The following is a 96,821-nucleotide window of genomic DNA, read 5'->3' on the forward strand; positions in this document are numbered from 1 at the left end:
AGAACAATCCGCCGGAGAGCAAAAGAATCATCCGGAGAGCAGAACAATCCGCCGGAGAGCAAAAGAATCGTCCGGAGCGCGCAAGAATCGTCCGTAGAGGAAAATAATCCGCCGCAGGACAAAAGAATCAGCTGTAACTGGGCATGGGTATCCATTTTGTGAAACTACTGCATACTCTCAATGCATATGTGAGTCCATTTTATAAACTTAAAAATTTTCAAGCAATACACGTTTTTAACAAAGGAATTGAAACTAATGAGCAACATTTCTATAAGAAAAATTAATAACAGCAATGAAAGTGCAGTTAGAAAAATAACCTTGAAAGAGGACCAGCAAAATTTCATTGAATCTGTGGATGAATGCCTGGACGAAGCAAATACGGTACCTCAATGGCGACCAGTAGCCATCTATAATGAAGATGCAATAATTGGTTTTGCTATGTACGGGTCCTTTGGGCCTAATAAAGATACGTGGATAGACCGAATTATCATTGATGAAAAATACCAAGGAAATGGATTCGGCAAAAAAGCAATGTTCAGGCTTATTGAAATCGTGTCAAAGGAATATGGAGTTAAAGACATACACTTAAGTATTGTAGAAGAAAATAAAGTAGCCCGGCACCTATATGAGAGCATTGGTTTTAAGTATATAAATGAGAAAGACCCGAATGGAGAACTTATATTTAAATATACAGTGAAGCAGTAGCAAGCAGTTGAAGGGAGAGAGAAATTTGACAGAAAATAATGAAGAACAAAACAAACCCTTTAATGATGCAATGGAACACCAGCAAAATGTGGAAGGAGATCCCATCCCACATAGCGGAGAATTTCCACGCCCTATCAAAATTATTGGCTATTTTCTAATTGGAGGAATTATTTTAATTCTAGTGTTTGGTTTAGTTGGGAACTTTTTGTTTAACTAAATTTTTGTACTGATAAGTTGCTACACGAGACTGTGAATGAAGCATAGCAAGTCGATTGTATTTTTTGTATAATTAAGAAAAATGTGATTGCCTTGTTTTGATTTGCCACCAATTTCACCCTTTCTGGAGGTGAGTGAATGAGTGAGAATAAGAGGACACCTTAAGAACAAAGAGAAAAATTGAGACAGGAGGAATTAAAGCAACCTTCCAGCAGCATACACGGAAGTAATCTGTCTGATTTAGTGGGTGGGTTGAGCTGGAAGGGAACTGGAATTATTATTTTTATATTAATTATTATTTTGGTTGGGTATGTTTTATTTCGGTGAATATATCTAGAAATGAATACATGGCTTTTTTACAAATAATCGCAGGTGATACAATGGGTCTCTACTATGAAAGTACATTAAACGTACTCAAAAAAAATTTCATGCTAGTAATAATGGCAATCGTCTTGTTGATTCCTACCTTTTTCTTATGGGCGGGTGTGCCTTTCTTTATCATTGGAGGTTTAGTTGAAAATTTGATTTCTAGTCAAGTACTTGTTTTTATAAGTATTTCGCTCTCAGGTGGATTTTTGTTTTCCTTATACTTTTTGCCATTCCTTTATAAAATTGCAAAACAACTAGCGAACATTACTCAAATTGGTGTAGGGAACTTTCTTCTCCGCATACACACAACCTTTATCTTTATCTGTTCTGTCGTGTATGGCATTACTATATATGTGATTTTTCAATATTAAAGAGTTTGAGAATGAAATCTAGAATAACAATTCATGGAGAGAGGAGAGGATTCCGTGACTGAATTTTCCGTGAAAATAATCCAGCTTAGGGATACTTCGTTTAACATTGGAAGAAAACTTGGAAACAATTTGCAAGGAAATGCGTTAGTTGATATTTTTGAATCTGTTACGAGATCAGAGATAGACTATAAAAATCTCACATCTATTTTTTCAGCATTAGCTCCTCATTTATTGGAGGAGTTAGAAGGATTAGCAGAAGGAGTAGGAATTTCCAGTGAAAAAGCTGCTGCCTTATTTAGTGGATATGATGTACCGAAGACAGAGGCGATGGGCTGCTCGGCCATCATGACAAAGGACTTTTATGTACGAAATTATGATTTTTCCCCTGCTTTTTATGACGGGTTGTTCAGTCTGGTACAAAGTGATTCCGCATTGGCAACTGCAGGATATAATTTGCAAGTGATAGGCAGACATGATGGGGTCAATCAGCATGGATTAGTGGCAGGTCTACACTTTGTAAGTAATCATGGCTATACAACAGGCATCTCTGCGTGGACGGCAATACGAATAATTTTGGACATGTGTTCCAATGTCGATGAGGCCGTTCAGCTACTGAAGGAAATCCCACACGCAGCTTGCTATAATTTTTCTCTCGGTGATAAACATGGCAAGATGGCTGTAGTAGAAGCTAGCCCGGAGAATATTGCAGTGAGATATGACGAATCAACATTAGCCTGTGTGAATCATTTCCAGATGAGGCAGCTGAAAGAAAAAAATAGAGAAAGCATAGACGGATCGGTTACCCGTAATCATTATATGAAACAATTGGCCACGAAGAAAATGACACATGAAAACATGTATGATGAATTTAGAAATATACACTCTCCGTTATTTTTTACTGACTATGAAAATATGTTTGGGACACTTCATACAATTTCTTACGCTTATCAAGATTCACAAATAAAAACGACCATTGCACAAAGTGAACAAACCTTGGATATAAACTTTCAAGACTGGGTTGATGGAAAAGATATAAACGAAAAAAAGCTAATCGGAATGATAGACTAATTTCTATGTGTTATGTGCTACTTTGAATGAAAAAATAGCGTCAGTTAAAGGGAGCTAAAATCATGATTAAAAAACGGTGGATTAAAATTACTGTCAGTATCCTGCTTTTTTGCTTAGTCATATTTATAGCTACCTCTTTTTCTCATAAAACTGTCATTCAACGAACACTTTTTTTGAATGGCTACTTTATACAGGCGTTCAACACGGAGATCCAAGATGAACCTGATGCCATAGAAGAAGCGTATGGTACGTGTTATTATATTCATAATGAAAAAGTGAATAATGGAACGGAAAACGGTATTCCCGGTGTTTGTATGAAAGAAAATAGCTTTGGTTTTCTTTACAGTATAGAGATTGGCCATTGGTGATTTTTTACACATGCGAGTATTATCAAGCCACAGTTAGCTCTTCCTCGTCTCTATTATTTGTTGTCTGTGGTAGGACGATCTGTATCCTGCTTAGTATCTAATATTGATCGTAATTCTTTTATATCGGCATCAGATAAATCTTCATCCTGTATAAATTGAACAAGCATTGTTTTAAGCGTGCCATCATAAACCCGCTTGACAAAAGAAGACGTTTTCGCTTTTTGACACTCTTTTTGGGAGAATAGCGGGTAAAACGTATAGACACGCTGATCTCGATGCACTCCAATAACTTCTTTCTTTGTTAGCCGATCTAATAAAGTACGAACTGTTTTTGATTTCCATTCAGTCGTTGGCTGTAGAGAAGAAGTGATTTCACTCGCTGTTAGGGGCGCTTTTTGCATAGTACCTTCATCACTTCCCATTCTGACTCTGAAATTTTAGGTATACTTTTCGTCACGTCCATCATCCCTGCCTTTTAATTTAATAGATTCCTTTATCCTGTAAGATGTTTTTGGTGATTTTTGCAGCGGTACTTCCGTTTGCATGTTGTTTGTCTTCTATATTTGTTGCGAAAAAATACGTGTTCGTTTTGGTTTCCACATAACCGATAAACCAGCCATTGACTTGCTTTCCATTCACAGATCCTGTTCCCGTTTTTCCATACAATGTGGCGTTTTCCTTTGATTCTAACTTCATCGTGTCTTTTACTAATTGAATATTTTTCTCATCAAAGTCAAATTGGTTTGTATAAAAGTCTTTTAATGTTTTTACTTGTTCGATTGGTGAAATTTTCAATGAAGATTCGAGCCAGTATTCATCAATTCCACCTGAGACATCCTGATTTCCATAATTTATAGCACGTATATATGCTTGAATACTTTCCAACTGTAATTTTCTATCCAAGCGCTGAAAATACCATGTTACCGAATTTTCCATTGCTGAAAATAAGTTTTGATCCTTGTTCCATGCTTCATATGGGTAATTGCTTCCATCCCATTTTAAAGCTGTATGTTTTCTGTTAATTACGCCATCCTCTAAGGCGAACAATGCATTATATAATTTATAAGTGGAGTTTGGAGAAACGCGTAGTGTGCTCTTCTTTTTATTATAGATAAAGTATTTTGCTTTCCGCAAATCATACAATACAAAGCTTCCATCACCTTTACTAAAATGGCTACTTAAGTCTTCCTCCACGATCCGCTCGTTATCCAAGTGGTATTGCTCGTTGTTATATGACATTCCTGAAGCAAGGGAGGACTGGTTCAGGACAATTCCTGTTACTGTCAAAAAAATAAGCACACTTTTTCCCTTTAAAAGCCTAGACTCGTTTTTAAAAGATGCAATGTGTCTAATGCGCTTCTTTAATTGTTTCTTTGAGCTGGCAAACTGGCTAACAATTCCTGATAAATAAGTCTTATCAACAAAATTAATGATCGTGTTTCCATAGGCTTTGTAGTCTTCTTGTTTGAGCAATTTTAATACGGCATGGTCACAGGCAATTTCCCGATCAAGACGCATCTCTTTAAAGGCAACCCAGATGAGCGGATTAAACCAATAAATTACTTGAAAAAGCACTACAAGGTAATTCGTGAAAATATCTTTTGATTTATGATGTTTTAGTTCGTGAAGCAAAATATATTTCCATTCATTATTGGTTAACTTTACTTGTGTATGGGCAGGTACAACAATGTATGCTCTGGTAATACCAAAGGTCATTGGTGTCTTGATAAGTGAAGATTGTGCCAATACTATTTTTCGTGAAATATGAAGACGGTGTTTGCATTGTGCAAATAAACTAAGTATCGCTTGATCCTTCACAAGACATAAGGATTTTTTTATTTTCCTTAGATTTATCCATGAGCGAATGACGAGTGCGAGCATGAATAGTAGACCAGTCATCCATATAGTCACGATAAACTGGTTAATAAATGGCAGCTCCATCTTATTGACGGAAAGCGCATAATTATTCATCCAGTTTCCGTCTGCTATAGTAGTAAAGGGTGCTGAGGAATTAGAGGATTGTTGGTAATTTATTTGTTCTCCATCTGAATGGGAGCCACCCAAAAAGTCGAGCAGATGCTCAGGTAAAAAAGGAACTGTTAAAGCAAGTAGTAAAATAAACCATAAATTGTATTTCCATTTCGGTGATAAATGGTTATGAAATAGTTTTTTAAAAAGAATTATCAAAATAACTGTAAAAGAAGAGATAAACATACTTTCAGCTAAATGTAGAGCAAACAATCCATATCAACTCCTTCCCACATGGTTCCAATTTAAATTAACTCAAATTGACAACTGGGTCAATAAAAGGTTAGACAGTTTAATAAATTAAGTTAATAGAATCATAAAGTCCATTAGGCACATACCTTTTGATAAAGTAAATATACACACATGTCATTAAGGAGGCATGTGTGTATATATTATTATTTCAGCGCATTTAGGGCAATTTCGGCAGCTTTGGCTATCAATGCATCATCGTATTCGGCGTCCGCTTCCTCATGGCGAGACATAACTGCAATAACAATTGGTTCTCTGTCTGGTGGCCATACAATAGCAATGTCATTTCTCGTTCCATAGCTTCCAGCCCCACTTTTGTCTCCAACTACCCATTCCGCAGGTGCGCCTGCACGTATTAATTTATCCCCTGTGGCATTTCCTTTCATCCAATTATGTAGAAGCTCACGTTTATCATCTGGTAAAAAATCATCCAGTGCAACTTTCTTCAGTGTGTTGGCCATGGCTTTTGGTGTACTGGTATCACGTTTCTTTCCAGGAGCAAAATCATTTAATTCGGTTTCGAAACGCTCCGGCTGTGTAACATCATCACCAAGATCTCGTAAAGCTTGCTTGAATTGTTCCGGTCCTCCTAATTCTTCTAATAGAAGGTTTGCAGCAGTGTTGTCACTATATCGAATAGCTGCTTCACTTATTTCTCCTAATGTCATTCCGGTATCCACATGTTTTTCAGTAACTGGTGAATAGGTAACTAGGTCATCTTTACTAAATGTTACCACTCTCTCCAGATCCTCGATGGAATTTTGTTTCAATAGGATTGCCGATGCTAAAACCTTGAAGGTCGATGCATAGGCAAATCGATCATCTGGGTTATACTGCAAACGTTGATTAGTGCCCGTATCGATTGCGTAGACACCTAGTCGTGCATTAAATTCCTTTTCAATTTCAGCGAATTTTTCATCCTGGGTAATAATTTCTTCTTTTTTCTTTTTTTGTACCGACGCTGTTTTTTCATCCTGTTCATTCGTATTACAACCAGTTAGCATGTACAAAAGCGTTACGCCTACGTACAAGCAAATCTTAGCCTTGTTTATCTTTCCTTTTCTCATTTTAAAATCTCCTTCCTTATGCACAGTTATACTTACCAATGGATGTCTTACTACATACAACCTAATCCGCTTGACTACAACTGTAATACAATACTACAGTTGTAGTCAAGTGAAAAATTAATTATCAAATTAATTAAATGAATATAGAGCTACTAGCAATTAAGAAAAAAAGGAAAAGAGAAAAGGCGCATGGCTCTAGTTAGCAACTATCATTTTTAGGAAATGCTTAAGCTTATGAATTAGTTTTGATGGATTAAACAAGGAAATCTCCTTAGTTTGTCGAAATTCTAATTAACATAAAAAAGGAGTGAGTAGGTTGAACAGGATTAATTTGATTACTCTAGGTGTGAAAAATATTAAAAACTCCCTTCAATTTTATAGAGATATTGGATTTAAAGCTTCTGTAATAGGAGGAGAGGAGGCTCCAATTATTGTATTCTTTAATAATGAAGGCTCTAAGCTTGAACTGTTTCCTCTGGAAGAGCTTGCAAAAGACATTGATGATAAAAATCCACCTGAGCTATCTAAGGGAGGGTTCTCTGGGATTACGTTAGCCTATAATGCAAAATCAGAAGCAGAGGTCGATTCTATTTTTCAGTTAGTTAAAGAGGTCGGTGCGGAAGTTGTTAAAGAACCACAAAGCTTGTCATGGGGAGGATATGGAGGCTACTTCATAGATCCTGACGGTTATTATTGGGAAGTAGCATATGGATCTAATTGGGAATTTGATGATGCCAATATGTTAATTATTAACTAAAGTATTTTATTAAAAAAAGCTGTTTTAAAACGAGAAGGGAGAGCCGATGCTTGTTAATTAGAGAAATAACCATAGAGGATGCAACAGAATTTACAAATCTAATCACAGAAGTCGAAGCACAATCTACATACATGCTGATGGAGCCTGGAGAAAGAAAGGTGACTCCGGAACAACAACGCGGGAAACTAAAGCAAATAAAAAAGCAGAGTAATTCTACCATTTTGGTTGCTGAAATGGATAATAAATTAGTTGGATATGTGATTGCCATTGGTGGGAGCACCCAGCGGACAAAGCATGCGGCTTACCTCGTTATAGGAATTCTAAAAGCATATCGAGGCAAAGGGCTTGGCAGTGCATTGTTTTCTAATGTAACGGAGTGGGCGGAAAGAAACAGACTCCTCCGTCTGGAATTAACTGTGGTTACCGAAAATCAGGCAGGTATAGCTTTATACAAGAAGAGCGGGTTTAACATAGAAGGAACTAAAAGAAAGTCGCTTATAATCAACGACGTTGCCTATGATGAATATTATATGGCTAAACTTTTATAAAGACTTATGGTTTATTGGTTGTTTACCAATCTATTAATTTAATTTGACAACGGTTACAAATTCATTTATACTTGGGAACAAGTTAATTAAGTGGCGGAGATATGGAGACCCACATTTCAATAGCACCCTTCCACCAAAGGTAGGTTGATTGAAATGTGGGTTTTTCTGCGTTTTAATTAACAGAAATATCAGTTATTTATTGAATTACTATTATACCAGAGGGGTGTTTGGCATGTCGGAGTTTTTAGCTGAGTTAGTTGGCACAATGATCCTGATTATCTTTGGGGCAGGTGTTGTTGGTGGAGTTGTACTTAAGAAGTCAAAAGCTGAGGGAGCTGATTGGGTTGTAGTTACCATTGGTTGGGGACTTGCTGTAACAATGGGGGTATATGCTGTTGGTAGTTTTACAGGGGCACATATAAATCCTGCAGTAACACTCGGGTTCGCAGCTGTAGGTGAATTTCCATGGGCAAAGGTTCCCATGTATATAAGCGCACAATTAATTGGTGCAATTATTGGTGCAGGTATCGTTTTCTTAGCCTATTTGCCACATTGGAGTGCGACGAAAGACAAAGCAGCGAAACTTGGTGTGTTCGCCACTGACCCTGCAATACGAAGTCCGTTTTCCAACTTGGTCACAGAGATTATTGGAACAGCCGTATTATTAATGGGGCTAATGTTTATTGGAGCAAACGATTTTACGGAAGGATTAAATCCGTTAATTGTAGGTTTATTAATTGTAGCCATAGGGATGTCATTAGGTGGTCCCACAGGTTACGCGATTAATCCAGCACGTGACCTTGGGCCAAGAATTGCCCATGCTATACTTCCGATACCTGGAAAAGGAGGGTCTGACTGGAAATATGCCTGGATTCCTGTCGTAGGCCCCGTAATTGGAGGCATGTACGGTGCATTATTGTATCAGGCATTATTCCTGGGCAAGCTTTCCGTAACTTTTTGGATTTCAAGTGCTGTAATTGCTGTTATATTGGTTGCTGCAACAAGAGCAGAGCTTATGAAAAATCACGCACCAAAAGAAATCAATGAAACAGTTAAAAATTAATTTAAGGGAGAGGATAGAATGGATAACAAATTTATTTTAGCATTGGATCAAGGGACGACAAGTTCACGTGCCATCATCTTTAATCAAAAAGGGGAGATTGTTGAAACAGCACAGAAGGAATTCGAACAGTTTTTTCAGCATCCTGGTTGGGTAGAACATGATGCGAATGAAATTTGGAATTCCGTGCTGGCTTGTATTGCAGAAGCCTTAAGAAAAGCAGATATTGGACCGGAGCAAATTGCCGGCATTGGGATTACCAATCAACGGGAGACAACTGTAGTATGGGATAAAGACACAGGGAAACCAGTATACAAAGCCATTGTCTGGCAATCACGACAGACAGAAGAAATATGCAGGGAGCTTAGAGAGAAAGGGCTAAATGATTTAGTTAGAGATAAAACAGGACTACTTATTGATCCATACTTTTCTGGAACAAAGGTGAAATGGATTCTTGATCATGTAGAAGGGGCAAGAGAAAAAGCAGATAAAGGAAAGTTATTATTTGGAACAATGGATACGTGGCTTGTACACAAGCTATCCGGCGGAAAGGTGCATATTACAGATTACTCCAATGCTTCCAGAACATTAATGTTTAATATACATGAATTAAAATGGGATGAAGAATTATTAGATATGTTAACTGTTCCTAAAAGTATGCTTCCTGAAGTTCGTCAATCATCGGAAGTATATGCAAAAACTGTAGATTATCACTTCTTTGGACATGAAATTCCAATCGCTGGAATTGCCGGAGATCAGCAATCAGCCCTGTTTGGTCAGGCTTGTTTTGAAAAGGGAATGGCCAAGAACACCTATGGCACTGGTGGTTTTATGTTAATGAACACAGGTGATAAGGCAGTGAAGTCAGAGAATGGGTTATTAACAACGCTTGCTTGGGGTGTTGACGGAAAAGTGGAATACGCACTGGAAGGAAGTATCTTTGTTTCAGGCTCTGCTATTCAATGGCTGCGTGATGGTTTAAGAATCATTGATAGCGCACCAGATAGTGAATATTATGCTACCCGGGTTGATTCAACAGATGGAGTCTATATGGTGCCAGCATTTGTCGGCTTAGGTACACCATACTGGGATAGTGATGCACGTGGGTCCTTCTTCGGTATAACTAGAGGTACAAAGCGTGAACACATTGTCCGTGCAACACTTGAATCGCTTGCTTATCAATCAAAAGATGTGCTTGATGCAATGATCGCAGATTCAGATATTGATTTAAAAACATTGCGTGTGGATGGCGGTGCGGTGAAGAATAATTTTCTAATGCAATTCCAGAGTGATATTTTAAACGTACCTGTAGAAGTTCCTGTCATTCAAGAAACGACAGCACTAGGCGCAGCGTATCTTGCTGGTTTGGCAGTCGGTTATTGGAAGGACAAAGAAGAGATTGCGAAACAATGGCAAAATGATAAAACGTTTACAAGTGAGCTGAAAGAGGAAAAAAGTAATGAGTTATATGAAGGTTGGAAAAAAGCAGTAGAAGCAACAAGAGCATTTAAGATATAGGAAGCCAATAGAGATCAACTATCCATAGTTGGTCTCTATTTAGAATGAAACCCTGGAGAAAACGAATCATCTAAAAAGTGGGAGTGGATAGGGATGAAGAAAATTATTAATGACCCGGAGCATGCTGTTCAAGACATGATTAAAGGTCTTGTTGCCGCTTATCCTCAGCAACTAAAGCAAATTAAGGGTACGAATGTAATTATTCGCAAAGAAGCGCCCGTAGCGAACAAGGTTGGCCTTGTTAGTGGTGGGGGAAGTGGCCACGAACCTGCTCATGCTGGATATATCGGTAACGGAATGTTAGATGCCGCTGTAGTCGGTGAAGTATTTACCTCCCCAACACCGGACCAAGTGTTAGAAGCAATAAAAGCTGTTGATAGCGGTGCTGGCGTACTTTTAATTATTAAAAATTATACAGGGGATGTCATGAATTTTGAAATGGCTGCTGAAATGGCGGAAGCGGAAGGTATCCAAGTGGACAAAGTTATTGTTAATGATGATGTCGCTGTAGAAAATAGCACAGCAACTACCGGCCGTCGTGGAATTGCGGGTACCGTTCTTGTACACAAAATTGCTGGGGCAATGGCAGAACAAGGGGCTTCCTTGAAGGAAGTAAAGGATATTGCAGAGAAAGTAATCGCTGGTGTAAGGTCCATGGGAGTAGCAACAGCTGCATGCACCGTACCTGCAGCTGGAAAACAAAGCTTCGAATTGGCAGAGGATGAAATGGAGATAGGTATTGGAATTCACGGAGAACCAGGGATTGAACGTAAAAAATTAACTTCTGCTGCTGAAATTGCGCAAGAATTAACAGATAAAGTATTAGCAGATCTCGACTTTAAAGACAGTGAAGTTGCTGTAATGATAAATGGATTAGGCTCCACACCGGAAATGGAGCTTTATATTGTAAATCAGACAGTACAAGAAATTTTGGCAGAGCATGAAATAAAGGTATCACACACATTTGTAGGTGAGTATATGACAGCATTAGAGATGGCAGGCTGTTCAGTGACATTATTAAAAGTAGATAAGGAGCTAAAAGCATTGCTTGATGCGCATTCAACAGCACTCGCATTTAAAATGTAGCAAAAGAAGGAGAGAGGCAGGCATGGATCATTTGCAGGTAAATCATGTATATCAATGGATGAAAATTACCAATGACAAAATCCAAAAAAATAAAGAAGTTCTAACCTCATTGGATCAGGCAATTGGAGATGGTGATCATGGAATTAACATGGCACGAGGATTTCAGGAGGTTATGAATAAATTAGATGCAGAGAATTATGAGCATGTGGCAGATATGCTGAAAGATATTGCTATGACGCTCATGTCCAAAGTAGGTGGGGCTGCCGGGCCGTTATATGGGACGGCATTTCTGAAAATGTCTACGCGTCTTAAAGAACAGGATGCTACGTATAAAAATTTTTCTCAAGCTATAACAGAAGCAGTAAATGGTGTGAAACAACGCGGGAAAGCAGAAATTGGTGAAAAAACGATGGTGGATGTTTGGGCCGCAGTTGCAGACCAAATGTCCAAGGAGAGCCACTTCTCTGCTGAGCTTATCGTAAATACTGCGAAGGAAGCAATGGAAAGTACGAAAGAAATGATGGCAACGAAAGGCCGTGCTGCATATCTGAAGGAGAGATCTGTCGGACATATGGATCCAGGCTCTGTTTCTTCCTTCTATTTATTTGAAGCATTGGCAGAAGTAATCGCTGAGGAAGGGTGATAGGACATGGCATATGTAGGAATTGTACTTATTTCTCACAGTCCAAAAGTGGTGGAAGGCACAAAAGAGATCATTAGACAGGTCAATCAGGATGTTGCAATTGAGCTTGCTGGTGGCACAGATGATAATGAAATTGGTACAAGTATTGATAAAATTCTTGAAGCAATTAATCATGCGGACAAGGGCAGTGGCGTCCTATTACTATACGACATTGGCAGCGCAAAAATGAATGCAGAAATAGCAATAGAAATGGCAGAGGGAAATAATATAAAAATGGTTGAAGCTCCGATAGTTGAGGGTGCGTATGTTGCGTCTGTAGAAGCTGGCATGGGTAAATCAGTAGAAGAAATAATAACCACTCTTGAGAAAAACTTTTAAGCAAGAGAGAGTATCTTTTAGTCGAGAGATAGTGTGAGTTGCTTGTGGCTCACACTATTTTTAGTATTTGAGCTACTATTTTGATGTTGATAAACGTATAGAGCTGGATGAGGAAAACTGTTGTGACAGATAAGAATTCTATAAAATGTGGTACACTAATTTTAAAAAGAAAGTTTAGCAATACTTCTACTTCATCTAAAAGGAGGAAAAGTAATGACAAGCACCAAAAAAGAATTATCAGTTGAGCAAAAGAATGAACTTTTAGAAACGTTACAAGCCCGCTTCGAAAAGCATATGGATCGCCACCCAAATCTTCAATGGGGGGATATTCAATCAAAATTAGAAACTAGTCCTGGTAAATTATGGTCTCTATATGAAATGGAACAGACTGGTGGAGAGCCGGATGTCATTGGAAAAGATACGAACACGGGTGAGTATCTATTCTTTGATTGTTCACCTGAAAGTCCTAAAGGGCGCAGAAGCATTTGTTATGACCGGGCAGCACTGGAAGCAAGGAAAAAACATAAGCCGGATAATAGTGCAATCGATATGGCAACCGAGATAGGAATCGAAATGTTAACAGAAGAAGACTATCGAAAGTTGCAGACATTGGGCGAATTTGATAAGAAGACCTCCAGTTGGGTCCAAACACCTGCTGCAATTAGAGATAAAGGTGGCGCGATTTTCTGCGACTATCGCTACGGACATGTTTTCGTCTACCACAACGGCGCAGATTCCTATTATGCTGCCAGAGGTTTCCGCGGCTCATTGAAAGTTTAAAGACAGAATGGGAAACTTTTTTCTAATCGCAAACTAGCTATATTTTGTGCACTATGCGTTATTTTCAGAAACGGGAGTTTGCAGTCCTGCCAAGTTACTTGGAAGTTTATTGCTGATTAATTTATTCTCCAGCGGATAATCAAGCTCTGCAGCTGATTAATTCGCTCACCGGTGGATTATTTCGCTCTGCAGCCGATTAATTAGTTCACCGGCGGATAATCAAGCTCTACAGCGGATTAATCTGCTCACCGGCGGATTACCTCGTTCTGCAGCGGATTAATTCGTTCTCTGGCGGATTATCTCCGCCTGCTATTAATTGTTCTCATTCTACTTCGCATTTTCCTCCAACTATGAAATACCTGAATACGTCCAATATTAATAGTAAAACCATAATAAAAAGTAAATTTATAGAAAATTTGGAACCAAATGCTTCTTTGCTTCGTATTAGAAACAAGGGAGCTGATAGCATGAAGGTTGGAAAACTTGTTTTATCCGTACTGATGCTTGGATTTCTTGTTTTAGCAACAGGCTGTTCAGATGAAACTAAGACAGATGAAAATGTGAAAACAATACAAGCAGTGATAGAAAATGCGCTGAATGGACCAAATGAAGATTTACAAAAATTATTTAATGAAGGCACTGCAGAAGATACCATTCAATACGATAAAGACCATTTTGTCAGTTACTTTGCAAATGAAACAGCCTACATGGATTTCGTTAATAGCTATGGTGCGGTTTTGATGACTACACCGATGCGGGAAGGATACACATTTAAAGTAGAGAATATAAAGTTTGAAAAGACAGATTCCAATGAACTAATTTATGATTTTACGGTTGAGCTATCGTATCAAAAAGAAGGAAATGATGATTGGGAAACGGAGACAGTGACAGGGCAAGCCAACGTAAATGAAAACCATAAAATTGAAGATATGTTAATTCGTATTGATGATTTCTTAGGAGAGTTAGGTAATAAGTAATTTTTAGCTTCAGGACGAAATCGCTTGTATATACGATGAAGGGGAGGGAGGAAGCTGCTTATGTTTAAAACAGTGCTCGTTGGATTAATATCATTTTTTCTCATAAGTGGTTTGTTGATCGGGATTGGTCATCTGTTTCATATTGATATGCTTACATTTACATTTTATGAGAGTTCCTCTACTGGTTTTTGGGCAGAGGGCTCTGTTATCCCATTTATAATCGGCTTAATATCATGTTATTTTATCGGCAATTATTATGAAAAAAGAAAACAAGGTAGTACGAAATAAGGACGGTTTGGAGGTTTATAATATGAACTGGCCAGTATTAAAAGATAAAAAGTGGTGGATATCTTTCTTACTCACTTTGCTGTTATCCATAACGGCAATTCTATTAGCTGTTTTTGAAAATGAATTCTGGGTTTTGGCACTTATTCTTTCTTTAAGTGTATCCGCTGTAGGAGTAAAAAGAGCCACAACCTTAACATATAAAACGAGGGAGTAAGCATTTCAGATCAGTAGAGTTATAAAGAGGTGATAGGAATAGGCATATTTTTTCAACAACAAGACCTAAAAAGCTCAAAACCAGTGATAATTCTTCAACTAATTATTGCAATAGTAACAGCCGTCCTAATGGTTATATGTATTATCAATGATTTTGCATTCATTTATATGAAGTGGATTTTTCTGTTGTTAGGAATTAGCTCTGCTATTGAAGGGGTAGAAAAATATAAAATGAAAATGCCGAAAAAGACGTTTCTGACAGACCTTGGCATAGCATGTGTTTGGTTTGTTTTAGCTTATAGTTTCATGGATTAGGTCAAAGATGAAAACGAGCAGCTGTCTCCTCTCTGGAAGGCAGCTGCTTATTTAAAAGTTAATCATCTGTAGTTGTCTTTTTGAAGCAAATGTATGCAAATACTGCTGCACCAATACTCCAAAGGGCTATGATGCCAAGAGATACCCACGAATTATTCTCATGTACGTGAATGGCCTGCATTAATGGAAACACATTTGCCACTTGTGAGACAGCACTCTCTTTCCCAATACCTAGAGCCTCAATCATTGGAGTGAACCCGAATAAAAACATGACAGGCATAATATAAGCTGAAGTTGAGGCAACGGATTTGGAAAATAAGCCTATTCCTATGCCAAGCAATAAAAAGAAGATGAATAATAACAACAATGCGATCACGTCCTTAAGATTCAGGAAGGGATCTATTCCGACTATTAAAAGAGATATAAGTAATGAGGTGAAGCTAACTAACGCCACAACAAGACTTTTGCCCACAAGAATATCGACATACGATGCTGGTGACTGAACCAGTCCACGTAATGTCTTTTTTTCATTCTCCTCAGCCATCATCGTCATCATAATACTGGAAGTAACAGCTGAATACGTTGCTCCAACAATGATATATAACATGGAAATAGGCAATACTCCTCCATCGCTAAATCGTGTATACATCAAAGATAATACGATAGGGATGAATGGCATGGTGATTAACATCATATTTTTCATGAAATCTTTTATATCTTTTTCAAAAATCGCATGAATCCGCTGAACATTCATGAAACGAGCTCCTCTCCGGTTACTTTTAGAAAAACTTGCCCTAGTGTCGGGTGGTCTGTATGAATAGACTTTACATGACCGTTTCCAATTAACTCTTTCATTCGGTTGGCATTTTCAGGCACATTTTCAATGACCAGCCGATCGCCTTGTACTGTTTCCACATGAAAAGCGTGGGTAGAGTACTTATATCGAAGCGCGGACGGACAATCTAGTTCCTGAAGCTCTCCTTTATGCAAAAATGCAACACGATCACATAATGCAGTAGCTTCCTCCATATTGTGCGTCGTCAGAAAAATGGTTGTTCCTGCCTCGTTCAGCTTCTGCAAGCTACGATGAATATGTGCCATGTTCCCAGGGTCTAACGCAGATGTTGGTTCATCCAAGAATACCAGTTCAGGCTTATGAATGAGAGCCTTCGCAAGCATAACACGCTGCTTCATCCCCTTCGATAACTTTGAGACGGTTGTTTGCCGTTCTTCATGTAAATTAACCTCTTGCAGCATGACATCAATTTGCTTAAGCGGAACGTTATAAAGTTTACAAAATAATTTCAAATTATCATAGATAGATAGTCGCTCATATAAGGAACTATTGTCTGATAAAATGCCGATCTTGGATTTATAATCAGCAGTCGAAAAACGGCTCGCATCCGTCCCGAGCGCTGTTACTTTTCCATGCGTTTGCGTTAATTCTCCTGTTAGAATTTTAATTGTTGTTGTTTTACCTGAACCACTTGGACCGAGTAAACCAAAAATTTCTCCTTTTTCCACATGAAAACTAACATCCTTAATCGCTGTTTTCTTACCAAAACTTTTATGCAAATCACTTACTTCTATACTATTTTCCAAATGAAACCCTCCCTTACGTAACTATCCTCATCGTAAAGGAGGGGCCTGCAATAATCAGCAAAAATAAGGCGGAATGTACTGTCAGCAGGGTGAAATGTACCGGTATTTCATTGAAAAAATAAGTAGAATCAATGAAATGTACCGTGTGAAGGAGTGAATGGTACCTATCTCAGACTGAATTTTTCCTGAATATCCTGTATTTTCGTTCTTGATAAAGGGATCGTTGATTGCGATTTATTATCCATCCGAAGGGAATACGTATTTTTGGACCATGTAATAATTTCACGTACTTTTTGTAAGTTAACGATATAGGACCGGTGGCAGCGATAAAATCCATAAACCTCTAATTTCTTTTCGATTTCCGAAAGTGTACTTTCCATTGGATAAGATGCATCGTTAATGACCATCATTGCTTTTCCATCCTGACTTTCAATGTAGTCAATTTCCAACGGATCAAACAAAATCACCTTATCATCCACCTTTGCCGGGACCTTAAACAAATTGGCACTCGCCGGTGCTTGGAAGGATGTCTCATCTGGTTGAACTTCATCCTCCTCAAGCTCAATTGGATGTATCCCACTTTGCTGTAGCTTATAGCAACATCGCCAAGCAGAAGAGCATGCTCCATATTTGCAACAAGGATAAGGACAGGGATGTGACGTTCCTTGAACTTTTCCAGCAAAGTGATAAAGGTTTGGATTGTTTTAATGTCCACCCCATGTAATGGTTCACGAAAAACAGTTGGTGTTATCCCACTCATTAAATATTTAGCAAAATAAACTCTCCGGATTTCGGAATCCGTGCATCTATGTAGGGGTTTTTTTAGACAGTTTTGTAACCCAAATAGTACAAAGACCTCTGGTAATGGTACTTTGCAGTTAAACCATTTATGAAAAAAACCAACATTGTCTCCAACAGTTAGTCGATGGTACAAGCCTTCCTGTTGATCAAAAACAGGAATCTTGCTCTTCGTCCGTAAAGCATCTACCAGCGCAGTCTGCATGTCATTGTCGCCATAAATGGTGGTAACCGATTCCCCATCTAGCGTGAGGTTGAAGGAGGGAAGGGAATCACTGTCTGTCATTTTTTGATTAATTGTAAAATGTGCCATGATAATCTCCTATTCAAAAATAGTTATCTATTAAACTTAATTTAGCATACCGTTACCTACTTTAAAAGAAGATGAAGAGAATGTTGGTGGTATGCAAGTGCTCATTCACGTACAATAAGTATAAAATTAATCATTTTGATAAAAAGAGAGGGTTTCGGCATGAATAAAGAATTCGATAGAATGGTGGCCGGTAAGATGTACAATCCTGCCGATCCATTATTAACAAAAAAGCGAGAGAATGCTAGAAGATTGGTCCGATTATATAATCAAACGATGGAAACAGAAATGGAGAAACGTACCGGAATTTTAAAGGAACTGCTCGGCTCTGTAGGGGGAAATATCTATATGGAACCTACGATACGCATCGATTATGGCTGTAATACCTATGTAGGAAAAAACTTTTACGCTAATTTTGATTGCGTCATATTAGATTCCTGTGAAGTTCGCATAGGTGATAATTGTATGCTTGCTCCCGGGGTGCACATTTACACGGCCACACACCCAATACGTGCAAACAAACGCAACTCTGGCAAAGAATATGCAAAGCCAGTAACCATTGGAAATAATGTTTGGATTGGCGGAAGAGCGATCATCAATCCAGGTGTAACGATATGCGATAATGCCGTCATCGCTTCAGGCGCAGTAGTCACTAAAGATGTACCAGCTAATGTTGTAGTTGGTGGAAACCCAGCTAAAGTGATCAAGCAGATAGAACAAAACGACTGAACAGTAATGTGGACGGTTCCCATCCAAAAAAACTTCCTAGCTCACTCAAACAGCTGCAAGCATGGACTTGCAGCTGTTTTCTCGCTGTTGATTAGTTTCCTCTACGGCTAATTCTTCTTCTATACGGCGGAAACCCCATCTACATGCAAATGTTAAAAGAACGTAAAGTTTTTCTATAGAGGTTGATGCAAACAGAAAAACAAGATAGAATACAAGCGTAAATCGATATCGAAATTCGAAATCACCAACAAATCAGGGAAGGAGCATCCCAGTGGATAATAAAGTCTTACGTAAACTCTTTTTAGGTTTCATTCAAATACATATTCTGCACCATGCCAAGGAAGAACCCATTTATGGTTCCTGGATGCTTGAGGAACTGCATGAACACGGTTATGAAATGAGTGCAGGAACACTTTATCCTATTCTCCATGGTATGGAAAAGGACGGCCTTCTGACTAAAACTGAGAAAAATGTACATGGCAAGATTAGAAAATATTATCGCGCCACAAATAAGGGTGAAGAAGTACTTGAAGAAGCAAGAGCCAAAGCATATGAATTATTTAAAGAAATTAAATAATAGGGGGAAAAGCCAATGCAAAAAAATAACCTACGTACATTATGGGAAATTTTACTAGCCTCAACAAAACTAGGCCTCACATCCTTTGGTGGTCCAGTTGCTCATTTAGCTTACTTCAAGGAAGAATATATTGATCGACGTAAGTGGTTAGATGACAGAACCTATGCAGATATTATAGCCATTTGTCAGTTTCTCCCCGGCCCCGCAAGTAGTCAGGTTGGAATATCAATCGGCATGCTGCGTGGCGGATTGCTTGGCGGACTTGTATCATGGTTTGGCTTCACGATTCCATCTGTTATCGTTTTAATTGTTTTCGCTCTACTGTACCAAACCTTCACACTAGATGATGCCAGCTTCATCCATAGCTTAAAAATTGTTGCCGCTGCTGTCGTTCTTCATGCACTCATTGGCTTAGGGAAGAAATTAACACCAGATAAAACACGACTGGCAATAGCGATCATAGCTGCAAGTATTATGCTGTTATATCCTACCGCATGGATGCAGATTTTAATTATTTTAGGTGCAGGACTTGTCGGTTTAAAATTATTTACCCATCAGGCAGGAACAAATGTGCAGCCGTTTCGTATAAACATTTCTAAAAAACTCGGGTTGACTTCATTAGGTATACTAATAAGTCTACTTATTTTGTTGCCAATCCTAAATAGATTTACAGATAACCCACTAGTTACGATATTTGACACTTTCTTTCGAGTAGGTTCGCTTGTATTTGGTGGTGGGCATGTTGTGTTGCCAATGATCGAACGCGAGCTGGTTCCAACAGGCTTTTTAACAGCCAATGAATTTTTAGCTGGATATGGAATGGCCCAAGCAGTTCCAGGTCCATTATTTACCTTTTCCAGTTATCTTGGAACAATGATGGAAGGTGTGTTAGGTGCTGTAGTAGCAACAGTAGGAATATTTCTCCCATCCTTTTTGCTTATCATCGCAGCATTACCTTTTCTTAATGAATTGCGGAAACGTGCTAGCTTCCAAGGGATTCTTATGGGAGTCAATGCGAGTGTTGTAGGTATTTTACTAGCTGCATTTTATGATCCGGTAATCAAAAGCTCTATTTTATCTGCCTCTGATTTCGCTCTTGCTGTTATCTTATTCGGTTTATTAAATATCTGGAAAGTGCCAGCATGGCTGATTGTAATTCTCGGTGTAGTTGGGGGATACGTTTTACAGGTTATTACAATATAAAAAATCTCCTGCGTGTGCTTCATAAAGAAACAAATTCTCAATGTAAAATTCACAGGCAAATGTAATAATTCTTGCTTTAGACGTTCTTCTCAATTAGTCTGCTAAAATATAATTTGAAAAGAATATTTAACGGACCAGGAAGGAAATGCATATGCAAACAAAAGAACAACTGAGAAAAATTACACCAAGTCATGACCCGTGGGAAGCGTATATGGATGTAAAGGACTATGGGAAAATGACACTGACTAATGTGGAATTTACTACAACAACATTGTGTAACATGCGTTGTGCCCATTGTGCGGTTGGTTATACACTAAGCCAAAAAGATCCGGAGGCTCTGCCAATGGAGCTACTGGTTAAACGGTTGGATGAAGTCCCACATTTGCGTACCCTGTCTATTACAGGTGGTGAACCGATGATGTCAAAGAAATCGGTGCGAGACTATGTTGTTCCATTATTGCGATATGCCCATGAACGTGGGGTTCGCACACAAATAAACTCAAATTTAACCCTGCCTTATAGCCGGTATGAAGAAATTATTCCGTACCTTGATGTGCTACATATCTCTCACAACTGGGGGACAGAAGAAGAATTTGCCGAAGTTGGGTTTGCCCGTATGGAGCGTAAACCTACAGAGGAGAATAGAAAGAAATACTTTGCACGTATGGTGGAAAATTCGCAACGACTTGCCACAGAAGGTGTCATGGTATCAGCAGAAACAATGCTGAATAAGTCCACTTTTCCTTATTTGGAAAAGATTCACAACCATGTATTGGAGATGGGTTGTGCTCGGCACGAAATTCATCCAATGTACCCTGTAGATTTCGGTAGTGCGTTAGAAACGTTAAGCTTGAAAGAAATGCGTACAGCTATCAAGCGACTGTTGGATGTGCGAGATCCTTCTACATGGATGTTATTCGGTACGCTTCCGTTTTATCCGTGCAGCAGTGACCAGGAGGATATGGAGCTATTAAAGCGGATGTACAAATCCGACAATGTAACGATACGTAATGATCCTGATGGCCGCTCTCGCTTAAATGTTAACATTTTTAATGGCGATATTATTGTGACAGATTTTGGTGATGATGATCCCGCACTTGGTAACATACAAGATACAAAACTGGAAACCGCCTATGAAAAATGGATGGAGTCTAGCACTGCGAAATCAATCAATTGTCATTGTCCAGCAGTTAAATGCTTAGGCCCCAATATTTTGGTGAAGAACACCTATTACCAAGAGACCGACTTCACAAAGAGAAAAGCAAATATTTCTATGTAAATGGTGGTAAAAAATAATACACATTATTTCTTCGAGTGTTTTGTTGCTGAATAAAAATAAAATGCCCAACCAATCTATAAGTGATTGGTTGGGCATTTTTGACAAGAAAAAAGTGTTTAAAGAGATTAATCATCATGGCAAACGCTTTGTGCCATCTTAATAAACTCGTGTGCTGCGGGACTACGCTTAATATCTCGAGCAAAGCTTATTACAATATGGCTTTTAAATGCGGGGTCAGTTAGTGGGTATAAATTATCCTTTTGACTTAATGAAACATTTTCCACAACAGATTGCGGTACAATGGTTATTCCTATGCCACTATTTGCTAGTTGTAGCGCATTTTCCGCATTAATTGTCTCCAAAACGATGTTAGGCTGAATACGGTATTTCATAAAAACCTCATTTGTAAAGCGGCGGAGACCAAGCCCGGCTTTAGCCAATATAAAATTCTCTCCATTTAATAAAGAAAAGTCAAATGTCTCCTTTTTTAATAATCCATTTTTATGCAGATGGTGTTCAGGTGGAATAACAATATAATTGTATTCCTCAAATAAATATTCATATGAAATAGCATCATTTGTAATTGGCAAGGAATTCAGGCAGACATCGATCTGATTGCGGATCAGTAAATTTTCTAATGTCTCGGTTTTTTCTTCGATTAGTTTAACCTCGATACCGGGATATTTTTGCATGTACATTGGCAATAATTTATACAGTGTGTACGTTGCTAAAAAAGGACTTACCCCAACTTTTAAACGCCCTTTTTTCAGATGAGAAATTCCTTGCATTTCCTCTTTCATCTGATCATACAGATCAAGAATGCTATCCATATAATGCAGGTAACGATCGCCGGCATATGTCAGCGTAATCGGAGTTGTTTGCCGATTAATAATTTCTGCTCCAAGATCATTTTCCAGTGTTTTAATAAATTGACTTAGATACGGCTGGGATATATATAGTTGTTTGGCGGCTTTGGAAATACTGCCATATTTTACAATTGCCTTTATATAATCCAAATGCAAATCCATTGAAAATACCTACTTTCATTAGGTCTGGAAGGATGATAACTCTTGCTGTATCAAACCTTAAGACAAGTTGTTTTTATCTATATTCTATTTATCACAACGAATGCAATAACAAAAATGCTATGGAAAGTATAACGAAATTCGTATTATTCAACCTTACGTTGTGTGCCATAATCTATAAGGGGTTATCACCTACAGGTTATGTCATCTGTATTCTAACGTAAAAGGGGGAAAATAGCATGGGCGAAGCAGCAGAACAAACTGCAAGAGATCGAAAATTACTATTACTAAAATATCTTATTGTAATTATTCCACCTCTTATTATCTATCTGATTCCTACTACACAAACCTTTACACAAGATATGAAGGTTTTCTTTATTATTACATTAGTTGCCATCTTATTATGGGCATTAGAGTTAATAAATTTGATAGTAGTAGCATTAGCACTTCCCGTTGCATTTATTTTAAGTGGAGTTGCTACAGCAGGAGATGTATATGCTCCATGGAGTCAGGATTTACCATATTTAGTACTAGGTGCATTAATTTTATCAGCGGTATTTGAAGAATCAGGACTAATGAAGCGATTAGCTTACTGGTTTATTTTACGGGGAGGCGGAAGCTATAAAGGGATTATCTACGCCTTATCGACTTCAGGCTTTATTGTCGCCTTTTTAGTACCTGGTTCCTTAGCGCGAATTGCTTTATATGCAGGTATGGCATTTGGCATTATCAAAGCACTCGGATTAAAGAAGTTCTCCAAAGGATCTGTAGGACTTTTATTTGGTGCATATAATGCAGCAGTTACTGCCTCATTTGTAAGTTTAACAGGCGTAGAGCCAATGCTCGTATTCAATAGTCAGTTGGAAAGCATAGGGATGGAAGGGGCTTCGTGGCTTCAATACGCCCTTCATAATGTGCCGATAACCATCATCTGGACGTATGTTATGGCCTTTATGATTACAAAAATATTTAAAAACGAAGAAGAAGTTGAAGGAAAGAGTTACTTTCAACAACAGTATCAAGCATTAGGTAAACTGTCCATGAGTGAAAAAAAGGTCACCATTATATTAATTGTATTAGTGGCATTACTTGCAACTAGCTCCATTCATGCATTGCCTTAGGATGGATTTTTATTGGGATGACATTTATCTGCTTTTTACCGGGAATTAATCTCGCAGATGATAACACAATGGCAAAAACAAACTTTGGTATGATCTTTTTTATTACAGCTACGATGGCAATAGGACAAGTATCTGCAGTAGTAGGTGCAGGAAAGTTTATCTCTGAATCGTTGTTCCCGTTAATGACGATAGGAGGAACAACATTTACAGTTATTGCAACATGGGTGTTATCTGTAGTTGTAAACTTTGTTCTTACACCATTTGCCGCTTCAGCTACAATGGCAATTCCATTAGCTGAGCTTTCTCAATCATTGGATATTAGTCCATTACCATTAGCTTATTCATTTTCACATGGACTATATCAATTATTACTGCCATATGAGTCTACATTGCCATTATTGCTATTCAGTTATATGGCAATGACATATAAGCAATTCTTAAAATATTTTTCCATACAGATGGTTTTAAATGTGGCATTTATTGCCCTTATCGCTATTCCGTATTGGTATTTAATCGGATTGCTATAAATCCGTATTGCGAAAAAATAAGGAGGAGAAACAATGTTAGGTATGTTTTCATTAAAAGAGAAAGTAGCTATCGTTACAGGAAGTGCACGTGGTATTGGGCAAGCATATGCAATAGCTTTAGCTGAAGCTGGTGCTAGTCTCGTACTTGTTGATATTTTAGAAGATAATTTAAAGGATACCGCAGCAAAAATAAAAGAAGCAACTGGCACAGAAGTTAAGCTATACGGTATTGATGTAACAGATAGTGAAAAAATACAAACAATGGTCGATGAAGTAGAAACCACATTTGGAAAAATTGATATTCTTGTAAACAATGCTGGTATTAATGCACCAAAACCATTTCGCGAAGTAACCGAAGAGGATTGGAAGAAAATTATCGGGGTTAACTTAAATAGCCAATTCCTTATGTCCAAAGCGGTCGTAGAAAAAATGATCCCACGGAACTATGGGAAAATTATTAACATGGCTTCCGTTGGCGGATTTATGGCACTTAGTGATACAGCACCTTATAATGCAAGTAAAGGTGGGGTATTGCAGTTAACCAAAACAATGGCTGCAGACTTAAGTGAATATAATTTAAATATTAATGCGATCTGCCCAGGATTTATTGATACAGGACTATTAAAATCCTCCAAAGCGAGAGATGAGCGGTTGGAGAAGGTTTTAAATAACACACCACTTAACCGGTTAGGAAGTCCGAAAGATCTTATCGGTGCATGTGTATTCTTGGCATCCGATGCTTCTGGCTACATGACAGGCACACAAATTGTTGTAGATGGCGGAATGTCTGCGGTTGCTATGTAACATGGAATAATGATAGTACGAACATCAGCTACTAAATGCCAGTAGCTGGTGTTTTTTTGCTTATCAATATGCCACCTGCAAATTTAGACTAATCAAAACTCAAGATCATGAAAGATAACTCTCCATATAAAATCATCCTTCTGATACTACCCAATGGGATCCCATCCCTTACGCTTCTAGTTAAATTTCCTCTTGGAATTAGAACGCAAAAATGGAAAGGAATGAGGACATGAAAACTGCTATGGTAGAAAGAGAAAGGGAGGGATGGTTATGGATCAACGTACTATTGGTTTACAAGAAGGAGTCGCACTATATATTGCTACAATATTGGGATCGGGTGTATTATTTTTGACAGGTGTGACGGCTTCTCTTGCAGGACCAGCATCGTTACTGTCATGGACAATTGTGATTTTACTTAGTTTTCCTCTGGCTTATTCATTTGCATGTCTAGCCAAGAAATACCCTGATGCTGGAGGTGCAGCGACATTTGTAAGGAAATCATTTGGATTTCATTCTGGAAATATGGTTGGCTGGTTCTATTTTGTAACTGCTGCTGTCGGACAAACGATTGTATCTTTGACAGGTGCATTTTATTTTAGTCAGGCATTTGATCTTTCTGATTTTTCGAGGGTATGGATCGCCATTTTGATCTTGGTAATTGCTGGTCTTGCCAACTATAATGGAATGAAAGTAAGCGGAAAAGTTGCATTTATATTCAGTACAGCTTTATTTCTACTACTTATTCTAACTGTTGTCGCTTCTCTTCCATATATAGATTTAGCCCATTTTCAGCCGATAGCCCCAAATGGATGGTATTCGGTGGGAACAGCTATAACAGTCATTTTTTGGGCGTTTTTCGGATGGGAGGCTATTTGCAATCTTGCTCCTTATTTTAAACGTCCGGATAAAATCATTGTGAAAAGTACGATGATAAGTGCCGTTATTGTAGGCATTCTCTATTTGGCATTAAGTTTTGTTACTGTCGCTACACATACGTATGGAAGTCTTCAACATAATCTTTCGCCAATTGGCGTGTTGATGGGAGAAACTATCGGAGTGGAGGCACAGCTTATTACAGCTGTGGTGGCAGTCCTCATTTGTATTGGAACCTCTAATGCATTTGTAGCAAGTTTGACTCAATTGGGGTATTCGTTAAGCAGAGATGGGGCGTTTCCAAAGATATTGTCTGTCGTGCATGCTCGTACCCAAGTGCCAAGAAGAATGGTTGCCTTTGTGATATTATTTGCTATAGGAGGCGTGTTGATCACGGAGATGCTGAACATAACGTTTCAGGAGCTACTCTTTATTCCTACTTCACTCGGAATCTTTGTTTATATTTTTTCTATGGCAGCTGGTGTAAAACTCCTTACAAATCGCAGCCTTGCTTGGTGGTCTTCTTTATTATCACTTCTTCTATGTATAGGTGTGCTGCCGTTCTTTGAGTTGTTCATTTTTGTCCCAGTGATTGTTATTGTTATTTATGCAATGTATATGACTTATAGGAAAGCAGTAAATAGAAGCTGAAAAGTGTGTGAATTGCTACCGTTTTGCAAGACCAAAATTCCACAATTTAGAGGAGGGGATCTGCACATGAAAGCTGCACTGACGAAAGCTCATATGTGGAAAGCAGCAGTGGATTGTGATCATAAATATGACGGTGAATTTTTCTATGCAGTAAAAACAACTGGTATCTTTTGTCGGCCATCATGCAAATCAAAGACTCCAAATTATGAAAATATATGCTTCTTTCCTAATGCAGAAGAAGCTAGAAAAGAAGGCTTCCGTCCATGTAAAAGGTGTCGGCCTGATTTGCTGGAGAATACATATGATCCACATCTGGAAATTATAGAAGATACCAAGAAGTATTTACAAGAGAACTATGCCAGTAATATAACGATAGCCCAGCTAGCGATGCATGTTGGTGTTAGTCAATACTATTTAAGTAGGACGTTTAAAGAAAAGACAGGCTACACACCACAGATGTACCTCTCCACCCTCAGAATTCAAAAAGCCCAGGAATTATTAGTAACTACGAAAGAGAATAGCACCGAAATTTGTTTTCAAGTCGGATATCAGAATTTCTCCAGCTTCTACAAGCAATTTAAAAAGATATGTGGCTGTTCCCCAAGATGTTTTAGAACGGAAAAAGGGAGGAAGGGCAATTGAAAAGAATTTATTGGAGCAATAGGACATATGAAAGCTGGACCTTGTATCTTGCAGCTACTGAAATTGGCCTTTGCTATGTTGGCTTTAATGTTCAAGGATTAGTGGATTGGGTGAAAGCAAAATTGCCAGCATATCAAATAGAACAAAGAGATGAGGAAATTCAACCATATGCCAAAGAGCTTGAAGAATATCTTAAAGGAGAAAGAACTTTTTTTACATTTGCTGCCGATATGCATGGAACCAAATTCCAATTAGCTGTTTGGAAGAAAATAAGAAACATCCCCTATGGACAAACAAAAACCTATTCCGAGATTGCAAATCAGCTCCAAAAGCCAACTGCTATCCGTGCAACTGCAGCTGCGATAGGTGCAAACCCGCTACTATTTGTTGTTCCTTGTCATCGGGTTATTGGTAAAAACGGACAATTGACTGGATATAGAGGAGGACTAGAACGAAAGAGGCAATTAGTACTAATGGAGAGTCGGCAGGACTAGGGTAGCAGGCAGCCGTAATCTTTAACCATGGTCTTATATATCTTTTGTACCTTTACTTCATCCATTGACTCTATTATAATTTGAACTAATAGAATAGTGAATGAGAGCAGTAGGTGCCCATATGGGAGAATAGGGAATGAAGTGAGAATCTTCAGCGGACCCGCCACTGTGAAGGGGGTTCTATTAGAAATACCACTGGAAGTTATTCTGGGAAGGTTAATAGAACGACACCCCTGAGCCAGGAGACCTGCCTTTTGCTTCTAGTTATAGATGATGGAAAAGTCTGTAGTTTATTTGTACATGGAATAAACTGCAGGCTTTTTTATTTTTGAATATAAACCAAAAAGGAGAATTTAAAATGCAATTATTACAGAAAACAATTGATAGAATTGAGAGCTTGGATAAGGAATTGATGGCTAAGGCAAGAGAGAGAGTGGATAACTTGATAAAGCCAATAAACAGTCTTGGGAAGCTGGAAGAACTAGCTGTACAATTAGTTGGGATTACAAGAAATTTAAATCCTGTGTTGGATCAAAAAGCAATCATCGTGATGGCCGCAGATCATGGGATTTACGAAGAAGGAATTTCCAGCAATCCACAAGAAGTAACCTTAGCCCAAACCTTACTATTTCCGAAAAGTGTAACAGGTGTGTGTGCTATAGGAATGCCTGCTGGAGCAAAAATAGTTCCAGTGGATATTGGTGTGAACGGAGTAATTCCAGATGATGCTGGGGTAATGAAAAGAAAAATAAAGAATGGGACGTCTAATATGACAAAAGGGCCTGCTATGACGAGGGAAGAAGCCATTAAGTCAATAGAGGTAGGAATTGAGATAGTTAACAAGGAAGTTGAAAAAGGAATAACAGTGATCGGAACTGGCGAGATGGGCATTGGTAATACTACTCCCAGTACCGCAATATTATCTGTTTTAGGAAATTATGCGCCTCAAGTTATAACTGGTAGAGGAGCTGGCGTTGGTGAGGGTGGTATCGCACACAAAGTGGAGACAATCGAAAAAGCGATTTCAGTAAACCAGCCAAACCCGCAAGATTCCTTGGATGTACTAGCAAAGGTAGGCGGACTGGAGATTGGCGGCATGGCAGGCGTGATGCTTGGAGCAGCCGCAAATCAGATCCCAGTAGTCGTGGACGGCTATATCTCAACAGTTGCTGCTATCCTTGCAGCTTCTATAGAGCCTAAAGCAAAGGAATACTTTATCGCCTCACATGCTTCTGCAGAAACAGGTGGACAGATGGCAAGCGAGTTTTTGGGGCTTAAACCAATGTTGCACATGGATATGTGTCTTGGAGAAGGTTCTGGGGCAGCTTTAGCATTCCCTATTTTAGATGCCGCAGTCAGTATGCTGAAAAATATGGCTACATTTGCTGACGTCGGAATGGAGATATAAATCACATTGAAATAAGTATGTCACCATTAGTTTAGTTTACAATAATCAGGCATGTGGTATAATAAGGATAGAAAAACATAACATAGTAAAAACCTCTCCATGCTGTCACATGGAACGGTTCCAACAGACCAACCCCGACAAGAGGGGAAGGCGCCTTTTAGGAATATAATCCCTCAAGAGTCCTTGCAAAGCACATGAGGGGTTATTTTTTATTCTCGGACATAATAAATTCAATCAAAACCCCAGCTCTCCCTTCGAGTGCTGGGGTTTTTTTGCTTTCTTCCGTTTGCATTCCTCTCACCTTTCCTACCATCAAAAATGTAAGCGTTTTAAGAAAAAGTTAAATATTTACTTTTGAATGAATTATTAAAAAACTCGTTGACAAACGAAAAATACACCACTATAATCTACCTAACACTTGTTAGGTGGTGATGTTTTGAAACAAAAATTAATTGAAGCTGCGATACGGCAGTATGCTCTATTTGGCTACGATGGGGCAACCATGAGGAGGATTGCAGATGATGTGGGAATCAAACCGGCATCTATCTATTTTTTCTATAACAATAAAGAAGCGCTGTTCATTGCTGCTTTTCAACAGCTACTCCAGAATCACTTTCAGGAAATGCAACGAATCCTGCTGGAGAATAAAGATCGTTCCGTGGAAGAGATATTTTCAGCGATGCTACATGGCCTTGTAAGTCACCATACCGGAGATAAACAAGGAACGATTGCCTATATATCACTCGTCACTTCACCGGTACCGGAAATCAAGAAATATCTTCAACAGCATTTAAGGCATCATAATGATTGGTTGATGAATTCGCTTGGAGATGCCATGAAGGCGAGTTATCCGGCAATCACAGACAAGGAGGTAGACAAGACAATTAAGCAATACGTCCTCATAGCAAACGGGGTGTTCTGGGGCATTAACTTATACGATGGGGGAGACTTTACAGAACAAGTCGTACTGGCTGATGAAATGATTCATACCCTATTTTTGGAATTGGAAAATAAACGATAACAAAATAAAAGGAGTGAAACGAAATGGAAAATAGATTTGATTTGACGGAAGACTATGAATTGGAGCCTGTTCCCCAACATAAGCGAAAGGGATGGATAAAATTATCTATTGTTTGGACAGGAGGAATCGTTGCATTATCAGCAGTTGTGTTAGGTGGAACCTTAGGTGCAGGGATGCCATTTACACAAGCAATACTAGCTTCATTTTTAGGATCTTTCATTTTGGCTGTTTTAAGTGCTTTATGCTGTGTAGTCGGTGCCAAGACAGGCTTATCGACAGCACTAGTTTCTAAGTTTGCCTTAGGTAAATATGGAGCATACGCAGTTTCCATCATACTCGCAATTGCTTTATTTGGTTGGTTTGGTGTACAGCTTGCCTTATTTGGGTCCAGCTTGCGCAACGTATTGTTAGACGGCCTTTCTCTTGATTTGCCTGTTCTGGCATTGGTAATCACAGGTGGAATTCTAATGACTGTCACAGCTTTTATTGGCTATAAAGCTATTGAAAAACTTAGTCTGGTTGCTGTACCACTGCTTGGGATCCTGCTGATCAGTTCATTGGTCAAGGTGATGACAGGTAAATCGGTAGAATCGATTTCTCAAGCACCAATCATCGGCGATCCATTAACATTTGGTTCTGCTGTATCATTAATTATTGGCTCTCTGGCAATAGGAGCTATTATTGGACCAGATATTTCCCGTTATGCCCGTTCTACGAAAGATGCAGTGATATCTTCCTTCGTTGGGTACTTTCTAGGATTTAGTATTGTATTAATTATCTCTATCATTCTCGCAAAAGCGACAACACAGGTTGATATTGTTGAGATTATGCTTGGCTTGGGATGGGGCACTGCCGCATTATTAATTTTAATTCTTGCACAATGGACAACAAACGATAATAATTTATATTCCTCCGCGCTAGGATTTGCCGTCATTTTTCAGAAGGTTCCTAAATCAATTATTACTATTGCAGCAGGAGCAATTGGTACAGGAATGGCAGTATCCGGTATTTACGAAAACTTTATCCCGTTTCTAAATTTCCTAAGTGCGCTGATACCACCTATTGGGGGTATTTACGTAGCTGATTTTCTAGTGAACCGACAGAAGTACCAATTTGAAAAAATAGACCAGACAAAAAATGTAGAACCACTATCTGTAGCTATCTGGATTATAGCTGCACTCGTAGCATTTATGACAACTGCCGCCCCAAGTGGGTTTGGTTTATTTACACTCACAGGAGCGTCTGGGTTTGATGCATTCATTGTCGCCTTTATTTTACAATTAATTGTCGGAAAAGTGATAAAAAACAAAACAGCAACGAGTGATATAGAACAACACGCAAAGGGAGGAAAAGTTTCATGAGATTAATAGGTAAACAGGAAATAGAAGATATTGCTATTGGTGCAGCTCTTTTAGGAACAGGTGGCGGTGGTGATCCGTACATCGGAAAATTAATGGCATTACAAGCAATTGAGGAAAATGGCCCAGTAAAATTATTAGATGTAGATGAGCTGCCAGATGACGCACTTGTCGTACCATCTGCCATGATGGGGGCGCCAACTGTGATGGTAGAGAAAATTCCAAGTGGGGAAGAGGCAGTGGGTGCTTTTGAATCATTGCAAAAATACTTGGGCAAAGAGGTTTATGCAACAATGCCTATCGAAGCAGGTGGTGTGAACTCTCTATTACCATTTGCCTTAGCAGCCCAATTGGGTTTACCCGTAGTTGACGCAGATGGAATGGGACGAGCATTTCCTGAATTGCAGATGGTAACATTTTATTTGGAAGGTGTCCCGGCAACTCCAATGGTTCTTGCAGATGAAAAAGGAAATAACTCTGTGTTGAATACAGTAAACAACGTCTGGGCAGAGAGAATTGCACGTTCTGCAACAGTGGAAATGGGTGGCTCTGTCATGCTCTCCATCTATCCTATGGATGGGAAAACAGTCAAACGCAGCTCCATCCATCATATTTTAAAATTAGAAGAGCAAATTGGCAGAACAATTAGAGAGGCCAAGACGCATAACTACAATCCAATTACAGAAGTGTTAAAACTAACCGATGGCTACAAGCTGTTTCAAGGCAAGGTTGTTGATGTTGATCGGAAGACAGAAACAGGGTTCGCCCGCGGTACGGCAACAATTGAAGGGGTGGAGGAGTATCAACAGGACGAGTTGTATCTCCGCTTTCAAAATGAACATTTACTTGCTGAAACAAAAGACAAAACATTGTGCATGACTCCTGATTTAATTGCGGTACTGGATTCAGACACCGGAATGCCCATTACTACGGAGGGATTACGCTACGGTGCCCGTTGTACGGTAATTGGCATGCCAGCACATAGTAAATGGCGAACAGATAAAGGAATTGAGACAACAGGTCCACGATATTTCGGATATGATCTGGACTATTTACCAGTCGAACAATTAGTAGAAAAGGAGGAAGCTTAATATGGCAAACTACCGAATTGGAATTGATGTTGGCGGAACACATACAGATGCTGTCATTTTGGATGACTCCTACAATGTCATCGCACAAACAAAAGCACCAACCTCCACAGATGTCAGCAGCGGAATCTATCAGGCCTTACATGAAGTAGTAAAAACATCGAAAGTCGATGTTCGTAATATCAACTACGCTATGCTCGGTACAACACACTGTACCAATGCTATCGTAGAACGAAAAAGGCTGAATGATATTGCCATTATACGTATTGGTGCACCAGCGACGCTTGCTATTAAACCATTGCTTAGTGTACCAGATGACTTAAAAGCAATTCTTGGGAAACATTCCTATATTGTAAAAGGTGGCCATGAATTTGATGGCAGGGAAATAACCGAATTGGATGAGGAAGATCTCTATCGAATCGCAAATGAAATAAAAGGGAAGGTAGACTCTGTTGCTATCACCTCCGTCTTCTCTCCCGTGACAAAAAAACATGAGGAGCGGGCAGCAGAAATCATCATTGAGATTTTGGGAGATGATGTAGCCGTATCTTTATCAAGTGAAATTGGAAATGTTGGCCTGCTTGAAAGGGAAAATGCAACAATACTAAATGCTGCTGTCGTGAATGTTGCTAAATCCACAGCAGATGGGTTTATCCAAGCATTGGAGCAAGAAGGAATTGAGGCAGATGTTTTCTTCGGCCAAAATGACGGTACACTAATGTCGGTAGAATACACCGTTCGTTACCCGATATTGACAATCGCATGTGGACCAACAAATAGTTTGCGAGGAGCTGCTTACTTAAGCAATAAATCCAATACCTTGGTAATCGATGTAGGAGGAACGACGACAGATATTGGCGTACTTGTAAATGGATTCCCGCGTCAATCCTCTTTAGCAGTAGAAATTGGTGGTGTCAGAACGAACTTCCGTATGCCGGATATTATGTCTGTCGGACTCGGCGGTGGCACGATTATCCAGGTTCATGAAGATCAAACCTTCCAAATTGGACCACATAGTGTCGGGTACCGTCTGCAAGAAAAAGCACTGATTTTTGGAGGAGACACATTAACTACGACAGATGTTATTGTTGGACTTGGAAAAGCAAAGCTTGGAGATCCAGCAAAAGTGGCTCACCTTGATAAAGCTTTGCTTGAAAATATCTATGCCAAGATGGTAGGCATGGTAGAGGAAGCATTGGATAAAATGAAAACAAGTGCCGAGGATATGCCAGTCATACTAGTTGGTGGGGGAAGCATCTTACTGCCGGAAGAATTACAGGGAGCCTCCGAAGTCATCCGACCAGAAAACTTTGGTGTAGCAAATGCGATTGGTTCCGCCATCTCACAGGTTAGTGGAGAAGTAGAAAAAATATTTGCCATGGATGACCTTGGACGCGAGCAAACAATAGAAGTTGCTAAAAATATGGCAAAAGAAGAAGCAATTAATGCAGGAGCAGATCCAGATCAGCTAGTTATCGTTGATTTAGAATATGTTCCATTAGCCTACCTGCCTGGTAATGCAACGAGAATCCGGGCAAAAGCGGCAGGCGCATTGAAAAATACAGTAGGCGTTTAATTAACAGATTTTTTGGATGGTGATAATGAATTTCTTAACTGTCAATGGGTTGGTTTACAATCACCCGACTTTGTTAACTGAATACGGTAAGTTCCCTAATGACTTAATTATCAATCTATTGGAAAAATAACTCTTACCATGTTATAGTTTAGTGAGAAGCCGATGATAATTATGTTTAATTTATGACCAATTGGGATGTGTCGTATAGTTACTTTACCATCCCCATATAACTAATAATTCACAACAATATCTTTAACCTACGTGTTACTGATTCGATCAGGCATGAGTAGATAATATGATGAAATACAGATATAAGTACCCTATCTTTATCTGTGCTTTTCGTCATTTCTACTCATGCCTTTTTTTGTTGTGTAAAAGGCTTCAATAAGAAATAGGAGGTTTTCTACAGCTGAATTGAATTTATAAAAAAAACACATTGACTGAAAAATCCCCCCAGCAAAAAAGCATGCAAAAAGAGAAAGAAGAGTGAGTACATACAATTCAAGGAGGATTAACTATGAATAAAAGAAACTTTTACTTAGGTCTATGTATCATAGCTATCTCCATTATATTTATGGGATGCGAAAATAAAGAAAACAGTACAAGCAATAATTCGAACGCTGATTCAGCAGGTGAAACCGGTAGCAACTCAAGTATAGCTCGAGAAAATGTTGATCATTTTGCAAACTTATTGGATCTATCAGCAAATCCAACTAATGAAGCACATGGGGTATATGAAACAAATAAGTTTAATCATTTTTCCGATCTTGGTGCATGGCATGGGTACTATCAACCTGCGAAAGATAATAAAAAATTATTAGGCGGTTTTGCCGGGCCATTAATTGTTGGTGAAGAATATCCAGTTAACCTTTCAGATTCTATTAATCGTATACAAATTACAAATAAAGAAACGAATGAAAAGTATGATTTAAGTAAGAGTAAGTATATTGATTTGTCATCCTATCCTGGTAGATTAGAACAAAAATATGAGCTGAGTGATTTTACGTTAAACTTATCTTTGATTTTTGTAAGTAATCGTTCTGCCTTAATACGTACAGATATTGAAAACACTAGTGAAGAACCTTTGGAATTAAATATTTCTTGGAACGGTTCCGTTTTCGATGAGGTTATAGATGGAGATAAAACAATCGATATTGGGACAAGCCTTCAAAAAGATGAAAACGCTATACAAGTCAGTTTTAGCGAAGTACGGGAACAATGGAACTATTTCGCTACAGATGAAGTGAAGTACTATATTTCTCACGATCAAAAAGTCAGTACTGATATAAACGGATTAACTTACAAATCTACGTTAAAAGATCCAGTAAGTATAAAGCCAGGTGAAAAGTTTGAAACCTACACAACGGAATCTTATACGTTTACTAAAGATGAGTTTTCTGCCGAAAAGGAAAAATTATCTGATTATATGAAGGAACAAAAAGATTACTTTAAAGAAAATAATCAGAGATGGCAAGGTTATTTGGATAAAACCTTTACTGGAGACAATGTAAAAGACTTCCCAGAATATCAAAATGCAGCAGTAAAATCAATTGAAACCTTAATGACTAATTGGCAGAGCCTGCTGGAGCCATTAAACATGACGGAATAGTTCCTTCCATGTCTTATAAATGGTTTATGGGTATGTGGAGCTGGGATTCTTGGAAAGCAGATGTTGCTTTAGCAGAATTTAACCCTGAACTGGCAAAGAACAATATGCGAGCATTGTTCGACTACCAGATTAAATCTAATGATGATGTTCGCCCACAGGATGAAGGTGCGATTATAGATGCTATCTTCTATAACCAGGACTATTCCCGTGGTGGAGAAGGCGGAAACTGGAACGAACGGAATTCGAAGCCACCTTTGGCAGCATGGGCCGTTTGGAATATTTATGAAGCAACCGAAGATAAAGAGTGGTTAGAAGAAATGTATTCTAAATTAATGGATTACCATAAGTGGTGGTATACAAACCGTGACCATGACAATAATGGTGTTGCTGAATACGGAAGCATGGTGAGTGAGGCCAATTGGAAAACGAATGAAGACGGCGAAATTATAAAAAGTGAAAATGGAGAACCTGTGCTTGATGACGAGGCGGTAATTGAAGCTGCTGCATGGGAAAGTGGCATGGACAATGCTACCCGCTTTGATAAGGAAGGAAGCGGTAAAGAAGATGTGGGCGTAAAAGTATTTGAAAACAAACGAAATAATGAAGTAGTAGGCTATTCTATTAACCAAGAGTCTGTTGATTTAAATTCGTACCTGTATGCTGAAAAAGGCTTCTTGAAACTTATGGCAGTTAAACTGGGTAAAGACAAAGATGAGAAAACATTAACAGAGGATGCAGACAAACTGAAGAAGTACATCCAAGAAAATATGTATGATGAAGAAACAGGCTATTTTTATGACCTTCAAATAAATGAGGATGGATCTGAATCAAAGTTATTAGTTAACAGAGGAAAAGGAACTGAAGGATGGCTTCCACTTTGGGCCAACGCAGCAACAGATAAGCAAGCAAAAACAGTTAAAGACAATATGATGGATGAAGATAAATTCAATACGTATATGCCTTTTCCAACGGCTTCAAAAGATAACCCGAAATTTAGCCCGGATGCATATTGGCGTGGGCCAGTCTGGTTGGATCAAGCTCTATTTGGAATAGAAGCATTACAAAATTATGGATTTAATAACGAAGCAATGAAGCAAACTAAAAAATTATTTAACCACGCAGAAGGTTTAATGGGTAATGCCCCAATTCACGAAAATTACAATCCGCTTAATGGGAAAGGGCTTAGCACAAAAAACTTCAGCTGGTCAGCAGCAACCTATTATTTGTTGTATAAAAATAGTATTTTAAGTAATGATCCAACTACTCAAGATGCTTTTAAATAAAAGTATAGATTTATACGGATAATTCCTTTGAACAGGTATTTTCAGTGCTTTTTAGATAACGTTTAGTCTTTCGCTAGTATTGAAGCTAGGATATTTAATCTTGGCTAAATTGGAAAACGATAGCTGGCGATCTTTTTACAACCATCCTACTGTGGTATATTAAGTATTGGTAAACATAACATATAAAAACCGTTCCGTGCTGGTACATGGGACGGCTTCCATAGGCCAACCCCATCAAGAGGGAAGGCGCACTTAGGAATAATCCCTCAGCAATGGGCTTGCACATTGAGGGGTTATTTTTATTTTCAGCTACATTTAATACTCGGAAATAAATCTTTTACCTTAATTCTCTCTTTACCTCACGCGTTAAGTCCAGAAATGGCTGAATATCTTGAACATATTCTAATATCCCTAAGTATTCTCCGTTTTCATCGAACACACCTTTATACGTAACATGGACGTACTCATCTTCCTTTTTGAACCACATTGTGTCTGACTCTCGTTTCTTTGACTTTAAATCTTGGATGAGCTGCATGACCTTCTTCATACTCTTTGGGGGATGGCACATGGCTACATTCCGACCAATGGAAGTTGGTGTACGGATAAACATCATCTGTGATGACTCTACGATTTCATTAAAGTATTTAAAAATGCCATTTTTGTCAACGAACGTTAATTCCAGGGGCAAATTATTCAAGATATGGTTGGCTTCTTTAATCGTTAAGTAACCACCGCCAAATCGCAAATGTTCCTCGTTAGGCGTGTCAGATTGCTTTTCTGTGATATTATTACCTAATGCCTCATCAGGACTCCAGGTTTCTTCCGGTTCATCTACTGCATAACCAAATGCTTTACTTTCCTTTGCAATGGCCAACCAGTCTGCTTCCTTAAAAATAGACTGTGTGATAGGTAATAGCAAATATTCTTCTTCCAGCATCATCGCTCTACATGCATTTTCCAAGTCGAAATAAGCTTGCTTGACATAATGAAAATCGATGTCTGGCATTTTCTCCATTATTCTTTTGGTACCTTTAAATAATGTGCGGATACGATCATCCGCTGCCCACATTATTCGTGAAATGGAATAAATGCGATAACGCTCCAGTATCGGAAAAAAGAGTTTTTCTTTCCGGTTGTAATGACTATAAATCTTTCCCAACTGAATCATTTCATTCATTAGTTGATCTGTGGGATGCCCTGGGTCATTATCAATCGCTTCTACAAGGCTATTCACCCGATCTAATATAGAGGCAAACGCCTGATTTTCCCTTTTGAAAATTTGAATAGGGTGACTTGGATGATCCTCATTTGGAACATGAATAGCCTGAAGAGAATGATCGTACAGTTCAAGATATACATCAAAAAAATTCCTGATATCGTTCATATTAAAATCATTTGCAGTGCTATTTTTTAGTTCCTGTAAAATCAATAAAATATCTGTCTTGCCCAAAGGTTGAACATGCTCATCAAAAGCGTCCTGAATCGTTTGCTCTGAGTCTCCAAGCTTCAATTTAAGCAGAATTTCTTTTATTGTATTAATTCGTTTCATATCCAAATGTGTTTGCACTATTTTCACCTCATTATTGTAGAAAAATGCAATTTGTATAGCAGTTTAAAAAAACTCCAACATGATGGGACAGCAGACCATTGTCTATTCCCCGAGGTTACGGCTTTGATGTTATTATAGCGGATTCACATTAGTTACTAAATGACATAGATCACTTTATCCCAGAAAACCAACAAATATTTCGTGTTTTTGTGGTTACGCTAGAGACACTGATCGCTGGAAAGATTCCTGGAAGTAAAAAAATCTACCTTATGCAATAACGGTGTGGGTATGCCGATATTGGTTTACAACTATGCTACCTGTGGTATAATAAGTATAGAAAAGCATAACATATTAAAAACCGCTCCATGCTCTAACATGGAACGGTTTCAATAGACCAACCCCAGCAAGAGGGGAAGGTGCAAGCAGGTCTAAATAACCCCTAAGCACGTGGCCTAGTGACATGAGGGGTTATTTTTTATTCTCGGACATGATAAACGCAATTAACATGCCGAATGAAATCATCAGCGTTAATACACTATACATATCCATGGGCAACACCTCCTTCCATAGGAAAAGTTCCAGGAAGAAAAAAGGTGCACCTTAACCCCTCATGTGAAGCCAGTCTATTGTTAAAATCAGTATATCATATTAGATCGTATGTTCTTGTTTAAATTATGAACTAAATTAAGTTGCTTATTTAATAATTAACATACATAATTAAACGTTGTTTTAAGTACAACCGAACGGACAATGCTATGATGTAGGATTGGTTTACAATAATCAAGCATGTGGTATAATAAGTATAAATAAACATAACATATTAAAAACCGCTCCATGCTGGTAACATGGAACGGTTTCAATAGACCAACCCCAACAAAAGGGGAAGGCGCACTTAGGAATATAATCCCTCATGGCTGGTCAATGCACAGTGAGGGATTATTTTTTATTCTCAGACATAATTTATACAATCAAAACGCCAAATGAAATCATTAGCGTTAACGTATCTGTTATATCCATGGGCAACACCTCCTTCCATGGAAAGTTTCCAGGAAGAAAAGTGCGCCTTAACCCCTCATTTGAAGCCAGTCTATTGTTAAGAATAGTATTCCCCATTAGATCGTATGTTCCTATTTAAATTATAAACTAAATTAAGTTGTTAACTTAATATTTAACATACATAATTAATCATTGTCTTAAGTACAACGGAATGGAAAAGGTTAGGGGCTAAGAGTGGTTTACAACTATGCTACCTGTGGTATAATTACTATAGATAAACATAACATAGTAAAAACCGCTCCATGCTCTAACATGGAACGGTTTCAATAGACCAACCCCAACAAGAGGGGAAGGCACACAAGGAATATAATCCCTTAGCACTGGGCTTAGTTGCATGAGGGGTTATTTTTTATTCTCGGACATGATAAACACAATTAACATGCCGAATGAAATCATCAGCGTTAATACACTATACATATCCATGGGCAACGCCTCCTTCCATGGAAAAGTTCCAGGAAGAAAAAGATGCACCTTAACCCCTCATGTGAAGCCAGTCTATTGTTAGAATCAGTATACCATATAGGAATGTACGTTCCTATCACAAACAAAAAATTTTCTTTCGTGAAGTACTATTAACAGAAATAGCTAACTACATAAAAGTGGAGGTTTTCCTATTAAACCAACAAATGAAAGAAATAAGTTCTTCGCCATCAGTAACCGCATGTTGATAACGATAGGGATTATAAGTGTCCTGCTCCAGTACATTGATCGAGAACATTATATGATCTATGGAGAGATCGTTTTCTTTGTTGCACTTATTTTCTTCTTATTAAGAGGCATTTACTTCATTTAGCAAAAAGCCTATACGTCTGCCATCCTGTGTTTGTTCGTAGTGCTGATATTTCTGGCCTTAGCAATTCTAAAATATTTTATCTTTCCTTACTAAAAAATCTCCGGCAGTGTGCAGACTGCCGGAGATTTTTATTAAAAGAACAATAGTCCAATGGAAATTGGAATGAAGCTGTAAATGAGAATCATGACACAGAATCCCATAATGTCCCTGACCTTCAAACCTGCAATGGCAAGCAGTGGCAATGCCCAGAATGGCTGAATCATGTTCGTCCACGCATCTCCCCATGCAACAGCCATTGCTGTTTTGGCTGTATCCACACCAAGCTCGAGCGCTGCTGGAATCATGATTGGCCCCTGTACTGCCCATTGACCTCCACCAGATGGTACAAAGAAATTGACAAGCCCAGCACTTAAAAAAGTAAATAATGGGAAGGTGAAATCACTGGATATACTGACAAACCATAGCGACATTTGCTGGGAAAGCCCGGATGCCACCATCATCCCCATGATTCCTGCATAAAACGGGAACTGAATAATAATCCCGCCAACATTCTTTACAGCATCTGCCACACTGTTAAGGAAACGTCTCGGGGTCTCATGAAAAATAATCCCAAGAAACAACATCGTAAAGTTAACGATATTAATATTTAAATCAAACCCATTCTCCCTAAAAAAGAAGACGACAAATAGCAGTCCAAAGACACCGATCAATATAGATAGGATTCTACTATTCTCTAATTTTTCTGCAGGAGTCATCTCCGCAGTTGCAGAAATAGCATCATCATCTTCCTTCTCGTCCTCTTGCCAAAGATTTGCATCTGGGTGATACAGCTGATCTCTTGTTTTCATCAAATAACGATTCAAGAGAGGTAATGTAAATAATAGAACAAACACAATAAATAAGTTAAAACTGCTGAATAATGTTTCCGATACAGGAATAACTCCCATCGTGTCCTGGAGAAAATGATCCGGAGTCGCAATGAGTAACGGTATTGAAGCGGAAAGCCCGCCATGCCATAGAAGGAAACCACTATATGCACTCGCCATGAGCACACGGTAATCCACTGTTGGCACCCGTTTGGCAATATGAATAGCAAAAAGCGCCCCTACAACAAGTCCAAATCCATAATTAATCAGACACGCAATCGATGCAACAAAGGTAACTAGCAAAATCGCTTGACCAGGAGTATTTGCCAGTTTGCTAATCTTTGTAAGCACTCCTTTAACAATTTTTGTGCTGGCAAGTATGTATCCAGTAACTACAATAAGTGACATCTGCATCCCGAATGCCAACAGATCCCAGAATCCATTTCCCCAATACTCGACCATCTGAAAGGCTGAGCTGTCTGTAAATAATATTCCCAGAACAAATACAATAAACGTGATAATAACAGCGAACAAATAGGCATCAGGTAAAAACCGCTGCACCATTCGTTCAAAAAAAGAACTAACTGCTCTCAATAAAATCTCCCCCCTTATTTTAAAGCGCTTTCAAAATAATAACAGAATAGTTTTTCAAAAGGAAATATAATGCATTGTATGCTTGGGCGAGGGGGAAAAGAAGTTTATTGGAATAGAATTGTGTGCCCGCAGCAGGTGAAGAAACCTATCTTGCCAAACAACCTGTTCTCAACTTTTATACAGTTGATTTCCATTATGAAAAAATTCGAATCAAGTAGTCGGGCATTTTTATACAAAATATATAAACCTTTCCATACTATTCTCCTTCTTTAAGCATCGTCTTTAAATTAGAGATGAATCCAATGACCTCTAAATGCGTACGCGCCATTTCTTCTACACTTTGCTCCTCAAGATGCTCGAGCCATTCCTGAATTAATCCCAGAATAGAGGAGGTCATAAAGGCAGTCATGTATTGCGGAAACCATTTATTAGTCCCGGGATAGTGCTGGATAAATTTATTCAAAAGTATGTCACCAAAGATTTCTTTCATTTTTCTTGCAAAAGAAGGATCACCCCTGTCTCCGAGAAGTGCTCTGAATTCATTACCATGGTTCTTTATATATTCAAAAACCATTAAAAATGGAGAGTAGAAATTTCCGCTCATTAAAACATGTAACACTTCAGAAGGACGGACTTGCTCCACTAAGCCGGACAACCCCTCAAGCAGGCGTTTTTGAATGTGTTCCATTACATCATATTTGTCTATATAATGCAGATAAAATGTACCACGATTAATATTTGCACACACAGCAATTTGTTTCACTGATATTCGTTCAAATCCTTCAGACTCAAGCAGTTTTATAAACTTCGTCTCAATTCTTTGTTTCGTATTTTCATTCATCTTTTTATGATGATCAGCCATAAACTTCACCTCTTGCTCAACAATTCCATAAAAAGTGTTGATTGTATTTGACTATCATCGTACCTTACAATTTAAATACAATCAACACAGTGTTCAGTAAATGCAGAAAGGAAGTGAACGTATGACTATGGCAATAACTGTTCATAACGCCACTAAGTCTTTTTATAATAAACTTGTCCTAAACAAACTATCTCTTGAGATCCCAAAAGGAGAAATTTTCGGCCTGTTGGGGCCATCAGGATGCGGTAAGACAACTTTAATTAAATTAATTATTGGTATGCTGAAAAGAGATGAAGGTGATATTACGGTGCTGACCTATAATATACCTGACCAACGATTGCTCCCTAATATTGGGTATATGGCCCAGTCAGATGCCCTCTATACCGACTTGACGGGGGAACAAAATCTTGACTTCTTCGCAAGACTCTATAAGCTTCCAAAAAAGGAACGTAAAGCACGGATTCAGTATGTTGCTGGTGTCGTCGAGCTGGAAGATGTTTTGCAAAAGCGCATTGCTGAATACTCTGGAGGGATGATGCGCCGTCTCTCTCTAGCCATCGCACTCATCCACGATCCGGAAGTGCTTATCTTAGATGAACCTACAGTAGGAATCGATCCTGTTTTAAAACGATCTATTTGGAGGGAGCTTGAGCGTTTAAAAAGGGAAGATGGCAAGACAATAGTTATTACCACTCATGTGATGGATGAGGCCGAGAGATGCGAACAAACCGCATTGCTCCGAAATGGGCATATTATTGCCACTGGATCACCAGACAAACTGAAGGAAAAGTATGAAGCCACTCGTTTTGAAGAAGTCTTTCTAAGAGCAGGAGGTGAGAACTAATGCGTATTAATGCACTTATAATCCGTATTATACGTCAAATGCGCCGCGATAAGCGGACACTAGCCTTACTTTTCCTAGCGCCATTGCTTGTGCTTACTCTAATGTATCTAATCTTCGACTCATCTGAGGCAGAGCCAACAATTACAATCACTGGAGACAGTACACAACTTACGGAGCAATTAGAACAAGCGGAATTCGATGTTACGTCAGTGGAGCAATTTTCAACAGAAGAGATGAAGGAGAAAAACGAACATGCCTGGCTAAATGTTGATAAGCAGAAGATGGAGCTCACACTGTTGAATGATGATCCTACACAGGCAAAAAAGATCCAGATGCAGCTAGGCAACATGCTTGCGACTGAAAAGAATGGACCTGGCATCTCTGCTAACTATGTTTACGGAGATAAGGATACAAAGATATTTGATACATTCAGTCCCATGTTAATTGGCTTCTTCGTCTTTTTCTTTGTTTTCCTGATTGCAGGTATTTCACTTTTAAAAGAACGAACATCTGGCACACTGGAACGATTAATGGCAACCCCGATAAAACGGTATGAAATCATCGCTGGATACCTTGTTGGTTTTGGCATATTCGCATTTATCCAGACCATCATTATCGTGTTTTATTCTATTTATGTGCTGGATATTGTTCATATTGGTTCCATCTGGCTTGTCATACTAACAAATATATTAATCGCCCTAGTGGCCCTGTCTCTTGGCACCCTGCTGTCAAGTTTTGCTGCATCCGAGTTCCAGATGATGCAATTTATACCACTTGTCATCGTACCACAAATATTTTTTACTGGTATTTTCCCAATGGAAGGAATGGCCGGTTGGCTACAATCGCTGGGAAAAGTCATGCCATTATTTTATGCCTCCGATGCATTAAAGGGGGTCATGTATAAAGGCTTCACTTTCCAGGAGATCGCATTTGATCTATTAATATTGCTTCTCTTTGCAGCCCTGTTTATTGTGCTGAATATCGTAGCATTGAGGAAATATCGGTCGTTTTAAGAAGGATGATGAAAGATCATCATAATATAGTAAAAGTCGTTCCATGCTGTACATGGAACGACTTCAATAACCCTCAAAAAAGAGGGGAAGTATTAACCTTTTAAAAGGTAAAAACAAATAATAGGTTATTTTTATTTTAAAATAGTGGTAAGTCAATTAGTAATTGTCGTCTAATTGTAAATTCCTTGTCCGCAATGAAAGCCTTGAACTAATTTCTCCAAACTACATGTTCATTTCCAAACCCAAAGAACTTTTCCTGTGCTTCATACCCAACGAGTTGCTCTGTGAATAACATGCCTTGCACCTCTACACGATCATCTAAATAACTACCGTTTTTGTCACGCACATGTTTCATATAATCGACGAGTTCACGCAAGCCTGTGATGGCATACTCAACTCTGGCGGTGTGTTTTACTTCCCCGATAACGAGCTTGTTTAAATCACTTGATGCTTTATCATAAACTTCTACTAAAATATCCGGTCTACCACTCCAATAGGTAGAAGTATCAAAGCCACGCCCAAAAAGTTCCTTGGCCAAGTTAGCTGACTGTTCAATAGAATCTAATTTTCGGTCAAGGAAGGGATGACCATTTTTCCGCACTTCCTCTGTGGAAATGCGAAACCTAATCTGACTTGAGCCAGTTGAATCATGATAGATATGATAGACGAGTGTATCATCTTCCCAAGCAGCAACTAGGTTATTGCGACCGTCCATCAGCTGGAGTTCGGAATCCGTGCTATTTTCTTTAATTAATTTCACAACCCAATACAGTTCAAAAAGCACATCCTCTTCCTCAGGATAAACGAATGTCTCGCGTAGTAATTGCTCAATCTCTGTTTGATTGACATCACCGTCCATAATTCTCCTGTATTCTTGAAGAATGGAAGCGGCCTTATTATATAGTGGATTGCGTTGCTTCAAGGTATCAATGATCATACGGTTGGTCACCTTACCCTCACTGCTGCCGACCTTTGACAAGTAAACATTCTTGGTAAATACGTTGTGTAGCGATTGCTTTAGACTACTCCATTCTCGAAACCATTCATACTTTTCAAAATGCCCGCTATCAATATCCTGAAATAAGATTTTATGCAATGTTTGAATGGTTTCCAACAAAACCAAGTTTTCTTTGATTCCATATTCCCGGTTACGTTCGTTGACGGAAAATACCGTTTTATCTCTTGTACTTATTCTCGCAGGTTCGTTTAACGTTCTATGCCAATTGATTTGCCCCTTGACTTGTCCGTGGTAAACATGTTGATTTACAGAAGTAGAAGTTTTGAATCTCCTGATAAGCCTTGGGAGATCTTGCACAAATGCTATCACCTCAGGCTTCAACATAAAGTGGATTTTCAGTAGCTGATCCATTTGGGAAATGTGCAAATCTGTTTTTTTTACGAAAGAATTCAGACCGACCTTTCCCGACTTCAAATAAATGATCAAGAACTCACTAATTTCTTCTAATAATTGATCCGCACTACGTTTCATACATTACTCCTTTATATGAAAAAAATCCTGCGCAAACTGTGTCAAGCGCTCTTCTTCCACCACAGGCAATTCACAAACCTGTTCAATAAACGAGAGGATATCATGATCCAATAGGCCTTCAAATTGTGGAAGTACATAAAGAATGATCGCCGAGGTGAAATCCGCATCCACGCTTGTATATCGAGCAATATCTTCAATGATTGCCGGACCAATTTGTCGGTATTGGTTTATCTTCTTCCAAATTGTAGCTAAATAATCGCTGTATTCGTAGCTCATCAGGTTCCATTTTTCAAGGAGAGACCCCACCAGATTGCTATCAATATTTCTTGGTACGCCTACAGGAATAAAAGCAAACCGTCTCATAAACGCATAACTCATTTCATAAAGGGAAGCTTTGTCCAGCGTGTTCATTGTCCCAATCATGCGCCAGTCATTTGGAATGACATATTCGTGATTATTCGGCAATACTTCAGAAACCTCTTTTTGTGGATACAGAGATATTGATTCTCCACTTTCAGACTCAAAATTTAACGTCACCTCATCACCAGTCAAAGCCGAAAAGAGAGAGCCAAATGCTTTATCAATATCTGCCCGGTTCATTTCATCAATAATTAACCATTTATTTATTGGCTGATTTGTATCGCTATCCTTGAAACAATCCAAAAATAGTCCGGGATTGAAGGACAATGTCCCATCACTCTTTGGGCGATAACCGCCAATGGTTTCATAAGTAGACCAGTCAGAAGTAGCTGTAGCCATCTTGAAATCTGCTCCAAAAGCGTCACATATCTCTTTTGCCAACTTAGACTTCCCTGTTCCAGGAGGGCCAGTGAGAATAATGTGTTTTTGGTTGATTAACGCTGTCTTGATTTGGCGAAGCAGTTGATATTTCTCTTCGAAAAACAATCCCTGTAACGTGATTTGCTTGTCAAAGGAGAGGGAAGGGATTTCTACAAAGTCATCCAATTGGATTGGTTCTTCCGGGTTGGATGGTATTTCTTTCTGTAGTACTGACTCCCTCTTATTCGGGTGAAAAACAGCTTGTTCTAAATGTTCATTATTATGGATGCGATATTGTGATTTAGACTGGTCTTTGAATCGATTTTTGACAAGCTCAAGTGTATTTTTATGCATTTCCTGTAGTTCCTTGTCTTCTCTAAACTTCTCCATAGGCAGTGACACTAAGGCAATTTGTTCTTCATTTTCCTTCATTTTAAAAAGCTCTATTTCAACAAATACCTTCTCATTCAGCTCACTCGCTGGCAAAGTAATACTAGCCATTGTCTGATTTTCTTTATTTTTTACAAACCCGGTAACAAGCCAACTGCAAAAATCTACGTGCAGCTTGCGCCCTGAACGAAATGTCACTGCCATTCGTTGGTCGCCAAGAGCTGATACGCCAAGGCTCATCATTGTCTGTTTTACAAAGTCAAAAGCCCAATTGGCATCTTCATAAGAGTTGAAAATAGACGTGAACGTATTAGATAGCGACATAGGGACTTTTTCGGCATTGCTCCCGTTGTTTTCCATGAACTCAGGTATTATCTCAGCAATTTTCTTTTCCATTTCTTGATAGGAGAATGATGCTATATCCATTAACTCCATATTCTTTTTGCCAACACGCTCATGTTGGGAACCGTAGTCTAAGCCAAAGCGAACACCTTTCTCGCTAATAGATATAAAAAGTTGTGCAGCAAGTTTATGGGATTTTAACTCCTTTGAATAAACCGCTAACCAACATTCTGTATCCCCGAAGTTTTGTTTCCATTCGAAACCATTTAGACTGCTGTCTAATTCAATACCAAGGTCTGTAACCACTTTCATATTCTCCATTGCGTTTCGTATGTGCTCTAACATCAACTTTACTTTTTCTTTAAAGGAATCATAGTAAATCTGGAAAAGAATCGTGAAATTCGTCCAAGCCTGCAGAATATTAGTATCGTATTGGCTGTTTACTTCTTCCTTGATGCGCTCGATATCGTCAACAGTGAGTTCATTGTTCGTTAAATAGTAATCAAGTATCTTAAAACGGATTTTTCTGATTTTCTCTTGGTTACGGTAAAGTTCCCGCTTGTCTTCAAGAATATCTTGATCCATTTGTTTGATTGCTTCAATAAAGACAGTTTCATCCTGTTTAAACCGGCTTAGTTTTTCAGCGAATTTATATAAGTACTCTACTGCACTTTCCAGTTTTAATATATCGTATTGAGAAACACAGAAGAAAAAATCCTGTATATCCAACATATTCAAGGAATATCCTCTGTCGTTAAGAAAGTCTTTTACAGTTACACAAATATCATAATAATCCTGATAGTTCTTTCCGACTCCACTCAATTTTTTGTTAATACCAAGCATCTTCTTCGTATACTTAAATACTTCTTCTTTATACAACGGATATTTTTCATAATTATAAGCAGCCAGGAGGTAACCGAATAAAGGTGCTCCTAAGCTAATATCCTTTTTCCACTCTTTCCCTTGTTCTCTGAATTTTTCTATTCTGTCCTGTAAAGAAACCTCCTCATTTTCATACAAATTACTTAATAGATTAACAGCGGCAAGAGGATTGTTTTTCACAAAATCCTGCAAGTCACTGGTGTTGCTCCAGTGCACAAAACTACCAGATTGTGGATTGCTTAAAACTATCTTTTTAATCGTTTCGACAATGTTGTTCTCTGTTATAGTTTCTTCTCTGAAATACGTGTTCAACTCCAACAATATTTTCAACTTGTACGTCTCATCGTAAGTAGGTGTTTCTTTGAAACTCAGATATCGCTTGAATGCGCTTTCTATGTAATTGTCTTTTAATAGATCTTTTTTCAGTTCATTATTTTTCATAATATCACCTCACTGATATGTAGTGTGTAGTTTGATTATAACGTAAAGTGAAGGGATATTATAAATTAGATGTACCAAAGCATTCTAAATTACATATTTAGGAAAGTTCTTGCAAGAGATACAAGATGTTTTTAGAACAACAGTGTACGAGACATTCTTTTGGTTTTATTCTTTTAAGTATTCTAATTAGGGAATAGGAATCTTCATCATTAAACAGGTAGTTTTTACATTGTTATAATCCTGTCTCACCGTTTGGGCAACTTTCCATGATAGTTTTTTAATGAGCGCCTCATGCCGTTTTTAAAGATGATCTTTGAATTTGTGTTCTAAGTATTTGTAAAAGTTTAGTCGAACTATTGATGAGTTGAACGATGGACGGGGAAAATTTAAAAAAAGGGCTTTATTCGCTTTTCAATTAAACTGGCAAAGAATTTTCTTAATCTAGTTCAAAAAAATAGGACTTGAGTAGCTAATCTGACTACAACCCTCTGTATTTTGGAACGCATCAAGTGATATAAGGAAATTTAAAAACAATTCTATTATAGATAGAATTGACTAACCTGACAGCGGAAAGTCATGTTATAGAGGTGGTTGGAGTTCAAATCTATGTATACTCAAGCCAAATAACAATTCTTTAACGCTTAGTGATTTAAAAACTTACTTATGTGGCCTTTTCTAAATACCTTTTTAGATAGTAGGTATGGAGAATTTTGTTCCAGAAAATAGTATCTAATTCAAATACAAACTGTAAGATTACAATCTTTCTGCCTTTATAATAGGTTCTTCAATAACAAGCTGATAGCATTGTTCTAGTAGTTCATATTCACTTTGGGTTATTAAATGAGAGTGGGCAATTTTATTTCTAATGGGAATTAATTGGTTAAGCATTTTTAATTGTGCTGCATTAATATGTGGCAGAACGTTTGGATATTTTCCAAAGAAGGCGATAAGTTCATGGTAATAAGAAGTTTGTTCATCTCGCTTTTCATATAGTATTGACACCCATTGGTGCCCAAATTTTTTCAGCATATTTGCTTTTATAATTAAACGTAAATGGTTTTCGATCTCATACAGCATTGAATAAGCTTCTTTCATAAGAAGTGTGTTCATTCACGGAGACTCCTTTCGAGGTTTAGTTATTGTTAATTTCGACAAAAGTAGATAAATACCTTTTAAAAATATAAGATGATTGCATTTCGTATGAAAGAACGTTAGCAATACGGTCTTAAAGGCGCACGTCGTGCACCTCAGTTCTCAAAACGTTAATATATCTACGTTTCAAGGCTTTTTTCACTTATGAGAAAAGGGTTTTTTTATACCTGAAAAGTGCTTTTGATCACATTAGGTCCACGAAAATTTTATTGACCACAAGTGACCATATTTCATTTAAAATAATTCTAATTTTTGGTATAATATTCCTAAGCATTATTGTAAAATTAGTAAAAATAAGATATATGTTGTGTGATGAAATTACTAAGTAAGTGGTCATTCAATAGTTCTATTAGAGGATGTTCCTAAAAAATATAAGCATATGGGGGAAATTCATGAGAGCACCTGAATTAACGAAAGATGACGTTTATACACTATTAGGCATTAACAAAGATGTGGTTACAGAGTTGGAGTATAAAGACCGAGGTGGACAGAAGACAGTCTTCACCTGCAAAATAAACGGAGTAAAATTTGCTCTAAAGTTCTGCGATGTAACTGACGCTGAATCAAAAGAAAATCAACGCGAACAACAAGAAAGTGAATCTGATCAGGCAGACAATGTAGCACTATCTAGAGCCAAAAGGGAAATTGACATTATGCATAGGGTGGATTCACCTACTTTGGTTAAACTAGGTCCTATTGGCCTGAATCTAGCAGATTTAGAAAATAAAAAAATACTTTATTTCTCAGAGGAATATATTGATGGGTCAGACTTGTATTATTTAATCTCACAAGGAGCAATAAGTTATTTACAAACTGTTGAATTAGCCATTGATATCACTACTGCAATTAAGCAACTATGGAATATAAAAATGGTACACAGAGATATAAAACCAAAAAACATAATGAGAAGAATAGATGGTAGCTATGTATTACTTGATACAGGAATTGCTTTTGATATACACGGAGAAACATTAACAGCTGCTTTCCATTTAGTTGGCTCTCAGATATATATGTCTCCCGAACAACTTAGTGGTTACAGAAGAGAACTTGATTTTAGGTCGGATTTATTTTTACTTGGAATAGTATTGTATGAAGTATCTACTGGACAACACCCTTTTTTTCAAAGTGGATTAAATACATACCAAATTTTTGCAAATATCACAACAAATAATTTAGTTCCACCATCGAAGTTAGTTAGTGATTTTCCGAAGAAGCTTGAAAGAATTATTACAAGACTATTAGCAAAAGAACCTCACTTAAGATATAAGACCTGTGACCAACTATTAAAGCAGCTATATAGTCAAAGGGAGGAACTATAATAATGAAATTGTATGCACAACAAGGATATGGCAAGGGAGATAAAATCCATACTGGTTTTGACCGAGAGTTTCTAGATGGTGTATTGCTTTCACCAAGAGATGAAAAACCTGCAAAAATGAGAAGTTTTATTAAGGAGATTCAGACAGAATATCCTAATGCTGAATTACTCTTTGATCCTCAATTTTACTATTCATTGTATATTGATGGGACGAGTAAAAACCTTAACAATTGTAGCTACTATCCCGGTAATATAAAGTTATCTTCTTTACGCTCCTTCCGAAAGTTGCATGATTTTGTTTTTCAGAGTTTAGAGTATCAACAGAAATTAGGGTTGGGTACATTAGTTTCACCAAATATATTAGTCCCAAATTTTAGTGACAGACAGGCGCAAATCGCTTTAAGCTTAGCTGAGGAATCGGCAATAATTGCTGAAGATAAAGGGAAAGCTCTATATGTTTCGCTTGTTTTTAGTGAAAGTGCTTTAAATGAAACACGTAATGTAAATGATTTTTTAAATGAGTTATCAACTTTAGATGTAACAGGATACTATATCACTATTGATCGTAAATCATCTGACTACAATCAGGATTTTGAGTCAGAGACTACTCTAGTGAACTTATTAACATTTATTTATTCTTTATCTGAAATAAATGAATACAAAGTGATAATGGGGTATTCAGATATTATTGGATTATTATATGTAGCCGTCGGAGCTTCTGGGTTTGGCACTGGTTGGTTTAATAGCTCAAGAAAGTTTACTGTACAGCAAAGGGTCCTGCCTAGTAGAGGAGGAAGACTTCCAAGGGAAAGATATACATCAATACCATTATTAAACACAGTATTAGCATCTGAGTTAGATTCTATTCAAACCCAGTTCAAAAGGAAGGGACTCAACTTCGATGACATCTTAAGTAATTCTGGTTATGAGCACATTATTAAAGCTGGTTCAAGTCCATCAGATACCTGGTCCCGTGGTATTAGCCATTTACAACATTGGTCTTCATTAAAAATTGCCAGCGAGGCTATATTTAGTAATCCTGATGACATATCTGATCGTTTAGATGATTTAGAAAATCATTTAAACACAGCAATAGTAAAATACCAATTGCTTTCCAACTTACCGATTCAACTTGAAAAATCATCCCAAGGTAATCATTTGTTTACTTGGTCTAACTCTTTAAAAAGATTCCGAGACTTACACCATGTTTAAGTGTTTCTTCATTGCTTTCCCTACACCAACTAAGTAGAATGCTTTTCTCCTTGGTTGGTTTTTGTTTGCTTTTACATAGACAATCTTTTTACCTTTATTATCTAAACCTATAAGACCTACACCATTCTCTGTAAAAAGCTCACTATTTTTTAATGCTGGTTTAATATACTTCTCTGGCATAATCACCCATGAATAATGACTAAAACCAAAATATTGTGTGGCCTGGTAAAATGCTCTTCTCCAGTTATGAAGTTTAGCTTCATATGCATTAAATTCAACATTGGGTAGTATAAAAGTATTGCAAAGAGTATACGTATTATTATCTTTTGTATCGATAATATTTGCTTTCTTTAAGGTATTAATAGCTCTTTTAATAGTTGTTTCGGTCAAAGCAAGTTTTTCTACAATATACCTTAATGATCGTGGTGCTTTATAATGGAGTAAGGAGATAATTTGGGCATTTGTTAACTTAGATAAAAGTTCTGCCTGTTCAATATTAATATTATATTCTCCAATAATTTTAGCAGACACCAAATCTGCTCTACCTTGCCAACAATCTACCTCACGTAACACAATTTCTTCCTTAAAAGAGTGAACCAAATAATTTTCATAATATGATACTAGACTATCTTCAATGGTAGTTAGGGTTTCTAGGTTCTTTTCATAATTAGTAACTTCCTTGTGTATCATAAATAACCCTCCTAGTTTCTCATTTTATCACAAAATAGGTACTTATATTCCACTTGCTTTATTTTGACCGTAGAATTTATTTCTTTTATTTATATCTATTTGGTAAAATGATTAATATGGAGATATTTCCAACTCGTTTTTTTCAATAGTAAAAAGGGTCTTTCCAATAAGAAGAAATTATTTTCCTCTAGCAAAGAAAAAGAAAATAATATTCTTTGATTTTGGTTATTAGTGTGAAGACTACTTAGATCATCTGGAGGATAAATAATGCCCTATATCAGTAAAGAAACGCTCACTAATTCTTTGATGCAATTAAAAGGAACAGCACATCATTTTATGAAAATTTGGTTTGTACTAAAGAGAATGGGATTAAAAAAAGGAGTCACAGTTGAAGTAGACACGAGTAATTCAACTGATGTACTAAAACGTTTGTATTCCTATGGTGAAAAATCTGGAGAATTTTTTGTTCCATTTGCCCATACTACGCGCTTTATGACAATGAAGCATGATGCAGCAAGGTCTATTATACAAACTACATTAAACAGATGGGCAACAAGCGGTTCTGTTGTAGATTGTAACCCAAATGGTTATTTGGATTTTTCTCTCTCCGAATCAGGTAAGGTATTGGTAAGTCAAGGGAGATTGTATCCCATGGGGTTAGGGAATGGGTTAGATGGTTTTGCTCTTAAGGAAGACACTAGAGTCGTTATTCCTGATCTATCCTTTGCAGTGTGGCTCTTTATAAGGGAAAACATTGCTGAAGAAAATCCCAAAACTGATTTACTTGATAGAATGACTCAATTTTTAAATCTGGAACGGTCAGAATATGAATTGGTTTTTATTAAAGATAATTTAGATGTTAAATTGCAAAATGACGCATTATCTGAAGCGGATATTTTTGATGTTTGTCGGGAGATAATTGAAAGTAAGAATATTCCAGTAAAAGAGATAAGAGAAGATGAAAAACAATACGATAGGAGAATTAAGAATATGATTACTATCAAGGATGAACCATCTTGGCTTCAAGTAGATCCAAGTGAGCAATTACAAGAATTAATTTCATCAGGTGAAAAGGCAATTTTAATCTATGGTCCACCTAGAACAGGAAAAACTAGAATAATTGATAATATCTTCCCCAAGGATTCTGAAGATCGTGTTACTATTCAAATACATGAAGGATGGTCTTATGAAAATTTAATTATCGGCTTACAACCATTACCTAATTCGGAAGAATTCGATTGGAAATTGGGACCTCTAGGTGAGGCAATAAGGGATCAAAAAAAGTGTATTGTACTTGAGGAAATCAATAGAACTAGAATAAGTCAGGCGCTTGGGGAGGTTTTCTCATTAATTGAAGCATCATATCGTGGAGAAGAAAATGGAATTAAATTACCAAATGGGAAAAAAATTTGGATAAATAAGGATGTTCAATTCATTTTCACAATGAATACCATAGATGAGAGTACCGAGGATATAGATGATGCGTTATTGGGAAGAATAGCTTCTGTTGAATTTCCTCCTAGAGTTGAGGATCTTACAGAATTATTGTCTAGTAAGCAAATAGATGAAGAAATGTCATTAAAAATAAAAGACATTTACAATACAATTCTTACCCAGTATCCGCTAGGTCATGGATACTTTGCAGGAATTACTAAAGAAACTAATTTTATATCTTATTACGTTTCTCGTATTCGTCCTACTTTACTAAATCATTTCCAATCTGCAAGAAAAGATATAGTCGATCAGATTGATAATGCTGTAGATGGAGTGTTTATAAATTGATGAATTGGGATGTTATTGAAGCAGGAGTTACATATCTTGAGGGTTTTTCTAGCGAATGTCTACCTAATGATATCCCTTCACAGATAAAGATACTTAAAAAGAAAAATACTTATGGCTTTGAAATTGGAAATGTTGTTGGTTTAGTTCCATTAGTGAACGGTGATTATCTTCGTATCCTTCCTAAATATAGTGGGATAAATATTGTTGAAATGATGATGTATGTTCAGAGCAATGAAAACAAATTAACTAATAATGAATTAGGAAAACAATATGATATCGGTGATACAGTATCAAGAATCGAAGTGTTTATAGGTGCCTTTATAAAGAGTTTAAAAATAATTGAAGAGAGAAGCCTTAAATTTGAAAGACAACGGACAAAGAAATCATTAAACCACGTAAAAGGTTCTGTAAATTGGGGAAAAACGAAATTAAATATGAAGAAACGCATTGGTAATTCAATTGAGTCTAACGTATATACACCTACCTTTGACATTCCTGAAAACCTTCTTTTAGGAGCAGCTGCAAAAAAATCCATTTATTATGTGGAGGAATATTCTGACGATTGGCATTTGCTTTATAGATGGTCGAATAGATTTAAGAGTATTTCAGCTGAAAGTTTATATAAAGTTATTGATAAAAAACTTCTGCAAAACAGACTTAGTGGAGCAAGGGCATATTATCAAGATGCTATAGTTTCTGCTAAGTTGATTTTGGGGTATTACGGAATGGGTAGCGGTGATACCATTGAAGGGGAGGCTTTGTTGGTAAATACTCCTGATCTTTACGAGCATTATGTAAGGGTAGGTTGTGAAAGAATTTTAAAGAGAAGGGGGTTATTTGTCACAAAGGGTTTTACCCTAAAGGAGTTTTTATTTATTGATGGGTTCTATGAATTAATTCCAGATATCGTTGTTTGGAAAGGTAATTCAATAGTGCTTGTTTGTGATGTGAAATACAAAGAGACAGATTCAAAAGATTATTATCAGCTGTATACTTATATAAAAAAAGTAGGGGGAAAATCGGGTGTGGTTTTTTCCCCATGTAAAAATTCAGAAACAGAACCGGCAATTTCGTCAAGGAAGACATTTGATGGTATTTTAATATATGATTTATTAATACCAAATTACAGTTCAACGGACTTAGAAAGGGCAGTAGAACTGTTAATTGATAAAAAGATTATCTCATATTGAATTGCTCTCCTCTATTTTTCCTTCTAAGCGATTTCGAGCAATATCAATATATTCTTGTGAAATATCGAATCCAATGTATTTACGATTTAGCAATAAAGCAGCTTGAGCTGCAGTTCCAGAGCCAATAAAAGGATCCAAAATTACGTCCCCTTCCTTAGTTGTGAGAGCTATACAACGACTTGGTAGTTCAATTGGAAATTGAGCTCCATGCCCGTCTCTACCTGAAGAAGTAGGTAAATACCAAAAATCAGATAGTTTATCAGGTTCAAGCGGTTGTTTTCCACCTAGTTTAGGATCGAGAAGACGAAACTGTTCCTTATCAAAAAAGGGAGCACGAGTTTTCGTTAAATGGATAATATATTCAATATTCCTGCTAACACGTGATTTTTGAGGTTCGGGTAAGGATGCACTTTTGCACCAAGAAATAGTGCTTTTTATATAATACCCCATACGTGAGGCTCTCTCAGCAATGCGTTGGGGTATAAGGCACTGTTCTCCGTCCTTTAAATAGGAATGTCCTGCGGAATACCTCTTAAATGTATGCTCGGACCACTTTCTCTTATCAAGTCCTTGCATAGCACGTAATGCTTCTGCTGCATTACCCCTAATTTGAGTTCTTGTATTATAGGTGTCCATGATATTCCACCAAATAGAACCATCATCTGATAACTTGGAGTAGAGAATACTAAGTATTTCAACAGAATGGCGGATGAAGCCTCAGGAGTTTGCTCAAGACCAAAAGAACAAAATTCTCCGTCTGCCCATCTAATAGGAGTTGAATCTTCATAAATACGTGTTGCCCAATAAGGAGTGGATGTAACTACACATTGTACATGCCCTTCAGGAATTCTTTTAAGTAGTTCCTTTGAGTTTCCTTGATGAAGACCTTCAATAATACTTTCAGTAGAATCTTCCTTCGGTTCATTATGAGCATCTTCTTCTAGATAATCTAAAATTTTACTTCTTGGTACGAAAGTTTCTGCAAATGAATCCTGTTCAAGCAAGGTGATAACATCTTCAGAATTTAGAACTTTTTTAGACCCTACAACTTTTTTAATAAAGTGTAGGCTCATCCCTGTAACTAGAGCAACCTTTTCAATTCTATATTCAACATTTGATTTCCTTTTCGAATTAAAATTAGAAATAGGTGTAATTGGTTTTATATTATATTTTGTTTCATTAGAAATCATTTATTATCCTCCATTGAGTCATTTATGCGTTTTTTAACAACAGTACTAATAAAACTTTTCTCCGCTAACCATGAAAGTACTATAGAGCGAATAATCTCTGCATCAGTATCTCCGAATTCGCCTTTTAATTGAGATATTAATTCCCATTGACGTTCAGTAAATGAAACTTGAATTTTTCGTGCCATTAGATTCTCCTAAGATTCTTTTTAGATACATGATAGGGTAATTCCTACTATGTGTCAAGTTATAAATTAGGGTGATTTTTATAAACACTTCAAATCCAGTCCACATAAGATATTCTTTATTAATCCTAAAATGATGAAATATGTGATTAACATAATTAATAGAACAGTAAAAATGCCCCCCAATATAATTGAGTGGCATTTATTGACCACATTTTGACCACGTAACATATACTATTTTATACTAAAGCAGTGGGTTATATTAGCAAAATATATTCAATTAACATCTATCATGTTGGTTCAAATTGGTTCAAGTAATGTCATTTTCTATCCTTTTTCATACATTGTTATCCATATAACAATTTAAAACGTTGATATACGTTTCAAGACTCTCAACCATTTCTGGGGCTTTTTCATACATAAAAACACCTTTTGACCACCAAAAGTTGCTTATGTATAATTGGAGAATCAAGACCAGTTTGCTCTAATTAGCAAGTCAAAAGTGCGGATGGATGATTACTTTGCTTTCCCTAATATTTACCGGACTTTTTCAGAAGTGGATTGTCAAAAAACTTTTGAAACAACAGTTTTAAATAGAAAAACCAGTTACTGTTTGGGTTAAAGAGTCACTATTCAACAAACGCCAGGCGGAGGGCTTGTTCATCTTTTAGGCTTTCGAAGCAAATATGAAACAACCGTCGGTATTATAAAAGGAAGGAGGCTGGGACAAAAAACTTTTATACATTGAAAATCCGAACCGATTCATACTATTACTGAATCATGGCTCGGATTCCTTTTGTAAAAATTAGCGGAGGAAAAATACGCAGACTCCTCGGAAATGAAGTACATGTTTCCTTCGTGCGATGCTTAGCTGTCGCAACTTTCCTTACCCTGTGGGAGAATATGCCTAGATAAGACCCCACAGTACGTTAGGGTGGGAGGCTAAAGATGCGACGTCCTGCCGCGACGCCATTATGAACAACGTCCTGTTGGCCCAAGGCTTAGCAGCGCCCACGAAAAGCGTAGCCTTTTTCCGGAGAGGGCCTCCACAGTTTAGAATTTTCGTCTTTTAGATTAGTACTATTTAGTTATGACTCGTCTCTTTTTGTTTAAATGCAATTTACAATCTCCCTGAGGTTAAGAAGAGACCATATACATTTTCTCTATGATATTCTATACTCTCAAGAGAGGGCTTAAAAAAACTATCTTTAGGAATAAAAATTTGTTTGCCATTGTAGCCTTTAAGAAAATCACTTTCTATTTCTGAATGTACTTTAAGAGTATAATCTTCGTTTAAAGTAAAGAATCCTTTGTCAAAAGCCCAATGAATGTCCCTACTTAAAGCTAACCCATTATTAGGTAAGAAAAGTCCTCCGTGACTTTTAGGCTGAATATGTGCAGCTTCTAAATTCATGAACTTACCGTATTTGATCACATTCCGAGTTACAGCACATTTCTCATTATAAGCTACCATTATGAAATCTCTAAAACTAGTGGCTGTAAATAAATCAGCAACCTTTGTTTCCGAATTATCTATTTTAGATGTGACACTTTTATCTACCACTGGCTCTATTGTAGTACTATTCATAGGTATAAGCTTTTTATCGATTTCATCAAGGCTACCGTTATAAATAGCGTGATTACTTCTTACCTCGCTATTAGCAATGATTTTTTCACACTTTTTATAAAAAAAAAGAATCTGCCGTGGTCACTCTTTCTAAATAGTACACAGTTTGCTTTTCTTCTTGTTCTAAAATTTCTTGCTTCTTAACCACAATAATATCATCTGCTTCAAAAAGATATTGTTCCATCTCTAAAGCATTATTAGAATATATCCTATATTCATTCCTGGGCCTTTTAGAAGTACTACCATTATATTTATCATTGTGGTAAATATAATTACAATAAACCTTTTTAGGCGTTGGAAGATATAAAGGAATTATAGGTAGTAGAGAAGAATCGTTTTTCACATACCTGGACAATGGCGGGAAAAATGAAAGTACTTTTTCATCCTTAGATATATATATATATCTACCCCGGGATGGTTTATCACCAACCTTTGAAATACTTCCCAGTTCTTGATGTCCTAATTTTTTCAAGTAGTAAGTCATAAACAAAATCCCCCTAATAAAGTTTCGCTACTTTTCCATTTTATAACAAAACTTTAATTGCTGCAGCTAATTTTTCAGAGAATTTAGGAGGAACAGCATTACCTATCATTTTGTAATTATCTCCTGCGCTAGATATAAACTCATAGTCGTCATCAAATGTTTGCAATCTAGCTGCCTCGCGTACGGTAATACTACGAGCTTGAGTAGAGTCAGGATGAATATGTCTTAACCCATCTTTATAAAGATGGGCTGGAATGGTATTACTTGGTTTGTCCCATCTTAATACATGATATTTATGGACATTTGAAGTTCTATTTGTGAGTTCAGTATATAGCTGCTTTAGTGCCTCACTTGACACATATTTAAAATGACCATTTTCAATATCTTCAGCTAACATTTTAAAAATTTTAATATCTCGCTTACTATGAAACCTCGACAAATGATTTGGGATTTCATGATTTAAAGAATGGGAGCATTTCCTACCATTCATTTTTATTTCTTGCTCTAGAGGATAGAGTTTTGGTAAGTTTTCAATTGCATCTTGTACAGTTTTTACAGATTCCTTATACTTCGGTAAGTGCTCTGTATAGAAAGATTTCAGTATTCCCTGTACGTTAGGATACATATCTTTTCTCAATCCGATAATAATTACTCTTTTTCTTTTTTGTGGGACTCCGTATTCCGACATATCTACTTGCGCATACTGTTTTAAATCATCAACTATTTCATATCCAGATCTTTCTATATCTTTTTTTATGAGTTCTATAACTGGAATACCACCTGGTTTAGCACTCAACATACCTGGAACATTTTCAAATACAAACAATTTAGGCCTATATTTTCTTACTATCTCTAAATAACCTTCAAATAAATAATTTCTATAATCATTAAGCATTCCATCCTTATCCCTGATTCTCCCAGCAACTGAATATGCTTGACAGGGAGGACCACCAATAATTAAATCTAATGATCTACCTTCTAAAAATGCGTCTAATCCAAAATGTGATCCAAATTCCGGATCGTTAGACCAACCATTAAGTAATTCTTCAGTTCTTTGAATATCAAACCTTAACACTCTGTTTGCAGCATCATCAATATTCCATTTAGTAGCTAGCCGATGTACAAGATTTTTCACAGGTGATTTTTCCCATTCTACAGCAGCCAACATACTAAACTGTTGATTTTTTTCAAACCCTTCGGAAAGACCTCCACACCCTGCAAAAATATCTATAAAATTATATTTTCTCATCATAATTCTCCATCATTAATTATATACTTTTTTAGTTGTACTCCTAAGTGAAATCCAAGCAATGGAGGAACTGCATTTCCGACTTGCTTATATTGTTCTGTCTTATTACCATAAAACCTGAAATCATCTGGAAATGATTGTAGACGTGCATTTTCTCTTACTGTCGGCACTCTATGATACTTATAATGAAAATGATTTCTATGCCCTGTATCAATAGTTTTAGAAGGTTTTTTACTATGATAGCGAGTCCAAGCTTCATTAAACTTTCTACTTTCTCCAACACCAGGAGGCAAATCCTTGTAATTTCCTCCTTCAGGAACTTGTGAAATTACATTTATCACTTGAGAAGTATGATTGGTTCCAACATGATTAAATAATTGCTTAGCATTAGCTCTCATTTTCTTTTGGTACTTTGTACGTGGGGGATTTATGTACTCACTTACGTCTTTACCAAAGTCATCTTTAAAATCATGTAAATCTCCAATTGCATCTTCAGAGGTTACGTAATCCTCTGGTTTCTTTACTGGCTCAGGAAATACAAACTTCATTCCATCTTTTAAACCAACAAAGAATAACCTTTTGCGTATTTGTGGAATCCCATAGTCAGGTGCATATAAAATTTTATAACTTATTGTATATCCTAGATCTGAGAACTCTTTCAGAATAGATTCCTTAGCCTTCCCTTTATATAAAGTCCCTAACCCAGGTACATTTTCCAATACAAATGCTTTGGGTTGGAAAAAATCAACTGCTTTGACCATGGCCCCGAATAATGTATTTCGTTCATCTTTTTCATTTCGCTTACCCGTTAGCGAAAAACCTTGACATGGGGGGCCTCCAATAATTAGATCAACATTTTTATTGTCAATAAGGTGGGCCATTTCTAGAATAGTAGAGCCTTGGAACAAGTCTCCATTCATGGCAATTGCACCATCATGATTATCTCTGAAACTTTCTAATGCAGGGTCGTTGTTATCAATACCTAATAAGATATCATATCCGGCTTCCATAAAACCTCTGGACAACCCTCCACAACCACAAAACATATCTATAACTGTAGGTTTTCTTTTGTTCATATCTTCAACTCCATCTAACAATATCTCATAAGCAATCAACCTACATTTTATATTTTTATATACTGTTGTTGATTTGCACTGCTTTTTACTCCGATTGTTATTTCATCTTTTAACTTGCCGTGTTTCACCTCATGTAAAAAGAGGGATCCTAAAGATCGCCTATCCCCAATAGCTAAACGATTCCATTCATAGCCTTTAAATAAATCCTTAACCAAAAACTCTTCACCAGAACTTAGCTTATCCACCTCTTGAATGGCTAATCTTAAACACTCCATGTCATTATAAAACTCCTTTAAAATCACTAAAATTATAAGCTTATGTATATGTTTATAATAGAACAAATGTTTATATAAGTAAAGAATTTTAACCTCTTTTATTAATTAATAAATTTATTTGAAAACTAATGATTATTTCCTTATATCTAAACCCTATATTTCTAGCCTAATTTAAATTAACACTAAAAATTAAATATAAATTATTGATTTATAAAGGACTTAGCGGGTATACACTTATAAATATACTATTTTAATTAAAGGTAGTGTTTCAATGGCTGACAAAATATCTAAGCAAACACGGAGCAAGAACATGGCAGCAATTAAGTCAGTGTCCAAATTAGAAGATAAGGTCAGCAGTGAATTGTGGAAAAAAGGTATAAGATTTAGGAGAAATGATAAATCTCTTTATGGAAAGCCCGATATTTCAATAAAGAAATATCAGGTGGTTGTTTTTATTGACTCCTGTTTTTGGCATCAATGCCCAGTTCACGGCAGTATGCCAAAGACTAACGTGGAGTTTTGGAGAAACAAACTTAATAGAAATAAAGAAAGAGACGAAGAAGTTACTAACTACTATGTAAGCAATAATTGGAAAGTACTTAGAGTATGGGAACATGAACTTAAAGATAACTACTTATCTACAGTAAATAAAATTGCTGACTTCATTAATAAATCCAAATAATATAGTTTCTAATTTATGAATGGGGATTTATATCTCTTTCAACTGGAGAGAAAATACCATGCCAAGCTCTATTCCTATATTTTATTCCGGATAGAAGCCTAGATAGTACTTTTTATATGTATTGGATTTCAAAAAGAGGATGCAGATATTTTTAATTAAAAATGTTGAGAAGGATGAAATAGTTAAAAAAGTTAATTAAAATGTTGGGGAGAAGTTGTTCGCAGGTTCTCCTCCCTGATTACTTCCACTTCATTCGTTCTTTTTCCAAGTTGGTAGGTAAACGCACGAACAAATCCGGAATGTTTGCCAATTTCCACAGTATTCGTGTCAGTAATTATCTCATGATATTCAAACTTTTTTAAAACTCCTTTATGTAGCATTTATCGAAAAAACTTTTCTACTCTTCCTTTTCTGTATTTTATAATTTCAATTTATGTTATACAGGTATTGTTTTTCTCCCAATAAGTTTACGGTTAGTTTAATAGAGAAGTAGGCGATAGAGCAACTATTAGCAGAACATTCAGGGTTAGTTAATAAAATTAATAAAAATTTTAACCTAGTGCAACAAATAAGAACTATACTACGTGTACAACTATATGGTAACCAAGCATAATACTCTTGAGAAGAGGGGATTTAGCTTGGATAAAAATGATTTATTGTTGTGCTTAGGTGAACAACTAGTTACATATAGAAGAAAAACCATGCTTACCCAGGAAGAAGTCGCATGGCGAGCTGGTATAAGCGCGAGATACTTGTCTGATTTGGAAAGAGGCAATAGTGACCCTTCGTTTTCAACACTGCTTACATTATTGAATGTGTTGGAAGTCTCAGATGATGACTTCATTAAATTGCGGCAGTTATTTGACACCCCCTCTAGATAACACTTCAAAAAAGACCACCAGAGCAAGGTTCTCTTTGTATGTGCTAACCCTTCTTCATCACATATAAAGGAGCAATTCAATGACAAAATTTTTTACCTTTGAAGAAATCTACGAACAGAACAAGCAACGTATTCATTATCAGATCCACCGATTAAACATTCACGACCCTCACGAAGAATATTTTCAGAAAGGTCTGTGCGCCATGTGGAGGGCGTATGAATCATATGAACCTGACAAAGGTGTGATGTCTACCTACTTTAATTACACCATCCGCCAAAACCTTCTAGACCAGCTACGAAAGGATAGCAAGGAACTAATCCACCAAAAATCCCTTCTGCAAAATTCCTATCATTTTCCACTCGAACAAACAGAAGACTCCTCACGCACTACAGAGATACTCAATCAACTAAAAAGCAGATTAACCGAAAATCAATGGATATGGCTGTCCAATTCTATATTAGATGAAATGTCATTGAAAGAGATTGCCGAAGAGAATGGTACTACGATCGAGGCAGTGAAAAGCTGGGCGAGACAAGCAAGAAAAAAGCTGCGTACAGAAGAAGTTGGGCAATTTCTAAAAGAGAATTTCTCTGGTGAATTTCTCCTCAATTGTGAAAAGAGGGAGAGATTAATATGAAGAAGGAAAAAGAAATAAAAGTTCAATTGGTCTCTGTATGCCAATGTACTTGTGGCTCTCGATTAGGGCTATATGATGATCCAATACCAGACTGGTTTATCGAACTAAAACAGCAAGAGAAAAAAGAAAGGGAAAAACAGCGGCTTAATAGGAGTACGCCTGTAGATCCGTTCGTTGAAGCGAAAGAACTAGAGAAGTTGCTGCGAAAATACCATTAAGTTTTAATAATTAACTATTTAAAACAAGTTTAATAATAAGTTACACTAAATATAGAATATAAATAAGAGAAGTTTAGCCTGGGGGAAGGAAGAGTATATGGAGGAAATAGCGACATGGGTAAACGTCATTGTAGTAATAAGTCTTATTTTATGTTTTTATTTTACACTTACATTTTTTGAAAATTTACCCAAAGGGGATGAACGTGTTAGTAAGCAATTAAAAGTAGCGGCGATGATCTGTTTTGGAATTGCTTTTCTGCTTCCACTCTTTTTCAGTTTGCTGTAGAGAACTAATTGTCCGTATTGAATGTCCAGCTTCGCAATAGCTATTTACTAGTTCATTATTTAATTAATCAAGGTGAAAATATGCATCTTTTATTGTGATGGATGTCTAAATAAATGCATATTCATATTACAGGTGGACAATATAATATGGAATCCAAGTAAAAGGAGACCATACATCATGAAAAAATCTGTAAAGTCCATTACATCACCAAAGCGATTTATCGTTGGTCAACATTTATTAGAAGACTTATCTACTTATACAAGTACATATGGTAACCATGCTTATGTTATTTGTGATGAGTTTATTTTAGATCGAGCGCAGAAAGAAGCTGGTAAATCATTTGATGAAGCGGGAAACCAAAGTGAATTTGTTAAATTTAATTATGAAAATACCCAAGAAGAGATTGATAAACATACGGAAGGCGCTAAGAAGGCAGGTGCCAATGTCATCGTTGGTATTGGCGGTGGGAAAACACTGGATACAGCCAAAGCAACTGCTTATTTTTCTAAGTTGCCTGTGGTAATTTTTCCAACCATTGCCTCCACAGATGCTCCTTGTACAGCTCTTTCCGTGATTTACAAAGGGGATGGATCATTTGATCGTTACTTATTCCTGCCATCCAATCCAGATGTAGTACTAGCAGATTCTGCTATTTTAGCAGCTGCACCAACCCGTTTTTTTGTAGCTGGAATCGGTGATGCCCTTGCTACTTATTTTGAAGCACGTGCATGCTATCGTAAAAATGGCGATAATCTTGTGAATTTGAAACCTTCCTTAGCAGGTATGGGGTTAGCTAACATGTGTTATGAAACCATATTGGAATATGGCCTTCAAGCAAAGCTCGCTGTCGATCATGGAATAACTACACCAGCGGTTGAAAATACAATTGAAGCTACTATTTACTTAAGCGGTGTGGGAGCGGAAGCTGGAGGATTAGCTGCTGCACATGCCATTCATAATGGTATGACAGCTGTTCCTTCTCTTCACCATGCCCAACATGGTGAAAAGGTAGTATTTGGTTTACTAACACAGCTCGTTTTAGAGAGTGCTCCACAAGAGGAAATAGAAGAGGTAATCTATTTTATTAAGGAAGTTGGTTTGCCTCTAACATTAAAAGATCTTGGTCTGGATGAATTTAGAGAAGAAGAATGGCGGAGTGTAGCAGAAGCTGCATGTGCGGAGGGAGATACAATGGGAAATATGCCACACCCAGTAACTCCTGATGATGTGTATCAGGCCATTATCGCAGCGAATGCGCTTGCTGAATATTATCATGATGAATAAGCAAAGTACTTGAATACTAACAAATACTATCACCTTACGTGTAACAAGCGTAAGGTGATTTTTAATGATTGAACAATTTAAAATGGAAATAGTAGGTAATGATCAGTTCTCAATAATATGTCGGTGTACTTACTAGAAAAGTGAGGGAAGCGGCATGAAGTAAGCAGACGTTATTCTACTTGTATTGTTGGTTTTGGCAGGCAGTGTATTTGGTTATGTACAGTATAAAAAGTCGACAGCTGAAAAGCATGTTTTAGAATATCTAAATAAGGAGAAAAACATCCCAGAAACGGATATTGTATACAGTGAACCCTTCATCGCCAATTTACCAGGTAATGAAAATTGGATGGTGTGCATTAAGTTGAAAGATGATGATAAAACCTACTACTATTATCATGATCAAAATCAGGTATTTCTGGAGTCCTATACAGAGGATGGAGTAGAGCATGTGCAATAGTATGATATTACTTATAGAAATAATCTACAGTGAAGTTGTCACATTTTCATTTGCAGACAATTACAATTACAAGAAAGGAGCCAGCCATTGAATAAGCATTACAATTTAGGATCCTTCTATTTGCTGCTTGCTTTAGCAGCATTGGCGGGATACGCTATTTATTCTAATATACACCACATGTGGTTAGTAGTACCGCCAAACTACATCCTGCTTCTCGGCAGTCTATCTATCTTAGTTTTAGCGATAAAAGGTTTAAAGTTTAAGGAAAGTAGATTAGCAAGGATACGAAGCTGGGTAACAGTTACTTTTTCTTCACTTTTATCAATAGCTCTATTATTCGCTGTGATTGTTACTTTTTTTGCCTCGACGATGGGGGCAAGTGTACATATAAAAACAGCCAGCTCGCCTGACAAGAGCTATACACTTGAGTTTTATCGATGGAATGCAGGTGCAGCAGGGTCACTCGGGATCAGAGGGGAAATAAACGGCGCCCTTTGGACGAAGAAGAGATTCTATTATCAAGTAAATAAAGAGGATGTAAATGTCACATGGGAAGATGAAAATACAGTTACCATCAACAATCATACATTGCAATTGGATGAGGGAGAGACATACGGTTATTAACAGATAATAAACTTCTAGTAATGATGCTTATTCATGTGCAATCTATTATAATAGATGAAAAGGAGGTGAAAAGATGGAGAACCAAATAATCACAATGCTTACAGACTTGGATAAGGAAATGAAAAGCATGCGTTCCGAGATGAACCAGGAAATAAGCGAAATGAATAAGCGATTTGATGCCATTGACGCTAAATTGGATAGTATTGTTGAGGGATTTGGGTTTACAACTACATCTAGTGACTTTGACTTTTTGCTAAGTAAAGTAAACGAACTGGAAATGGAAGTTTATAAATTAAAGAAAAAGAGCTTGTGATGTTCATTTGTCGGCTGGTATTCTGTGTAAACTAACAGAGCTTTAAGCAGTTCACAGTCTACGATTCCAGAGTAAATATTACTACTTACCATACGCCTTTCTCGCATAATAAAAGGTTATTATTGTCGTAGTAATTGCCAGCAGGAATACCAGCAAATATCCAACAAGACTAATTAATATACTATCTACAGGAGAACTGTAAAAGTAAATAGACCCAAGCAATCTGTGAAAGAAGCTAAAGCAGATGATAAAGTAAACTAGCTGTATTATCTTCATCTTAAGCACCTCCGGAAAGTATTCCACAGCTTATAAACAACCGCCCTACCCATAGCATCGTGTCAGGGCAAAGCGGTCACCTCAAGCTTATATTACCAGAAATGCATTTTCCTCGTGAGCTGTGTCAAGCATCTGCACAGTTACTTTAACTTTTAACTCTCAATTGTGTCTTAGAGCGCAACAGAAAGATTGTGCTAATAAATACAACAGTCAGAACACAGGCTGCCAATATGCCATATTGAAATCGAATTGCTGTGTTATTGGCCATTTTCCCCAGACCATCAAGAACAAGCGGGGATAAAAATTGTCCTAAAAAAGTAAAGCTGGAGGTCAATGCGACAGCCCGATCTCCTTGATGAAAAGAAACACTATCCAATGCTTTAAGTGTGATAATTGGAAATAGGGATCCCTGACCAAATCCAACCATACATACACTAAGCATCACTACCGGGACACTGTGTGTGAATGTTAATAGAAGAAAAGCAATTCCCATGCCGGATAACATGACGGGGATCACAAACCTTTTGAAGGTTAATTCAATCTGTACAAGTAATAAGCTAGTAATCATTCCACCCACCGTTGTGAAAGAAACAACAGTTCCGGCAAGTGTGGCACCACCGAGACTATTTTGCTCAAGGTAGAGTGCTATATTTGTTGCGATAGAATAATAGGCGATCATAATACCACCCATTGCAAGGGCATAGCCGTATGTAGCAAGTGGGATTTTCTCTTTTGGTGCATGTTGGAGAGGTTTTTGTACTTCTCCTTTTGGCAGGAAAAAGAAAATCATTACAAAAATGAACAATCCTAAGAAATATACATTGAATGGCACTCTCCATCCAAACGTTGCCAGCCATCCTGCTAATAGCATTGTAATAATACCACCGACATTACTAAAAGCGGAGTTGTAGCCCATCATTTTCGTTCGTTCGGAACCCTTGAAGTAGTCATTGATCAGTGACATGGATAATGGCATAACCAATCCGACCCCAGCTCCTAAAAATAAACGAAATGCCAGTAGCAACTCGATCGTTGACATGAGTTGTGCACCAACGCCTCCGATTAAATAGATTACTAGCCCAATCATAATAATCGTTCGTTTTGTTATCTTAGAGGTTAAGTAACTCGATAAAAAAGAAAAGGGAATAATCATAATAGAGGGTGCTGTTAAAATAAGTTTAATCATCGTTTCACTTGCGTCTGGAAATGCTTCAGCAATAAGACCAAGTGCTGGGGAAATAGCAGCTCCAGCCATCACCGTGGCCATGGAAATGGATATGATGGTTGGTTTAAGCATTTTATTAATGGTTCTCACTCCTTCTGTTTATAAACCCATTCGTTTTTACCGTTCAAAACGAAAGTGAATGTAAACAATACAACATACTATATATTATTTATGAAGAAAGCAACTAAGATGTCTTTAAAAGGAAATAAAAAACAATTGGGACATTAATCCATTTCAATGAATATGCTACTACTGGTGAGAACTTGAGTAGGAGGGATGAAGTATGTATTGGTATGAACCTTATCGTGTGAATCAAGCACAACTAGTGTATAGTGCATACGGAGATGTGAATGGGGATGGTACGCTTGATTATGTGTATATAACAGCAGTAAAGGCGGAGGCTTCCAGTCCGTTCTTGCAAGACATTACATTAAATATTCAGGATGGAGCGACAAATAGGGTATATAGCATTCCTTTAAATAAAGATGGCAATTCCGGTTATCAGCTACTGTGTTTCTAGGCGATTTCACGGGGGATGGCATCAAGGATATTTTAGTTACCATTGATTCTGGTGGTTCCGGTGCCTTTACGTTTAATTATGTTTATTCGTTTGTAAACAACCAGGCCAGAGTGCTATTCGATTTCAACAAATATAATGAACAAAATACGTACAGTGTCACTTATTTGGATTACTATAAAGTGAATGTGTATAGTCCGGCGACAGGGCAAGCATATATTGTGGACATTAGTAACAGAGATGCAGATTACTTATCACAGATTTATGATGAAAAGGGTATATTGAAGCAGCCTGTACAAGGGATGTTTGATGGTGTAAGTGGATTCTATCCGGTAGATATGGATCGTGATGGAGTGTATGAAATTCAAGCATACCAAAAAATCAGTGGACTCTATCATGCGGATTCCTTTGGATATATTATTAATACATTGCAATGGGATAAAGATAAATTCTCTATTTGGCAGCAATGGATGGCGATTTACGGAAGCGAGCCAAGTAAATAGAGGCGGGGAAGTATTGGAGATGCAACATTGCACGGACAATTACTGTCTAATAAAAACGAACGAGATTGGAGGGTTCATTCCTTCCGCATCTCGTTCGTCTTCTTTTACAATACAGGTGAAATCAGTCTGGAGACAGATTCCTTTAGTTGAATGATTTTCGGACGTTTTTTGTATTCCTCCCATGTTATTTCTCTTGCTAGAGGAATATCCTTTTCAAAGGCGTCGCGTAATTCTTCGGCAGTTTTTTCATCATACAAAAAGGCGTTCACCTCGAAATTCAACTTAAAGCTGCGGGGGTCAATATTTGCTGTTCCAACAGATGCGGTTGTATCATCAACCACAAGTGTCTTCGCATGAATAAATCCATTTTCATATACATAGATTTTGGCTCCAGCTTTTAACAGCTCTCCGGCATGGGACAAGGTTGCCCAATAGACAAACATGTGATCAGGCTTATCAGGAATCATGACACGTACATCGACACCAGACATTGCAGCGATTTTCAGTGCATCCAATAAGCTCTCATCTGGGATAAAGTAGGGTGTCTGTAAATAAATATATTTTTTTGCTGAGTTAACCATTTTGACATAGCCATTTTTAATTTGCTGCCATTCGGTATCCGGGCCACTGGACACAATCTGTGCTCCGACATTCCCTGCTTCAGGAAGGCTTGGGAATAGATGCTTCTCATAGGCAATATCGTGATGCTTCGAAGCTTGATTCCAGTCCAAAATGAATCGTGTTTGCAGCGCATGGACTACTTCACCTTCTGTACGAAGATGGGTATCACGCCAATATCCGAACTTTTTATCCAAGCCGAGGTATTCATCCCCCACATTAAACCCGCCGACATAGCCAATCTTTCCATCCATAATGGCGAGCTTGCGGTGATTCCGATAGTTCAAATGGAAATTCGGGAAAAAGACTTCCACTAATCCGCCAGCTTGCTTCAGTTCCTTATAAAAATGGGAGGAAATTCCCCTTGAGCCCATGTAATCATATAGCACGCGCACCTGCACACCTTGCTTTGCTTTTTCAGTTAGCGCAGCAACCAATTCCTTCCCCAGTCCGTCTTCATGAATAATGTAGTACTGGATGTGAATATGATCAGTGGCCTCTTTAATATCTGCTAGTAGTGCATCGAACTTTTCCCTTCCATCTGTATAGATTGTTACATCATTATCCTGAGTAAAAAGTGCCCCATCGTTGACCAGATGCATGAAAATACTATCTTTATATGTGGCACTGTTCTCACTTTTAAAGGAAAAGGTTCCATCTTTAATTGTCTTGATTTGTTCTTCGGTGCGTTCTTTAATACCGATCTTTTCTTTATCGGCCCAGTAAAACATTTTCTTCCGAGTGAAGTTTTGGTTGAAAATGAGATAAAGAATAAATCCAACTACAGGCAGAAACACTAGAACCATGAGCCATGCCCATGTGGTACTAGGACTTTGCCGTTCAAAGAAAATAATTACGACTGCGAGAATAATGTTAACAAAGAATAAAATACTTAAAAGAATAGACATTCAGCGCCTCCTTGCTGTTACGTAATAGTTATGTGGTCTATCTAACTTATTTTAAAAAGAATCTACCATTTGTTTAATAGTACACTTTTTAACATTGCATGGTAAAGTCTAATCCTTTTATAGAAAAATTAAAAACTAATTACATATAAATTTAAATATAATTAAAAAATACTTTAACTTTATTAAGTTTTATGTTAATGTATTATTAAATTAAACAAAAGGGGGGATTAAAGTGGATACTAATAATTTGCCAGGATGGCTATTATCTTTAGAAAATGAAGATCTTGAGTTCATTAAGAGTTTTGTTATGAAGTCTGGATCACTAAAGGAGATAGCAAAATTATATGAAGTTTCCTATCCGACAGTGCGTATTAAGCTTGATCGGTTAATTGAAAAGATAAGAATTAATGAGGCTGCCGACAACGAAGAGTTTATAAAGTTTATTAAAGGCCTGTCTATTGATGACAGAATCAGTGTAGAGGATGCAAAACTAATTATTGAAAAATACAAGCAGGAAAGAGGGGAAGAGGAGTAATGGAAGCATTTTATGGATTGTTTATTATATTGGGATTGCTAGCAATTCAATTGTTTTTATCATCACGAAATAACAAATATTTGGGAGTCATTTTACCTGTCTTATTGGTTGTATTTTTAATCTGGAGTTATATGACAGACCGGATCGACAGTCTTCTTAAAGTTTTTCTTTTTCTCCTGGTGGGGATGGTTGCCTTTCTTTTGGAATGGGGCCGTGGTAGAGAATATGCAAAAAATAAGCAAAAGAAGGAATTAGAGAAAATGAAAATGTATGATACGAAATAAATAGTATAAAACGTTGCAATTATCACATTAATGACTGATTATTTAGTATATTAGGCTAAATTAATTGCTATCTGTATTCGTAAGGGGTAAATTGGAAGTAGAATCCATGGGGAGGATGATGGTAATGAGTGAATGGCTTACTACTTTACAAACAGATACACCACAGGAAGGCTTTGAACTGGCTATTACATTGGCTCGTAAAGGAGTGGGGTATACCCAGCCTTCTGCTGAAATTAGAGAAAAACTAAGAACGGTTTACGAGGATAATGCAGACAGTCTTATTGCTTCTTCTCAAGTTATTGCAATACACTATCAAACTGTCGCAGCCGCAAATAATTATTGGAAGTAACCTGTGTGAACCCGGGCCCCTGACCCCAAAATTTTAGAAGTAAATCTTATATGTTTGAATGCTATCTCCTTCACACAATGTGTAAGGGGTCTTTTTTTTGCCGTTTAACTGGAATTTTTTGTTGTATTCTCTCAAATCTATTAGTATGATCATGATACATACCTATTTTTATTCAAACAAAGGGGGTTTGTTGGAAATGAGTAGATTTAAGATCTTCATTTATATAGGTATTATTTTAGCAGTATTTGCAGGTTGTTCCAATGACACAAGCGAAGAGGCGGAAGCTGATTCTCCGCAGACAAATGACGCCTCGGGCTCTCAGGATAAAGCTGCAAGTGATAAAGAGAAGGATGAATCAGCAAATGAGCAAGAAGCTTCTACTACAGAAAACGAGCAAAATTCGGAAGACAGTGGGACTACAGATGGGTCAGCTAGTAATTCCTCTAAGGAAGAGGAAGATATTTTGGCACAATATTCCAATGAACAAATTGAATATGCGCGGGTTTGGCGCCAGCTCGGTCCAAATCAAGAGATAGAAAAATTAAACGTGAGACACATTCCTGCTGGGACCAAATTGAACGCAAAGGATGACACGAGTACGGTTTACCCGGAGGATGTTATCCAATTATCAGGTGTCCGGTTAGTGGATGGATCGGTAACATATAGCGGGAATGGGAATGGCACTATAAACGTATATGATATTCCTCTGCGTTGGGATGGTGTTTATCCAGCAGGCGAGAAGTTTTACAATGATCTGCTTGAAAATAATGAACAAATAGCCATTGATCCAGGGGAAGACAAGGAAATCGCTGAACTCATCAAGCGTATTCAGTTGCAGAACTAGAAGCATTCTAGATTTAAAAAAAGCTAAAAGACGGAAAGGATATAGAAAGTCTTTCGGTCTCTTAGCTGACCCTTATTTGTAGATATGCCATACGAATTGCCCTTCCAATAATGATGATTTTACTTTTCCACCGGCTCCAAGATTGTCCTTTGAAGAGGTACACCACCCATTGCTATGTTTCTTCCATGCATTACATATTGCTCTCCGTCCACAAGGAAATAGCCATCCCCTTGATATTCCACTTTCTTTCCTTCTTTTTCTAATTCTGCGGTGACGGCTTTAGCATGCTCGGTGAGGTTTGTATAGCGATCATCTAGCTCCAATGTAATATTTTTATTTCGATATCCCATAAGCCGGGTAAATCCAAATAAAATAATAATAAATATTGCTATTGTAATAAGAATGTCCACAGTAATTCCCCCCATATAATTCCTTTATTAATACTAGTGTAAAAGTAACAGGTAATTTATTCAATGTGTAAGCGCTTCTAAAATTGGTGTGTCAATTTTGTAAGAGTTTGCGGCAGGTATGCTTTTCCATAAAAGCACTTATTTTATGAAATAAAAATAAAATTTTTTATTCACCTCAAATTCAGTTAATTCACTGGAAATGTCTGGTATAATTAAATGAGATTATTTGTGTAAATGAGTGTATGGGTGATCAAGAGACTTGTTCAATTAAAGGTAGAAAAAGGGGCGGTGGATCAATGGAAGTTCAACGAATCAGTACACTTAAAGCCATTCTACAAGAAATTAGAAATACAGTTGATGAGCAATTGAATCTCCAGCTTGAATTAAATAAATGTGAGCGAATCATTCAACGGTTGAACTCCTTTTCAGCAGTGTGCGAGGAATGTAATAAACATTTTACGCTTTTAGAAGATGATACCCTCCAACTGAAAGATAAATTAGGCCATCTGGAAGATTCCGATTTGAAACACCATAAGCAAACATTAGAGACGATCAGCTCACATCTTCAGGGGAAGCACAAGCTAGTATCAAGTGGTCATTATTTAAGTATTAGTATGTGCTTTGGTCCAAGTATCGGCTTGTTATTTGGTATGTTGATCTTTGATAATATTGGATTTTGGTTACCAATCGGTATGGGAATCGGGATAATAATTGGAGCATACTTAGATGCTGATGCCGATAAAAAAGGGTTAGTTTTGTAAGTCTTGTTAAACGGTAAACGTTAATATGCGGAAAGGAATTTCATATGAGAAAGAAGAGGACTTTCATTTGGGGGATAGGGGGAGTAATAGCACTCATACTTATTTACTTGTCTGTCATGACATGGTATTATCCATTATCCTCTTTCAGCCTACATAAAAGTTACACGTATAAGCCAGGTAAAGTATTATATAACGATAAAACATATGGAGAAATAGTAAATGCGTTCAAAAAAACGTATGAGAAGGAACTAGTTAAGGAATTTGAGAGTAAGGGGAGCGACCTTGATTTAACTGTAGTCAAGACAGATTATATCCTTCCACTATTAGAACAGGAATGGCTGCTTGGCACAAATCCTGTAACTATAAAACCTGATAAACTGGAGAACATGCTCTTCGAAGTAAAAAATAGTAGAGACATAATGTTACAGCTCCTCGCTGATGAGAATTATACGAAAGAGCAGGGGAATTATTTGCTTGCCAGCATTAAAAACCTTCTCCATATAGAAGACAGCATCAGAAACATCCGTGATGAGAAGTTTATTACAAGAAAAGAATTAAAAAATTCAATTCGAAATCTTCGCGGTGATTTTAGAGACGGTTTTCGATTTTATGTAAATCCTTTTTATGAAAGCACGAGGTAAAGAGGAAGGGCATCTGATTTTAATAATAGGAAAATTTAATTTGTAGAACAATGCCTTTAAGAAAACGGAGGAATATTCAGTTGAACTTTATCAATTTCATAGATCCATTTTTAATGCAATTAGTTATCGTTCCTGTTGTAGTAATTGGTTTAGGTGTTGTAGCAGCAATTCTAACTAAAAGAGTATTCGTTGGACCTATCGTAACACTACTTTTGTATTTGTTGTATGAAATATGGTCTTCACTTTATTACTATCCCGAATCTGGAATTAGCATTACACTTTTTAATATAATATATCCGTTTATAACCTTTATTATTTCTGGGGTAGCAGATAAGCATGGAGAGGAAGATTAAAAGCTATTAAAACATTGTACTTGGAAAGAGAGCTATTTACATGAGCAGTTGGATGGAAGGTTAATGAAAAGAACAGCAGGTTATTTGTTATTTTCATTATTATTGTTACTTGTCTTAAATGGGTGTGCATTTAATAATAATGAAACGAAAGATTCGAATGAGGATATATTTCAATATAAGGGCACTGTCATTGGTGATAATAGTGCAATAATTAATATCCTTGGTAAACTAAAACACAATGAAAAATTTGAAGAAGCTTCACTTGTTACAAGTGAAAAGCCTTATGGGATGACAGTGACATACGGTAGCCTGGATACTCCAGAGGTTGAAAAAGAGTATAAAGAAACGGCAATTACAAATGCTACTTTTCTTTTTGCATTAATTAAAAATGCAAAATGGATCACTTTTCATTTTGATGACCAGGCATATAAAATTACTAGATCTAAATTGCAGGATTTCCATAGTAACGATTTAAATGAGTTTGCAAGTCAAAAAGAATTGGAGGCAGCTGCAGAGAAACAGTTGTCAGATGATAGCAAAGTGAACCAATTTTTTGCCCAATAGAATTCTTTCTAGTGACAGCCGGAATAAAAGACGCGTAAACGAATGGCCATTTATTAAAGGGGAGTGTAGATGTGCTTGAAAAAATGGAATCATTTTTAGCAAATGAGATCACAGATCAAGAATATTATGACGGAATCATTGACTTTGTAACTTCCTGCAATATTAGAAGTGGGGAATATGAATGTAACGAGTATGTCATTAAGAAAATGGATGCTTTTAACTTCATTATTTTTCCTGAATATATAATTGATGGGAAAAGGGAAATTCACAGTTCAGTGTCCATAAGTAAGGAAAAATTAGTTAAATTGATTACTAGTTATGCAAGAAAGCAAGGATTTGTTTTAAGAAAAAATTAGTTTTAAGATTTAAAAGATAAGGTAACCAGCTACAATCAGATAAGGAGAGAAAAAGTTGATGATTATTATTGGAATTATAATTGCAATTACGCTCATTTCCATAGAAGTACAGCTTAAGCGATTAACCAAGACGCATGCGACAATAGCTGAGCTGCTCAAAGAAAAGGTTCACTCATCCAAATAAAAAAATCACTTGAAGAAAGAGATGAATTGCTAGAAACAATGCGGTATTTGAGATTACCGAACAAGAACAAGTCTATCCTGTGGTGTGAGCAAGTTATTCCAAAGTTAGGTGAATATTTATCGTTATGATATTCTATTTGTAAAATAGGTTAAAAGGAAGGATTTTAATGGTCATTCCAGACAAAAAAGATAAATATTCATATGCTGATTACCTATCATGGGATGAAGGGGGAAGGATTGAGTTAATTGGCGGTGTGATTTTTAATATGTCCCCTACTCCTTCGAGAAAGCATCAACAAGTTCTTAGAGAGTTATCTACAGCCTTTTCTATTTTTCTGCGAGATAAAGAATGTGAAGTATTTTTTGCGCCTTTTGATGTGCGATTATTAGCGGACAATAAACAGGATGAGGATATAAATAATGTTGTTCAACCAGACTTATCGATTGTATGTGATCAAGAAAAATTGGATGACAGAGGCTGTAACGGAGCGCCGGATATGATTATCGAAGTCCTCTCTCCTTCATCTGTTAAGCTGGACCGATGGAGAAAATATCAGCTTTACGAAAAAGCGGGAGTAAAAGAATATTGGCTTGTTGATCCAATCAACGAATCAGTAGAAACACATCTTTTAATTGATGGGCAATACAAATTTCAAGGCGTCTTTACAAAAGAAGACACCGTTACTATAAATATTTTTAATGAAATGAAGATCGATTTAAATCAAATATTTTTGTAGGAAATGTGAAATATAGTGTCATTTTAAACAATGTGTTTGGAAAGGAGAATTAGTTATTAAGGAACAATTTTTATCTGAAAATCAAATAATCCCGGGAACAAATAAAACTTTACTAGATTACTGGAAATGGGCGCACTCTACAATTTTAGGTAATACCGAACGTGGTGTCTTTGCAGAGTTTTTAGTAGGCAGTGCACTGGGAGTACTGAATTTTCCGAGAGTTGAGTGGGATAATGCGGATATAGAATATTTTAATTTTAATATAGAGGTGAAATCGTCGGCTTATGTTCAGTCATGGGAGCAAATTAAAGAGAGTACTCCTTCATTTGGGATTGCTCCTAAATATGCTTGGACTGGAAAAGGAAATGAATATGAACAAGAAAAGCGTCGTTTCGCTCACTATTATATTTTTTGTTTACTAGCAGAAAAGAACCGGGAAGAAGTGGACCCTTTAAACATTAATCATTGGGAATTTTATATTCTGCCAACAGAAATTTTAAATCAATATAATAAAGCACAAAAGAAAATCTCCTTAGGACCTTTGCAGCGATTGTGTAAAGGCGTAACATATCATGAAATAAAACCTCAATTAGATAAATTAATTGGAGAATCTTATCAGCGTTAATATCGGTACTCAGCTATAAATACGGAGAGTTTGAATGAAACGCAAAGAATTATTCCGTGCCATATATTTTGCAATTGGCGTTCTTGTTGCATTTATCCTTTTTCGACTTGATCTGCCTCTAAGTGATAGAGCTAAAACCTGGTAAATGGTTTCTTATATTTTTATTGGTAACATCATTAATGAACTTGTGCTAGTAAAAAGCGGATAAAAAGCGAAAATAATTTTCAAGCAGTTTAGGAAGGAGATGACACAATTGAACATCACCCAACAATGGAAGCAAGAGGATAGTGACTTTATCAGAAAAAAAGTTATTGAACATAATATGGAGAAGCTTCCTGATAAGCTTAAAACTCCAAACGAGGATATTAGTTTTGTTATCAAGGATGATGCAGGGGAAATCGTGGGAGGAATTACGGCAAACACGTTTTGGCATCAAATGCATATTGAATTTCTGTGGGTGGACAAAAAAGTTAGGGGACTAGGGTATGGCAGTGCGCTTTTACAAAAGTTAGAGAACTTTGCTGTAGAAAAGGGATGCCGTTTTGTTTATTTAGATACTTTCAGTTTCCAGGCCCCTGAGTTTTATAAAAAACATGGATATGAAGTCTTTGGTACTTTAGAAGATCATCCAAAGGGTTTAATCAATATTTCTTACATAAAAGATTTGCTGAGTAGAAATGTTTTGTAGGAGTTGAGTAGTCGTGGGGAAGCATTTAATTACTAATCGCTTATTGGAAAAGTTAATAGGTGCAAGCTTTTCTATATCAATCTATTATATCACCACATTGATTGATACCAACTTTAACCTTTTTGAATTTCATGAATTAATTACACAGCCAGCAATTTGGATGCTGTTTTTTGGTTATGGAATACTTAGTTCTCTCATTATTGATGATGGCATAGGAAGAATGATCCCTCGTTTCAACTTAGGTAAACAGATATTATTTTATATTTTATTTGGGTATCTTATTTTTTTATTTTTTTTGCCCCTCGGATATGTGTTAATAGCTGGTACAGTTGGTGCTTTTTTCTCCCTTCTGTTTTTACTAGGTAAAAAAACACTAAAACCGTTCAAGTGGTACAGCTGGATTGTTTTTATTGTTCCAATTGTATGTCTTGTGATGTTGCCGTTCGATTTCACTTCAAAGGTTGGGTGGAACGAAGTAGCTGAAGATGGATTTGTAGAGATTGATTATGAATTTTTCAACGGCGAGCATCTGATTCCGGTTCATGGAAAGAAAGGGGAAAAAATTTACTTTGATGTTGAACATACCAACATTAGTGGGGCAAACGGAATGTCTCTTTATGATGGGAACGGAGATTATGCTGGAATGAATGAAGAAGGTGGAGATATAGTAAGCATGGATTTTGAAGAAACAACCACAAAATATATTGTGGTATCCACTGTAAATGGAAGATATGGTCAAATCCAGGTGACATGGTGGGAATAGGGAATTATTTTAGGCGTGAAAGATAAAAAGTTTGTATAAAACAAATTGGAGGTTTTCTATTGGAAATCCTTAGACTGGCTTTCTTCCGTTTCTTCATTGTTTGTGTGGTAATCTTAACACTTTTGTTCACAAATAATCTGGGACCTTTCACTTTCTTTATCATAGCTGGAGCTTTTTCGTTAGTTGAATCAATTCTATCAAAACGTAAATTTGATAGAATAACTGGTAACAAATTTATCGATTATGGTTGGATCCTGTTTGTCATCATTACCGTTGCAGCTGTTTTAATATACAGTGGTGAGTATGAATAAAATAATATTGGGGCAATAGTACTTAAAGATTAAATCAGCCCACTTTAGGAGAATGGAAAATGAATACGTTTTATATAGCTTCAAGTCTTTCAAATATAGATACAGTACGACTTGTTCGCAATCAGTTAGAGGATAAGGGATTTGTTCATACATATGATTGGACCAAAAATGAACGAGCTTCAACAATTGGAGATTTGATGGAAATAGGCAGGAAAGAGAAGCAAGCAGTGTTGGATGCCGATTTTATTGTGGTGCTTTTGCCAGCTGGAAAAGGGAGTCATATAGAATTTGGTATGGCGCTAAGCCAAGGCAAGCCCATTTATCTCTATTCGCCAAACGACGATATAAATAATATTGCAACGACAAGTACATTTTATCACTTATCAAATGTTGAAAAATATGTCGGTACTATTGATATGTTAGTGGAAAAAATAACAAAAAGTGAATTGAACCGTATTTAATTTAAATTAACTTACACATACATATTAAGGGGGTTAGGCTATGGAATTTTTAGCCCTGTTTTCATTTTTGTTTATTTACATCGGGATACCTTTAGCAATAATATTTTTCTTAAAACAAATCAATGAAATTAAAGAGAACAGCGAACTACATAGTGAACAAAACAAACAAATAATTCAATTATTGAAGCAGTTGCGTGACAGTAATTAAAGGAAACTCCTTGAAAATAGAAAGGAAGATAATTTGAAAAAATTATACAGAAATATTCTTATTTATACTATTGCGGTTATTTTATTGGTGTTGGTCCTTGAATTATTAGGCATTAACACTGCTATTATTCCAGCAGTAATTGAATGGACTACAACATTTATCCTGCCATGGATTGGCTTATATTGGCTGATTCGTTTGGTTAAGAGCCTGGAGAAAAGGTAAGAGCCGACTATTTAGTATTTCTTAAAAAGAAAGAGGTGCACCGGAAATTGAAGATTCGGGAGATAAAAGATCAAGACAATAAAAAAATGGAGCAAATTATAAAACAGTCGTTGGAGCAAGTGGGGTTAGATATCCCTGGAACAGCGTATTTTGATCCTCAATTAGGCAAATTATCCGCATTTTACAAGGATAAATCGAATGCTAACTATTGGGTTGCTGTAACGGAAGAAGATGAAGTGATTGGTGGAGTGGGAATTGGCCCATTTGTAGGTGATTCGACGGTTGGTGAGCTGCAAAAGCTATATATTAGCCCCGCACACCAAGGAAAAGGGGTTTCCAAGGAATTAATGCGCGTAGCATTGGATTTTGCCGAGAAGCATTATGCATATTGTTATCTCGAAACTTCTCATGTACTTGAAATTGCAAATCGCCTGTATAGTAAATTCGGTTTCCGCGAGCTTGCCGAACCGATAGAAGGTTCAGAGCATGGCACGATGGACACCTGGTATATAAAAGAATTATAGAAATAGGAGCTAGTAGCAAGTAAAATAGCGTCTCTGCAAATTTTTGGCAGTGCCCCAGAATACGGAGTAGTAGGAGCGAAATGAACATGAAGGAAGCTATAAGTATACTTTTAATTATTGGGGTTGGAATAATCTTATATAAAAAAGGTATATTGCGGTTTATGAGTACAAAGAAAATAAATTATACATATAAAAAGTTGCAAAATAGTCTCAAAGTACGTTACAAAAAATTTACCGGCATAGAATACTATTATTTTAAATTAAAGAAAGGCGTCAGCTATACACTGAAATATGATGTCACTGTAGAAGAGGGCGCGTTGGATCTTGAATGGAGGAGCTTTAAAGGTGTAGTGGATAAAAAGCGCTTTGAAGCAGATGGAAATGGTGAACTAACGTTTACTGCAAGTACCCGGTTGCATTCAGTGAGACTTGAGGGAAGCGATACCAAGGGCGGCTGTGTGATTGAAGTAGTCCAAAATATAAGCAACCAAGCTAACTGAAAGTAGAAATAGAACGTAGGTAAATACCATAACAAAAGTTGAAGAAGCGCGTGTTGAACTCCTAAGCATTAAAGAAGCGTACGTTTATTTCTAAAAAATAAATAGAGTGGGTGAGAGGAGGGAATTTTATGATAAGAAGCAAGTTTGCAGTTATTGGCGCTATTATTCTGTTTATCATTTGTATGTGTTTATTCTTTCCATTTCCTGATGATCCCTTGCTGCATGCAACTACTATTTTTATGTCCATTCCCATTAAGGACCATGATGGCTATATAAAAGCTGGTGTGATTGGCTCATTTTTATTTGTTATCGCAATGGTTTTGCTGATGTTCGGTTTAAAAAAATTCCGTCTTCGATCACTGATTATTGTGATATTCTTATACAGTTTTTTGCCATCAATGCTTATCAAAGTTTATCAAGAGACACTTGCAGAAGGTATCTTTGCTGTTTCAAAGGAAGATGAAGGGGAATGCAATTTCACGTCCGTAAATGATGAACAATTAGATGGAGAATGCTATTTTACGCTTCATAACCGCAGTAATAAAGCAGTGACCTTCGAAGTTCAACTGATCGATTCCTTCATTGATGAAACGCGCATGGAGTCGCTAATGAATGAGGCAGGCCCACATATGTTAACACTGGAAGCAAACGAAAAAAGAGCAATACATCTAAAAGAAATTATTGATATTACTGGAGTAAAGGACCATATTTCTCAAGGGACGTCTTTTGAACTTCATTTTAGGCTCATTGATGGAAAGGATGAACGGATCTTATGAGTAGAAGTACACTAAGTAAGTTAGATACAGGAATCGCTCTCTTCATGCTGATTTTCACTTTTTATTATTTCTTTATGATGCAATTTCTATCCCAATCAATGTGATTTTTTCATTTTTATCTGTCATGTTTTTTCTGTTTGGGGTTCACTATTTATACTATAAAGAAAAGTTTTAGGATGTGTATATATCACCGTGGCATTATTTTTGATTTTTGTTGTTATTAATCCTTTTCTCCTAATACTGTAAAAATGTATTGACTTTTGTGTTGGAATAATGTAAATTGATAAATAATTTAATAAATTAAATGCAACTTCTTATCAAGAGAGGTGGAGGGATTGGCCCTGCGAAACCTCGGCAACAGGCTCTGTAGAGTACTGTGCCAAATCCAACAGACAAGTATTTGTCTGAGAGATAAGAAGAGGATGCTATGATCGTACAGCCCTCTTCTTATTTTGGAAGAGGGTTTTTCTATTTTAAATTAAAAAAGTTTGGAGGCTTTTTAAACGTTAAACAAAGTAATTCGATCTGATTTATAAAATTTTTAAAAAGAGGGGGAGTTTATATGTCATCATATGGGTATTGGATGATTATCTTTGCAGTTGGGTATACCTTTGTACTAATAATTGCAGGTCAGTTAGCAAAGAGGCGAGTAAACCGACAAGATAGCTACTTTGTTGGTGGTAGAACTTTCAATAAGTGGATTGTGGCATTTTGTATTACAGGGTTATTTTCCGGATCTACGTATATTTCTATTTTGGAGTTATCCTATTTAAATGGCGTTTCAGCAATATGGTATGGGGTAGCTGAAATTGTTCAAATCATTATTATTGCTTTATTAATAATTCGATCCTTTCGTAAAAAAATGCTTATTACGATTTCCGGACTAATCGGTGATAAATATGGCAGGGCAGCCAGAGGTATGGCAGGTGCTATTACTGCATTTGCCTTTCCGATGTGGTCTGTGGCGACAGCGATTGCTTTCGCGTCAGCTATGCATGTATTCACAGGTATTTCGCTGACGTGGTCTGTAGCATTTACTGCCATCCTGTTGTTTGTATACTTACAGGGAGGAGGGATGTGGTCCATTGCTTTTACCCAAACAATGAATGGTGTGTTATTTTTTCTCATGTTTATCGTTGGTATCGTGGCTTTTTTCATCAACCCGGGAATCGAAGGATTAAAAACGCTAATGGTAGAGTCTCCGTCTATGTTTGCGTTTGATAGTGTTGGTTTACAGGTGATTGTCGCTTGGTTTGGTACCTTTCTGGTAAATGTCATTCTGGCTCAGGCAGCCTTTCAAATGGCGCTCTCATGCAAAGAGCCTGAAGAGGGTCAAAAAGGATTAATGATTGCTGGCGTCTTAGCAGTTCCCTTTATTATTTGTGGCATTCTGTTTGGAGTTGCAGCGGCAGTGGTTGTTCCTAATGCACAAACAGGTCTCATTGCGATTCCGCTTTATTTAATGGAAGTACTGCCTGCACCATTAGTCGGCATTTTCTTTCTTGGTGTGTGGGGCTGTGCATTGAGTTGGGGAGCACCGTGTCAATTTTCTGGGGCTACTAGTCTTGGACGTGATGTGGGAGGCGCTTTACATCCACGGGCCAGTGAGAATCAGCTTGTTTTTTATACGAAAGTTTCCCTACTTCTATTAACTGTATTAATGATTATCTTTGGTATGCTTCGGACAGAACAATCCGCGTGGTGGAATGTGTTAGCATGGACCATTCGGAATAGTGCTACATTTGCTCCCGTTGTTGCTGCATTATTCTGGCCGGTCGTTACTAAACGGGCGGTATGGGCAGCGTTAATCACAGGCTTTATCAGTGGTTTGGCATGGTATTATTTAGGCGGATGGCAGCCAAATGCATTTTATATGAACATTCATCCAGTTTGGGTTGGAAGCTCGATCAATGTGCTAACAATTAGTATTGTTACAATATTGGATCCAGCGGCAAGGTGGTACTTACAGCTAGGTAAGCAAACAGGAAGAACATATGCCGCCATACTCAGTGGATTTATCCTTCTCGCCATAAATATTATCTATGCGGACACATTATATCAAAGTGGGTTGACTGGATTGTTTGTATTTATCACCATCATCGCATTCTTTATTTCAGCTATCAGACTTGTACGCCCAGTGGAAGAAAAAACATCAATCGAGGTGAGTGCACTAGCAAAAAGCTACTCACAATAATTAAAAACTGAGATATGTCTTAATAGTAGAAAGCTCTTTATCTTTTAGGGGTAAATTGCTTTCTTTTTTATGCCTGTTTTTTGAGCGAAAAGCCACTATGGCAGATTAATCTATCTAACGGCAGTTAGACACTTCCTACTGCTAATAAATTTCCCCCTCTATTCCATACCTGAAAACACCAAATCTTACACCTTTTCAATAAATAAAACATAAATATTAATAAAAATTTATTGTAATTCGATAAAAATTAGATTAAAATCAAATTAACAATAATAGGAGAGGTGCTTGTATGAAACGAGAAACACTTTTTTTGAAAACAACTATAATTCTTATGGGGCTCCCTGTGCTTGCATTATGTGTTTTTGCTGTACCTGGGATTGCCAATTTCGCTGTAGAATTATATCCGGATATGGCCTATTTAAAATATCTTATATTTTTAGTCATGTATAGTGCAGCAATTCCTTTTTATATTGCCTTATATCAGGCTTATAAATTGTTAAGCTATATTGATAAGAGTAAAGCTTTCTCGCAGTTTTCGGTAACTGCATTAAAAAAGATCAAATACTGTGCAATTACAATTAGTAGTATTTATGTAGTAGGCATGCCGCTCTTTTATCTAATTGGGGAAAAAGACGACGCACCAGGTGTCATTTTAATTGGAATGATCCTTATTTTTGCATCCTTTGTAATTGCCGTCTTTGCTGCTGTTCTACAAAAATTATTACGAAATGCCATCGAAATAAAAACAGAAAATGATTTAACGGTCTGAGGTGAATGAAATGGCGATTATAATTAATATAGACGTGATGTTAGCAAAACGTAAGATGAGTGTTACCGAGCTTTCGGAACGTGTTGGAATAACTATGGCTAATCTTTCTATTTTGAAAAATGGAAAGGCAAAAGCAATTCGTGTTACTACCTTGGATGCCATATGTAAAGCTTTGGAATGTCAGCCTGGGGATATTTTGGAATACCGTGATGAGGAAGAAAATGGATAAAAAGCAAGGAAACAAAAAGGGAGGAGGGGGAAGAGGATGAATGGAGTAAAGCAACTTGTTAGGTTTGGTTGGGAGCAAGGCTTGTCCTGTTTGTTTCCTGTCGTTATCTTTGCTTCTCTGGCATTAACTCAATTTATCTCCATGCCGATTCTGCCACGGTATGACTGGTTACTTATTATCTTTCTTCTAATGCAATGGCTGATGGTTCGCTCGGGTCTTGAAACAAAAGACGAGCTCAGGGTAATTACCTTGTTTCATCTGATCGGACTAACGTTGGAAATTTTCAAAGTAAATATGGGGTCCTGGTCTTATCCAGAGGAGGGATTTTCCAAAGTTTTTGGCGTGCCGTTGTATAGTGGGTTCATGTATGCGAGTGTCGCAAGTTATCTTTGCCAAGCTTGGAGGAGACTGGATGTTAACTTAGTGAAATGGCCATCCTTTTCCATTGTTGTGCCACTCGCAGCTGCCATCTATTTGAATTTTTTTACCCATCATTATTGGCTGGATATACGGTGGTGGCTATCCTTGGCTGTCATAATAGTTTTCTGGCGTACATGGGTCACCTATAAAGTTGGTGGAAAGCATTATCGTATGCCGCTTGCACTGTCCTTTGTCCTTATTGGTTTCTTTATCTGGATTGCAGAAAACATCGCTACGTTCTTTGGTGCATGGCAGTATCCGAATCAGACAGAGGCCTGGAGTCTTGTACATCTTGGAAAAGTAAGTTCCTGGCTTTTGCTAGTTATTGTGAGCTTTTTGATTGTGGCGACATTAAAACAGGTGAAAAGTAGAAATTATCGTTATTCAACACGTAAAATTATTCGACAAAATGAAGAGCGACATAGAGGATCAGGAAAAGTTTACTAAAGAGAAGTATTAGTTACCATCCTGTGTTTTTTCCCTCTTCAAACGTTCTAATTTGTTAAGTAGGTCATCTAATGTTTGAGAAATAGCAAGTACCTCAGGACTCTGTGGATCGTTTTTATAGGCTTGATACATTTTTTCTCTTGTTTCTTCAATTTTTTTGTATAAATCAGGCAGGGTGTTCAGGTTTTTTACCCCTTTCTTTTAAACTAATAGGTACTTTATTCCTAATAATTTATACCCGGTTTATAAATAAATAAACTTTTTTTATAGAAAATCTATTTACAATATTTATAAAATATCTTACAATTTACTTAACTCTAGTAAAAGGGGTGATAGTGTGGGGATAATTGTAAGAAAATGTCGCTTATGTGAGAACGAAATGGAAATTGGTCCGTTTACTTTGTGCTCTACCTGCTTAAAAGACAGAGAGAAAATAATTCTTTATATTAGCGAAAACCCGCGCAGTTCCATGAAACAGATATCTATCATAACGAACATCCCACTAGAAAAAATTCATAAGCTAGCATTAGGTAAAGTAACGAAAAAGTAGACATATTATCGATTCCTGTATAATATAAATGGGTTAGCTTGGATATGTCCAAGCTATTTTTGTTTGCTTTTGTTAAATGAAAGATTGAAAAGACGTTTAAACAATTCAATAGATTAATGTTGATACAGAAGCTAATGTCAGATAAAGCAAACATGCGATGAAAATGTTTAATGATAATAAAAAGCGCTGTTGCTCTCTCTCATATTTCCATTCCATAAAAGTACGAATCGCATATAAAAAAATAAGATAAACCAAGATCCAGTCCAAGACATTTTGCCCTTTGGAAACAATGATCATAATTATAAAGAAGCAAAAAGTGCCATATTCCAACAGTTTATGTGTTCCATTCACATGATGATAACGTAGACCTTCTCGTTCAGTTATTGTAAACTTAGTTTTTAAGCTCCATGTAGTAATACCCAAGTATAGAATTGCTACACTCAATACTACTATTAACGTAACCATATATGAACTCTCCTTCAAGAACGTAATTTGAATTTAAAACCTTCGAAGTAAACTCAACTTTTACTCAGTTTAACACTATTTTCCATTTATATCATTTTCTATTTTTATTTGTGATCACTCTTAAAGGGCGCTACATGTTAAAATAAATAAAAGAACAGCTAACGTATATTAATAGAAGGTGTTGTATATGCCAGATTGGTCTTATCACCCATGAAAAGGGTGCTTTTAGATAAAATGTCAGCGAGAAAAGGCCGAGAATTCATCCATCATTCCATGAACAGCATTGCCTCCATGCCAGGAGGGAGGCAACTCATTGGATTTCTCGGGCACATGAAGCCACCTGACGAACTGCAGAAGAAAATAAGTAATACAGTCTATTCCTCCCCAATTGGGTTAAGTGGATATATAGATCCAAAACTATCAGGGATGCTCGCATTTCAGGAGCTTGGTTTTGGCTTTTTGGAAATTGGGCCAATTGTATTGAAAGAGCCTGCAGAACAAGAGGAGCCAATTCGTGAAAATAATACAATTCTATTTTCAAATCAGCAGGAGAAAGTTCCTCTAAAGCTAGCAATGAAAAAGTTATTAAACTATCCTATTAACGTTCCTGTAGTTGCCAGATTGGATCGGCATGTAGGTGAAAGAGAATGGGAGGTGATCTTACAACAGTTAATTCCATTCGTAGATGCATTCATTTTAACTGAAGAACAAATGGATACGTTTGTGTCCAAACAGGATAAGCGTTTAGACTGCGCTTTTTATATTGGATTACATACTGACGAAATGAAAATAGGTATTAATCATCCACACGTAGATGGTGTCGTGTTGGATGCACCCTGTCGATTAAACGGCGACTATTGGTACGAAAAACAGCATGCAAATGACTCCTTAATACAGGCAGTTAAACAGATGAAGATGGAGCATCCCGTCTGGACGGTAATTACATCTGGGGGGGTTGAAACCCCTGAAGAGGGATTGGAATTACATCAGGCCGGGGCAGATTTAGTGATGCTTTCCACTGGTTATGTAAACGCAGGCCCCGGCTTACCAAAGCGCATACATGAACGAATAATAGCGGAACAGAACAATTCAGCTCCAAAACGGGTCCGAACTAGCCATTGGTCATTTTTCTTCGGGCTCGCTATTTTATTTGGCGGAATTATCGCTTTCTTTTTTGCCTTAACACGAATTATTTTGCCATATGATGAAGTTTTTTTAGGACTTACAAGAGCGGAACTATTACAGGTTAATCCACGGATTTTAGCATTTATGTCACATGATCGAATGGCGCTCGCTGGGACAATGATTTCTGGTGGTATATTATATATTCAGCTTGCTAGAAATGGCATAAGAGCTAACATGCATTGGGCGAAGATTGCGTTTCATTCTGCAGCAATTATCGGATTTCTAGGTATTTTTTTGTTTATTGGTTTTGGTTATTTTGACTGGTTGCATGGTTTATATTGGCTAATCTTATTGCCCGTGTACTTTCTTAGTTTAAAAGAGGCTAAGCCTGTCAATGGTAGCCCTGCTTCAAGACAAGGAACTAATGATAGAGCTTGGAAGCTCGGATTGTATGGACAGCTGCTGTTTGTCATGTTAGGTTTCTTCATTATCATCGGTGGAATTGTAATTTCTACTATTGGCGTAACGAAGGTGTTTGTAGATACAGATTTGAGCTATATTTGTATGACACCAGAGATGCTCGATCAAATAAATAATAAACTTATTCCTGTCATTGCTCATGATCGGGCTGGCTTTGGCAGTGCACTTGTCAGTGTTGGCTTGCTTGTGCTTATGCTTTCCTTATGGGGATTTAGACAAGGAGCAAGCTGGGTTTGGAATACAATTGCGATAGGAGCCTTACCTGCATTTATAGCTGGAATCGGAACACATCTGTATATTGCTACACTGATTTTATCCATCTGCTGCCAGTATACTTTTTAGTACTTCTATATGTGGCTGGTTTAATATTATCCTATCCTTTTTTAAAAAGGAAGACGAAGTGAAATAGGGGAGTTTACAAAGAAAAACAATAACTTTCGAATGTTATTGTTTTTCTAGACTCAAACACAAACGTTGGGGCTTTCGATGTCGCAAAATTATATTAACACCTAACTAACTGTTATCCTATCGTGTACTTGCGTGACACACTTAAAGAAATTAGATGATACTACTCTGTGTTCTTAAGTCTAAAGCAGGTACAATTTGAAAAAATTGTACGAGATAACGTTTGCCCCGTATACTTGCAATGAAGTTTTCTCCTATTCTCTCTTTGCTTACATGAATACAAAAAGCAATAAACTAATAGCGAAGAGAAGAAAAGCTACCTGTATCAGAATAAACCAGAAAAACTCTGATAGAGATAGTTTTCTTTGTTTCTTCGTTTTTGTTAAATGACGTAAGTAAAAGGAAGAACTTATAATAAGAATGACTAAACTAAGTGTGCGCAGTATTTCTGCAAATAAAAGCAAATATAAAACTCCTCTTCAAAATTTTATCTGCTCTGATCATTTTTACGTATTTTTCGCATTACACTGTACGCCATCAGTGCAGCAAGTAAAGCTGATGATAGGGAGAGAAGGAGTGGACCGACACCATACAAGGTTGTTTCACCTGAAAGAAGCGCACTTGATTTCCATGCTCCTTCTACATCAGGTGTATATAGGAAAGTTAAAAGCATACCAGATACAATTTGTAACAAGAAAAACAAGACCAAAAAACTGCCACTAAAAATAATGAAATTTTTCAACGAGGCCACCTCTATAAACTTGGTTGTGTATTTTACATATTTTGCTAGCAAAAAAGTCACAGCATGTGCTTATTAAGCTTTGACTTCCTTATGCTGGTTTAAATGAGTGGTACAGTTATATAACGAGCAATTCCACTCACCCTGGATCTTGTCTAGTATAGTAAGAGAAGTATTACCCATTTTAGTCTCTTTAAATTTCCCCGGAAATAATCCCTCTAGAGTAGATCCAATTAAGGCACCATGACTGACAACTAAGACGCGTTTATTTTGGTAGGTTACTGCTAGATCATTAAAACAAGCTATTCCTCTTGCAGCAACAGCCTCCATTGGTTCCGCACCTAAATCAAGCTCCCGCCAGTTTTCTCCCCAAGTAACCAGTCTTTCTTCTTCTGTTGTTCCCTGTATTATTCCGAAATCTTTTTCACGGAGACGTTGATCATAATGATCGACAGGTACGTTTAATTTCTCCCCAATAATTCTGGCAGTTTCACTTGCTCTGGACAAATCACTGCTGACAATAACGTCCCATTGTTCTTCCAGGACTAATCTTTCTCCAAGCTGCAGTGCTTGCTTTTTGCCTTCTTCATTTAGAGGGATGTCTGTTATCCCTTGCGCTTTACCACGAACATTCCAATCTGTAATCCCATGTCTTACCAATCCAATTGTTATCATTTATAAACCTACTCTCTATAAAAATACGATTCTCTTCTTCTATTAAACCATAGATAATGCAATTAGGCTTATCATAGAATTTGTTTGATCAGAATCGTGTAATCATTCTCTATTCCTATGCTTCCTGCTTACGTCGGATGGAAACAGCAAGTAATAGGAAAATAATCAGATAACCAATTAATATAAGATAGCTTTGCCAATCAGGTGAAGTCCCTTGTACGATATTCCAAGCGCCGCTGCCGAAATGATAGGATGGAAGCCATTCCGCAATGTTTTGCAGGAAGGTAGGGAAGGTGTTAATGGGCATCCACATTCCACCAACAATAGCCAACGCTAAATAGATAATATTACTTACCCCACTAGCAGTTTCAACTTTTTTCATCGTACCAACTAAAGAACCCAGGGCTAAGAAAGGAATAGAAGCAATCAGCACCCATATGCCAGAAAATATCCATTGCGAGACAGATAGAGAAACACCATTTATTAGATAACCAGCTAAAAATACGATCACGATCGATAGTAAATGAATGATCAGCTGGCCAAACATCTTTGAAGAAAAGTAAGCCCAGGAAGGGAAGGGGGTAAGCTTCATAAACGTCGACCAGCCCTCTGTTTGTTCTTGTACCATTCGAATTCCGAAGTTCATAATAGCAGAACCCATCACACTGAATGTGGTCATGGACATCAGATAATAAGCTTGCCACTCTCCTTGATCTGGTACTCCAGTGTTTACTATATTTGTAAAGATAAAATAAAATAATATTGGCATAAACAAGGACCAAAAAACGAAGTAAGGATTACGAAAGATACGGATTATTTCAAACTTGCATTGTGTCAAAATCGCATTCATCTAAATTACCTCCTTCTGCTTAGAGGTCAAATGATCAAACACTTCTTCCAATCGTCCTTGTTCGATAAATATATCTTTAACATCCATTCCTTGACCAAAAATTTTTGCAAGAACCGCATCTGTATCATTTGTTACTGCATAAATTCGGCCATCCTTTTCATAACAACGGATAACCTCTTCAAAGGTTTGCATATGTACCATTACAGCATCTTTATTGCTGGATCGGAAGGAGACGCTACGTGCCGCAACATTATGCTTGATTTCATCTGGCGTCCATCAGCAATAATCTCTCCGTTATTAAAAAGAATAATTCTTTCGGAAAAGTCATCCGCTTCCTGAAGATAATGTGTTGTGAAAATAACGGTCTTTCCCTGTTCCTTTAACATATTCACTTTCTCCCAAAAATTCCTTCTCGCCGTAATATCAAGACCTACCGTTGGTTCATCGAAAAAGAGTAGGTCAGGATTTCCTGCAAGAGCGAGCGCAAAACCTAATCTTCTTTTTTGCCCCCCTGACAGTTTATTCGCCCACTTTTTCAGCATCTCATCATTCAACCCAGTCACAGAAATAAGCTCTTCCATGGATAGAGGGTTCGTATAATAGCTTCTGAATAGTTCAAGTACCTCCCGACCCCTTAACTTATCAATAACGCTAACCTCCTGTAACATAGCCCCAATCCGGTTCCGGACAGCTACTTCCTTTGGATCCTCGCTAAATAATGTGAGTCGACCTTCTGTCGGCTCCAGCAATCCCAGCATCATAGAAATGGTTGTTGTCTTCCCAGCACCATTCGGTCCCAAAATAGCTACAGTGGAGCCTTTTTCAATGGTAAAAGAAACATTATTCACTGCGGTTGTTTTTCCAAAACGCTTCGTAACATTGTTTACTTGAATTAAGCTTTGCAAATGTATTACCCCCTTAATAAATATCTTTTAAAATGAGATCACACTATTCAGTTAACTTACTTACGTTTGGTTAAGTGAAAAGGTTCCTATTTTACTAAATAGTTCTCTATGGGTCCTTTAAAACCTGCTAAATAAAGAGAAAATTAGAAGTAGAAGCCTAGAATATTTATGTAATGAAAGATAAAAATTATGATTGCCTTAAGCGTACGCAAATAGTAAGCTAAAAATACTGAAAATTAAACCCGAAGTAAATTTTTTCAAATACAAGGGAGCTGAATTAATGATCAAACCGAAAATATTAGAGAAAGGTTCCAGAATTGCAATTATCTCTCCGTCTAATGGACTTCCGTATTTGTTTCCGGAAGTATATGAACTGGGCCTAAAGCAGATGCAAGAAGTACTTGGTTTTGAAATAATAGAAATGCCGACAACAAGAATGGCTCCGGAAGAGCTATATAAAAATCCACAGCTTCGGGCAGAAGATATTAATCGTTGTTTTGCAGATGTGAACATAGATGGGATCATTACAACGATTGGAGGATATGAATCTATTCGAATCCTGCCGTTTTTAGATGTGGAATTGATTCGAAATAATCCGAAGTTTATTATGGGATTTTCGGACGCTACAACCTTCTTAACTTATCTAAATAAACTGGGGATGATTACATTCTACGGACCCTCCGTTATGGCTGGGCTTGCCCAACTAAAACACTTGCCTTCTGCATATACAGAGCATTTGCATTCGATCTTCTTTCGTAGTGAGTATCCGTACAAATATAAACCTTATTCAGAGTGGACAAATGGCTATGAGGATTGGAACAACTTGGATACGTTGGGGGAGTGTAAAGAATTTCATGATAATTCGGCTGGCTGGAAATATCTCCAAGGGGCAGACAAGGTGCAAGGGGAGCTTTGGGGAGGTTGTATTGAAGTATTGGAGTTCTTGAAATCCACCCCTTATTGGGTTGACCCAACTTTTTGGAAAAAGAAAATACTCTTCTTTGAAACTTCGGAAGAGAAACCTTCTCCGATGGAAATCGGCTACATGCTGCGCAATTATGGCATGCAAGGTGTATTTTCAAAGGTAAATGGTGTCATGTTTGGCAGGCCAAAGGATTATTCAACAGATGAAAAAGAAGAGTTAAACAAAATCATTATAGATGTAATAAGTGGAGAGTTTGGTGCAAGCTATTTACCTATCGTGACAGACGTTGACTTTGGTCATACGGATCCCAAGCTGGTGTTACCTTTAGGTGGGAAAATAGAATTAAATCCGTTGACGAAGGAAATTACTTTGCTGGAAAACCCATTTGATATGTATAAGAATGAAAGCCACGAGGAGGAAGAAGGTAAAGGAGGAAAGTAAATGGATATAAAAGGACTTAATCACTTTTTATTTTCCGTTTCCAATTTAGAAAAATCCATTGCATTTTATGAAAATGTATTTGATGCGAAGCTTTTAGTGAAAGGAAAAAATACCGCATACTTTGATTTACAAGGAATTTGGCTTGCGCTCAATGTAGAAAAAGATATTCCACGCCATGAGATTATTCAGTCCTATACCCATATTGCCTTCACCATAGAGGAAGCGGATGTTGAGAAAATGTACAGAAAGCTAGTAGATTTAAATGTAACTATCTTATCTGGCAGACCAAGAGACAAAAAAGATAAACAATCGATTTATTTTACTGATCCAGATGGTCATAAATTTGAATTTCATACAGGCACATTACAGGATCGAATTGCTTACTATAAGCAAGAAAAACCGTATATGGAATTTTACGATTAATTGGGAGGGCGGAGGATGGCAAAATTAGATGCAAGGAAGGCTGCACAGAAAATTATTGAGAAGAAATATCCACATTGTAATGGGGCGCTGCTCGCAGGAAGTGTAGTTCGTGGGGAGGCAACGAATACATCTGATCTCGATATCGTCATTTTTACAGATGAAACCTTTTTCTCTTACAGAGAATCTTTTATTGAGTTAGATTGGCCTGTGGAAGCTTTTGTACATAATTTCAGTTCCTATAAGCAATTTTTTAAAAGTGATAGGGAAAGAGCCATTCCGACCTTACCTAGAATGGTAACGGAAGGGATCGTTTTAAAAGAAGATCCAAGATTGCATTCTATTAAACAGGAAGCGAATGAGCTCCTGGAAGCTGGCCCTGAGAAATGGACATCAGAGATGATCGACATCAAGCGCTATTTTCTTACCGACATGCTGGATGATTTTATTGGCAGTGATACAAGGGGAGAAGAGATTGTCATCGCAGGAGCTTTAGCGGAAATGATCAGTGAATTTACGTTAAGAGCAGAGCAAAGATGGCTTGGAAGCTCCAAATGGGTTGTCCGTTTACTCAAGCAATACGATGAAGCATTCGCCGAAACATTTATTGAGGCATTTGATTTATTTTATAAAACAGGGGAAAAAGGACCTGTGATCCAGCTTGTTGACACGGTGCTACAGCCATATGGTGGCAGGCTATTCGATGGTTTTTCTATTGGCAAACTATAAAGTATTCGGGATTCTTGATAAGTTTATTAGAAATAGCGCAAGTCATTTATAAAACAGTAGCAATGAATAAGTTTTTTTAAAAGGGGGAGTTAGAATGGATGCTACGTTTAAGCTGGAAAATGCAGTTTTTAACTATCGGGTTGCAGCAATAATGGTGGAGAAAAATCATCTCCTTTTACACAAGCAAGTAAACGACAACTATTGGGCACTTCCTGGTGGGAGGGTAAAAGTTCTGGAAGATTCTCAAGCTAGTATTAAAAGGGAAATCAAAGAGGAATTAGATTTTAATATAAATGTGGATAATTTGGTTTGGATAACAGAAAACTTCTTCGAATATGATCAGCGGAATTATCACGAGATCGGTTTATATTATTATGTTTCTCTCCAAGAGGGAAGCTATACCCTCGAGAAAGAAAGCTTTTACGGGGAAGAAGGAGATCGCTTGATTTACAAGTGGATCCCACTAGAAGATCTACATAATATCCAACTTCGCCCTGAATTTTTAAAAACCGCATTAAAAGAAATACCGACAAAGCCTGAGCACATTATTATTAAAGATTAAATTGCTAAAGTGAGCGTGCTGTAAGTGAGTTAGGAAGCATGACGGACATAGTGAGGAGGAAATCGCATGTAAATGTCTATCATAGTGGAGATGACGGACATTGCGAGCAAAAAAACGTCCGTGAATGTCCTTCACATTATCTGAAAAAGAACTCAAATTATTGTATGTATATTTTTCATATCAAGTATTAATTAAAAGGAGCACGCTAATGTCTATTACACCTATAACTGATCCAAATCAAGAAAATGAACCTCCCATCCTGGTTCCGTTAGACGGAGGTTTAATTGATGCTATGGTCATTCCTGCTTATTGCTTAAATTGTGAAAAGCAATTGAGTCATTTTTTTCATTACAAGGGTTCTCGTTACGGGCAGGTTGGGGAAATTGTGTGTAACCATTGTCAATCTATCATTTATTGCACGGATCATGATAATATACAACATTTCATCTACATGAGTCCGGAAAATTATATGAATCCGTTTATCTAAAATAGGCGAGAAAACCCCCACTTCAAGGAATGTGAAGGGCAAATCCCAGTGAGTAAGTGGTGGATGAATCGCCTTCAGACAAGGGATAGCTTCAGCTATCTCGATTGTCCGACTGTTCGAGCGCGTATTGAATGAGGTAGATAATTGTTTGGGTACGAGTCGTAAAACCC

The 96,821-nt window shown here is 37.2% G+C and carries 114 protein-coding genes, 5 pseudogenes and 2 riboswitches; of the genes and pseudogenes, 84 read left to right on the top strand and 35 right to left on the bottom strand.

The window, feature by feature from the left end; genetic code table 11:
- Positions 1-255: 255 nt before the first annotated feature.
- The 6 genes and pseudogenes from JCM12304_RS07225 to JCM12304_RS07250 all read left to right on the top strand — a co-directional run bounded on the left by JCM12304_RS07225 (position 256) and on the right by JCM12304_RS07250 (position 3,097).
- Positions 256-705 carry a GNAT family N-acetyltransferase gene (locus tag JCM12304_RS07225; RefSeq protein ID WP_060679397.1) on the top strand — a complete coding sequence of 150 codons (450 nt, stop codon included), beginning with the start codon at positions 256-258 and terminating at the stop codon, positions 703-705.
- Between the two features lie 25 nt (positions 706-730).
- A complete protein-coding gene (locus JCM12304_RS07230; RefSeq protein WP_060679399.1) occupies positions 731-922 on the top strand; it encodes a hypothetical protein in 192 nt (63 codons plus the stop codon).
- A gap of 176 nt (positions 923-1,098) precedes the next feature.
- Positions 1,099-1,248: pseudogene (locus tag JCM12304_RS19990) on the top strand (DUF6366 family protein); the annotation flags it as partial.
- A 20-nt stretch (positions 1,249-1,268) separates the two neighbouring features.
- Positions 1,269-1,661, top strand: coding sequence for a hypothetical protein (locus tag JCM12304_RS07240; RefSeq protein ID WP_223280482.1), 393 nt, complete (start codon positions 1,269-1,271; stop codon positions 1,659-1,661).
- Between the two features lie 54 nt (positions 1,662-1,715).
- Positions 1,716-2,729, top strand: coding sequence for a C45 family autoproteolytic acyltransferase/hydrolase (locus JCM12304_RS07245; protein ID WP_060679402.1), 1,014 nt, complete (start codon positions 1,716-1,718; stop codon positions 2,727-2,729).
- 62 nt (positions 2,730-2,791) lie between these two features.
- The gene (locus JCM12304_RS07250; protein ID WP_019377235.1) at positions 2,792-3,097 is read left to right on the top strand and encodes a YjcN family protein; all 306 of its coding nucleotides are present in this window, start codon (positions 2,792-2,794) and stop codon (positions 3,095-3,097) included.
- Between the two features lie 53 nt (positions 3,098-3,150).
- On the opposite strand, the pseudogene blaI reads toward JCM12304_RS07250, so the two are convergent.
- The 3 genes and pseudogenes from blaI to bla all read right to left on the bottom strand — a co-directional run bounded on the left by blaI (position 3,151) and on the right by bla (position 6,441).
- Positions 3,151-3,554 (bottom strand): annotated as a pseudogene (gene blaI, locus JCM12304_RS07255) (penicillinase repressor BlaI).
- A 23-nt stretch (positions 3,555-3,577) separates the two neighbouring features.
- Positions 3,578-5,338, bottom strand: coding sequence for a BlaR1 family beta-lactam sensor/signal transducer (locus JCM12304_RS07260; RefSeq protein ID WP_082388003.1), 1,761 nt, complete (start codon positions 5,336-5,338; stop codon positions 3,578-3,580).
- Positions 5,339-5,520: 182 nt separating this feature from the next.
- Entirely contained in the window at positions 5,521-6,441 is a 921-nt protein-coding gene (bla, locus tag JCM12304_RS07265) for a class A beta-lactamase (protein WP_060679404.1), read from the bottom strand.
- 316 nt (positions 6,442-6,757) lie between these two features.
- On the opposite strand from bla, the gene JCM12304_RS07270 reads away from it, so the two are divergent.
- The 12 genes from JCM12304_RS07270 to JCM12304_RS19535 all read left to right on the top strand — a co-directional run bounded on the left by JCM12304_RS07270 (position 6,758) and on the right by JCM12304_RS19535 (position 15,004).
- The gene (locus tag JCM12304_RS07270) at positions 6,758-7,198 is read left to right on the top strand and encodes a VOC family protein (RefSeq protein WP_060679406.1); all 441 of its coding nucleotides are present in this window, start codon (positions 6,758-6,760) and stop codon (positions 7,196-7,198) included.
- 50 nt (positions 7,199-7,248) lie between these two features.
- Positions 7,249-7,746, top strand: a complete 498-nt coding sequence (locus JCM12304_RS07275; protein WP_060679408.1) for a GNAT family N-acetyltransferase — start codon at positions 7,249-7,251, stop codon at positions 7,744-7,746.
- A 232-nt stretch (positions 7,747-7,978) separates the two neighbouring features.
- Entirely contained in the window at positions 7,979-8,809 is an 831-nt protein-coding gene (locus JCM12304_RS07280; RefSeq protein ID WP_060679410.1) for an MIP/aquaporin family protein, read from the top strand.
- An 18-nt stretch (positions 8,810-8,827) separates the two neighbouring features.
- Positions 8,828-10,324, top strand: a complete 1,497-nt coding sequence (glpK, locus tag JCM12304_RS07285) for a glycerol kinase GlpK (RefSeq protein ID WP_060679412.1) — start codon at positions 8,828-8,830, stop codon at positions 10,322-10,324.
- Between the two features lie 93 nt (positions 10,325-10,417).
- On the top strand, positions 10,418-11,410 hold the full coding sequence (gene dhaK / locus JCM12304_RS07290) for a dihydroxyacetone kinase subunit DhaK (protein WP_060679413.1): 993 nt from the start codon (positions 10,418-10,420) through the stop codon (positions 11,408-11,410).
- Positions 11,411-11,432: 22 nt separating this feature from the next.
- Positions 11,433-12,053: a dihydroxyacetone kinase subunit DhaL gene (dhaL, locus tag JCM12304_RS07295; RefSeq protein WP_060679414.1), complete on the top strand. Its 621-nt coding sequence runs from the start codon at positions 11,433-11,435 to the stop codon at positions 12,051-12,053.
- 6 nt (positions 12,054-12,059) lie between these two features.
- Positions 12,060-12,431, top strand: a complete 372-nt coding sequence (dhaM, locus tag JCM12304_RS07300; protein WP_060679416.1) for a dihydroxyacetone kinase phosphoryl donor subunit DhaM — start codon at positions 12,060-12,062, stop codon at positions 12,429-12,431.
- A 213-nt stretch (positions 12,432-12,644) separates the two neighbouring features.
- The gene (locus JCM12304_RS07305; RefSeq protein WP_060679418.1) at positions 12,645-13,211 is read left to right on the top strand and encodes a DUF4256 domain-containing protein; all 567 of its coding nucleotides are present in this window, start codon (positions 12,645-12,647) and stop codon (positions 13,209-13,211) included.
- A 467-nt stretch (positions 13,212-13,678) separates the two neighbouring features.
- Complete coding sequence (locus JCM12304_RS07310; protein WP_019377222.1) at positions 13,679-14,188, top strand: hypothetical protein; 510 nt, start codon at positions 13,679-13,681, stop codon at positions 14,186-14,188.
- Positions 14,189-14,248: 60 nt separating this feature from the next.
- The gene (locus JCM12304_RS07315; RefSeq protein WP_019377221.1) at positions 14,249-14,476 is read left to right on the top strand and encodes a hypothetical protein; all 228 of its coding nucleotides are present in this window, start codon (positions 14,249-14,251) and stop codon (positions 14,474-14,476) included.
- A 22-nt stretch (positions 14,477-14,498) separates the two neighbouring features.
- A complete protein-coding gene (locus JCM12304_RS07320) occupies positions 14,499-14,690 on the top strand; it encodes a hypothetical protein (RefSeq protein ID WP_019377220.1) in 192 nt (63 codons plus the stop codon).
- A gap of 83 nt (positions 14,691-14,773) precedes the next feature.
- Positions 14,774-15,004 carry a hypothetical protein gene (locus JCM12304_RS19535; protein WP_218185776.1) on the top strand — a complete coding sequence of 77 codons (231 nt, stop codon included), beginning with the start codon at positions 14,774-14,776 and terminating at the stop codon, positions 15,002-15,004.
- A 58-nt stretch (positions 15,005-15,062) separates the two neighbouring features.
- On the opposite strand, the gene JCM12304_RS07330 is transcribed toward JCM12304_RS19535, so the two are convergent.
- The 4 genes from JCM12304_RS07330 to JCM12304_RS07340 all read right to left on the bottom strand — a co-directional run bounded on the left by JCM12304_RS07330 (position 15,063) and on the right by JCM12304_RS07340 (position 17,717).
- On the bottom strand, positions 15,063-15,758 hold the full coding sequence (locus JCM12304_RS07330) for an ABC transporter permease (protein WP_019377218.1): 696 nt from the start codon (positions 15,756-15,758) through the stop codon (positions 15,063-15,065).
- Entirely contained in the window at positions 15,755-16,606 is an 852-nt protein-coding gene (locus JCM12304_RS07335; RefSeq protein ID WP_060679421.1) for an ABC transporter ATP-binding protein, read from the bottom strand. The genes JCM12304_RS07330 and JCM12304_RS07335 overlap by 4 nt, the downstream gene beginning before the upstream one ends.
- Positions 16,607-16,770: 164 nt before the next feature.
- A complete protein-coding gene (locus tag JCM12304_RS19995; protein ID WP_256200783.1) occupies positions 16,771-17,073 on the bottom strand; it encodes a LytTR family DNA-binding domain-containing protein in 303 nt (100 codons plus the stop codon).
- Positions 17,070-17,717 (bottom strand): P-loop NTPase family protein, encoded by a 648-nt coding sequence (locus tag JCM12304_RS07340; protein WP_256200784.1) that lies wholly within the window; start codon positions 17,715-17,717, stop codon positions 17,070-17,072. Before JCM12304_RS07340 ends, JCM12304_RS19995 begins: the two co-directional genes overlap by 4 nt.
- A 159-nt stretch (positions 17,718-17,876) precedes the next feature.
- Between JCM12304_RS07340 and JCM12304_RS07345 the strand changes: the two genes are divergently transcribed.
- The 4 genes from JCM12304_RS07345 to yfkAB all read left to right on the top strand — a co-directional run bounded on the left by JCM12304_RS07345 (position 17,877) and on the right by yfkAB (position 21,502).
- Positions 17,877-18,443 (top strand): sugar O-acetyltransferase, encoded by a 567-nt coding sequence (locus JCM12304_RS07345; RefSeq protein ID WP_060679423.1) that lies wholly within the window; start codon positions 17,877-17,879, stop codon positions 18,441-18,443.
- Between the two features lie 271 nt (positions 18,444-18,714).
- Entirely contained in the window at positions 18,715-19,020 is a 306-nt protein-coding gene (locus tag JCM12304_RS07350; RefSeq protein ID WP_019377214.1) for a PadR family transcriptional regulator, read from the top strand.
- A 15-nt stretch (positions 19,021-19,035) separates the two neighbouring features.
- On the top strand, positions 19,036-20,223 hold the full coding sequence (gene chrA, locus JCM12304_RS07355) for a chromate efflux transporter (protein WP_060679425.1): 1,188 nt from the start codon (positions 19,036-19,038) through the stop codon (positions 20,221-20,223).
- 151 nt (positions 20,224-20,374) lie between these two features.
- The gene (gene yfkAB / locus JCM12304_RS07360; RefSeq protein WP_060679426.1) at positions 20,375-21,502 is read left to right on the top strand and encodes a radical SAM/CxCxxxxC motif protein YfkAB; all 1,128 of its coding nucleotides are present in this window, start codon (positions 20,375-20,377) and stop codon (positions 21,500-21,502) included.
- A 125-nt stretch (positions 21,503-21,627) separates the two neighbouring features.
- On the opposite strand, the gene JCM12304_RS07365 is transcribed toward yfkAB, so the two are convergent.
- On the bottom strand, positions 21,628-22,530 hold the full coding sequence (locus JCM12304_RS07365; RefSeq protein WP_060679428.1) for a LysR family transcriptional regulator: 903 nt from the start codon (positions 22,528-22,530) through the stop codon (positions 21,628-21,630).
- 236 nt (positions 22,531-22,766) lie between these two features.
- Between JCM12304_RS07365 and JCM12304_RS07370 the strand changes: the two genes are divergently transcribed.
- The 13 genes from JCM12304_RS07370 (at position 22,767) to JCM12304_RS20005 (ending at position 36,982) form a co-directional block, all read left to right on the top strand.
- Complete coding sequence (locus JCM12304_RS07370; RefSeq protein ID WP_060679430.1) at positions 22,767-23,648, top strand: SLC13 family permease; 882 nt, start codon at positions 22,767-22,769, stop codon at positions 23,646-23,648.
- 17 nt (positions 23,649-23,665) lie between these two features.
- Positions 23,666-24,175, top strand: a complete 510-nt coding sequence (locus JCM12304_RS07375) for a hypothetical protein (protein WP_060679432.1) — start codon at positions 23,666-23,668, stop codon at positions 24,173-24,175.
- Between the two features lie 33 nt (positions 24,176-24,208).
- Entirely contained in the window at positions 24,209-24,979 is a 771-nt protein-coding gene (locus tag JCM12304_RS07380) for an SDR family NAD(P)-dependent oxidoreductase (protein WP_060679434.1), read from the top strand.
- 270 nt (positions 24,980-25,249) lie between these two features.
- Positions 25,250-26,503 (top strand): APC family permease, encoded by a 1,254-nt coding sequence (locus JCM12304_RS07385; RefSeq protein WP_060679436.1) that lies wholly within the window; start codon positions 25,250-25,252, stop codon positions 26,501-26,503.
- A gap of 66 nt (positions 26,504-26,569) precedes the next feature.
- Positions 26,570-27,145 carry a bifunctional transcriptional activator/DNA repair enzyme AdaA gene (locus tag JCM12304_RS07390; RefSeq protein ID WP_019377210.1) on the top strand — a complete coding sequence of 192 codons (576 nt, stop codon included), beginning with the start codon at positions 26,570-26,572 and terminating at the stop codon, positions 27,143-27,145.
- Positions 27,142-27,639 carry a methylated-DNA--[protein]-cysteine S-methyltransferase gene (locus tag JCM12304_RS07395; RefSeq protein ID WP_019377209.1) on the top strand — a complete coding sequence of 166 codons (498 nt, stop codon included), beginning with the start codon at positions 27,142-27,144 and terminating at the stop codon, positions 27,637-27,639. The genes JCM12304_RS07390 and JCM12304_RS07395 overlap by 4 nt, the downstream gene beginning before the upstream one ends.
- Before the next feature lie 94 nt (positions 27,640-27,733).
- Positions 27,734-27,908, top strand: a riboswitch (cobalamin riboswitch).
- 89 nt (positions 27,909-27,997) lie between these two features.
- Entirely contained in the window at positions 27,998-29,047 is a 1,050-nt protein-coding gene (gene cobT, locus JCM12304_RS07400) for a nicotinate-nucleotide--dimethylbenzimidazole phosphoribosyltransferase (protein ID WP_019377208.1), read from the top strand.
- Positions 29,048-29,483: 436 nt separating this feature from the next.
- Positions 29,484-30,068: a TetR/AcrR family transcriptional regulator gene (locus tag JCM12304_RS07405; RefSeq protein ID WP_060679438.1), complete on the top strand. Its 585-nt coding sequence runs from the start codon at positions 29,484-29,486 to the stop codon at positions 30,066-30,068.
- Between the two features lie 23 nt (positions 30,069-30,091).
- The gene (locus tag JCM12304_RS07410) at positions 30,092-31,429 is read left to right on the top strand and encodes a cytosine permease (protein ID WP_060679440.1); all 1,338 of its coding nucleotides are present in this window, start codon (positions 30,092-30,094) and stop codon (positions 31,427-31,429) included.
- The gene (locus JCM12304_RS07415; RefSeq protein ID WP_060679442.1) at positions 31,426-32,517 is read left to right on the top strand and encodes an S-methyl thiohydantoin desulfurase family protein; all 1,092 of its coding nucleotides are present in this window, start codon (positions 31,426-31,428) and stop codon (positions 32,515-32,517) included. Before JCM12304_RS07410 ends, JCM12304_RS07415 begins: the two co-directional genes overlap by 4 nt.
- A gap of 1 nt (position 32,518) precedes the next feature.
- Positions 32,519-34,090, top strand: a complete 1,572-nt coding sequence (locus JCM12304_RS07420) for a hydantoinase/oxoprolinase N-terminal domain-containing protein (protein WP_060679444.1) — start codon at positions 32,519-32,521, stop codon at positions 34,088-34,090.
- A gap of 517 nt (positions 34,091-34,607) precedes the next feature.
- A complete protein-coding gene (locus JCM12304_RS20000; RefSeq protein ID WP_172675263.1) occupies positions 34,608-35,699 on the top strand; it encodes a trehalase domain-containing protein in 1,092 nt (363 codons plus the stop codon).
- Positions 35,660-36,982 carry an MGH1-like glycoside hydrolase domain-containing protein gene (locus tag JCM12304_RS20005; protein ID WP_256200785.1) on the top strand — a complete coding sequence of 441 codons (1,323 nt, stop codon included), beginning with the start codon at positions 35,660-35,662 and terminating at the stop codon, positions 36,980-36,982. Before JCM12304_RS20000 ends, JCM12304_RS20005 begins: the two co-directional genes overlap by 40 nt.
- A 337-nt stretch (positions 36,983-37,319) precedes the next feature.
- Here the strand turns inward: JCM12304_RS20005 and JCM12304_RS07430 are convergent, their stop codons facing one another.
- The 4 genes from JCM12304_RS07430 to JCM12304_RS07440 form a co-directional block, all read right to left on the bottom strand.
- A complete protein-coding gene (locus tag JCM12304_RS07430; RefSeq protein ID WP_060679446.1) occupies positions 37,320-38,549 on the bottom strand; it encodes a DUF438 domain-containing protein in 1,230 nt (409 codons plus the stop codon).
- Between the two features lie 942 nt (positions 38,550-39,491).
- Positions 39,492-39,644, bottom strand: a complete 153-nt coding sequence (locus tag JCM12304_RS20465; protein WP_440130098.1) for a putative holin-like toxin — start codon at positions 39,642-39,644, stop codon at positions 39,492-39,494.
- 867 nt (positions 39,645-40,511) lie between these two features.
- Positions 40,512-41,840, bottom strand: a complete 1,329-nt coding sequence (locus JCM12304_RS07435) for a short-chain fatty acid transporter (protein WP_060679448.1) — start codon at positions 41,838-41,840, stop codon at positions 40,512-40,514.
- A gap of 256 nt (positions 41,841-42,096) precedes the next feature.
- A complete protein-coding gene (locus JCM12304_RS07440) occupies positions 42,097-42,702 on the bottom strand; it encodes a TetR/AcrR family transcriptional regulator (RefSeq protein ID WP_060679449.1) in 606 nt (201 codons plus the stop codon).
- A 121-nt stretch (positions 42,703-42,823) separates the two neighbouring features.
- Between JCM12304_RS07440 and JCM12304_RS07445 the strand changes: the two genes are divergently transcribed.
- Positions 42,824-43,546, top strand: coding sequence for an ABC transporter ATP-binding protein (locus JCM12304_RS07445; RefSeq protein WP_060679451.1), 723 nt, complete (start codon positions 42,824-42,826; stop codon positions 43,544-43,546).
- The gene (locus JCM12304_RS07450; RefSeq protein WP_060679453.1) at positions 43,546-44,559 is read left to right on the top strand and encodes an ABC transporter permease; all 1,014 of its coding nucleotides are present in this window, start codon (positions 43,546-43,548) and stop codon (positions 44,557-44,559) included. Before JCM12304_RS07445 ends, JCM12304_RS07450 begins: the two co-directional genes overlap by 1 nt.
- 208 nt (positions 44,560-44,767) lie before the next feature.
- Here the strand turns inward: JCM12304_RS07450 and JCM12304_RS07455 are convergent, their stop codons facing one another.
- The 3 genes from JCM12304_RS07455 to JCM12304_RS07465 form a co-directional block, all read right to left on the bottom strand.
- Complete coding sequence (locus JCM12304_RS07455) at positions 44,768-46,048, bottom strand: hypothetical protein (protein ID WP_060679455.1); 1,281 nt, start codon at positions 46,046-46,048, stop codon at positions 44,768-44,770.
- 3 nt (positions 46,049-46,051) lie between these two features.
- A complete protein-coding gene (locus JCM12304_RS07460; RefSeq protein ID WP_060679458.1) occupies positions 46,052-48,883 on the bottom strand; it encodes an AAA family ATPase in 2,832 nt (943 codons plus the stop codon).
- Between the two features lie 753 nt (positions 48,884-49,636).
- A complete protein-coding gene (locus JCM12304_RS07465; protein WP_060679459.1) occupies positions 49,637-49,993 on the bottom strand; it encodes a hypothetical protein in 357 nt (118 codons plus the stop codon).
- A gap of 87 nt (positions 49,994-50,080) precedes the next feature.
- On the opposite strand from JCM12304_RS07465, the pseudogene rpsI reads away from it, so the two are divergent.
- From rpsI to JCM12304_RS07475, 3 genes and pseudogenes are all read left to right on the top strand, one after another.
- Positions 50,081-50,149, top strand: a pseudogene (gene rpsI, locus JCM12304_RS19340) (30S ribosomal protein S9); the annotation flags it as partial.
- 278 nt (positions 50,150-50,427) lie between these two features.
- Entirely contained in the window at positions 50,428-51,354 is a 927-nt protein-coding gene (locus JCM12304_RS07470; protein WP_060679461.1) for a serine/threonine protein kinase, read from the top strand.
- A gap of 2 nt (positions 51,355-51,356) precedes the next feature.
- Positions 51,357-52,565: a hypothetical protein gene (locus tag JCM12304_RS07475; protein WP_060679464.1), complete on the top strand. Its 1,209-nt coding sequence runs from the start codon at positions 51,357-51,359 to the stop codon at positions 52,563-52,565.
- On the opposite strand, the gene JCM12304_RS07480 is transcribed toward JCM12304_RS07475, so the two are convergent.
- On the bottom strand, positions 52,551-53,255 hold the full coding sequence (locus JCM12304_RS07480; RefSeq protein WP_060679466.1) for a hypothetical protein: 705 nt from the start codon (positions 53,253-53,255) through the stop codon (positions 52,551-52,553). The two genes, JCM12304_RS07475 and JCM12304_RS07480, sit on opposite strands and share 15 nt — an antisense overlap.
- A gap of 267 nt (positions 53,256-53,522) precedes the next feature.
- Between JCM12304_RS07480 and JCM12304_RS07485 the strand changes: the two genes are divergently transcribed.
- Both JCM12304_RS07485 and JCM12304_RS07490 read left to right on the top strand, forming a co-directional pair.
- A complete protein-coding gene (locus tag JCM12304_RS07485) occupies positions 53,523-55,037 on the top strand; it encodes an AAA family ATPase (RefSeq protein ID WP_060679468.1) in 1,515 nt (504 codons plus the stop codon).
- Positions 55,037-56,227 carry a 5-methylcytosine restriction system specificity protein McrC gene (locus JCM12304_RS07490; RefSeq protein ID WP_256200794.1) on the top strand — a complete coding sequence of 397 codons (1,191 nt, stop codon included), beginning with the start codon at positions 55,037-55,039 and terminating at the stop codon, positions 56,225-56,227. Before JCM12304_RS07485 ends, JCM12304_RS07490 begins: the two co-directional genes overlap by 1 nt.
- On the opposite strand, the gene JCM12304_RS19345 is transcribed toward JCM12304_RS07490, so the two are convergent.
- From JCM12304_RS19345 to JCM12304_RS07525, 7 genes are all read right to left on the bottom strand, one after another.
- Positions 56,219-56,938, bottom strand: coding sequence for a DNA-methyltransferase (locus tag JCM12304_RS19345; RefSeq protein ID WP_157360441.1), 720 nt, complete (start codon positions 56,936-56,938; stop codon positions 56,219-56,221). The two genes, JCM12304_RS07490 and JCM12304_RS19345, sit on opposite strands and share 9 nt — an antisense overlap.
- Before the next feature lie 475 nt (positions 56,939-57,413).
- Positions 57,414-57,602 (bottom strand): hypothetical protein, encoded by a 189-nt coding sequence (locus JCM12304_RS07505; protein WP_060679476.1) that lies wholly within the window; start codon positions 57,600-57,602, stop codon positions 57,414-57,416.
- Positions 57,603-58,719: 1,117 nt separating this feature from the next.
- Positions 58,720-59,187, bottom strand: coding sequence for an HNH endonuclease (locus JCM12304_RS20010; RefSeq protein ID WP_256200786.1), 468 nt, complete (start codon positions 59,185-59,187; stop codon positions 58,720-58,722).
- Positions 59,188-59,281: 94 nt separating this feature from the next.
- Positions 59,282-59,698 (bottom strand): hypothetical protein, encoded by a 417-nt coding sequence (locus tag JCM12304_RS20015; RefSeq protein WP_256200787.1) that lies wholly within the window; start codon positions 59,696-59,698, stop codon positions 59,282-59,284.
- 52 nt (positions 59,699-59,750) lie between these two features.
- Positions 59,751-60,959 (bottom strand): DNA cytosine methyltransferase, encoded by a 1,209-nt coding sequence (locus tag JCM12304_RS07515; RefSeq protein ID WP_060679478.1) that lies wholly within the window; start codon positions 60,957-60,959, stop codon positions 59,751-59,753.
- Positions 60,959-62,035 carry a DNA cytosine methyltransferase gene (locus JCM12304_RS07520; RefSeq protein ID WP_060679480.1) on the bottom strand — a complete coding sequence of 359 codons (1,077 nt, stop codon included), beginning with the start codon at positions 62,033-62,035 and terminating at the stop codon, positions 60,959-60,961. Before JCM12304_RS07520 ends, JCM12304_RS07515 begins: the two co-directional genes overlap by 1 nt.
- A gap of 47 nt (positions 62,036-62,082) precedes the next feature.
- Positions 62,083-62,310: a single-stranded DNA-binding protein gene (locus JCM12304_RS07525; protein ID WP_060679482.1), complete on the bottom strand. Its 228-nt coding sequence runs from the start codon at positions 62,308-62,310 to the stop codon at positions 62,083-62,085.
- 271 nt (positions 62,311-62,581) lie between these two features.
- Between JCM12304_RS07525 and JCM12304_RS07530 the strand changes: the two genes are divergently transcribed.
- Complete coding sequence (locus JCM12304_RS07530) at positions 62,582-62,992, top strand: very short patch repair endonuclease (RefSeq protein WP_060679484.1); 411 nt, start codon at positions 62,582-62,584, stop codon at positions 62,990-62,992.
- 191 nt (positions 62,993-63,183) lie between these two features.
- Here the strand turns inward: JCM12304_RS07530 and JCM12304_RS19550 are convergent, their stop codons facing one another.
- The gene (locus JCM12304_RS19550; RefSeq protein ID WP_060679486.1) at positions 63,184-63,372 is read right to left on the bottom strand and encodes a hypothetical protein; all 189 of its coding nucleotides are present in this window, start codon (positions 63,370-63,372) and stop codon (positions 63,184-63,186) included.
- A gap of 258 nt (positions 63,373-63,630) precedes the next feature.
- On the opposite strand from JCM12304_RS19550, the gene JCM12304_RS07540 reads away from it, so the two are divergent.
- The 8 genes from JCM12304_RS07540 to JCM12304_RS07575 all read left to right on the top strand — a co-directional run bounded on the left by JCM12304_RS07540 (position 63,631) and on the right by JCM12304_RS07575 (position 67,692).
- Entirely contained in the window at positions 63,631-63,873 is a 243-nt protein-coding gene (locus JCM12304_RS07540) for a helix-turn-helix domain-containing protein (protein WP_060679488.1), read from the top strand.
- Between the two features lie 79 nt (positions 63,874-63,952).
- A complete protein-coding gene (locus tag JCM12304_RS07545; protein ID WP_060679490.1) occupies positions 63,953-64,510 on the top strand; it encodes a sigma-70 family RNA polymerase sigma factor in 558 nt (185 codons plus the stop codon).
- Complete coding sequence (locus tag JCM12304_RS07550) at positions 64,507-64,728, top strand: hypothetical protein (protein WP_060679492.1); 222 nt, start codon at positions 64,507-64,509, stop codon at positions 64,726-64,728. The genes JCM12304_RS07545 and JCM12304_RS07550 overlap by 4 nt, the downstream gene beginning before the upstream one ends.
- A gap of 97 nt (positions 64,729-64,825) precedes the next feature.
- Positions 64,826-65,014, top strand: a complete 189-nt coding sequence (locus JCM12304_RS07555) for a hypothetical protein (RefSeq protein ID WP_060679494.1) — start codon at positions 64,826-64,828, stop codon at positions 65,012-65,014.
- A gap of 177 nt (positions 65,015-65,191) precedes the next feature.
- Positions 65,192-66,298: a glycerol dehydrogenase gene (locus tag JCM12304_RS07560; protein ID WP_060679495.1), complete on the top strand. Its 1,107-nt coding sequence runs from the start codon at positions 65,192-65,194 to the stop codon at positions 66,296-66,298.
- Positions 66,299-66,491: 193 nt separating this feature from the next.
- Entirely contained in the window at positions 66,492-66,755 is a 264-nt protein-coding gene (locus JCM12304_RS07565; RefSeq protein ID WP_256200788.1) for a hypothetical protein, read from the top strand.
- Positions 66,756-66,842: 87 nt separating this feature from the next.
- Positions 66,843-67,379, top strand: a complete 537-nt coding sequence (locus tag JCM12304_RS07570) for a DUF5412 family protein (protein ID WP_060679497.1) — start codon at positions 66,843-66,845, stop codon at positions 67,377-67,379.
- 73 nt (positions 67,380-67,452) lie between these two features.
- Positions 67,453-67,692, top strand: a complete 240-nt coding sequence (locus tag JCM12304_RS07575) for a hypothetical protein (protein ID WP_060679499.1) — start codon at positions 67,453-67,455, stop codon at positions 67,690-67,692.
- An 81-nt stretch (positions 67,693-67,773) separates the two neighbouring features.
- On the opposite strand, the gene JCM12304_RS19350 is transcribed toward JCM12304_RS07575, so the two are convergent.
- Both JCM12304_RS19350 and JCM12304_RS07580 read right to left on the bottom strand, forming a co-directional pair.
- Positions 67,774-67,968 carry a hypothetical protein gene (locus JCM12304_RS19350; RefSeq protein WP_157360442.1) on the bottom strand — a complete coding sequence of 65 codons (195 nt, stop codon included), beginning with the start codon at positions 67,966-67,968 and terminating at the stop codon, positions 67,774-67,776.
- Between the two features lie 145 nt (positions 67,969-68,113).
- Positions 68,114-69,283 carry an MFS transporter gene (locus tag JCM12304_RS07580; RefSeq protein ID WP_256200789.1) on the bottom strand — a complete coding sequence of 390 codons (1,170 nt, stop codon included), beginning with the start codon at positions 69,281-69,283 and terminating at the stop codon, positions 68,114-68,116.
- 193 nt (positions 69,284-69,476) lie between these two features.
- Between JCM12304_RS07580 and JCM12304_RS20020 the strand changes: the two genes are divergently transcribed.
- Together JCM12304_RS20020 and JCM12304_RS07585 are read left to right on the top strand one after the other, a co-directional pair.
- The gene (locus tag JCM12304_RS20020; protein WP_256200790.1) at positions 69,477-69,713 is read left to right on the top strand and encodes a hypothetical protein; all 237 of its coding nucleotides are present in this window, start codon (positions 69,477-69,479) and stop codon (positions 69,711-69,713) included.
- Positions 69,704-70,213: a YybI family spore inner coat protein gene (locus JCM12304_RS07585; RefSeq protein ID WP_256200791.1), complete on the top strand. Its 510-nt coding sequence runs from the start codon at positions 69,704-69,706 to the stop codon at positions 70,211-70,213. Before JCM12304_RS20020 ends, JCM12304_RS07585 begins: the two co-directional genes overlap by 10 nt.
- Before the next feature lie 104 nt (positions 70,214-70,317).
- Here the strand turns inward: JCM12304_RS07585 and cls are convergent, their stop codons facing one another.
- Positions 70,318-71,739 carry a cardiolipin synthase gene (cls, locus tag JCM12304_RS07590; RefSeq protein ID WP_060679502.1) on the bottom strand — a complete coding sequence of 474 codons (1,422 nt, stop codon included), beginning with the start codon at positions 71,737-71,739 and terminating at the stop codon, positions 70,318-70,320.
- 232 nt (positions 71,740-71,971) lie between these two features.
- Between cls and JCM12304_RS07595 the strand changes: the two genes are divergently transcribed.
- The 4 genes from JCM12304_RS07595 (at position 71,972) to JCM12304_RS07610 (ending at position 73,751) form a co-directional block, all read left to right on the top strand.
- Positions 71,972-72,274, top strand: a complete 303-nt coding sequence (locus JCM12304_RS07595) for a DUF2089 family protein (RefSeq protein ID WP_060679504.1) — start codon at positions 71,972-71,974, stop codon at positions 72,272-72,274.
- Positions 72,274-72,558 carry a hypothetical protein gene (locus JCM12304_RS07600; protein WP_060679506.1) on the top strand — a complete coding sequence of 95 codons (285 nt, stop codon included), beginning with the start codon at positions 72,274-72,276 and terminating at the stop codon, positions 72,556-72,558. The genes JCM12304_RS07595 and JCM12304_RS07600 overlap by 1 nt, the downstream gene beginning before the upstream one ends.
- A gap of 124 nt (positions 72,559-72,682) precedes the next feature.
- Positions 72,683-72,907 (top strand): hexameric tyrosine-coordinated heme protein, encoded by a 225-nt coding sequence (locus JCM12304_RS07605; protein ID WP_060679508.1) that lies wholly within the window; start codon positions 72,683-72,685, stop codon positions 72,905-72,907.
- 196 nt (positions 72,908-73,103) lie between these two features.
- Positions 73,104-73,751 carry a YdeJ family lipoprotein gene (locus JCM12304_RS07610; protein WP_060679510.1) on the top strand — a complete coding sequence of 216 codons (648 nt, stop codon included), beginning with the start codon at positions 73,104-73,106 and terminating at the stop codon, positions 73,749-73,751.
- Positions 73,752-73,870: 119 nt separating this feature from the next.
- Here JCM12304_RS07610 and JCM12304_RS07615 read toward each other — a convergent pair whose 3' ends face one another.
- Positions 73,871-74,161 (bottom strand): hypothetical protein, encoded by a 291-nt coding sequence (locus JCM12304_RS07615; RefSeq protein ID WP_060679512.1) that lies wholly within the window; start codon positions 74,159-74,161, stop codon positions 73,871-73,873.
- Between the two features lie 296 nt (positions 74,162-74,457).
- Between JCM12304_RS07615 and JCM12304_RS07620 the strand changes: the two genes are divergently transcribed.
- The 21 genes and pseudogenes from JCM12304_RS07620 (at position 74,458) to JCM12304_RS07710 (ending at position 86,893) form a co-directional block, all read left to right on the top strand.
- Positions 74,458-74,922, top strand: coding sequence for a glycine zipper domain-containing protein (locus tag JCM12304_RS07620; protein ID WP_060679513.1), 465 nt, complete (start codon positions 74,458-74,460; stop codon positions 74,920-74,922).
- Between the two features lie 116 nt (positions 74,923-75,038).
- Complete coding sequence (locus JCM12304_RS07625; protein WP_060679516.1) at positions 75,039-75,563, top strand: hypothetical protein; 525 nt, start codon at positions 75,039-75,041, stop codon at positions 75,561-75,563.
- Positions 75,564-75,643: 80 nt separating this feature from the next.
- Positions 75,644-75,916: a DUF2651 family protein gene (locus JCM12304_RS07630; protein WP_060679518.1), complete on the top strand. Its 273-nt coding sequence runs from the start codon at positions 75,644-75,646 to the stop codon at positions 75,914-75,916.
- A 63-nt stretch (positions 75,917-75,979) separates the two neighbouring features.
- Positions 75,980-76,480: a DUF4825 domain-containing protein gene (locus JCM12304_RS07635; protein ID WP_060679520.1), complete on the top strand. Its 501-nt coding sequence runs from the start codon at positions 75,980-75,982 to the stop codon at positions 76,478-76,480.
- A gap of 83 nt (positions 76,481-76,563) precedes the next feature.
- Positions 76,564-76,836: a hypothetical protein gene (locus tag JCM12304_RS07640; protein WP_256200792.1), complete on the top strand. Its 273-nt coding sequence runs from the start codon at positions 76,564-76,566 to the stop codon at positions 76,834-76,836.
- Between the two features lie 55 nt (positions 76,837-76,891).
- On the top strand, positions 76,892-77,020 hold the full coding sequence (locus tag JCM12304_RS20025; RefSeq protein WP_256200793.1) for a hypothetical protein: 129 nt from the start codon (positions 76,892-76,894) through the stop codon (positions 77,018-77,020).
- A gap of 166 nt (positions 77,021-77,186) precedes the next feature.
- The gene (locus JCM12304_RS07645; RefSeq protein ID WP_060679524.1) at positions 77,187-77,756 is read left to right on the top strand and encodes a Uma2 family endonuclease; all 570 of its coding nucleotides are present in this window, start codon (positions 77,187-77,189) and stop codon (positions 77,754-77,756) included.
- Positions 77,757-77,898: 142 nt separating this feature from the next.
- Entirely contained in the window at positions 77,899-78,381 is a 483-nt protein-coding gene (locus tag JCM12304_RS07650) for a hypothetical protein (RefSeq protein ID WP_501981721.1), read from the top strand.
- A 253-nt stretch (positions 78,382-78,634) separates the two neighbouring features.
- A pseudogene (locus tag JCM12304_RS07655) lies at positions 78,635-79,056 on the top strand (GNAT family N-acetyltransferase).
- Between the two features lie 26 nt (positions 79,057-79,082).
- Positions 79,083-79,832: a hypothetical protein gene (locus JCM12304_RS07660; RefSeq protein WP_060679530.1), complete on the top strand. Its 750-nt coding sequence runs from the start codon at positions 79,083-79,085 to the stop codon at positions 79,830-79,832.
- A 59-nt stretch (positions 79,833-79,891) separates the two neighbouring features.
- Entirely contained in the window at positions 79,892-80,143 is a 252-nt protein-coding gene (locus JCM12304_RS07665) for a hypothetical protein (RefSeq protein ID WP_060679532.1), read from the top strand.
- Between the two features lie 59 nt (positions 80,144-80,202).
- The gene (locus JCM12304_RS07670; RefSeq protein ID WP_060679534.1) at positions 80,203-80,604 is read left to right on the top strand and encodes a TIR domain-containing protein; all 402 of its coding nucleotides are present in this window, start codon (positions 80,203-80,205) and stop codon (positions 80,602-80,604) included.
- 40 nt (positions 80,605-80,644) lie between these two features.
- The gene (locus JCM12304_RS19355; protein ID WP_157360444.1) at positions 80,645-80,812 is read left to right on the top strand and encodes a hypothetical protein; all 168 of its coding nucleotides are present in this window, start codon (positions 80,645-80,647) and stop codon (positions 80,810-80,812) included.
- Positions 80,813-80,845: 33 nt separating this feature from the next.
- Positions 80,846-81,034 (top strand): hypothetical protein, encoded by a 189-nt coding sequence (locus JCM12304_RS07675; protein ID WP_060679536.1) that lies wholly within the window; start codon positions 80,846-80,848, stop codon positions 81,032-81,034.
- Positions 81,035-81,081: 47 nt separating this feature from the next.
- Positions 81,082-81,558, top strand: coding sequence for a GNAT family N-acetyltransferase (locus tag JCM12304_RS07680; protein ID WP_060679538.1), 477 nt, complete (start codon positions 81,082-81,084; stop codon positions 81,556-81,558).
- 86 nt (positions 81,559-81,644) lie between these two features.
- Positions 81,645-82,058: a hypothetical protein gene (locus JCM12304_RS07685; RefSeq protein ID WP_060679540.1), complete on the top strand. Its 414-nt coding sequence runs from the start codon at positions 81,645-81,647 to the stop codon at positions 82,056-82,058.
- A 128-nt stretch (positions 82,059-82,186) separates the two neighbouring features.
- Positions 82,187-82,834 carry a hypothetical protein gene (locus tag JCM12304_RS07690; protein WP_060679542.1) on the top strand — a complete coding sequence of 216 codons (648 nt, stop codon included), beginning with the start codon at positions 82,187-82,189 and terminating at the stop codon, positions 82,832-82,834.
- A 311-nt stretch (positions 82,835-83,145) separates the two neighbouring features.
- Positions 83,146-83,252: riboswitch (SAM riboswitch) on the top strand.
- Positions 83,253-83,396: 144 nt separating this feature from the next.
- Positions 83,397-85,028, top strand: coding sequence for a sodium:solute symporter family protein (locus JCM12304_RS07695; protein WP_060679544.1), 1,632 nt, complete (start codon positions 83,397-83,399; stop codon positions 85,026-85,028).
- A gap of 289 nt (positions 85,029-85,317) precedes the next feature.
- A complete protein-coding gene (locus tag JCM12304_RS07700) occupies positions 85,318-85,797 on the top strand; it encodes a DUF2975 domain-containing protein (RefSeq protein WP_060679546.1) in 480 nt (159 codons plus the stop codon).
- 10 nt (positions 85,798-85,807) lie between these two features.
- Positions 85,808-86,026, top strand: coding sequence for a helix-turn-helix domain-containing protein (locus JCM12304_RS07705; RefSeq protein ID WP_060679548.1), 219 nt, complete (start codon positions 85,808-85,810; stop codon positions 86,024-86,026).
- Positions 86,027-86,062: 36 nt separating this feature from the next.
- Positions 86,063-86,893 (top strand): DUF817 domain-containing protein, encoded by an 831-nt coding sequence (locus tag JCM12304_RS07710; RefSeq protein ID WP_060679550.1) that lies wholly within the window; start codon positions 86,063-86,065, stop codon positions 86,891-86,893.
- Between the two features lie 9 nt (positions 86,894-86,902).
- Here the strand turns inward: JCM12304_RS07710 and JCM12304_RS19025 are convergent, their stop codons facing one another.
- The gene (locus tag JCM12304_RS19025; RefSeq protein WP_369813147.1) at positions 86,903-87,076 is read right to left on the bottom strand and encodes a Spo0E family sporulation regulatory protein-aspartic acid phosphatase; all 174 of its coding nucleotides are present in this window, start codon (positions 87,074-87,076) and stop codon (positions 86,903-86,905) included.
- A gap of 472 nt (positions 87,077-87,548) precedes the next feature.
- A complete protein-coding gene (locus tag JCM12304_RS07720; protein ID WP_060679553.1) occupies positions 87,549-87,908 on the bottom strand; it encodes a DUF4181 domain-containing protein in 360 nt (119 codons plus the stop codon).
- Between the two features lie 210 nt (positions 87,909-88,118).
- Here JCM12304_RS07720 and JCM12304_RS07725 point away from each other — a divergent pair, with 210 nt between their 5' ends.
- Positions 88,119-89,855 (top strand): dihydroorotate dehydrogenase, encoded by a 1,737-nt coding sequence (locus JCM12304_RS07725; protein WP_157360445.1) that lies wholly within the window; start codon positions 88,119-88,121, stop codon positions 89,853-89,855.
- A gap of 332 nt (positions 89,856-90,187) precedes the next feature.
- On the opposite strand, the gene JCM12304_RS19030 is transcribed toward JCM12304_RS07725, so the two are convergent.
- The 5 genes and pseudogenes from JCM12304_RS19030 to JCM12304_RS07745 all read right to left on the bottom strand — a co-directional run bounded on the left by JCM12304_RS19030 (position 90,188) and on the right by JCM12304_RS07745 (position 93,087).
- Positions 90,188-90,382 (bottom strand): hypothetical protein, encoded by a 195-nt coding sequence (locus JCM12304_RS19030; RefSeq protein WP_071648675.1) that lies wholly within the window; start codon positions 90,380-90,382, stop codon positions 90,188-90,190.
- A gap of 23 nt (positions 90,383-90,405) precedes the next feature.
- Positions 90,406-90,660, bottom strand: a complete 255-nt coding sequence (locus tag JCM12304_RS07730) for a hypothetical protein (RefSeq protein ID WP_060679558.1) — start codon at positions 90,658-90,660, stop codon at positions 90,406-90,408.
- 72 nt (positions 90,661-90,732) lie between these two features.
- A complete protein-coding gene (locus JCM12304_RS07735) occupies positions 90,733-91,332 on the bottom strand; it encodes a histidine phosphatase family protein (protein ID WP_060679560.1) in 600 nt (199 codons plus the stop codon).
- A 115-nt stretch (positions 91,333-91,447) separates the two neighbouring features.
- Complete coding sequence (locus JCM12304_RS07740; protein ID WP_060679562.1) at positions 91,448-92,182, bottom strand: ABC transporter permease; 735 nt, start codon at positions 92,180-92,182, stop codon at positions 91,448-91,450.
- Positions 92,183-93,087, bottom strand: a pseudogene (locus tag JCM12304_RS07745) (ABC transporter ATP-binding protein).
- Positions 93,088-93,367: 280 nt separating this feature from the next.
- Between JCM12304_RS07745 and JCM12304_RS07750 the strand changes: the two are divergent.
- The 5 genes from JCM12304_RS07750 (at position 93,368) to JCM12304_RS07770 (ending at position 96,651) form a co-directional block, all read left to right on the top strand.
- On the top strand, positions 93,368-94,453 hold the full coding sequence (locus JCM12304_RS07750; RefSeq protein ID WP_060679564.1) for a S66 family peptidase: 1,086 nt from the start codon (positions 93,368-93,370) through the stop codon (positions 94,451-94,453).
- Positions 94,454-94,876, top strand: coding sequence for a FosM family fosfomycin resistance protein (gene fosM / locus JCM12304_RS07755; RefSeq protein WP_060679566.1), 423 nt, complete (start codon positions 94,454-94,456; stop codon positions 94,874-94,876).
- A 15-nt stretch (positions 94,877-94,891) separates the two neighbouring features.
- The gene (locus JCM12304_RS07760; protein WP_060679568.1) at positions 94,892-95,602 is read left to right on the top strand and encodes a nucleotidyltransferase domain-containing protein; all 711 of its coding nucleotides are present in this window, start codon (positions 94,892-94,894) and stop codon (positions 95,600-95,602) included.
- A 94-nt stretch (positions 95,603-95,696) separates the two neighbouring features.
- Positions 95,697-96,164 (top strand): NUDIX hydrolase, encoded by a 468-nt coding sequence (locus JCM12304_RS07765; RefSeq protein WP_060679570.1) that lies wholly within the window; start codon positions 95,697-95,699, stop codon positions 96,162-96,164.
- A gap of 208 nt (positions 96,165-96,372) precedes the next feature.
- Entirely contained in the window at positions 96,373-96,651 is a 279-nt protein-coding gene (locus tag JCM12304_RS07770; protein WP_060679572.1) for a hypothetical protein, read from the top strand.
- Positions 96,652-96,821 lie beyond the last annotated feature (170 nt).

This window comes from Virgibacillus halodenitrificans JCM 12304, from assembly GCF_001310895.1.
GTDB classification, from domain to species: domain Bacteria; phylum Bacillota; class Bacilli; order Bacillales; family Amphibacillaceae; genus Virgibacillus_Q; species Virgibacillus_Q halodenitrificans.

Excerpts from the sequence above, each read along its gene's own strand:
- JCM12304_RS07700 (WP_060679546.1), top strand. The coding sequence starts at position 85,318 with ATGAAACGAGAAACACTTTTTTTGAAAACAACTATAATTCTTATGGGG.
- JCM12304_RS07545 (WP_060679490.1), top strand. The coding sequence starts at position 63,953 with ATGACAAAATTTTTTACCTTTGAAGAAATCTACGAACAGAACAAGCAA.
- JCM12304_RS07695 (WP_060679544.1), top strand. The coding sequence starts at position 83,397 with ATGTCATCATATGGGTATTGGATGATTATCTTTGCAGTTGGGTATACC.
- JCM12304_RS20000 (WP_172675263.1), top strand. The coding sequence starts at position 34,608 with ATGAATAAAAGAAACTTTTACTTAGGTCTATGTATCATAGCTATCTCC.
- JCM12304_RS07365 (WP_060679428.1), bottom strand. The coding sequence starts at position 22,530 with ATGGATTTGCATTTGGATTATATAAAGGCAATTGTAAAATATGGCAGT.
- JCM12304_RS07410 (WP_060679440.1), top strand. The coding sequence starts at position 30,092 with ATGGAAAATAGATTTGATTTGACGGAAGACTATGAATTGGAGCCTGTT.
- JCM12304_RS07455 (WP_060679455.1), bottom strand. The coding sequence starts at position 46,048 with ATGAAACGTAGTGCGGATCAATTATTAGAAGAAATTAGTGAGTTCTTG.
- dhaL (WP_060679414.1), top strand. The coding sequence starts at position 11,433 with ATGGATCATTTGCAGGTAAATCATGTATATCAATGGATGAAAATTACC.
- JCM12304_RS07645 (WP_060679524.1), top strand. The coding sequence starts at position 77,187 with ATGGTCATTCCAGACAAAAAAGATAAATATTCATATGCTGATTACCTA.
- JCM12304_RS07735 (WP_060679560.1), bottom strand. The coding sequence starts at position 91,332 with ATGATAACAATTGGATTGGTAAGACATGGGATTACAGATTGGAATGTT.
- JCM12304_RS07480 (WP_060679466.1), bottom strand. The coding sequence starts at position 53,255 with ATGATACACAAGGAAGTTACTAATTATGAAAAGAACCTAGAAACCCTA.
- JCM12304_RS07445 (WP_060679451.1), top strand. The coding sequence starts at position 42,824 with ATGACTATGGCAATAACTGTTCATAACGCCACTAAGTCTTTTTATAAT.
- JCM12304_RS07305 (WP_060679418.1), top strand. The coding sequence starts at position 12,645 with ATGACAAGCACCAAAAAAGAATTATCAGTTGAGCAAAAGAATGAACTT.
- yfkAB (WP_060679426.1), top strand. The coding sequence starts at position 20,375 with ATGCAAACAAAAGAACAACTGAGAAAAATTACACCAAGTCATGACCCG.
- JCM12304_RS07720 (WP_060679553.1), bottom strand. The coding sequence starts at position 87,908 with ATGGTTACGTTAATAGTAGTATTGAGTGTAGCAATTCTATACTTGGGT.
- JCM12304_RS07515 (WP_060679478.1), bottom strand. The coding sequence starts at position 60,959 with ATGAGAAAATATAATTTTATAGATATTTTTGCAGGGTGTGGAGGTCTT.
- JCM12304_RS07610 (WP_060679510.1), top strand. The coding sequence starts at position 73,104 with ATGAGTAGATTTAAGATCTTCATTTATATAGGTATTATTTTAGCAGTA.
- JCM12304_RS07750 (WP_060679564.1), top strand. The coding sequence starts at position 93,368 with ATGATCAAACCGAAAATATTAGAGAAAGGTTCCAGAATTGCAATTATC.
- glpK (WP_060679412.1), top strand. The coding sequence starts at position 8,828 with ATGGATAACAAATTTATTTTAGCATTGGATCAAGGGACGACAAGTTCA.
- JCM12304_RS19550 (WP_060679486.1), bottom strand. The coding sequence starts at position 63,372 with ATGCTACATAAAGGAGTTTTAAAAAAGTTTGAATATCATGAGATAATT.
- chrA (WP_060679425.1), top strand. The coding sequence starts at position 19,036 with ATGCAAAAAAATAACCTACGTACATTATGGGAAATTTTACTAGCCTCA.
- JCM12304_RS19350 (WP_157360442.1), bottom strand. The coding sequence starts at position 67,968 with ATGAAGATAATACAGCTAGTTTACTTTATCATCTGCTTTAGCTTCTTT.
- JCM12304_RS07760 (WP_060679568.1), top strand. The coding sequence starts at position 94,892 with ATGGCAAAATTAGATGCAAGGAAGGCTGCACAGAAAATTATTGAGAAG.
- JCM12304_RS07575 (WP_060679499.1), top strand. The coding sequence starts at position 67,453 with ATGGAGAACCAAATAATCACAATGCTTACAGACTTGGATAAGGAAATG.
- JCM12304_RS07520 (WP_060679480.1), bottom strand. The coding sequence starts at position 62,035 with ATGAACAAAAGAAAACCTACAGTTATAGATATGTTTTGTGGTTGTGGA.
- JCM12304_RS07555 (WP_060679494.1), top strand. The coding sequence starts at position 64,826 with ATGGAGGAAATAGCGACATGGGTAAACGTCATTGTAGTAATAAGTCTT.
- cls (WP_060679502.1), bottom strand. The coding sequence starts at position 71,739 with ATGTCTATTCTTTTAAGTATTTTATTCTTTGTTAACATTATTCTCGCA.
- JCM12304_RS07710 (WP_060679550.1), top strand. The coding sequence starts at position 86,063 with ATGAATGGAGTAAAGCAACTTGTTAGGTTTGGTTGGGAGCAAGGCTTG.
- JCM12304_RS07250 (WP_019377235.1), top strand. The coding sequence starts at position 2,792 with ATGATTAAAAAACGGTGGATTAAAATTACTGTCAGTATCCTGCTTTTT.
- JCM12304_RS07380 (WP_060679434.1), top strand. The coding sequence starts at position 24,209 with ATGTTAGGTATGTTTTCATTAAAAGAGAAAGTAGCTATCGTTACAGGA.
- JCM12304_RS07330 (WP_019377218.1), bottom strand. The coding sequence starts at position 15,758 with ATGAATGTTCAGCGGATTCATGCGATTTTTGAAAAAGATATAAAAGAT.
- JCM12304_RS07345 (WP_060679423.1), top strand. The coding sequence starts at position 17,877 with ATGAATAAAGAATTCGATAGAATGGTGGCCGGTAAGATGTACAATCCT.
- JCM12304_RS19355 (WP_157360444.1), top strand. The coding sequence starts at position 80,645 with ATGGAATTTTTAGCCCTGTTTTCATTTTTGTTTATTTACATCGGGATA.
- JCM12304_RS07280 (WP_060679410.1), top strand. The coding sequence starts at position 7,979 with ATGTCGGAGTTTTTAGCTGAGTTAGTTGGCACAATGATCCTGATTATC.
- JCM12304_RS07460 (WP_060679458.1), bottom strand. The coding sequence starts at position 48,883 with ATGAAAAATAATGAACTGAAAAAAGATCTATTAAAAGACAATTACATA.
- JCM12304_RS07550 (WP_060679492.1), top strand. The coding sequence starts at position 64,507 with ATGAAGAAGGAAAAAGAAATAAAAGTTCAATTGGTCTCTGTATGCCAA.
- JCM12304_RS07370 (WP_060679430.1), top strand. The coding sequence starts at position 22,767 with ATGGGCGAAGCAGCAGAACAAACTGCAAGAGATCGAAAATTACTATTA.
- JCM12304_RS07310 (WP_019377222.1), top strand. The coding sequence starts at position 13,679 with ATGAAGGTTGGAAAACTTGTTTTATCCGTACTGATGCTTGGATTTCTT.
- JCM12304_RS07465 (WP_060679459.1), bottom strand. The coding sequence starts at position 49,993 with ATGAACACACTTCTTATGAAAGAAGCTTATTCAATGCTGTATGAGATC.
- JCM12304_RS07705 (WP_060679548.1), top strand. The coding sequence starts at position 85,808 with ATGGCGATTATAATTAATATAGACGTGATGTTAGCAAAACGTAAGATG.
- JCM12304_RS07490 (WP_256200794.1), top strand. The coding sequence starts at position 55,037 with ATGAATTGGGATGTTATTGAAGCAGGAGTTACATATCTTGAGGGTTTT.
- JCM12304_RS07475 (WP_060679464.1), top strand. The coding sequence starts at position 51,357 with ATGAAATTGTATGCACAACAAGGATATGGCAAGGGAGATAAAATCCAT.
- JCM12304_RS07450 (WP_060679453.1), top strand. The coding sequence starts at position 43,546 with ATGCGTATTAATGCACTTATAATCCGTATTATACGTCAAATGCGCCGC.
- JCM12304_RS07420 (WP_060679444.1), top strand. The coding sequence starts at position 32,519 with ATGGCAAACTACCGAATTGGAATTGATGTTGGCGGAACACATACAGAT.
- bla (WP_060679404.1), bottom strand. The coding sequence starts at position 6,441 with ATGAGAAAAGGAAAGATAAACAAGGCTAAGATTTGCTTGTACGTAGGC.
- dhaM (WP_060679416.1), top strand. The coding sequence starts at position 12,060 with ATGGCATATGTAGGAATTGTACTTATTTCTCACAGTCCAAAAGTGGTG.
- JCM12304_RS07685 (WP_060679540.1), top strand. The coding sequence starts at position 81,645 with ATGAAGGAAGCTATAAGTATACTTTTAATTATTGGGGTTGGAATAATC.
- JCM12304_RS07385 (WP_060679436.1), top strand. The coding sequence starts at position 25,250 with ATGGATCAACGTACTATTGGTTTACAAGAAGGAGTCGCACTATATATT.
- JCM12304_RS07415 (WP_060679442.1), top strand. The coding sequence starts at position 31,426 with ATGAGATTAATAGGTAAACAGGAAATAGAAGATATTGCTATTGGTGCA.
- JCM12304_RS07315 (WP_019377221.1), top strand. The coding sequence starts at position 14,249 with ATGTTTAAAACAGTGCTCGTTGGATTAATATCATTTTTTCTCATAAGT.
- JCM12304_RS07440 (WP_060679449.1), bottom strand. The coding sequence starts at position 42,702 with ATGGCTGATCATCATAAAAAGATGAATGAAAATACGAAACAAAGAATT.
- JCM12304_RS07770 (WP_060679572.1), top strand. The coding sequence starts at position 96,373 with ATGTCTATTACACCTATAACTGATCCAAATCAAGAAAATGAACCTCCC.
- JCM12304_RS07600 (WP_060679506.1), top strand. The coding sequence starts at position 72,274 with ATGGAAGCATTTTATGGATTGTTTATTATATTGGGATTGCTAGCAATT.
- JCM12304_RS07635 (WP_060679520.1), top strand. The coding sequence starts at position 75,980 with ATGAAAAGAACAGCAGGTTATTTGTTATTTTCATTATTATTGTTACTT.
- JCM12304_RS07390 (WP_019377210.1), top strand. The coding sequence starts at position 26,570 with ATGAAAGCTGCACTGACGAAAGCTCATATGTGGAAAGCAGCAGTGGAT.
- JCM12304_RS07740 (WP_060679562.1), bottom strand. The coding sequence starts at position 92,182 with ATGAATGCGATTTTGACACAATGCAAGTTTGAAATAATCCGTATCTTT.
- JCM12304_RS07470 (WP_060679461.1), top strand. The coding sequence starts at position 50,428 with ATGAGAGCACCTGAATTAACGAAAGATGACGTTTATACACTATTAGGC.
- JCM12304_RS07375 (WP_060679432.1), top strand. The coding sequence starts at position 23,666 with ATGACATTTATCTGCTTTTTACCGGGAATTAATCTCGCAGATGATAAC.
- JCM12304_RS07225 (WP_060679397.1), top strand. The coding sequence starts at position 256 with ATGAGCAACATTTCTATAAGAAAAATTAATAACAGCAATGAAAGTGCA.
- fosM (WP_060679566.1), top strand. The coding sequence starts at position 94,454 with ATGGATATAAAAGGACTTAATCACTTTTTATTTTCCGTTTCCAATTTA.
- JCM12304_RS07485 (WP_060679468.1), top strand. The coding sequence starts at position 53,523 with ATGCCCTATATCAGTAAAGAAACGCTCACTAATTCTTTGATGCAATTA.
- JCM12304_RS07765 (WP_060679570.1), top strand. The coding sequence starts at position 95,697 with ATGGATGCTACGTTTAAGCTGGAAAATGCAGTTTTTAACTATCGGGTT.
- cobT (WP_019377208.1), top strand. The coding sequence starts at position 27,998 with ATGCAATTATTACAGAAAACAATTGATAGAATTGAGAGCTTGGATAAG.
- JCM12304_RS07605 (WP_060679508.1), top strand. The coding sequence starts at position 72,683 with ATGAGTGAATGGCTTACTACTTTACAAACAGATACACCACAGGAAGGC.
- JCM12304_RS07505 (WP_060679476.1), bottom strand. The coding sequence starts at position 57,602 with ATGGCACGAAAAATTCAAGTTTCATTTACTGAACGTCAATGGGAATTA.
- JCM12304_RS07530 (WP_060679484.1), top strand. The coding sequence starts at position 62,582 with ATGGCTGACAAAATATCTAAGCAAACACGGAGCAAGAACATGGCAGCA.
- JCM12304_RS07625 (WP_060679516.1), top strand. The coding sequence starts at position 75,039 with ATGACATGGTATTATCCATTATCCTCTTTCAGCCTACATAAAAGTTAC.
- JCM12304_RS07620 (WP_060679513.1), top strand. The coding sequence starts at position 74,458 with ATGGAAGTTCAACGAATCAGTACACTTAAAGCCATTCTACAAGAAATT.
- JCM12304_RS20465 (WP_440130098.1), bottom strand. The coding sequence starts at position 39,644 with ATGGGGAATACTATTCTTAACAATAGACTGGCTTCAAATGAGGGGTTA.
- JCM12304_RS07525 (WP_060679482.1), bottom strand. The coding sequence starts at position 62,310 with ATGGAGTGTTTAAGATTAGCCATTCAAGAGGTGGATAAGCTAAGTTCT.
- JCM12304_RS20010 (WP_256200786.1), bottom strand. The coding sequence starts at position 59,187 with ATGAATAGTACTACAATAGAGCCAGTGGTAGATAAAAGTGTCACATCT.
- JCM12304_RS07640 (WP_256200792.1), top strand. The coding sequence starts at position 76,564 with ATGGAATCATTTTTAGCAAATGAGATCACAGATCAAGAATATTATGAC.
- JCM12304_RS07320 (WP_019377220.1), top strand. The coding sequence starts at position 14,499 with ATGAACTGGCCAGTATTAAAAGATAAAAAGTGGTGGATATCTTTCTTA.
- JCM12304_RS07340 (WP_256200784.1), bottom strand. The coding sequence starts at position 17,717 with ATGGCACATTTTACAATTAATCAAAAAATGACAGACAGTGATTCCCTT.
- dhaK (WP_060679413.1), top strand. The coding sequence starts at position 10,418 with ATGAAGAAAATTATTAATGACCCGGAGCATGCTGTTCAAGACATGATT.
- JCM12304_RS07240 (WP_223280482.1), top strand. The coding sequence starts at position 1,269 with ATGGCTTTTTTACAAATAATCGCAGGTGATACAATGGGTCTCTACTAT.
- JCM12304_RS07690 (WP_060679542.1), top strand. The coding sequence starts at position 82,187 with ATGATAAGAAGCAAGTTTGCAGTTATTGGCGCTATTATTCTGTTTATC.
- JCM12304_RS07725 (WP_157360445.1), top strand. The coding sequence starts at position 88,119 with ATGAAAAGGGTGCTTTTAGATAAAATGTCAGCGAGAAAAGGCCGAGAA.
- JCM12304_RS07560 (WP_060679495.1), top strand. The coding sequence starts at position 65,192 with ATGAAAAAATCTGTAAAGTCCATTACATCACCAAAGCGATTTATCGTT.
- JCM12304_RS07670 (WP_060679534.1), top strand. The coding sequence starts at position 80,203 with ATGAATACGTTTTATATAGCTTCAAGTCTTTCAAATATAGATACAGTA.
- JCM12304_RS20020 (WP_256200790.1), top strand. The coding sequence starts at position 69,477 with ATGTATTGGTATGAACCTTATCGTGTGAATCAAGCACAACTAGTGTAT.